Genomic DNA, 91162 nt, shown 5'->3' on the forward strand with positions numbered 1-91162 from the left:
GTCCGCGGCCGCTCCCAGGTCTCCGTGCGCGGTGTGCGCCCGCGATCCCGGCCCTACGGGGACGGGCCGCGGAGCACGTGCTCCGCGGCCCTTCCCCGTACGGCCGGACTGCCTCAGACGGTCGTGATGACCTCGTCGTAGGCGAGACGCGGCAGACGCGGGAACCAGGCGTCCTCGCCCGGCTTGCCGATGTTGACGACCATCAGCAGGCTGTGGTCGCCGTCCAGGAACTCCTTCTCGATGCCCGAGGCGTCGAAGCCGGTCATCGGGCCGGCGGCCAGGCCGGCGGCGCGGACGCCGATGATGAAGTACGCGGCCTGCAGGGCGGCGTTCAGCGCGGCGGACGACTCGCGGACCGGGCGCTCGGAGAAGAACGCGTCCTTGGCCTGCGGGAAGTGCGGCATCAGGGCCGGGAGCTCCTCGTGGAACTCGTTGTCGGCGGCCAGGATCGCGACCAGCGGGGCGGTGGAGGTCTTCGGCTGGTTGCCCTCGGCCATGTGCTTCACGAGGCGCGCGCGGGCGTCGTCGGAGCGGACCAGGACGACGCGCAGCGGCGACTGGTTGAAGGCGGTGGGGCCGTACTTGACCAGGTCGTAGATCGCCTGGATCTGCTCCTCGGAGACCGGCTCGTCGGTGAAGGTGTTGGCGGTGCGGGCCTCGCGGAAGAGGAGGTCCTGGGCAGCGGGGTCAAGGGCGAGGGACATCTCGGTCATTACCTTCCGAACGAACAGCGGATCAAGCGATACGGCGACCGTAACCGAGAGGTAGGTTAACTTTCAACTAAAACCTGACCTGAGTGATCCACTCCACAAACGTGTGCGAAGTGCACCCGGCCGCCCCGACTTCTGACGAGGCGCACAACCACCGGGCGCGCCGGATCTATTCCGGGACCGGGCTCAGCCCGCGTCGCCCTGCTCGTCCGGCTGGTCCTTCCCGGGCTGGGCGAGCACCTCGTCCAGCCGGGCCCGCGCACCCTGCAGCCAGTGCCGGCACACCCGGGCCAGCTCCTCACCGCGCTCCCACAGCGCGAGGGACTCCTCCAGCGTCGTGCCGCCCGCCTCCAGGCGTCGCACGACCTCGATCAGCTCGTCCCGCGCCTGCTCGTACCCGAGCGTGTCCGTGGCGGCAGGTGCCGTTGTCGCGTCGTCCGTCATGTGAGCCACCCTATGTGTGAGGTACGACAACCAGGTCCGAGCCGAAACGGCGCCGCAGTGTGTACGTCACTCGGCCACCCGCACGGTGAACTCGCCCTCCGACACCCGCGCCCGCAGCTCGTCGCCCGGCGCCCCGGCGTCCGCGGGGGAGCGGACCACATGACCGTCCGGCCGCTGCAGCACCGCGTAGCCGCGCTCCAGCGTCGCCGCGGGCGACAGCGCGACCACCCGCGCCCGGGTGTGCGCGAGCTCCGAGTCCGCCCGGTCCAGGAGATGGCCCAGCACCCGGCGGCTCCGCCCGGTCAGCGCGTCGATCTCCGCCGCACGCTCGTCCACCATCCGCTGCGGCTGCTGCATGGAGGGCCGGCCGAGCGCATGGGCCAGTCCCCGCTCCTCCCGGTCGAGCAGCCCCCGTACGGTCCGCAGCGCCCGGTCCCGCAGCTGCTGCACCCGGTCCAGTTCCTCGCCCACGTCCGGCACGACCTTCTTCGCCGCGTCCGTCGGCGTGGACGCCCGTAGATCCGCGACCAGGTCGAGCAGCGGGGAGTCCGGTTCGTGCCCGATCGCGGACACCACCGGCTTGCGGCACCCGGCGACCGTACGGATGAGCTGCTCGTCCGAGAACGGCAGCAGATCCTCCACACTGCCGCCGCCGCGCGCCACGATGATCACGTCGACATCCGGCAGGTCGTCCAGCTCCTTCACCGCCTGGACCACCTGGTTCACCGCGTGCACGCCCTGCACCGCGGTGTTGCGCACCTCGAAACGGACCGCGGGCCAGCGCCGCCGCGCGTTCTCCAGGACATCGCGCTCTGCCGCCGACGCCCGACCGCAGACCAGACCGATCAGTTGCGGCAGGAACGGCAGCGGCTTCTTCCGGTCCAGGGCGAAGAGGCCCTCCGCGGCCAGGGACTTCTTCAGCTGCTCCAGCCGGACCAGCAGTTCACCGATGCCGACCGGCCGTATCTCCGTGGCCCGCAGGGACAGCTGGCCGCGGGGCGCGTACCACTCGGGCTTGGCGAGGACGACGACCCGCGCACCCTCCGTCACCACATCCGCGATCCGGTCGAAGACCTGACGGAAGCAGGTCACGCTCACGGAGATGTCGTGCGACGGGTCGCGCAGCGTCAGGAACACCACCCCGGCACCCGGCCGCCGCGACAGCTGCGTGATCTGCCCCTCGACCCAGACGGCACCGAGCCGGTCGATCCATCCCCCGATCAGCCGTGACACCTCGCCGACGGGCAGCGGAGCTTCCGCGGACGTATTGAGAGCCATGCGAGCGAGCGTATCCGCCACCACGGACAACGAGGCAGCCCGACGACACGCGAGAGACCCCTCAAGGCCTCCCCACGACAAGGAGTGGGCTCCCGACGCCCTGCGACTCGGCCTGCGGCGTTGTCGTCAGTCACCGACGCTCCGCGCCGAATCCCTCCTCCGCCTTGCCGCCGAAGCCGCACGACGTCGCTCGCCGAACCACTTCCTGTCGTGGGGAGGCCGTTATGCAGCCGGGCGCCGCCCCCACTGCAACGCCAGTACCACCATCCCCACCGCCAGCCAGAAGACCCCCACCGCCTGCGCACTCGCCGTCGCCGCCGCGATCACCGCGATCAGCACCCCCGCACCCACCACCGGCACCAGCACGTGCCGCCACCAGCTGGGCGGCCCGTCCATCCGGCGTACGGCGAACCAGCCGATCACCGACGCGTGCAGCAGGACGAACGCCGTCAGCGCACCGATGTCGACCACCGACACCAGACGGTCGAGGCCGTCGGCGCGCCGGGCCGCCCAGACCGCTGCCACCAGCGTCACCGCCGCGGCGATCAGGATCGCGACTCGTGGTACTCCGGACCGCGGGTCGACCCGGGCCAGCATCGAGGGCAGCCGCTGCTCCCTGGCCATGGCGAAGAGCAGCCGCCCTGCCGCCGCCTGCCCGGCCAGCGCCGCGAACGCCGCCCCGATCGCCTTGCTGACCGCCACCAGGTCGTGCAGCCATGTGCCCACCGCGAAGTCGACCGTGTCGTAGAACGCCGACCCCTGCCTGGCCGGTTCGGCGGCCAGCTCCGCCGACGTCATCGGCTCCAGCAGCGCCGCCAGATAGCCCTGCGCCACGAACAGCAGCCCCGCGAGCACCAGACAGAACAGCACCGCCCGCGCCACCTTCTCCGAGCCACCGGTGACCTCTTCCGCGAACGAGGCGATGGCGTCGAAGCCCAGATACGAGAGCACGGCCACCGACACCGCACCCAGCACCGCCGTCGTCGAGAAGCCGGCGTCCCCGGTGAACGGTGTCCACCAGCCGCGTTGCGCCCCGTCCCGAACGAGAACGACCACCGCCGACACCAGGAACACCGCCAGCACCGCGATCTCCATCGCGAGCACCGCGAAGCCGACCCGGGCGGCAGCCCGCACTCCCCACAGGTTGAGCAGCGTGGTGACGACCACCGCCAGCGCCGTCCAGACCCACCGCGACACCGACGGCACCAGCGAGTTCATCGCGATCCCGGAGAAGAGATAGGCGACCGCCGGAATCAGCAGATAGTCCAGCATCGCCATCCACCCGGCGATGAACCCGGGCCCTTCCCCGAGCCCCTTGCGCGCATACGTGAAGACCGAACCGGCCAGCGGGGCGACCCGCACCATCTGGGCGTAACTGAAGGCGGTGAACGCCATGACGACGGTCGCCGCGACGTACACGAGCGCGACCGCGCCGCCCGATTTCGCGTCGAGCGTGCCGAAGATGCCGACGGGAGCCATGGGCGCGATGAACAGCAGCCCGTACACCACCAGATCCCGGAACCCGAGCGTCCGCCGAAGTCCTGCCCTGTCCGTGCTGCTGCCGGCCATGAGCCCTCCGTGGATCGCGCGGACAGGGTCGCGTACGGGGCGCACGGGGCGTACGTCGCGTATCGGCAAGTCTCCCGACCCGGCCGATCCCGCGCCTGTTCGGTACGGCCTTACGATGGGACGCATGACTGCTACGCCCAGCCCGTCACCCGCCACCGACCCGAGTGCGGGCACCTCGCGCCGCGTCCTGCTCGCCGCGCCCCGTGGCTACTGCGCCGGCGTGGACCGTGCCGTGATCGCCGTCGAGAAGGCCCTGGAGCAGTACGGGGCCCCGATCTACGTCCGCCACGAGATCGTGCACAACAAGTACGTCGTGCAGACGCTGGAGAAGAAGGGCGCGATCTTCGTCGACGTCACCGCGGAGGTCCCCGAGGGCTCCATCGTGATGTTCTCCGCGCACGGTGTCGCACCGACCGTCCACGCCGAGGCCGCCGAGCGCAGGCTCGCCACGATCGACGCGACGTGCCCGCTGGTGACCAAGGTCCACAAGGAAGCGGTCCGGTTCGCCAAGGAGGACTACGACATCCTCCTGATCGGCCACGAGGGCCACGAGGAAGTCATCGGCACGAGCGGCGAGGCACCCGACCACATCACCCTGGTCGACGGCCCCGAGGACGTCGCCCATGTCTCCGTACGCGACGAGTCGAAGGTCGTCTGGCTCTCCCAGACCACGCTCTCGGTCGACGAGACGATGGAGACGGTGGACGCGCTGAAGGAGAAGTTCCCGCAGCTGCTCTCGCCGCCGAGCGACGACATCTGCTACGCCACGCAGAACCGTCAGATCGCGGTGAAGAAGCTGGCCGAGGACGCCGAGCTGGTCATCGTCGTCGGTTCCAAGAACTCCTCGAACTCGATCCGTATGGTCGAGGTCGCCCTCGACGCGGGCGCCCCCGCCGCCCATCTGGTGGACTTCGCGCACGAGATCGACGAGGCCTGGCTGGAGGGCGTCACCACGGTCGGCCTCACGTCCGGCGCCTCCGTCCCCGACGTGCTGGTCGACGGCGTGCTGGAGTGGCTGGCCGAGCGTGGCTACGCGGACGTGGAGACGGTGAAGACGGCCGACGAGTCGATCATCTTCTCGCTGCCCAAGGAGCTCCGCCGGGACCTGCGCGCAGAGGCTGAGGCACTCTCCGCGAAGTAAGAGGCCGCGCACATGGGTGGGGCGGCGTCCAACCCGCGCACGTGGGTGGGGCGGCGTCCAACCCGCACACATAGGTGGGGCGGCGTCCAACCCGCGCATCACCCCCGGGGTGCGGGCCCGTGCCCCGGGAAGTGGGGCGCGGCGCGGCGCGGGACCGTACCGTGGGTCGCATGCAGATCTTCGGCGTGGACATCGGCGGATCCGGGATCAAGGGTGCTCCCGTGGACCTGGACCGCGGAGACCTGGCGCAGGAGCGCCACAAAGTACTGACACCGCACCCGGCCACGCCCAGGGACGTGGCCGACTGCGTGGCCGAGGTGGTCGGCCACTTCGACTGGTCGGGACCGGTCGGCATCACCTTCCCGGGCGTGGTCACCAGCGGTGTCACCCGCACAGCGGCCAATGTCGACAAGGGCTGGATCGACACCGATGCCCGCGCCCTTCTCGGCGACAAGCTGAGCCTTCCGGTGACCGTCCTCAACGACGCCGACGCGGCGGGAATCGCCGAGATGACGTTCGGCGCCGGGCGCGGCCGCAAGGGGACCGTGATCATGCTGACGTTCGGTACGGGGATCGGCAGCGCTGTCTTCATTGACGGGCAGCTCGTGCCCAACACCGAGCTCGGCCATCTGGAGCTGAACGGACACGACGCCGAGAAGCACGCCTCCACGAAGGCCAAGGAGGACGAGGACCTGAGCTGGCACCACTGGGCGCACCGGGTGCAGACGTACCTGACCCATGTGGAGATGCTGTTCTCGCCCGAACTCTTCATCATCGGCGGTGGGGTCAGCCGCAAGGCGGACAAGTTCCTGCCGCTGATCAACCACGTTCGGGCCGAGATGATCCCCGCGGAGCTGCAGAACAACGCGGGCATCGTCGGTGCGGCCATGGCCGCGGCGGGCAGCTGACCGGGGAGCTACCCCTTCGTACGCCGGCTGGGCCGCGCCGCCCGCGCGGCCAGCAGCATCCGCCGCCGGCGCTGCCGCATCAGCCGGACCTTGCGCACGGTGGCGATGAGCCCCGCGATGAGCGTGCCGCCGTACAGCCAGCCGGCGTGGACCGCGAGCGCGGTGACGACCGCCATCGTCTGCCCGCCGAAGCCGCCCGTGCCTCCGGCGATCGGAATCACACCGACGGCGAACGCGATCGGCACGCTGATCGGCGCGGTCACCAGATCAGCGGGCCGCACCCACAGTGCGGTCAGCGCACTGACCGGCAGGAACAGCACCCCGTACACCACTGACGAACCGTCGAACAGCAGCCAGTCGAGGCACGCCAGCGAGAACATGACGGCGGCGGCGAACAACCCGGCACCGATACCGGTGAGCCGAGGACTGGGCAGTCGGCGCAGTGCGAGCACGGCGGGCGGCACCGGGCGTCCCCGCGGGCCGGGCGAGCTCACAGTCCGGTAGACGGTGGCGGCCTCGTCGAGGGTGCCCTGCGGGGACTGCGGGGGCTGCTGCGACGACTGCTTGTGCCGAGGGGGACGTGTTCTGTGCTGCTCCACCGGGACAACGTAGGTCGCGAAGCGGGAGGACAGAGGCGTTGGACACGCCCTTTGGGTGACCTTGGCGGTGAGTTCGATGCCACATGGCCGAACGGGAACCGGACCGGTCCCGGGCAGGACCTGTGACTACCCGCTTGCCCCCGCCCGTAAACTGGAGAATCGGCCCATCCATCCTTACTTCAGGAAGTCGCCAACGTGTCGCTCACGATCGGGACGGTGAGCCTTAGGCGCAAACTTGAGCCGCTGTCTGCCCCGGCGTCGAGCGGATTGGACAGTGCTCGCGGAGGAAGCCTTCCAGCTCGGCCATGTCCAGGTCGTGCATTGTGCGCCCGGGAAGGAAGACGGCCGGGCGGCCCATCTGCCGCGCCGCGTCAGCTGCGGCGTAGTGGCCCCCTTGCTCCGGGGCGAGGCACGAGAGCGCCGTCGCCCAACTCCTGGCACAGCTCCACTCCTTGCCCATGCCAGACATAGAGCTGGGGTATCTCGATCCCTTCGTCCGGGTCGGAGAACGGCTGCAAGCGGCCACCACGATCCGCGACGACGACAGAGAGTGGCTGCACGGACTCCACCGCGACCTCGCAGAGGCCTGGGCCGAGCGGCCGGCCGGTCTCCCCGACCGGGCTGTGCACGGCGACGCCTGGCCCGGCAACTTCGTCCGCACGGCCGACGGGGTCCTGATGATGGACCTGGAGCGCTTCTCCGTGGGGCCTCCGGAGTGGGATCTCGTATCCACCGCAGTGCGCGCGAAGACCACGGGCGCAGTCACCGCGCGCGAGTACGACCACTTCTGTGTGATCTACATGTCCGCGACCGCACCCGAACCTCCGTCCAGATGGTCGCCCGCTGCCGCTCGGCTCGTCGGTGACGGCGTCGACGACGCGCATCTCGGAAAAGGCATGGGGAGGCCGGCGGAACCGACCTTGTCCAGGGTGCGCTCCACGGCCAGGTGGGTGGCGAACGGGGCGGTCTCGTTCAGCCCCCACGCCTGCTGGAGCAGGACGCCGCCCCGCGACTCGGCCCCACGATTCAATCGGCCAAAGTGGATCCGCGTTCAGACGCCCCCGACAGTCAGGCGGCACTCTGCCCGCGAGGGTGCCCCTGCTGCTGGCGCTGTTGCCCGGGGCGTAAGGTGCATCCACGGCTTTTCGTGACGCGCCCGGTCCCTGACCGCTTCCGGGCGTTGGGGGGACTGTAGGTGACACTGATCGACACCCGGCTCGTTCAGACCGCGGTGATGGGAGGACCAGACTCTGACCGGCCCGTCATCCTTCCCGAGGAGCCGCACAACCTGGACGAATTCCGCCGCCAGTTCGGGACCAACGACTTCTGGTGCGGCACGCTTCTCGGTGGCTGTGGGGAGAACCTACGGAGCAAGAGGTACGAGACGAAGGTCTGCCACTTCGCCCACAACCGGGACCACTCCGGAAGACGGACCTGCGGCCGGACCTCCGGCAGCGTGGATAGTGCCGACCATCTGTTCGTCAAGTCTCATGTCACCCGATGGCTGGCGGACCAAGGACACGCTGTCCGAGGTGAGTTGCGCAGCTTCGGACACTGTCCGGGTGACGCCGTCGAGTTCTCGCTGCGTGCCACGCGGCAGCATCTCCGGTTCGAGTTGCACCCGGAGGACTACCGGAGCTGGCGCGAGGCCGCGGACAGCCTGAGCGCCAAGGAACAGCACATCGAGTGGGTCTTCGGGCGGGACGGAGCGCCCCTGCAGGACACGCTGGCCCGTCAGGGTTATGCGCTGCGGGCGCGATGCGTCACCGAAGGCAACGAGCGACGCGTTCTCATCGGCACCATGACGGCCAAGGAGCCCCTGGTCTGGGATTCCCTGGACGACTGCCTGATGACCAGCAGCGGCCTCCTGACGCCTGCCCTGGACGAACTGCGCGCCAAGGGAATCGTCCGTGAGGGCGGCAGCCGTAACGCGCCACTCCCCGGCATCCTCTCCTTGCGTGGCGCCGAGCTTGTGTTCGCGGTGGACACAGAGGCCGCGCCCACAGCGCAGTCGCCCTTCGCCGCGACCGGACGACACCTGGTGCCCGGATTCGTCAAGCCGGCGGGGAGCCGGATCGTCCGGGCGCATCTCTCCTTGCCCGAAGGCGTCCCGGCTCCTGTGGAGCAGTATGTCTACCGGCTGTCCGGCGCGGTGCGGCTGCTGGTCACGGAACCTGGCGAGGGAGCCGGTTCGTCGTGGGCGGTCCGCGCCGACGGCCTCGTCAAGCTCAACAGTCTGGAGGCGGAACGCACCGGCCTGTGGCGTCCCAGCGTTGCTGTCGACGCACCCCTTCCCAAGGCGTCTCGCGCACCGGCCACCCGTAAGCCGAGTGCGGGCGAGATACGCAGGCGGAGCGAGATAGCGGCCGAGCTCCGCACGGCGTTGACAGAGGTGGCGGCTCGCGGCAAGACGATCACGTGGAGCAGGCTTGCCGAGCGGGTCGGCCGCGCTCTCATCCACCTGCCGGATACCAGACGGCAGGCGTTGTTGGTCGAAGTGGACAAGCCGCTGAGCCCGGACCGTCCGCTGCTGTGCGTCCTGGTGGTCACACACCTCGGACACCCGCTGCCCTACCTGAGCGACATCCTCCGCTCACTCGGGGCCGATGTCCCGGCCTCGGAGACCGCTATGAAGCGGTGGAGACAGGCTGAGATCAAGAAAGCGCACGGGGCATACGGACGCCGGACGACGCCTATATCGGTCACGCCAGTGAAGCCAGCGGTCAAGGAGCAGCCGACGTCGTCGCCACCACCGCAGGGGGACCTCCTCACGGCGCGGAACAAGCTTTCGGAGATGCGGGAGAAGCTGAAGCAGGCGGCTGCCACGCGGGACCGGACGAAAGGGAGCCGCGCCCAGCGCCTGGCGCAGGCGATCCGACAGGGCGAGGCCCACGTCCAGCTGCATCAGGACGCCTGCGGCCAGAAGAACAGCCTCCGTAAGTGGCTAATGCAGGGGGACCGTGTTCTGGACGAACTCGATCGCCTGATCGGTCGCCCGATCGGACCTCCGGCATCCGGCAGCGGGCAGCTCGCCGACCGTGGCCCGGCGAGCAGATCGGCGTCTGTGCCGCAGACGACAGCAGTGGAGCGCCGGGAGACGGGGGTGCGCGAGCAGCAACCTGCGGAGCGTCAACGCCCAGCTTCGGTTGGGGGGAACGTCGTGGCACGGAATGCGTCTTCTCCGCAGAGTAGGAGCGGCACGAAGGAGTCGCAGGCGCCTGAGCGACTTTCCGAGGAAACCGTACAGAAGTTGGCTGACGTGGCCCGCGAGGTGCTCGCAGACGTGGCCCGTAGCGGCGGCGGACTACTGACCTGGGGAGATCTCCGTCTGCGCATGGGCGGGGCATTGCCTCACCTTCACCCCGATGACCAGGGCGAGTTGCTTGTGGCCCTGGACTGGCAGACACCGGCGGACGAGCCGTTGCTGTCCATACTGATCACCAGCACGGACGCCTCGCTGCACTGGCTGTACCGCCACGTCCGCCACAACCTCGGTCGTGACCGTGTCCCGGACGCGGAGCTTGAGGCTCACTGGACGACCGAAGTGCTGCGCTTGCGGCAAGTCTGGCGCCATCGGCGGTGAGCGGCCCTGCCCATCGGATACGCGGTCAAGAGTCGCCTGGATCGTGGAACGCCGCTGGTGTGATCCCGGCTGGGGAATCGCGTCGTGGGACGACGTGATTGAGGAGACTCTCCGCTACGCCGCGCCCGTCAGCCACCTGCCCCTTCGGTACGCCGTCGAGGACATCCAAGTCCTGAGTGGCGCGGGAGCGGTAAGCGGTGCTGAGGGTGGTGAGGGCGCGGATCTCGGTAGCGAGGTCGCGGCCGCCGCTGGCGGGGGGCATGGGCTCGCCGGAGCCAGTGGCCGCGCCGCGGAGCCGTTCCTCGCGGGCGACGGCGAGCCAGCAGGCCTTGGCGGTCATGTCGGCGTGGGCGCCGATGAAGCCGAGGGAGGTGGCGTGGTCGTAGGCGCGCCCGCGCAGTTCCGCCGGTGCGTGGTCGGCGAGAGTGAGGACCGAGTCACGGATCTCGATGGTGCGCCGGTATAGCCGGTCGTGCGTACGCAGTGGGTTGGTCGCCGACTTCCGCGAGAGTGTCGATAATGCCGTGTTCACGGGGCCCCCTCTTCCGCTCACGGAATCAACACATATGATCCTCCAGCTACGGACCATGGGGGTGCATCTACATGCAAACGATCATTAAGAGCTTCGGTCGAAAGCGTCTGGTGATCTTCTTTGTCTGCGTGGTCGTGGTGCTGGCCGGCATCGTCGGTTGGGCCACGGTTGGAGGTGACGACGGGCCGCCAGGGTGCGCTAGGGCCATGGCCGAGGAGAGTAGGGCCGACCTCGAAGAAGTCGTCGACTGCTCGGCCAGGGTGGCGGAGTGGTGTCACGAGCAGCACCCTGAGGACACGTCCGGCTGCACGAAGGCTGTCGTGGATGATGGGGATGACCGGAACGTGGGCAAGAACCCGAAGCCCGCACGCGATGCCACGGCTGCCCCGTCTGACAAGTCCACCCTGTCGCCCATGCAGCAGGCGTTCGAGGACAACAGGAGGGCCCTGTATGACTGGTACGAGATGGGCCTGGATCCCCTGGGGATCTCCATAACGAAGATGGAGCTGAAGTCGGACGGCTACGTGTACATCACGACCGACCAGCCGTCGACCGACCACGATCACGACGCCGGGTTGGACTCCTTCAGCTCGTACCACCAGGACGACTTCGAGACGACGCTGAAACACATGATCGAGCTGAAGGGGGTCAAGGGCATTAAGACCTTCTACTCGGACGGCAAGGCGATCCAGCCGCCGGACCTCTCGTCCGTGAACTGAAGCGGGTTTCAGTGAGCCCTTTCCAATCAACTCACGGCCCAGCAGAAGGAGATCGGGACGAGGCGGCGCCGCCTGCCGGTCGACCGTCAGGCCCTGGCGCACCTGCGGTGCGGTGATACGTACGCTCAGCCCGCCGCAGGGTTCGGCATCGGAATCGCGACGGTGTTCCGTTACATACGCGAGGGCGTCGAGGTGCTGGCCGCACTATCCCGACCCTGGCCGAGGCGATGGACAGCATCCGGACGAAGGCGTTCGTCATCCTCTTCCCATCGACCGCATCGCCACCGACACCCCGTACTACTCGGGGAAACATAAGCGCCACGGTATGAACGTCCAGGTCTTGACCGACCCCTTCGGTCGGCTGCTGTGGGCCTTGCCCGCGCTGCCCGGAGCCACCCATGATCTGACCGCCGGGATTGTCGAAGACTTCGCCGCCGCTGGACTGAAGTGCTGGGCGGACAAGGCGTACCATGGTGCGGCCACCTCGTCCAAGTGTTCTTCCGGGGCCGCCACCTTAAGGGATGGAAGCGACGCCACAACAGCACCCACGCCATAATCCGGTGCCTCGGCGAGCGGGCCATGGCCACCCTCAAGTGCTGGCGACTCCTGCGCAAGCTCCGCTGCAGCACCAACCGGATCGCCGGCATCGTGAAGGCAGTGCTCGTCCTTCGCCACGCCTCAACCTGAGGTTGGAAAAGGCTCTGTCCGTAGCGGGTCACACCCCGTTCTCCGTGTGGAGGATTGCCGCCCTGGCTGCCCAGGCCAGGATACTCTGTCCTCGCATGGACAGCCCGAGACGGTTCCAGTGGAAGATCACGTGGTAGCTGAGCACCTGCCTCAACCCGCGGTCGAGCATTCCTTCCTGGACAGCGTTGCCGAGCGCCTGCCCCGCGCGCCGGAATGCGTCGGCCCACTCGGCAACGGGCTCCAGCGGCCCGCCGACGCGCAGCACGACTTCGCTGTCGGCGAGGAGCAGGGGACGGATCTCCTTGGAACGGGCGGTGAGAAGGTCTGCCGGGACATCGTGGATGGCTGAGCGGTGTTCGTCCCTGATGACGCGGTGCCAGACATCCCCCTGCTCGTACCACTCCAGCTTGGCCGCACGCATCATGAGTGTGCAGAGAAGGACGGACAGTTCGCGAGGCCCCACGGCCAGGTTGCCGCGCTGCCGTAACTGCTGTGCTTCCCGGCTGTCGGTGATGAACAGGGCGTGCGCGGCCGTCATGCCGGCCGTCCCTCCGAATGCTGCGGTTTCCGGCTCGTAGATGCCGGGCCACCACTGTTGGAGGTGCCCGTCGGTGACGAGGCGGTCCAAGTCGTCGCCGACGGCCAACTTGGTCCCGGGCCCGGTCGTAGGTCGTAGGCGTAGGCGCCAGCAGGGGTGCTTGCGGGTGTACCACCAGCCGTCGACGGTGCCAGCGGCTTCAGCGTTTCGCAGAACAGGCAGTACGTGAGTGGTAAAGGTGGTGTCGGCGTTCGCCCAGTCGGGGAAGTGGAGGTATGCCTGCCACCAGTCGGTGGTGGTGTGGCGGTCCAGGGCTTCTCGGCCGGCCTGGTCGTAGACTTTGACGGCGTCGGACAGGGCCACGGCGTCCATCCGGTACTGGTGCGCGGCGTCGGCGATCGGTAGTCCGGTGAGGACAGCGAAGACCGCACCTTGGACCCGGCTCGGTTTCGTCTGGGTCAGTTGATCAGGAGACATGAGTCCCATCCGGTGATTGGGGCCTGCGGTGAGGCGTAGGTGGTGAGGGCGAGCGCGGTGCCGGCGTCGCCGTTGATCAGCCCGGTCGCGTGGAGGCCGCTGGGCTGGGCGTGCGCTGCGAGGGTGTCGCCGAGGCGCTTCGGGAGGGCCCGGAGGCGGGGGTCGAGGGCGTCGGCGGCGGCGCGGGTAGCGGTCTGGTAGATGCCTGCCCAGCCGTGGCACAGGCCGGTGTCGGTGACGTGGGCGAGCTGTTCGGGGTCGGTCAGGGCGCGGTACAGGGCGTCCTCGTAGAACGCCTGGAGGTCGGGGGCGCGCAGGGCGAGCCCGGCGAGTTGCCCGGCCCGTGCGATGCCGGTGGTTCCGTAGCACCAGCTCGGCCGGGCGGGGGCGTCATGGTGAGGGTGTCCGCGGCCGAAGTCACGGCGCGAGATGTGCTCGGGCCACCAGGGGCCGGAGGGACTGAGCTGGAACCAGACATCAAGGTGTTCGCAGATGGCCCACATGGCCTCGTGGTGGCCGTTGACGGTGATACCGCGGCGCAGGGCTTGGGCCAGGAGGAGGAGTGGGCCGGTGATTCCGTGTGCTGCGCCGAAGTTGGCGTGGCCACCGGGGAAGTGGGGGGAGTTGCCGCGTGCCGGGTCGTGACGGACCCACCAGCCGGGCAGCCCACGACCGCCGGGGGCGAGTGGGCGGGTCAGGGCGACGAGGTACCGCAGGACGCGTTCCAGGGCGAGCCCTTCGGGGTCGGCGCGCAGGAGGTAGGCCCCGATGCCGGTGAGGCCGTAGAAGAGGTCGTACTCGGCGAAGGTGGGCAGGTCGCCCTTGCGGATGCGGGTGAGCGCGGCATCGACGCGGCGGTGGGCGAGATCGGTGATGTGCTGGTGGAGCGTCCGGCGCGCCGGTTCGTACAGGTGCTGGAAGGACGGCGGGACGGTGGTGAGGACGAAGCCGAGGGCCGGGGCGCCGAGGAATAGCCCGGCGGTGTCGGCCGCGCTGATGTGCCCGGCCGCTGTGGCGGTGATCCATCGGTGGGCGGGGCGCCAGGAGCCGCCGTGACGGCTGGCCATCTCGATGTGCAGCAGGCTGATTCCGGCGGCGCCGTCGGCGAGGGACTGCACCGTCCAAGGCTCGTCCGGGGGCGGCGGAGCGGGTTGGGCGAGGTGGGCGGTGTACTGCTCCAGGATCGCCGCGGTGGTGGCGGCCGGCGCGGTCATCGGGCCGCCATCCGGTGCTGGAGGGCCGCGGTTCGTACGAGCCGGATCGTGGTCTCCTCGGCGCGCGGGTCGACGCCCAGGGCCCGGACGTGGTGCTGGTGCAGGAGCGACCGGGCGACGCCGAGCGGATCACGCTGGCCGGTCAAGGTGTGCCGGTAGATGTCCACGGCGACGGCGCGGGTCCGCCATGCTTCGGCGACCGCAGGGCCGCCGGGGAGGGCCGCGAGCGCGGAGGCGCCGTCCGGCGCGGCGAGTTCGAGCACCTGGGTACGCAGGGTCCGGTTCAGTCGCCCCGTGCTTTGGGGGAGGTTGCGCACCAACCACTCCTCGGCCGCCGCGGTGTTCGGCGCCAGGGGGGTGACGAGGTGCAGAGCGCTGGCCGCGGCGAGGGCCTGTGGAGCGACGGCGTCGGTGCGCTCGGTGAGCTGGATCTGCGCGAGGGCGGCGGCGGAGTCCGCTGCGAACACCTGGTGCGCGGCGTCCATGGCCGCCTCGCCGCCGAAGCGCCCGGTCTGCGGCTGGTAGGGAGCCAGGACGAGCCCGGCCGCCAGACCGGCCCCGTGCAGGCTGTCCGCCCAGGCACGAACGTGTTGCGCGGCGGCCCCGTACGCGTCCGGCGGCAGCTGCAGCGTGAGGTCGAGGTGCTGGTCGGCGTCCGGGCGGGCCATCTCCCGGTGCCGGGTGAACCACCAGACCGGCGGGGTGTCGCCGAACGCGGCGAGAAGGCTGGGCAGGTGGCGGCTCAGGATCTCCTCGTAGCGACGCGGGTGGGCGTGGAGCTGCGCGAGCAGGACGTCACCGGCCCCCGGAAGGTGCCGCCCGGGGACCGGTGACGTGGCGGGGCGCGGCCGGGGCACATCGGCGGTCTCCGGCTGCAACCGGCTCAAAGAGAGCCAGATCTCGTGTGCCCGTCCGATCCATCCGTGGGCGTCTGCGTCCGGGACCTCGCGCAGCTCCAGACGCCGGGCGTTGTCAAGGTGGGCGCGCAGGGCCCGGAGGTGGACCGGGTGGGACAGGTCGAGTGGAAGGCGCTGGTCGTACTCGATGATCGCGACCTGCATGGGGACCCGTAGCCGGTCCCGCCAGGCGGTGAAGGCGTCCTCCCACTCCTCGGTCGAGGCTTTGCGGCCGGGCAGGTCGTCGGCCATCAGCAGCCATCGGGCCTGCGTGAGGATGGTGCGGCGGTAGCGCACCCGGGGGAGGAACGGGAGCCGGGAGCCGGCGCCGAAGTCGAACGGCTTGTAGGCGGCGTACCGCCCGTTGGCCACTTCGGCGAGGAACCGGGCCAGTGGTGGGGTCTGTGTCCCGCCTTCCAGGGCGTGCAGGACGCGTACGTCGATGCGTCGGCCGGTGGAGAGCTGCACGAGGTGGAAGCTGCGCGGGTCCGCGGTGACGGCGATGTCAGCGAGAGGGATCGTCGTCTCGTCCGTCTCCTGGTGGCCGGACAGCTCGATGACGTGCGGCAGTAGCCTCGGTGTACGGGTGACGTTCTCGTTGCGGTGGCGGCGCGGCGGGAACACGAGCTGCGCCGTGAGGGCGTCCGGCGCCCCGTGGTACGTGGCGGCGAGCGCGTCCTGATGCTCGGGCGGCAGGACGTGGGCGAACCGGCCGGCCATGCTGCTGCCGGGGCGGGGGACCGCGGTGAGGAGGACATCGAAGGTGCCGCTGGACAGGGCCCGGGTGCTGGGTGAGTGGACTTCAAAGGCTGCCTCCACCCGGGGTACGAACAGCCGCTCGTCTTCTCCGGCGGCCTTCTCCAAGGCGTCGACCATGTCGTCCGTCAGCCGCAGTTCGTCGCGGCCGTCCAGGAGGACTTGCTGCATCAGCGCGAGCAGCAGTTCATCGCGGTCGGTGCGCACCTTCAGGGCGGCGCCACGTTCGGAGCCGACGTATCCGGCGGGCAGGCCCAGGCCGCTGTCGGCGACCAGTTCCATGACCGGGACCAGGGCGCCGACGCCGTACCGGGCCCGGAATCGGCGGTGGTAGTCGCGCCAGTGCTGGTAGCCGTAGGGCTGCGGGGTGGTCCGGTACAGGGCCGACACGGCTGCTTGCACTTCCGCGATCACGGCGTGCGGGAGCTGGGTCCCGCAGTCGAGGGCGGTGTCAATGAGCAGCGGTGTCGGTGTGACGGGGGTGAGGGCGCGCATCCGCGCGGAGAAGGCGCTCACGCTGGTGTCGGAGAGCGTCGGCTGGTGGGTGGACACGTCGTCACGCAGGGCGTACAGCGCGTGGACCAGGTCCCGCACCTCGGGGACGCTGTCCGCCTGGTACCGGTCCAGTTCGCGGCACAGGTGCTGGAAGGCGTCCACGGTGGTCATGGGCGCCCACAGGCTGGTGATGAGGAACTGCTGCTCGACCAGGTCCAGGAGGACAGCGTCGATCTTCTCCGGTGTGGCCTGCGGGAAGCTGTCGCGCAGGTGGCCGTGGAGTTCGCCGTAGGGGACGGGGGCGCGGGCCGCGTCCATGGCGGCGGCCACCGGCCGGGAATTGCGGACGGATACCTCGACGGGGGCCAGAAGGACGGCGTGGCCGTCGGAGGGCGGGCCCGGCGCCACGAGCCGGTCGCCGCGCGTGTGAGCGGCGTTGTTGGCGACGAGCGGTAACCGCTTCAGTAACGCGGGGGTGCGTTGGAGCCGAAGGACCATGTCGGTGACCCATTCGGCGTCCGGCCGGATCATCGCGCGGTGCTTGTCGCCCCATCGCGCGCTCGCCCGGGGCCCGACAGACACCGGGGCGGTGCCGGCGAACAGGCCGAGCGGGGTCGGGCGGTGCTGCCAGCGCAGGAGGTAGGAGACCGTCGACAGCGCGGCGCGGCGAACGTGACGGGGCTCGACCTGCCGGCCCTGGACGACTGCCTCGATGGCGTCGGACAGGACAGGGGCGGCCAGCTCCAGCGCGCTGCGGAAGTCCTCGCGTTGCCAGATGCGGTTCAGCCATCCGCGGGTGACGGCCACGTTGTCCAGGTTGAGGGTAGAGGGGATGTCTGCCGGTCCGGGGCTGGTGGTGGCGCGCAGTATTGCAACGCCTTGCCACTGGTAGTCGGCGACTGCTCGGGAAGCCATGAGGCCCTTCCGTCAGGCGGCGCAGGGAGAGGGAGAGGGCCGATGGGCCGGGCGAAGCGCTTCGCCCGGCCCACCGGTGAGGACCCGGCCTGGATCAGGCCGGGTCCTCCGTGAAGGAACCACAGGCGGAGGCACCGGTCGCGCAGGTGGTGCCGCAGCCGTCGCCCGTGGAGCACATGAGCTTGCCGTACGCGTGCTCGGCGATGACGACCTTCACGTCCAGGGGTGCGAAGTCGTCGTCGTCCAGGCCCGCCAGCGGGGCGGGCGGGGCCAGGGTGGCGCTCGTCATGATGTGCCTTCCTCTTGTTGGGATGGTGCGGGGCTACCTGGCTTCCGGCGTTACGCCGAGGGCCAGGAGAGCGAGATCCGGCTGTGCACCTTGTCGATGACTCGGTCGGCCGGGATCTGGTCATCGGGGGTGTTGGCCGGATAGACCCGGATGACCGGGCTGGGGCCGCCGCGCCGGTTGGCCTCCCAGTCGCGCAGCACGTCGGCGATCTCGTCGGCGAGCTGCTTCGCGTGCGGGCCGAGCGCGTGCACGCCGTACTCGATGTGCTTGTTGTCCTCGGTGCGGCGGGTGACGAGGTAGGCGAAGGTGTCGTCCTTGACGGCAGCGAGGGCGAACCGCTTGTTCACAGGGGTGACCAGGCCCGTGTCCAGGTCTTCGTCGACGGCCATCGTGCAGAAGCCCGGCAGGCTGATCGCCATCGCCATCTGCAGGGTGTCGATGAGTTCTTGGATACGAACGGTGACGCCGGTCCACGATTCGCGGCGCGGTGTCGTGACGGCGTTGTCGAGGCGGTGCGGGTCGGCCGGCAGGCCGTCATCGAACTTGAGCCCGATCTCCGGGGTTCCGTTGACCAGGAGGAGTTCTTCCCGGTGGGCGGTCGAGCCCTGCATCGGGACGAAGCCGCAGATTCGTGCCGACTCGCTCTCCAGATAGCTGCCGTGCTTGCCCGTGAGCTGGGTGAAGGCGACCGACCGGGTCAAGCCCCGCATCCGCAGCGGCACCACGAGCCGGCCGCCCTGCCTGAGCTGCGCGGTCCACGCCGGAGAGATGTCCCAGGCCCCGGCGGTCACCATCACGATGTCGACCACACCGAAGTCCGGGATGGGTTCGGCGGCGTCGGCGGTAACGACGTGGATGCGGCCGTAGCCGTGCTCGTCCAGGAGGCGGCGCGCACGTCCGGTGACGACGGGGTCGATGTCAACGGTGACGACTTCACCGTCCTCGCCGACCAGCTCGGCGAGGTAGGCCGCGTTCAGCCCGCCCGAGCCGATCTCCAACACCCGCATGCCGGGCTTCACCTGGGCCTGCTCCAGCATCATGGCCTGGATCTGCGGGGCGGAGACGGAACTGAGCTGCACGCCGTGCTCGTCCGTCTTGGTGATCACGGCGGCGTACGCGTCGTACGCCTTGTCCAGCGGGGTGTTGGGCGTGAACTCGTGCCGGGGCACCTTGCGCATGGCCGCTTCGATCTCCGGGGAGGAGATGTTGCCGTCCGCGCACAGCTCGTCCACCACCTTGTTCCGCAGGCGGGTCGCCTCGTCGGGATCGACGGTCGTGTTCGTCATGAACTTCCTTCGGTCGTTCGTGTTCGGGGGGAGGTAGGTCGGCACGGCGTGCCGGTGGGCCGGGAGGCTATTGGCGAACGCTCTCCGTTCTCGTCGGACCGCCCAAGGGGCGTGTCGTGCCGGACGGCGCGCGAGGGTTCCAGCGCCGGTGGTGAGCCGCCCGGAGGTCCTGTCTGTTCAACTCAGGACCTCCGGGCGGCCGTCTGGGTGACGGACGCGAGATCATCCAGATGGACGACCTCGTAGTCGCACAGTTCGCGTACGAGTTGGCTCGCCAGGAACCAGCCCAACTGGGAATGCCCGTACTCGACCGGTGCGTCGCCGTCGTCGGCAGGAAGCGGCTCCAGGCCGGTGGCGGTGAGGCGGTACCGGGAGCCGACAACGCCCCAGACCGATGTCGCCCGCGCGAGGAAGGCGACGTGCCCCTTCCGGAGGTGCGGGCACAGCTCGATGGCGGGTCGCACGTGCTCCAGGCACACCGGCGGCTGGGCCGTCCTCACCGGCTCACCGGGGCGATGAGACGGGTCTTCCGCGGCTCCGGCCAGGAAGACGTACCCCCGGTCGGTCTCGGCCGAGCAGAAGCCGATCTGGCACCGAAGCCGCTGCATAGCCGCCAGCTGCCGGGCGGGGTTGACCAAGCGCCACTGCGGCTTGCCCGTAGGCATCCCAGCAGCGTTGAGCGACTGGGAGCACCGCGCCCACAGCTCGCCGTGCGGGCCACGGTCGGTCGGTGTCTCGTCGTGGTAGGCGAGACGCACGGAGCCGAAGGCGTTCATGCTCAGCGTGAGTTCCGACTCTGGTGCGCCGTACTCGCCCTCCCGCGAGGTGATGTAGGGGACGAGTCTCGACGCTGCGCTGGTCCGCTTCACGAGGCTGCCCTCGCTGTGTCGAGAGACCGGTGCGGGGTGACGATATGGCCGCCGGGGAGGAGCTTGCCGGTGTCCTCGACTATGTCCATCAGTCTTGTGGGTGTCTTTGATGTCCAAATCGCTGCCACGAAGGGGCCTTTCGGTGCTACATGGACGGGTTCTGTTCGCCTGTCCATGTCATTCCGGGGTGTGGTGTGTCGTTCGCAGTGCAGAGGCTGCGGTTGTCCGAGGACGGTCCGGTCTCCTACACCGTGGTGGGGGACGACGGCTTGCCCGTCGATGACGTGGAGGACTTCCTCGCGCACCTGACGGCGAGGGGTGCATCGCCGAACACGGTCCAGGGCTACGCCTACGACCTGCGCGACTTCTTCGTCTGGTTGGGACAGATGGGCTTGGACTTCCGGCGTGTGCGGCTGGAGGTGGTCGCCCAGTTCTTCGACTGGCTGCGCCGCCCGAAGCCGGCCCGAGCGCCGGAGGTGTTCGTGCTGCCGGGTGTCGGCCAGGCGCTGGAGAACACCACGCTGCAAAGGAAGCGGGCCGCGCTCGCGTCCTTCTATCGGTTTCACGCCCGGCGGGACGAGAGCGTGCCCGCGCTGCTGGGAAACCTGCTGGCCAGGCAGCCGACAGGCTCCTACACCCCGATGCTGGCGCACACCCAGCGAGGGGGCGAGGTCGAGTACAGCCCGATCCGCATCCACGCCCACCGCAAGCCGCCCCGGACGCTGACCGATGACGAGGTCCGGCGGCTGATGAGCGCCTGCAACCGGCGCCGGGACCGGTTCCTGATCGCGCTCCTGGACGAAGCGGGGCTGCGGATCAGCGAGGCACTGGGCCTGCGGCACGCTGACTTGAACCTCCGCAAGGGCGAGGTGCACGTCGTTCCGCGCGAGAACAACGCGAACCAGGCCCGGGTCAAGGGCATGAAGGGCCGGATCATCCCGGTGCGGCCGGAGCTGTTCGACCGCTACGCCGCCTACATGGAGAGCGAGTACGGGACGCTGGACTGCGACTTCGTGTTCGCCAACCTCTTCCGCGCGCCGATCGGCTCCCCGATGACCCGAGCGAACGTCAACGAGCTGGTCGAGCGCCTGCAGAAGCGGACCGGCATCACGCACTTCTCGCCGCATGTCTGCCGGCACACCTACGCCACACGTCTGCTGCGGGCCGAGGTGCCGATCGAGGTCGTGGCCGAACTCCTCGGGCACGCCAGCCCGCAGACCACCGCCGAGATCTACAGCCACCTCGATGTCGAGGATCATCGCCGGGTACTCCTGTCGGCCGGGATCATCAAGGACAGGGCACCGGCCCGGTGAAAACGCCCCGCGCGAGAGCAGGCTCCGACGGCCTGCTGGCCAAGTTGATGGAGACGGTGCGCCCGGAGTTCCGGGCCGAGGTGTTCTGTCCACCGCGGGACAGCCCGGTGTTCTTTCCCGGCGAGTGCCGCGTTCCGGCCTGCCCGACGACGCTGACCATGGGCCGGCTGAAGCTGTGCCGCACCCACCACCACCGCTGGGCGGCGGCAGGGCGACCAGCCGACCTGGACGGCTGGTCCGCTCAGGAGGATGCGCGACTGCGCGAACGACGCCAGGTCTCGGCCTGCCGGGTCTCCGGGTGCAATCGGGCCCGAGCCGCCCACGGTCTGTGTCACCGCCACGCCTCGCGGTGGAACCACGCAGGACGCCCACCCCTCGAATCCTGGCTGGGACGAACCCTCTATCAACCGCCGCGCAAGCCCTGGTCCGCCGAGCGGATCTGCGACTTCCCCGACTGCCTGCGCTGGACCGACAGCACCGACGCTCCGCTGTGTCACACCCACCACAACCGGTGGCGCAAGCACGGCCGGCCGACCCTCGACACCTGGTACGACGACCTCGCTCACCGCGGAGACCCGAAGATCCGCCTGGACCAGCTGACTCCCGCCCTGCGCCTGGAGTTCCAGTTCGGTCTGCAACACCGGCTCGACGAGGGACTGCGCTTCACCCCCGCCCGCGACGTCCGCCGCGAGGTCACCTGGGCCTGCGAGGCACCCATCACCAGCCTCCTCGACTGGGACGAGAGCACCTGGCGCGGTCACGTCGCCCCGCTCGGACCCGGCGGGAAACGCCACGGTCACAACGTGGTGGCCTTCCGCTTCATCGCGGACACCCGCTTCGCCCTGGAGCACCTGCTCATCGCCGATGATCCATGGGCTGACCAGTACCCGCGCGACGTCTGGGACCTGCGGCACTTCGCCCTGGCCGAAGGAGAGACGCGCTACCTGCGCTTCGGCGGCATAGCCCAGCCCTGGCTGCGCGAGCTGGCCAAACGATGGTGCCGCTGGCGCATCAGCACGAACATCAGCGTCAACACCGTCGCGCAGAACCTGCGCTCCCTGACCCATCTCTCCGGACATCTGCCGCCGCACGCCGCGCCGGCCGACCTGACGCGCGCCAGGATCGAGACGTGGCTCGCCGCCCTGGCCGTCGACTACCCGGACGTGTTCACCCGCCGGGCCACCGTCAACTCGCTGGGCCGTTTCCTCGCCGACGCCCGCGCCCACGACTGGCAGCCGGTCCTGCCGCGCGACGCCATCATCTACAACGACGCTCCGCCTCCGCCGCCGGCCAAGCCCCGCTGGATCTCCGAACACCTGATGCGGCAGATGGAGAACCCCGAGAACCTGGCGTTGATCTCCACGGACGACCTCCGCCTCATGGTCCCCTTGCTGATCTCCTGCGGCCTGCGGATGAAGGACGCCCGGCGCCTGCGGTTCGACTGCGTCACCCACGACGACACCGGCGCCCCCCTACCTGACCTGGGTCAACCACAAGATCCACGGCCGCATCGCGTTCTTCCCCATCAGCCAGGCCCTGGCAGACGAGATCGCCGCACAACGAAAGCGCGTCCAGGCCCGCTTCCCCACCGGAAGCCGTTTCCTGTTCCCCGGCTGGATGGCCAACCTCAACGGCAGCAAGGCCGTCTCGGACACCTGGTGCCGCGAACAGATGGAGACCTGGCTGGAGCGCATCCGCCTCATCGACGAGCACGGCCGCCCAGCTCGCGTGACCTTCCACCAGTTCCGCCACACGCTGGGCACCCGGCTGATCAACGCCAACGTCCCGCAGCACATCGTCCAGCAACTGCTCGACCACATGTCGCCGCAGATGACGGCCGTCTACGCCCGGCTGCACCAGAAGACCCTGCGCGAGCACTGGGAGAAGTCCCTCAAGGTCAACGCCGAAGGCGAAGCCGTCGCACTGCCCGCGGACCACCCGCTTGCTGATGCGACCTGGATGCGGCTGTCCTTGGTGCGAGCCAAGGTCAGTCTCCCGAACGGTTACTGCGGAGCTCCGATCCAGACGGACTGCGAGTACGCGAACCCTTGTCTGGACTGCCGTTTCTTCATCACCACCGGCGACTTCCTCGACCAGCACCGACGCCAGCGCGAGGAGACCCGCAAGCTCATCGGCGACGCCGAGGAGGCCGGGCTGTCGCGCATCGTTGAGAAGAACACCCGCACGCTCGGCAAGCTCGACACCATCATCGACGCCCTGGAGCAGGCCGGACCGCAGCAGATCGTGGCCGGCGGGAAGGTGACCGATCTCGATGCCACCGGCTGACAACGCCCGCTTCCTCGTCGAAGCCTCGAAGACACGCAGCAGGCAGGCACGCGAGCGCGCCGAAGAAGCCATCAAGACGGCAGCTCGCCGCAGCGAACGGCCCACCGTCGTTGGCATCGCGAACGCGGCCGGTGTCTCCAGGTCATGGCTATACACGCAGACCGACCTCATCACCGCGATTAACCAGCTCCAGCAGCGAGCCCCGGCGCCCCACCGTGCTCCTCGGCACGCGGCCAGCGACGCCTCCCTGCAACGCAGGCTGGAGACCGCACTCGAACGAAATCGGCAACTCCGCGACCAGGTCGCTGACCTCACCCGGAAACTGGAGACTGCCCACGGCGAAATCCGCCGCCTCCGCACCCTGGCCTAGGACCTCTTGCGGGTCACGAGTGGAGGTTCGATCTCGGGGCCTGCTGGCGCCAGCGGAGCTTCTGCCTGCGACGATGCGCCTATGAGCTACGACCTTGCTGTTTGGGACGGTGACCGTCCCCTCGACAATCGCCAAGCGGGCTCGACCTACGACGAGCTCTACGAGCGCTACCTGGAATCGGACGATGTCGTCGTGCCTCCGGCGCCGCGCATCACGGCCTACGTGCAAGCACTCGTGGCGCGATACCCCGACGACGAGTGCAGTGTCGTATGGGCGTCGCCACCGGTCCTCGACGAGGCATCGGGCCCGATCGTGTACCTGCTCATGTCCTATGGCAAGGCTGAGGAAGTGTCCGAGTACGCCGCTGCGCTGGCCCACGAGCACGGACTCATCTGCTTCGATCCGCAGGGAGAATGCCTCCGGTCCTGACGAAGACATGTCCGTCTCGTAGTGCCCCTGGTCAGCAGCCTCTTCCGCGTCCGAGATCGACATAACCTCGAAGAGAAGCACTCCGTTGCACAGCAGGCTCCTTCTCTGCACTTCAGCCGATCGAGTGGTCAGTGGCTTCGGTGACCAATGCCGGGCTGCAGGAGAAATCGCGTGGACCGCGGTTGCCTGGCCATGATCCACTGGACTAATGAGCTTGTTGGTGGATGTTTTCGTCGTCGGTGAGGACGGCCAGGTGGATGTGCTGGATGTTCCGGAGGGCAGTTCGGACCTCGCGGGCTTCGAGCGCTGGCGTACTTCGGTGTGGGGTTCCGACGCCGTTCGCTCACTCGGGGCGAGCTTCTTTCCGGCTCTGGCCACCGGCGACCTGAAAGTGTTCCCGGACCAGGTGACGGATTTCCTGACGGAGTGTGCCTTGATTCGCAGCAACCTCGAAGTCGTGGCTCCGCGCACCGATCCGTCGAAAACACACACCGAGTGTGTCCGGCAGATCTCGGAGCGGTTGAGGAATATCGAGGACGCGGCCGAGCGTGCGCGAGGTCTCGCCGCCGGCGTGCTGATCTGGTAGTACGTACCGCTCTGAACTTTGCCCATTCGGACGGTGATCACGGGGTCTCCTCGGGGCGTACGCCGGGTGCTGGGTCTCCAGCTGAACGACCGAGCCGACGCGGGGCAGGACAGCCCGCCCCTCCATCAGCTGATTGCGCAGGTGCGACGTCACACACAACTCCTTGGGCAGTCGGACATCGCAGTGACCAACGACCTCAAGAAGGTGCAGCTAACACACCAGCCCTGCTCAGGGCGGCGCGTGACGGGGCGCGCGGCCTCCCTGTCGGGAGCCTCAGCCGTGGGGCACGGCGGGTTGTGCGCACACATGGTGCTCGTCCTCTCGGGTGGGAAGTTGGGCCCTCTTCGGCGAGTTACGGTGCCGTGGGGGAGCACGGAACGGAGATTGCCGAAGAGGGAGTCGTGTGGTGCCGCTGCATGAAGTCGGCGATGGCTGCTTCGCTGTAGCCGTAGAAGCGGCCAAGGGTGGTGATGCTGCGGTCGCCCCAGAGCGTCGGCGGCTTCTCGCCCCACTCGACAACGGGGCCGGTGTCCGGATAGGACGACAACCGCAAGCGGGGGTTGGGGAAGCCGGGCTGCTCAAGAAGGAGGTCACGGACCTTGAGCCCGTAGCAGAAGCACGACACCGGGTAGTACCCGCCTCGCCGCGTGCCCCCGACGGGGACCGCGAGGAAGGGCATACGCAGGGTGCGCACAGCGACGCTCTTCTCCAAGAGCCAGGTGTCGGAGAGTCGTCGCTCGTAATAGTCGAAGTCGTACGCGTCTCGCGGAAGGGCTGCCGCCGTGGCGGTCACGGGCGGGTGTCTGACAGCGCTGGGGTTGTGCATCACTCCGCCTCCGTGATGTAGCGGGCTTCGATCAGCTCTTCGGCCAGGTCGGAGGTCACGAAGGCCAGGCGACGAGCAAGGCCGACAGCCTGCTGGTGTGCGGCCGGCGTTCGCTCGCCCCTCAAGGGGAGACCTCGTTCAACGAGCTGGACCATCACTCGGGTGGGCGGAAACTGCTCGTCCGCGACGGCGATGTCGCTGAGCTGCTTCAAGTGGCTGCGGAGGCGGTCGACCAAGGCGCCGGTCGTCGTGACCGGCGGCGGCTGATTGCCGATTGCCGTGTCGAGGTCGTCAAAGACTTCTTCGACATCGAGCGGCTTCCAGTCCTTGATCCGCTCCAGGACGGACCTCAAGCCCTCTGCGTCGAGTGGAGGTGTCCACCGCGGGGTGCTGGGCTCGTCGGCCGGCGGAGGAACCACGTCGTTCTCCGGAACCAGAGCGGTGAGGGACATCGGAACTCCTGGGGGAGGGCCAAGTGCCGGCCGTGGGGGTTAGAAGTGCTCGGGGGCTTCCGGGGTCCCTATGAAGACCCACACGTCCTTGCCCGCTGGGGTCACGGATACGGACGTGTCGTCGGCCAAGGCGCGCAGCAGCATCAGACCGCGCCCCTCTTCGGCCAGAGTGTCCGGAGACGCGTATACGGGCGGGCAAGGGTCCTGGTCGCGGACGATGGCGGTGACACCGTCCGGCACCTTCTGGAGGAGCAGGCTGGCCATCCGGCGTCCGTCGGCGTCCGCCGCCGTGTGCTGCAAGACGTTGGTGATCAGTTCGTTGACCACGGTCAGCATGCGGTGCGCGGTGCCGTTGTCGATGCGCCACCAGCAAAGGTGCGTCGCGACGATGTCCCTGACGGTTACCAGATCTTCGGCCCGGACTTCGAAACTCATGTCGAGTTGGCCGCCCACGCTTCTGGACGTGGCTCGAACAGAAGCGTCCCGATCACGGGTGTCGACGAGTAGTTCCATCGCTGCTTCCTCCGTTCTGCCAGAACCCCTTCAGCAGGGGTGGGTTGCGGTGTGTACTGGAATGGAACCGATCAGCAACCATTTAGGCAGAGCGCACCGAGAGCGTGCAGAGCCTGATGCCGACAGATGAAGAGTTCGGCATCAACGACTTCGGGGACAGAACATGCCGCAGCCAATGAAGCAGCTCGATCCGGGTGCCTCCGCCCAGGAGTGGTTCGGGAACGAGCTGCGCAGGCTGCGCCTGGAGCAAGGGCTGTCGGCCAAGGAGCTGGGACGGTTGGTGCAGGTCAGCGACGACATGATCTTGTCGATCGAGAAGGGCAAGTACCCAAGCTGCCGTCGCGACGTGGCTCAACGGCTCGATGACGTCCTCCGCACAGGTGGGCTGTTCGACCGCGCGTGGCCGATGGTCTTCGGTAACCGCGATGCCGACAAAAAGCGGGCTGATGCCGATAAGGCTTCAACGGGCAGGGGGCAGCTGCCCGTTCAGGCTCCGACAAGCCGCATCCTGGGCAGAGACGATCCAACTCTTCGCCCTGGGAGCCATGAGCCCGTGATTCGACGCTCGTTCCTCCAGATCGGTGGCCTCGCCGCCGTTGCACCCCTCGACCTCACCGAGGTCTTCGCCCCCGCAGAGCTGTCTCTCCCGGTACACGTCAACCCCGGCCACATTGACCAGGTCCTGGCCGCGGCCACCTCCATCAGCGGCATGGACAACGAGCTGGGTGGCGGTGGCATGGTGCGTGATGTAGCCAGTCGAGCGATGCAGTGGTCGGCCGGTCTGCTGCAGGCCCAGTGCCCCGAGCACTTGCGAACCGAACTGTTCGCCTCTGTATCGAGACTCGGCATCGTGGTGGGCGCCTCTGCGTTCGATGCCTACCACCACGATGACGCCACCCAGACGTTCCGGTTCGCAGCAGACTGTGCCGAGGAGGCCGGCGACTGGCATCTACGAGCCAAGACGTACTCGTTCCTCGCACGGCAAGCCGTGTGGATCGGAGCCCCCGACGACGGCCTCACTTACGCCGAGAAGGGACTCGTGCGCGCCGACCGGTTGTCCGCGACGGAGCAGGCGATGCTTCACACGGCACGGGCCAGGGCTTTCGGGAAAATGGGTAACGTGCGCGACACCATGGCGGCCGTCGGCGCCGCGGATGAAGCGTTCACCCGGGCCCGGCCTGCCGAAGACTCGCCGTGGATGGCCTACTACGACGAGGCGCAGCACAACGGGGACACAGCTCATGCCCTGTTTGATCTCGCCATCCTTGCTGGACAGGACCCGGGCAGAGCAGCCCGCCGATTCGGCACAGCGGTGAAGGGACACACCGACGCCTACAAGCGGTCCCGTGCGATCTCGCGCACCAAACTGGCCTCCCTGATTATGGCCAAAGGCGACCCCCGCCAGGCGGCGGCACTCGGCCACGAGGCCCTGGACGAGGTAGGTCGGACCACCTCCCGGCGCGCCGCCGACGACCTACGACAGCTCGGTCGCTTCGCCTCGAAGCATCGGACAGTCCAAGAGGCTTCGGGGCTGCGCGATCGGATCGCCGCTACGGTTTCCGCATGACTTCTGCGGCAGCCGCGCCTGCGCGTCACGTCCTGGAGCAGGCATGTTCCGCAGTCGGACTGGACTCCGCCGGGGCGGAACCACTGCGTCTGGCCGAGAACCAGATATGGCGGCTACCGGGCAGGCGGGTGATCGTACGGATATCACGGGCGGGCCAGAGCGCTGCGGCGGCCCGTGAGGTGCGCGTCGCGCGTTGGCTCGCCCAGGAGAACGTCGCGGCTGTTCGCCTGATCGACGTGGAGCAGCCGGTCGAGGCGGGCGGTAGGCCAGTGACCTTCTGGGCGGAACTTCCACCGCAGGAGCACGGCTCCGTTCAAGACGTCGCCCAACTCCTGTCGCAGCTCCACTCCTTGCCCAAGCCAGACATTGAGCTGGGGTGCCTCGATCCGTTCGTCCGGGTCGGCGAACGACTGCAAGCGGCCACCACGATCCGCGACGACGACAGGGAGTGGCTGCACGGACTCCACCGCGACCTCGCAGCGGCCTGGGCCGAGCGGCCGGCCGGTCTCCCCGACCGGGCTGTGCACGGCGACGCCTGGCCCGGCAACTTCGTCCGCACGGCCGACGGGGTCCTGATGATGGACTTGGAGCGCTTCTCCGTGGGGCCTCCGGAGTGGGATCTCGTATCCACCGCAGTGCGCGCGAAGACCACGGGCGCGGTCACCATGCGCGAGTACGACCAGTTCTGTGCGGCCTACGGGCACGACGTCACGGAGTGGGAGGGCTATCCCATCCTCGCGCGCGCCCGAGAGCTGCGGATGGCGACGTACGCCGCCCAGCATGCAGCCGGCAACGAAGAATGGATCAGCCAAGCGCAGTACCGGATCGACTGCCTGCGCGGTCGATCCGGTCCGCGGCCGTGGACATGGAAGGGAATCCTCTGATCAGGGCACTCGCCGACGCACCGCTGGCGTCAGCTCGGCGGCGAATCGGGCCTGTGCCAGCGGCGTGATGCCGCACTCGCACTCGTCGAGTTGTACGAGCTGGGCCGCTCACCGAAACCGCGCTACCTGAGGAGCCCGAACGTGACGGCAGCGGCAGCTCCGCCCAGCAGAGCACCGACGATGGTCTGCGCGATGGTGTGGTCTCGGAGTTGGACGCGGGACCACCCGATGGCGGCGACGACAAGGGCGAGGCCGGCCATGGGCGGCCCGAAGGCGAGTGCCAGGATCGTGGCCACTCCACCGGCGACGGCGGTGTGCACCGACACCTTCCACCAGACGGTGACCACCATGGTGGCCGCCAGGCCGACGAGCATGGCGATGACCAGAGCGAAGAGCTCACGGGGAGCGTCGAAGACGACCTGGATCAGGATGCCGACGAGCACGGAGACCATGGTCGCCGTGAGTGGGACGGCACGCTGGGACCGGACCTTGACGTGCTTGTCCGTCCATGACCCGCGTTTCACGCCGAACAGGATGATGGCGAAGGGAATGCCGCCGCAGAACAACGCGGCGAGGAGCCCCCAAGCCAGCCCTTCGGGGCTTCTCGTGCTGTGCCAGCCGATGATCAGCAGGATGGCTATCACGAGGTAAGCCGGCGCAAGGGCGTCGGTGACTATGCGGGCTAGGCGAGTTGAAGTGAGTTTCATCCTGAACTCCGGGCGGAGGAGAATTCTCGAACAAGTGCTGATTCGTAGGCTGTTGCCAGGTGCCTCAAAGCTTCGACTTCGCTGTGAAGGTCCTTACCGCCACTGGCCGGGGCTGTGTGCTCACCCACGCGGGCGTCTCCGTTTTCCCGCGCCTCCTTGGCTCTGACGATCCAGCACGCCTCGGCATATATCTCGGCCTGGGCGCCTATGAGGCCCTTCTCCGCGACGTATCTTGCGGCCTCGGACCGCAGGGTCGGGGAGGCATGGTCCCCGAGATCCAGAATCGCGTCTCGGATTTCTATCCCCCGTCGATACAGGCGACCGCGTGTGTGGCGGAAAAGAAGAGCATCCGCTCGTCTGCTGCGCGGTGGATCGAGACGCACTGAAGGGACAGCGGCAGTGAGCTCAAGCCAGAGAGGGTAGAGCCGCGTGAGAGCGAGATGGGCGCGGCCCCATTGGTGGAGCCGACGGACGACCGGCAAGGTGCTTCCGGCGAGGATGAAGACCAAAGCCCCGAACAAGAGGGCGCTGCTGACGTTTTCATCAGTCCGAGGGGATAGCGGCGTCAAGCCGAAGTATCGAAGCATCAAGGCCAGTACACGGTGCCCCGCGTAGACGATCCCCAGCGCCGTTCCCAAGCCGGTGATCCGAAGCCCGCGCCCCAGGAGGCCGGCTCCCGGGAGGCGACCCCATCGCCAGCACAGTCGAGTGGCACTGACGAGAGCCGTACCGAGGTAGCTGGACCAGATGACGCCGTAGACGGCTATACGCCAGTCGTCGGCGAAGTCGGTGAGAAGGTCGGTGGCTTCCCCGGGCTGCGGAGCGGCGAAGAACAGCAGGGTCAGACCGACTCCGGCGGCAAGAGGGACGGCGATGCGCGGACGTGATCCGCGGAGCGAGGTGGCCTGCTCCTGTGCCACGTCATACACGAAGGTCAGTACGGCGTAGGCGGCCGTGATGCCTGCCAGGTGCTTGCAGAGGGTCGCCACGTTGTGGATCCCCAACCAGGAATCCAGAGCCGAAGAGACACCGTCCGGACGGATGGTCATGGCTATGGACAGCGCGAAGAACGCTACCCAAAGAGCGCGCTTCGCCGGAACACGCCAGGCGGCCGGAGCGCGCCACACCGTGACGATCCACAGGAGGGCTGCGAGGATGAGGGAGGCCATCGGATCAGGAGTCGCTCAGCGCGTCGTCGAGGCGTTGCAGTACGGGGTCGCTTCGGGTCTCGTTCGGGGAAAACAAGTTGGCTTTCCTGGCAAGAAGGTCGGCGAGCTGCTCGGCGGCTCGCTCATCCTCCGTGTTGTAACTGGCGCGTCCAAGCACGCTTTTCACGGCTGATGCGTCAACTCGCGAGAAGAGGTGCGCCATCCGCTCGACCTGCAACGAAGTGTGCTCCAGCAGCATATGGCTTACTTCGTGGAGGACGATGTGTGTGCGGTGAAGCGGGGAAGTCGATTCCTCGTGGAAAATGTGATCGGCCCGTTCCGTGGCGATCCAGGCCCCGCAGGGAACTCCGCTGGACGTGATTCCCGGAGTGCTGTGAAGGTACACGGTCCGGCCGCGCTGCGCGGACAGCATCTTGCAGAAGACCTGTACATCAAACGGGTCAGGGATCTCTGTCGCGGCGAGTAGTTCCTTGTGCTTCGGGTATCTTGCCGCGCTGTTGCCCACCCGACCGAAGTGACTGCGCAGGTTCAACGTACTGCTCCGGTTCGATGTCTTACCGAAGCGTTCTTCGGCCGAATCACGATACGACAGTGATCACGCGCGAATGGGCTGGGGGAATGCAGGGAATGGCTGTTGTTGATTGGATGTCAGTTGATCAAGCTTAAAAATGGTGCATAGTGCATTTTTTCGGCGTCGATCTTCGCGGTGTGGAATCGGCGTGGTGACAACCGTCACGCGCTCGGCTTCGCAGGGGCGTCGTGAAGCCCCTCCAGTGCGCGCGCCCTTTCGATGAATCCGCTGATCGTCGAGAGCGTTTCGGTCGACAGGCCGGCGGCGCGTAGGGCTACGGCGCGGACGTCGGCGTCCCGCATGGTCGTCAGGAGGGCCAACTCGGCTTCGACCTGCTCCGACTCCTTGGCGTCGAAGAAGTACGCCGGAGGCACGCCGAAGAAGGTGGCCAACGCTCTGATCGTTTCCAGTTTCGGGTTGCGATTGGAGCCGGTCCGAAGCTGCTGAATGGCGCTGGCCGAGATGGATGTCCCCGTGCTCTCCCGGATGCCGGCGGACACCTCGGCGTAGGTGTACGGCCCTCGCCCCTTGGGGTGCATGTCTCTGAAGAGCCGGTCGAGCAGTTCCGCGAACTGCCGCTCTGTGGCCATTCCGGATCCCTTCGCTGCGAGGATGAGTTCATCCACTTCAGTGGTGCTACTCGTTCGATCGTATCGAATGGCGACACTGTGGTTGACGGAGCGTCGCGATTGCGGTGTATGTTGATCGCACATTCATCCACTGGAGTGGTGATTGCCTGGTCAGGGCAGGTGCGAGAGGTGGACTTGTAACGAGGCTCACCCTATGGTCCTGGTCCCAGCAGGCCGCCTACCGGCGCTGGGGCAACGAACGAGAGGCAAGAGACAGGGAAGAGGGGCCCAGTGCCCGGGAGCTACCAACTCCCGGAGCGCCAGGCCGGCGCCCCAGAGGGGCCGACTCACATCTCGCGGGCGGCGGGCTTTTACAGGAGAACCACCGCACCGCGCTCCTACGAACAACGGAGTATCGCATGCTCGCCACGCCGAGCGGAATCCCGGCATGCCCGGAGACCGACCGCCAGCACCGCCTCGCCGCCCAGCTCATCGACATGATCCCGGGCGCGGTCACCATCCGCGTCAGCCTTACCGACCCGAGCCAGGCCCGGCCCCACCCGCACGCCAGTGCCAAAGGCGAGGCCGGCGAGACGGTGGAGCTGAGCCGGACGGCCGCCAGGGTCGCGGCCCGCTGGATCCTGCGGGTCTGGCCGGAGGCGTACTGGACCCGGCCGCACATCTTCGACCTCGCCGACGCGACCCTCATCCGTAGCGACCTCGCGGCCGACCGGGGACGCTGACATGGCGCGAATACGCACCATCAAGCCGGAGGCGTTCACCTCCGAGTCGCTCGCCGAAGTGAGCGTCGAGGCCGAGCGGACCTTCTTCGGGCTGCTCACCCAGGCCGATGACCACGGCCGTCACCGCGACAACGCCGCGATCATCGCCGGGCTGCTCTGGCCCCTGCGCGCCGAACACACCTCGGTCCACGTCGAGGACGACCTCCAGCAGCTCGCGAACGCGGGCCTGATCTGCCGGTACACCGGCTGCGACGGCCGCCGCTACCTCCACATCGCGACCTGGTCCGAGCACCAGAAGATTGACAAGCCGAGCCAGTCCCGCCTGCCCTCCTGCCCGCAGCACCAAGCCGCCCACCGGTGCGCACCCTGCAAGGGCACCTGCACCGAGCGGACGCAGGCACCGCCTACTCCTCCCGGAGTGTTCGCCGAGGCTTCGTCGAACATTCCCCGAGTCCTCGATCTGCCCGCCCAAGCCGCCGCGACACCTCCCGGCCACACAGGCGGGCCTCCCACCGCCCAGCAGGACCCACTCGACGGCACGGTCGGCACCCATAACCACACGGGCACGAAAAACGCAGGTCAGGACGCATTCGCCGATGACTCCCCGAACCTTCCCCGAAGCCTCGGGGAGGGCTCGGCGCCTGGATCTAGGATCTTGGATCCTGGATCTTCTTTCCCTACGGGGCGCACGGCGCCCGCAGACACCGTCTCGGCCAATCAGCTGGTCGGCGAGTACATCGCTGCCTGCGAGGAGCGTCCGCCCAGCGACGTGATCGGACACCTCGGGCGGATCACCAAGAAGCTCCTGGCCGAGGGCATCGCTCCGGAGCACATCCGGGCAGGGCTGCGGAACTTCGCAGCCAACCCCAAGCACCCGAGCGTGCTGACCAGCCTGGTCAACGAGGCCATGAACGCGAGGTCCGGCGGCTTGGTACGGCCGGGAAGCTGGCCTAACGTGCCCGCTCACCAGGCGTGGACCAACCCGGCCGACGCTGCCGCCGCCTACGCCGAGGAGCTGTGATGCGTACCCGTAACCGACGCGAACCGCAGACCCTCGCCAGCGAGGGCACCCTGGACCGGATGGCCCGGATTCTGGCCGCCCGCCACATCGACCCGGCCACTGTCGCCGCAATCGCCGACGACCCCGAGCCCTTCTCGCCGCTGGACGCCCTGTCGGCAGGGATGCCTCCGCGCTACCAGGCCGCCATCGCCGACCACCCCCAGGTGCTGGCCTGGGCCCGCGACGTCGCCCAGGCGGCGGTCGCCCCCAGCCCGGGAGCCCGGCGGCAGGTCGCCACCGGACCCAGCCTGCTGATGGCCGGCGTCGTCGGCGCCGGCAAAACCCACCAGGCATACGGCGCGATCCGACTCCTGGTACAGAGCGGGGCCGGCGTGCGCTGGCGCGCGACCACCGCCGCAGACCTGTACGCAGACCTGCGCCCCCGGCCCGGGGTCGACAGCGAGCGGGAACTGGCGATCTACAGCCGCGTGCCGCTGCTGATCATCGACGACCTCGGCGCGGCCAAGGCGTCCGAGTGGGTCGAGGAAGTGACGTACCGGCTGATCAACCGCCGCTACAACCACATGCTCCCGACCCTGATCACCACCAACCTGGCGATCAAGGACCTCAAGGCCTACCTCGGCGACCGCGTCACTTCCCGCCTCGCCCAGATGACCACCCGGGTCGAGTTCGAACCGGTCGACCGCAGACGCCACCGCGCCGCAGCCTGACCCACCACAGGCCGCCCCACCGGGCCGCGCCCTCAGCGCGCCGCCCCATGCACCTCACGACCCAGCGCACCCCTCCGCCGACGCCCCTTGTGCGCGGAGAGCGATCGGAGCAACCCGCATGACCACCACGACGATCAGCCCTACCCACCACCGGTCCCTGGGCGACCACACCTGGCAGGACCAGGCCGTCTGCCAGTCCACCGAGTACAACCCGGTGGACCCCGAAATCTTCTTCCCCGAGCCCGACGAGACCGCCAAGATCACCGCCGCGAAGTCGCTGTGCGGCCAGTGCCCGATGCGGCGCGCCTGCCTGGACGCCGCCCTCGAGAACAACGACACCGACGGCATCCGGGGCGGACTGACGGAGGAGGAACGCCGGCCGCTGCACGAGAAGCTCGCCCACCGCCTCGACTACAGCCGCGTCAACGCCACCATCGCCGGACGCGACGTCCACCTCACCAAGGCCGAACGCCGCGCGGTCGTCCAGGCCGCCTACCGCCACGGCCTCACCGAACAGCGCCTGGCCTGGCTCCTGAAGATCACCGAGGAACACGCCCAGAAGCTGTACCGCGAAACCCGCCGGGCACTCGTACACCGTGACCTGGAGCCGGCGACGAAGACCGTCCCGCCGCCCGCGGCCGACGGTGAGCGCCTGGGTCGCGTCGACTTCGGGACGGCGGCATGAGCACCGCGCACGCGCCGAGGACGGCGCACATCACCGGCTGGGACCGCACGGTCGTCATCGCCCTGGGCGGCGCGGGCTGCGCCCTGTCGTACGACGCCCTCCAGCAGATGGCTGTCGCCATCCACATCCGCGGCTTCCTGACTTACCTCTTCCCCCTGGTGATCGACGGGTTCATCGCCTACGGCGTACGAGCCCTGCTGGTCCTGCGCGACGCACCCCTGCGCGCCCGGCTTTATGTCTGGACCCTCTTCGGTACGGCGACGGCCGCCAGTATCTGGGCCAACGCGCTGCACGCGGTCAGGCTCAACGAGGAGGCGGGTGCGGTCACAGGGCTGCGGCTCGGGGACACGGTGGTCGCGGCGCTGTCCACCATCGCCCCGCTCGCCCTGGCCGGCGCTGTCCACCTTTACATCCTCATAGCCCGGGGACAGGTCAAGGACAGCGACCCCGGTCACCCCGGTCATCTCGGTCAGGCTGACCGGCCCGAGGGCGTCGAGGTCACCCGGGCCGACCGGGCCGGCCAGGTCAGCGCCGGACAGTCGGTCACTGCCCTGACCGACCGGCCGCGCCCGTCCCCGGACAAGCAGACCCCGATCCCTCGGTCACTGACCGGGGACAGCACCCACACGGACAGCGGTGACCCGGTCACCGGTCAGCACGATCAGCCGCACCAGGCCGCTGACCTGCCCGGACAGTCGGACACCGCGCCGCCGGTCACCGGCCGCCAGGACAGCCCCGCGCCGGTCACCGACCGGCCGGTCACTCCGCGGCCGGTCACTGACCGGGGCACCCGCATAACCAGTGACCGGCGGCCTGACCCGGACACCGAGGAGCTGCTGAAGATCGCCCGGTCAGCGGTCAGGGCCGAGGACAAGCTGACCCGCAAGGTGGTCGCCCAGGCGATCCGCGGTCAGCAGATCCCGCTCTCCAGCGACACGCTGACCGTCCTGATGGCCCAGCTCCGCGCGCAGCACGGACAGCCGGTCACCTCCACCCGGAACTGACCGGACGGCACGAAGCGGGTGACCGATCTGGACACCCCGGCAGGTCACCCGCCCCCGGACAGGTACCCCCACACCCTCCCGAAGAGAAGCGGAGAGCACCTCATGCGCACCCGCCCGGCCACCCCCGCCGAGGTCGACTCCTGGCTGACCGTCCTGCACCAGCATGGCCACCTCCACCACGCCAAGTCCGCCCCCGACAACACCTGGATCGTGCAACGAACCCCGCACACCCGCTCCTGGACCCTGCACCACCCGGTTCTGGCCATGGACTGGATCGAGGAACTCGTCCGCGAAATCCGGCAGCAGAACCCGGAGACGACCCGGTGAGTGCCAACGACCCGGCGGTCCCCACGTCCGGACTGGAGTGTGACCCCACGACGGCTCCTGGCGGAGCAAGCTATCGCGTACGACGGTCCTACGGCCCGTCGTACGCACTTGCCCCCGCCCAGGAGGGCGGGGGGAGCCCGGCTGGGCCCCGAGCGAGGGCGCTCGGGAACCAGCCTGGTGACCGGCACCAGGGGGCGCCGGTCACCAGGGGAGAAGCCGAACGTGACGACCACCGCGAGCAGCCGAGCCCGAGCACGCCCGCCTTCCCCGACCGCAAACCGCGCCGCCGCACCCGCAACCCGAGCGAGCGCACCCGCAAGACGACCACCCGCCTCTCCGACGACGAGAAAGCCGAGATCGCCGCCGCAGCCGCGCAGCGCGGCGTCACCGTCGCCCGCTTCCTCGCCACCGCCGGCCTGACCGCCGCCCGCGGGCCCGTCGCCATGCACAGGAACGACCGGCTCGACGCGGCCATCGACGAACTCGCCGCGCTGCGCACCGCGCTTGCCCGCATCGGCAACAACATCAACCAAATCGCCTACGTCCTCAACAGCGGCAGCCATCCGCGCGCCGGCGAACTCGAACACGCACTGAGCGTTCTGACCCGGCTCCTCGGCCGCCTCGACGACGCGGCGAACGACCTGGTGAACAGGCGGCTGTGATGGTTCCCGACATCGGACGCGGTTCCCGCACCCACGGACTCCTCATTTACCTCTACGGCCCCGGCAAGCGCGAGGAGCACACCGACGCGCACCTCGTCGGCTCCTGGGACGGCTTCGCCCCCGACCCCGGCCGCGACACCAGCCCCGACCCCGATCCGAAAGTCACCCTCGCCCGCCTCACCGCCGCCCTCGACCTCAGGGTCAAGCAGGCCGGCGACCGCGCGCCCGCCAAGCACGTGTGGCACTGCTCGGTCCGGACCGCCCCCGGCGACCGGCGACTCTCCGACGAGGAGTGGAACGCCGTCGCCCAACGCATCGTCCACGCCACCGGCATTGCCCCGGACGGTGATCCCGACGGCTGCCGGTGGATCGCCGTCCGCCACGCAGAAGACCACATCCACATCGTCGCCACCCTGGTGCGAGGCGACCTGCGCAACCCCCGCCTCAACTACGACTTCAACAAGGCCCAGGCCACCTGCCGCCGCATCGAGAAGGAGATGGGCCTGCGCCGCCTGAACGCCGGCGACGGCACCGCAGCGAAAAACCCCACCAGCGCCGAGAAGTTCAAGGCCGAACGTGCCGGCCGTCCCGAGACCTCCCGCGAGACCCTCCGCGAAGCCGTCCGCCAGGCCGTCGCGGGAGCGGACGACGAGAAGGAGTTCTTCACCCGGCTCCACGAGGCGGGCCTGCGCGTGAAAATGCGCCACGCCCCGTCCGGTGACGCGCTCGGCTACAACGTGGCCCTGCCCGGCGACCGCAACCGCCACGGCGAACCGGTCTGGTACCCCGGCTCCAAACTGGCCCCCGACCTGTCGCTTCCGAAGATCCGCCTCCGGCTGGCCGACGGTACCGCAGAGCGGACAACGCCTTCGGCCGCCGGCGGCCGACCAGACTGGTCCTCGCCCGCCCGAGAGCGACGGAGCGCCACCGGGATCGCCGAGCGTGCCGCCGTCCTCCTCGACAGCGACGACGACGAAGCCGCCGCCCAGCTCGTCGGAGTCGGAGAACTTCTGGACGCGGTCGCCCAGACCTCCCCGGCCGCCACCCGCGCCGAACTGGGTGCGGCCGCCAGGGCCTTCGAGCGTGCCACCCGCAGTCACGTCCGATCGGAGCGAGCCGACACCCGGGCGATCCGCACGGCGGCCCGGGGCATCATCCAGGCCGGCAGCGCTCTCGGCCGTGGCGAGGACGGCGGCACCACCGCCATGCTCGTCTCCACCCTGGTCCTGGTCGCCCTCGCCGCCGCCCGCTGGCACTCCGCACGTGGCCATGCCCAGCAGGCCCACGCCTCCCGACAGGCCGCCGAGCACCTACGAGCCGCCTACCGCCAGGCTGCCGCCACGCCCATGCGGGCACTGCGTGACCAAGGCCGCGCCCTGCCCGAAGCCGAACGCCGAACCCACGAGGCCACCATCCGCGCAGCCCTGCCGGAACAGGGGCTACGAGCAGACAGCTCGTCGACGAAGACCGATGCCCTGGCCGCCACCCTTGCTCAGGCCGAACAGACGGGCCACGACCCCAAGGCCCTTCTGCAACAAGCCATCGACATGCGTGAACTCGACACAGCCGCGGACATGAACGACGTCCTGGTCTGGCGCCTGCGCCGCCTCGCCCAGCTCCCCGCACACCCGGGCGAAGCGGCCCGCCGCCCACAAGCTGGCACCAGCCGACCCAAGACCGCGAGCAACCGCACCAGCAACCGGACAGCGCCCACGGCAGCAGCTCGTTTCGCCACCGACCTGCGCAACCGCCCACCCCGCCGCTGACCAGAGTGGGAGCGCCATGGATATCAGGTGTGGATCTCCCCGAAGGAGTGAACCTGATGAGCACGACGACTGGTCACTTGGTCGAGACCGTGGACGGCGTGTCGCTTGCCGAGGCCGGCAGGCCAGCCTGGGAAGTTGTGCGGGACATATCTCCAGGAAATTCCGGTGCGGTTCACGTAGAGGATCGCGTTGAAGACGTAGCGGAGTTCGACTCTGTGAGGCAGAAAGTAAAACGACTCGAACTCGGCGACAGGCAGAGGCCGAAGCCGTCAGGTGCGTATATCTCCAGGACGGGCTGCATCGCGATCACCTGGCCGAAGTGTTCCGCATCCCCCGCCCGTGTCGCCTCCCGATTACGCCGAGCACCCTCATCTCGGGCAAGGAAGCTGAGCACTTTCGGTTGTACCGGCCTGAGGGGATACGGGGGTACGCCGACGACTGGGAGCGGTAGGTCCGCGGCAGTGGGCCGAGGACGGCGCGAAATGTCGCTGAAAGTCCGGTGTACTGACACTGCGTCGTCTCCCTAGAGTTGTGACCCGGGCCGGATCGAGGGAGGGCAAAGGATGGACGCGGAGATTACCCTTTTAGCGGGCACCGCCGGGACGACGATCGCGACGCTGCTGGCGACCGACACGTGGAACGGCGTGCGGAACGGCGTGGTCGGTCTGTGGCGACGTGTCCGGCCGGACCACGAGGAGCAAGTCGGCGCCCAGCTCGACACGTCGCGCCGGGACCTCCTGGGCGCGCAGAGCAGTGGTGACGTGGAGACCGAGCGGGAGATCGCGGCGGAGTGGCAGGGCCGCATTCGCCGCCTCCTCGTCGCGCACCCCGAGCTGGTGGCGGAACTGCGCTCCCTGCTGACCGAACTCGACCCCGGCACACCCGCCATCCCGACCGTCACCCAACGTGCGACCGCCTCCGGCAACTCACGCGTCTACCAGGCCGGCCGCGACCTGAACGTCGACCAGCGGTGACCGGCCGCAACGACGGCCGGGCCACTGATCAGGGGCGCGTCTACCAGGCTTCCGGTGACCAGCACATCACCGAGCACCACCATCACGGCGCCGCCTGGGCCGGCCCGGACTCGGTGCGGCATCCGCCCGTTGGCCGAGCACCGGCGATCCTGAGGGATCGCGGCGAACTAATTGGGCGCCTGAAAGAGGCGGTATCCGAGGACGCCGGAAGCACTGTGTTCGTCCTGCACGGCCTGGGCGGATGCGGAAAGACGGCGGTGGCGTGCGCACTCTTCGAACACGCAACCCGGGAACGCGGACGCCTGGGACTGTGGGTCAACGCCTCCGATCAGGCATCCCTGCGAGCCGGGATGCTTGCTGTGGCCGCCGACCGCGGCGCCGGCGACGGTGAGCTGATGGCCGCGCGCAACGGCTTACGCGCGGCCGCAGACTTGGTCTGGGACCATCTCGACCGGTCCGACGCACCATGGCTGCTGGTGCTGGACAACGCCGATGACCCAGCGGTGCTGCGGGACGGCGGATGGCTGCGCACCAGCCCACGCGGAACTGTCCTCGTGACCACACGACAGGCCGCCGGCCATTGGTGGCCTGCTGCCGAGCTGCTGTACGTGGATGTCCTGCCGCGTGAGGAGGCGGCTCAGGTCTTGCGTGATCTCGCCCCAGGAACGGGTTCCGCCGAGGACGCGGCCGCCATTGCCGACAGCCTCGGCCGCCTGCCGCTCGCTCTGACTCTGGCCGGCGGGTTTCTGGCCCACCAGGTGATCGACCCTTGGACGATGGAGGAGTACGGGCGTCGTCTGCAGGAGCGTCCGGATCCCATCGAACTGATCGACCAGGGAGCCATCGACGCGGGCAACGACTCGCGTCACCTGGTCAGCGGAACGTGGCAGCTTTCGCTGAACTCCCTGGCCGGGCAGAACCTGCCCGAGGCTGTCACCCTGCTGCGCCTTCTGGCCTGCTGGGCGAACGACCCGCTGCCCCTGTCGCTGCTGGCCAACGTCCGGTTCGACCTGCCCCTGCCCGCCGACCGGGTGGAACTGTCGCTTCGGGGGCTGCTTGACCACTCGCTCACCGAACTCGTTCCCGGCGACATCCGCTGCTTGCGTACGCACGGAGTGCTGCTCGACAGCGTCGCGCGCGTCACTCCGGCCGGTGAACGCGACCAACTCGCTGCCGCGGCGGCCGGACTTCTTCTGCGCTCCCTACCCGCGTCCCCGGAACGCGGCTTGCGTGACAGCCTGCTCACCACCCTCGCCCCACATGTCCTGGCGCTGCTTCGCCGCGTCATCACCTGGCCCGAGATCACGATCGGCACCGCCGAGTCCGCTGCCATCTGCGCCCTGCGTCTGGTGACGGCCCAGCATCGTTCCGGCGATTACGCATCTGCGCTGGCCATGGCCGAACAGGCGACGGTTCTCGTGCAACGACGACTAGGAAACGATCACGTCCTGGTGCTGCGTCTGCGGCAGCGGATCGGGAAGGCGACCGATCGTCTGGGGCGCCTCGAGGAGGCAGCGAATCTCCACCGCGGGCTGCTCGACGACTTCGAACGGGTCTGCGGTCCCGAGGCGCTGGACACCCTGACCACCTGCCTCCATCTGTCCCGCCCGTTGGTCTGGCTCGATCGAGTGACGGAAGCCGTGCAGTTGATGCACCGGGCGGTTGCCGGGCGAGCTGCGCTGCTGGGCCCATGGCACCCGCTGACGCTGGAGGCGAGGGCGTGTCTGCTCGAACTGCCTCCCGGTCCGGACCTGGACCGGGAGGCACTGGCAGGAACGGATTTGGTCGCCGACTGTCGTCGTGAGCTGGGCCCGGACCACCCGATCACACTGTCGGCCGATCTCAACTGCGCAGGAGCGCTGCTCAACACCGGAAAGCACTCCGAAGCACTGCTGTCGGCCCGCCGTGCGCTGGCGGCACACGAACACCGGTTTGGAACCGGCTACCCCATCACGCTGGCGGCACGAAGCCTGCTCAGCAACGTCCTGCACACGGTCGGCGAGGACCGGGAAGCTATCGAACAGGCGGAAGTCGTCAGGGAATGGCGCGAGCGGGTACTCGGTCCGGAGCACCCGTGGACGAGGGGGATCCGGGACAAGCTCGTGCGGTACCGGCGTTCCCTGGCGGAGGCAACGTCACCAGACCCGAACTGACACGCGGCGGATCGGTGCCCGTTCAGGATTCGGGGTCCGCCACCGGTACCGACTCCGTGATCCATACGGGTCCATCCCCACACGTCACCTTGATTCCGTCCGTCGGCTGCAACGATGTGCGCAGAACCCGCAGACGACGGTCAGCCACCATGGCAACTGGGCCGGATCTTCCCGAACTGCCGAACCTGATAGCGCGCACCTGGTTGTGGATCTCTTCCCTGGAGGTGTTCCAGTCGATCTGCGAGAACTCGGGTTCCATCCACCCCGCGTAGGTGGCCAACCCCTCCTCCTGCGGTGCACCAGGCGAACCGGCTACGGCCAGCGAAAGCGCACGGGGCAGAAGCCGCTCGATGTATCGGTCGACCTCTTCCCATAACAACTGGGGGGCGACATCGTCGCCCAACGCGATCCCCGCCTCCTGGGCCAGGATCCCGCCGGAGTCGAATTCGCTCTCCATCCAGTGGACACTGACACCGATTTCCTTATCGCCGTTCCTGATCGCCCAATTGACCGGAATGGGGCCTCGGTATTTCGGCAGCATCGACGTATGCACGTTGATGGCACCCAAATTCGTCGACCGGAGTACCGTCGGCGGCAGCTTCCAGGGGAAGCCGTAGCAGACGATAAGATCGGCCTGGTACCCCGCGACGATGTGCGGCAACATACTCTTCCGGCCCGGAATCAGCAGATCCATTCCGTTCGGCAGGGCGTCGACGATCTCGCCCACGACATCGCCCGCACCGCGTCGCGTCGGCTCGCCCGGCCGCAGCGATCGCGCATGCAGGTAAGCGACGGGCGTGTGCCCGGCCCGCTCGCACACGCGGTGCAGGAGGGCGAAGCCCTGTGCGGAGTATGAAATCAGGATAATGCGCATATGCAGCCCTTGTGATGCGACCGGCATCCGGCCGAAACTCTCATGCCCATCCCGGACTCTCCACCGAGTTCCGGGCGGGATCACTCGGCCCTACTCCTCGGTCACGGTCGGTGGAGGCAGTTGGGCGACCCGGCGGGTGAAGAAGTCGCCCAACGGCTCACCAGCCCGGTGCATCTCCTGGATCGTCTTCCGCCACCGGGAGATGACGCGCGGATCGTCGAAGCGGATACCGCCGGCGAGTTTCCCGTCGTCGTCATAAAGCACCTCGTACATCACCGAGGAGCCGAGGACCACGACCTCCGGAAGCGGGTGCTGCGCTTCGTACCGAAGAATGCCGTCCCCGCCGAGGACTCTCGTATCCTCCCCGCACTGGGCCTTCAGGTTCAGCAGGTGAAGCTCCCACTGGAGGTACGGAGCGATGGGCTCCTCCACACAGCGGACACGGTGGAGGACGAACCCGCTTCTGGCGATTCGCCGGAGGTACTCCTCATAGTGACCCCGCTGTCCCTCGATCAGCGCCAGGGACTCGTCCCAATGCCCCTTGCGGAAAGCCTCCCAGCTCTCCACCCCGGGCTCCTGGAAGCTCTGCTGACGTTCGAGCTTCCAGAACCCCTCGGAGCCGGAACGCCAGAAATGGCGACCGAAGTCCTCGGAGTAGTCGTCAAGTCCGAGGCGCTGGCCCGGGCCGTCGGCCTGTGAGCTAAGCATCGGGAAGGTCTACCTTCGCCGCAGCGGCTGTCCTGCGGGGGATTACGACGATCCGTTCGTCCGGGGCGACGACGAGCCCCGGGGGAAGGTTAGGCAGGTAGGAATCGGTGAGGTCGCGGCCAACGACGGCGATGTCCCCGTTCTCCAGTTCCCAGATGTCCGGGCATCCCTGCTCGCCGCCCGTGGTCCCGAGCTCGGTGGGGGATTTGCCCAGGCGGCGCACCAGCGGTGAAGAGGGATCGGCTTCCCAGCCCCGAATCATCACGGTTCTCCATTCAGTCCCCCCGAAGGTAACCTAGATCACACCTGATGCAATGTCGGGCAGAGACTTCCAGCCATCCGAACACAACGGCTCGTCCGCCTGCATCGACCGGACAGTCGGACGGATTACGGTGAAGTCGCCCGGGGCGGACCGGCAGGAACGACCGGACTCACGCCCGGCCGACCGTGACAGCGCTTCACGAATATGCACTGCCGTCCCGTCCGTCCCCGCGAGTCTTGTAGTAGTCGATGGGGCACGCTGGAGGGAGAGCGCACCGGTCAGGTCTTCGACGGACCTCGGATCCTGTGGGGAACATGCGGTCCGGGCAGCGAAGAGAGGGTCGACGGCACGGTTGCCAGAAGCGGCATTGGCAGCCCAGGCCGCCAGGGGCTGGCGGTCGCCCTGCACAGAGCTTCTCGGCTGCCCGCCGACGCACCGTGACCCACGCACGGCACAGGACGTCCCCCGCATCTCGTAGGCGCCCCGATGCGGTGGCCGAGGCCCGGCCCCTCGACGAGTTGGCTGCGGAGTTGGAGGAAGGCGCTGCGGTCCCGATCAGGCCTGGGCGAGGCGGTTCGAGAGGTCGAGGGCGGAGGTCGCGACCGTGAGGGCGGCGCACAGGCCGAGTACCTCGTGGATGGTCGGGCGGACCAGGAGGGGCCAGTCGTCCGGCGCGGCAGGCCAGGAAGCGAGATGTACCTCGGCGGTGGCCAGGCCCAGATGGGCGGTGACGTTCCAGCCGCTGGGGGAGGCCGGCTCCCAGCGGAGGCGAATGCGTCCGAGAGGGAGCCTCGGGGATTCGGCGGCGAGCCAGGTGATGTCGAGCGGCCCCGTCGGGCGGGACGGAGACGCGCTGGACCAGTGCGCCGCGTACACCGCTCGGCATGGGGTGCGCGGCGATGCTGTGGAGCGGAAGGACGTGCGACGAGATAGGAACCTCCAGGGCGTTGATGGGGTTGGTCATGTCCAGTTGAGGGCCTCGCCCACGGACGCCGGGAGGTAGCCCTCCTGGCCGTCGTCGGCGATGAACGCTTTGCCGTCCCGGACGATGACCTCGGCTCCCACGTGGTGGGCGAAGGGGAAGTCGGGGTTGACGGCGAGGCGGATCGGCAGGTTGGGGTCAAGCTCCTGGAGCTGACGGAGCACATGGCCGACGGTCAGGTGGCGGGGCACGGAAGGCCTCCAAGATCGGTAGGGAAGGGCGGGTGCGGGGAAGGCCGACTCGTCTGCACGTCAGGGCAGCCGGACAGGGCCACGTACGTTGGGCGGGATATCAAGTCCGATGTCCTGCCGCCATTCGCGGTCCTCGCGGCGCGTTCACGTCCGTGGTGGTAGGAGCGGGGGTTGTGGCCGGGGCAGCAGTTGTAGCGCCGCATCCCGCGTCGGGTCATCATCTTGTCGCGCGTCATGTGGTGCGGTCCCTTCTTCATGCCGGATCGCATGGGTGCTGTGGCGGAGAGCGGTGGTTGTTCAGCGACTTGAAAGCGTCATGCGGATGCGGTGTCCGCGAAGTCGCGCTGCCACTGGCGTCGTTCGGCGTACCGGGCGGCACGGCGGCGGACGGTTTTGGAACGGCGCCCGTACTGGCCGGGTAGGTAGTAGCAGGTGCAGCCTCGTCGGACGTAGGCGCACGTGCGGCGGTGGCCGGGGCGGGTAGCCAGGAGCATGCGCATGGCCGGAACCTCCTGTCTGGTTGGTGCTGTTCGGAGCGCGCGGTGTGGTGACGTGGTCAGCGGTGGGCGACGAGGGCGGCGATGAATCCGGCGACGGCCTCGGAAGGGGCGTGGAGGTCGAATTCCTGAACCCATGGAGCGTCTTCGGCGGGCTGGACCCGGATCTGCCAGACGATGTCGCGTTGCCAGGCGGCGGGATCTTCGGGGAGCCAGCCGACGTAGATACGGCCATCCGGGCTCGTAGCGTGGACGTTGGCCTCCGGGGTGTCGACGACCGTCCAGCCGAGGGCGTTGAGGAGGTCGAGGACCGGGGCCGCGCAGTGGTCGGAGGAGAGCCGGCAGCGGTCTTCCACGGCGGGGCGGACGACGGCGGGCAGGAGGGTGGCGGAGGCGTTCACGGTTGGACGATCCCTTCGTTGACCTGCGGTTTTTCCCAACACCCGTACGTTGGCATGCGGTGCGCAGAAGTACGTAGTCCTTTCCCGGGAAGCGGCGTCTGCCGTGGGCGAACTGGCCGCTGGCAGCAGATGGCCAGCGGCTCCGGGAATGGATGAGCGGACCCGGTTGTCGTATCCGGGTCGCGGCAACGGGCCGCACAGAACCGAAGGGGAGAGGAACCGGGGTGGCGGAGCCGGGCAGATACCGGGACCGAGTCGGGCTGGAGCGAAAGATCCGCGCTGCAGGGCGGCCGTGGACGGTCGGGGACATCGCGGTGGTCGCTGACGGCCAGTGGGCTGTTGGTACGCAGTGCGACGGGTGCTGGGACGAGGGCGCGGTGGTGGAGGAGCGGATCGCGGAGGGGTGTCGTATCGAGTTGACGTTGGAGGAGCTGGCCCGCGCGGTGGGCTCCCGCATCGGGGATGCCCACCGCGACGAGGACCTCGCCTGACCGGTCAGCGGCGCGGCCCCGGGTCGGCCACCGGCGGGCCGGCAGCGGCCGAAGGGGCGGGCTGATCGGGTACCTGGCCCAGGGGGCGTGGTGTGTGCCCGGAGCGGGCGACGGCGGCCTGGGCCAGTCGGACTGCCGGGACCGAGGCCGTGGTCGCGGCGGCTTCGCGGGCTTCGATCACGTGGCTGATGGCCTGCAGGGACGTACTGCTCTCTGCCTTGGCGACGCGGAGGTCTGCCGCTGAGCTGGTGATCCGTTCCAGGTCGTAGAAGGCCGGCACGTGGCCGGGGCGGGTCAGGGCGTGCAGACGGTCCTGGTGCACGGTCGCGGCGCTGTCGGTGATGACCATGGCCGAGCGGATGCGCATGGCCGAGCGCAGGAGCGGGTCGTCGCTGGGGCGGCGGATTGCGAGGGATGCCAGAGCGTCGATGGGGCGGTTCCAGGCTTTCTCGATCATGGCTGTGGCCTGGTCGAGTGCGGTGGTGTTGGACATGAGCTGCTCCAAATGGTTTGGGGAGAGGGCGTGTTCGTCAGCGGGCGTACCCGGAGCGCAGGGGCTGCGGAGCTGGCAGCGAACGCGGCGACGGGGTTACGGGGCGAGCTGCGGTAGTCGTCGGCAGCACCGTGGAGCGGGAGTTGGCTGCCTGGATGCGGCGGATATCCAGGGGCGTGGGTATACGCGGTTTGACCGGTGTCGCGGTGGCCTGTGGGGGAAGGCGTTGCAGGTCATAGCCGTAACGGATGACTGGTGACGGGTCGGTGAGGGCGGTGTTCATCGCGGTCACCAGCCTCTGCGGGGTGAAGGAGGAAGCGGTGGCGTACCACTGGTTTCCTGGCGGCCCGGCAAGGGTGAGCCAGCGTTCTTGATGGCCCCGCATCTCGGCGGTGTGGTCAAGGTGGTTGTGGCGCAGGTAGACCTCGGCCAGGTGGTCGGGCGACTGGAAGAAGACGTTCTCGGGGCTGTAGCTGTGGCTCCAGCCCGCCGCTGCCAGAGGTGTGCCGGCATCCAGTGCGGTCAGGGTGCTGTTGCCGTGGTGGAGGTAGGAATCGGGGCCCTCGGCGTAGGCGGCGGCGAGCGCGGTGGTGAATCCGGCGACGATCTCGGTGGGGGTGCCGCTCTGGAAGGTGACCAGCCAGCGTGGCGTCGCGTAGTCCGAGCTGTACGCGGTGATCTTCCACAGGGCGTCGTCGTCGCCCTCGGGCAGGTAGGCCAGGCGGACCCGCTGGTCAGGGGTGTTGACGTACACGTTGCCCAGGTCGTCGTCGTTCAGCAACCAGCCGCTGTCGAGGAGCGGACGGAGAGCGGGGTCACCGGTGAACGTTGATCCGGCGAGGTAGCGGGGGCTGACGTGGTACTCGCGCCACTGCTCATCATCCGAGCTGAAGGTCATGGGAAGTTCCTGAAGAAGAAAAGGGGGAGGGGGACGCGCCTGCGTACGCCGTGGAACGGGCCGTTCGGCCGCACACGGGCGCCGTGGAAATGAGCCACATCACCGGCTCTGGAACGGGTTGTGGGGGCTCACTCGGCGGTTTCCATCCGGGCGAGCAGTGAACGGACCAGGGCGGGCAGGCGGCCCGGGCCGTCGCTGATCCAGACGTGGTCGGTCGCTTTGCCGAGGACGTACGTGGCGTCGTCGAGGAGGCCGCTGGAGATCTCCATGCAGGCGTCGGTAATCCGGGTGACGGCGAGCAGGGACTCGGAGAGCACGGCGACGTAGTCGCCCGGCGGGAGGTGGGCGGCCTTGGCGGCGGTGCGGATTTCCGTCAACTCCAGGTCGCTGAAGGCGAAGTCGAGCTCGGTGCCGTCGGGCGTGGTGAAGGTCGGGTCCGGTGGCTGTGTGGGGATGCCGACGCGGGTGCAGATCTGGTCGACCGAGGTGGTGAGTTCGGCGAGGGACTCGGTGAGCCATCCCAGCGCGGAGGCGTAGGAGGCCAGGGTGAACAGACCCGCCGGCGTCGCGGGGCGCGGCTCGGCGGCCAAGAATTCTTCGAGCCGGTCGTTCAGCTCGCAGATCACCCTCGGTCCGGCCGACAGCGCACCCAGTACGGGGTGCAGATAGGAGCGGCTGGCAGCCGTCGGGTACTCGGCGGTGAGGATCCCGGAGACACTCTGCGCGGCGTCGGTGAGCAGGCCCGCCAGTTCGGCACGAGTCAGCGGGGCGCGGTCGACGATCATCGGTGGGGAGCCTTTCGGGAAGCGGTGGCAGTGGGCTGGGCCGCCGCCACTGGGAGGGGCGTCGGCTGGTTTGCCGCGCGGGGAGAGCGGGAACAGGCGGCCTGCACGCGGGCTTCGGCGGCGGAGGCTGTCTCGACGTTCTGGTGGGAGCCGGTGCGCAGGTGGGCCGTGCGGTAGACCGCGTACTCCTTCCGGCTGCCGACGGCGACGAGATAGATCTCGCGCTTGTGGTGCGAGGTGGGCGGGGCGGGGCGGAACTGGATGACCATCCGATAGGAGACGGACGGGTCGACGTACACCTTGTGAAAACCCGCGAGACGGCCCTTCAACGGCAGGCAGTCGTCACTTCCGTGAACCAGGTTCTGCAGCTCCAGCAGCGCCAGATCACGTATCTCGTCGGGAAGCTCCCGCAGGTCAGCGATGGCGTCCGGGTGCGCGGCGAAGGCGAAGCGGGCGCGGCTCACATCGACCTTCCCGGGTTGAGTACGTCACTCATGCCGCCAGCCCCAACGGCTCGGGCGCGGGGGTGGCCAGCACGCGGTGGTTGGGCCGGGTCGGGCTCGTCGTGCACGCGGCGAACGGGCCGTCGGGAGCACGGAGGTGGACCAGTGTCTGGTCGAGGTGGTCGCGGTGCCACGTCGAGGGACCGGACAGGCCGGCCTCGGCGTCGGTGAGCTGCTGCCACGCGAGCCAGAGGGCATGCAGCCGGGCAACGGCTTCGGGGTGTTCTTGCCACCGCGCGCACCACGGGCGGGTCGTGCTGATCTCTCGCCCGTAGATCGGGAGGAAGAGGTGGTTCACCCAGGCACTGAGGGCGGCGAGTTCGACGGCGTACGCCTCACCGCCCAAGGCAATGATGAACACCGAGGTGGGGCCAGCCGCCGGCTCGGAGCCCGCTGCTGCTGCCGGAGCATCGTCGGTCGGCTGGGGGACGGGTGTGGGCTCGGAGCCGAGGCGATCGAGGAGGACGCCGTGCTGCCTGACCTCGGCCATGGTCTTGGCGAGGCTGCTGGCGAGGTCGTCGAGGTTCCCGTCGGGGACACGGAACGGCTCGGGGCCGAAGGCGGTCGTGCTGGTGTCGGACATCGGGGCGTGCTCCCTCTGTGGGACGGCGACATGGGGAAGAGGATCCGGAGAAGCCGCGATTTGGCCCGGCCGGGAAAACCCGGTAGCCGGGCGCTAGGCCGCCGCGCAGCGAGGGCAGCGAGGGAAGGGAGGGGCCAGCAACCGCACCGCCCGAGCGGCCTGTTGGGGTACGACACCGTTGCCGAGCGCGGTGAGCTGAGCGGGGCGGCCGAGCCCCGGGGTGGCGGTGACCCAGCCGGCATCGAGGCCCTGCATCCACTCCACGAAGTCGGCACGCAGCCGTCCGGCCGCGTCGGTGGGCGCCGGGGCAGGGCGGGTGAGCGTCTCCCATCGGGTGATGGCGGCTGCGTACGCACCCCATCGTCGGTCTGCTCCGATTGCTTCCAGAGCGGCAGAGCCACCGTTGGCGAGGGACGCGGCTGGCCCTTGCCCGGTCGGCGTTCCGGGGCGCCCGGGTCGCGGGTCGGTGGTGTGGGCAGCAGGGACGCTGCCGCGCTCGACAGGGTCATGTCGCCGTTGCCGTGCCGCTGGTTGGGCGAGCCCTTGGTTCCGTCCGACGCCTTCGGGGCGGGCAGGAGCCACTCCACCTCGTCGGCCAGGTTCGGTCCGTGGCCCCCGCTCTTCCTCTTGGCGGGGTGTTGTGAACCGCCGTTCCTGCCGATGTTGCTGGTCGGCGTCTTGAGCAGGGGGCTCGGCGGGCCAGGCGGCGAGGAAGGTCCGCTCGCGGCGGTGCGGGGCCCCGATGTCGGAGGCGCGAAGCACGAGCCACCTCGCGTCGTACCGGAGGTCGGCCAGGGATCCGAGTACGGCACCGAGTGCTCGCAGAGGAGGCCGGCCTGGGGTGTCTCCCAGACACCACGGGCAGAATTCCACGTCGCCAGGGGAACCGGCGGGTGAGGTGAGGAGGCCGCACACATTCTCGATCACAACCAGGCAGGGTCGGAGGGCCTCGACCGCACGGGCGACGTGCAGCCACAGCCCGGAGCGGGTCTGGGAGTTGAGTCCGGCCCGTCGGCCGGCGACCGAGACGTCTTTGACAGGGGAAGCCCGCCGTCAGGACGCACACCGGCGGGACGTTGGACCAGTCGACGGTCGTGATGTCGCCCAGGTTGGGCACCCCGGGCCAGTGCCGGGTCAGGATGCGCGAGGCGCCCGGATCGACCTCCGCATGCCAGGCCAGACTGCCGCCGAGCACGGACTGCACCCCGAGGTCCAGCCCGCCGTACCCGGAGCAGAGCGAGCCGATCAACGGCGGGCGCACGCTGCTGGTCCGCATGTCACCGCCCCCGCACGATCCGGCCCGGTGCAGCCGCTGCCGGCGTGGCAGCGGGAGGTGCGGGTCGGGGAGCGGGAGCTGTGGTCGTGGACCGGCTACGGGCGGCTCGGAGCCGTACGGACAGAGGCGAAACCGTCGCCGATGCGGCGTGAAGGGAGTCGGCGGCTTCGCGCAGGGCCGTGTCCGCCGAACCGAGAGCGTCTTCCATCACCCGCACTGCTGCCTCCCGGGCCTCCTGGGCGTCGGGCCGGTTACGGAGATGCTCGGTCTGGTTCAGGAAGGCAAGCTGGTGAGCCGTCTCCCCGAGGGCGGACGCCGCCTCGCCGGCAGGTCGCGCAGCGGCAGCGAAGCCCGCGATGACCCGGGCCGTGTGGACTTCGTGGTCCTGGGCGGCGGCACGGAGGAAGACCTCATGGCCCAGGTCGGTGATCAGCTCGCCGAGTTCGGATATCTGCCTGGCGACGGCGACGATGCCGGGCAAGCGGCGGTAGTTCCCAGGGACCGGGAGCTTGCCGCGCTGGGCGTCGAAGGCCGAGGCCGTGGCACTCAGGGCAGAGATGTCAGAGCTGGGGGTGTTGTTCACGGTGAATCCCAAAGGAGAGGACGAACAGAGGACGGGGGCTTTCAGCTGTGGCCGCGCGAGGGAGATCGCACGGCAGCAGGGCCGGGCGCAGAGCGAGTTCGGGCCGAGGACGGCGAGACCGGGTGCGGCGTGCTGCGAGCGAGAGCGGCGTGCACCCGCGCAGGAGGAGGCCCGTTCGACGAAGAAGCCGGGGCCGGCGACGGCGGAGAGTGGCCGTTCGCCGTCTGCCAGCGGGTACGTACGTCGTCGAGTGGACCGAGCGCGTGCAGGGCGTGATTGATGAGCTGCCCAGGGGACAGGGACTCGTTCTCCGCCAAGCCCCGAATGGTGCGAGCAGAGGTGACGGCGGTGCGGGTGACCGAGGAACGGATCACCTGCTCACCGAGCCACTCGGCGCTGCCAGGACCCACACCGTCACAGATGGCGGTGATCTGCCCGCCGGACAGCGTGCCGTCGGCCAGCAGACCGCGCCGCTGCGCCTCCCAGAGCAGGGTGATCCGGTCGATGGGCTCGCCCCGGTGGTTCAGCGCGCCGAGGCAGCGGTAGAGCTGCCCGTGGGCCGGGTCGGCGAAGTCGCCCGGCCGCAGCCAGCCCACCACCTCGTCCATGGCCCTCGGCCGCTCAACAAGGACGGCCAGAAGGAACCGTTCGTCCTCGGCGACCTGACCGGCCCGAACCGGCGGCGGCGCGGCCGGAGCGGTGGCCGGCGGCGTAGCGGGCGGGACCGGGCGCGGTTCGGTGCCCCACTGCCGTGCGAGTTCGTCGAGAACCCCGGTCAGAACGTCCGCGTGGTGCAGGGCTCCCTCGACCTCGCCCCGCAGGGCGTCGGCGCGAGCCGCCTGGTGAAGGCGGATCGCGTGCGCGGTGACGCTGCGATGGATCGCCCCCTCCAGCACCATGCGGCCGTACGCCGGAGCGTGTTCGGGACGCGGGCAGGAAGAGACAAGGGTGTGGGCGTAAACCGCGCTCAGCCCCCGTACGTGGTGGCCGGCCTCCTCGACCGCATCGGTCACCCACGACAGCGGCACCGATGTATCGGCTGCCAGTCCGGGGTGGCCGTCGGCCCGGAGCTTGCGCAGCGCGGCGAACAGCGCCTGGTGGACCGGCCGGTCGAAGTGATCCGGCGCGAGCCAGTCAAGATGCGCCATCTGGCCCGGGTCGAGGAGCACCGAGCCGAGTACCGCCTGCTCCGCGCGCAGCAGCGGGTTCATCACTCCCCCCCAGTGTCTGGAGCGGGAGGTTCGCTCTGCCGGATACGGAGGTCGGCGACCGCCTGGTCGGCAGCGGCCATCGCCTCGGCGAAGCCGTCCAGCACACCGGTGAACACGGGGTCGGCGGCGAGAACCGAGTCTGCCCCACTGACCAGCCACCACTGCCCGTCACGCAGAACGACCGGCGAACGTTCGAGCCGCCCGGGACGCGGCGTGGGCGCACTCATGCCGACAGTCCGAAGCCGTCACGGCCGAGAGTCTTTGCGATGGCCCGTTCGGTGATGGCCTTCGTCGCGCGGGCGGAGGCCGGGCCGATCACCTTGGCGGAGGGCTCCTTGTACCAGGGCCGCAGATCGAGCATCGCCACCCGGATACCCGTGGCCAGGAGCAGCGCCTTGCCCTTGGGTAGGGCGCGTATCGCATCGGGCGGCAGGATCCGCTGGGTGCGCATGCTGACCGAGGTGGACTTGCCGCCGTTGCTGGTGGACACCGATGTGGTCTGCACGTCGTGGTCGCCGACCTGCCTGCTGAGGCGGTCGGCGAAGTCGGCGTCGTCGATGCCCGAGCCGATGATCTTGATGGTGGCGGCGGACCAGAGTGCGTCCATGCCGGCCTCGCCCCAGCACCGCTGGCCCTGCCGGTAGGACTGCAGGATCGTCATCGGGATGACACCACGGCTGCCCAGATGGCTGTAGAGGTCGGGGAGGTCGGAGATTTTGCAGACGTTGGCGGCCTCGTCCAGGACGCACAGGGCAGGCGGGTCGAGCCGTCCGCCGGAGCGCTCGGCAACGATGACGGCCGCGCGCATCACGGCGTCGGCCGCCGCGGCGATGATCGCGGATGCGCTGCCGCCGCCGTCCTTGCTCAGGAGGTACAGGGTGTCGCGGGAGGTGGCGAAGGTGAAGGGCTTGAACTCGGGCAGATCCTTGGCGGGGGTGACCCATGCGGCGACATCGGGGTCGAGCAGGCAGCTCGCGTACTGCCTCGCGGTCTCGTAAATACCGTCGCGGGTCTCGGTCGCGCCGGAGACGGTGCCCTGTAGCTGGGCCGCGACCGCGTCGTGGCCGGCATCGGTAAGCAGGTCGACCGGGGTCCGGTCGGCGGGGGAGGCGAGCCAGGCCAGGACATCGGTGATCGGCCGCCGATGGCCGGCAGCGGCGAGGAACAGCGCGCCGAGCGTGTTGGACGCGGCGGTGGACCAGAAGTCGGAGCCGTTCGACTCGTCCACGCTGGCGGCGACGAAATGCCCGGCAAGACGTTTCGCGCCGGCCAGATCGCGGGCGTCAGCCAGGATGTCCCACCACATCTCGCGCGGATGGTGGGCGATCTGCTGAGGGTCCAGAGTCCAGAGCGTGCCGACCTCGGCACGGGCGTCCACCGTCGCGGTGAAGGCGTCGTTCGCCGCCTTGTTCGAAGTCAGCAGCACCGGACCGGGGGCCGCGAGAATCGCGGGAATCGCCAGCCCGGACGTCTTACCGCTGCGCGGGGCCATGATCGCAACGATCACGTCCTCCCAGGACGCGCGAACATCGGCCCGCCCGGGGGAGAGGGTGCCGAGCAGGATGCCGCGGTCAGCAGGAGCGACCTCTTTTACACTCCCGACCGCTCAGGGACGGCCGCAGGCTCCGGGCCTTCGCGGTGATCTCCTTGTCCAGCAGCGGAGCAAGGTCGACCTTCTGGGCCAGGCCGTTCTTCGCGCCGCCGCGCAGCCGCATCCACAGCACCAGGCCGAGGACGGTGAGGCAGAGGGACAGCAGGCCGGGGACGATCCGCGCGCCGACCAGCAGGGCGGTGGGACTCAGATGCGGCCACAGCACCTCCGGGTGAAGCAACGCGTCGGTGGCCCGGTACGGGGCCCAAGGCCCAGCACCGAAGAACGTGTTGCTGACGTTGCCGGTCAACCAGGCGAGCGAACCGAAGGCGAGCGCGATGCCGAGCAGGCCGAAGAGGAGATAGAGGAGCGCGTCCGACCCGGTGGTGGTCGAGGGCGCGCTGGTACGTGGTGCGGGCATGGTGGGTCCTGGGAATGAGCGCAGACGAGTGATGGGGGTGGGGCACGCGGTGCTCTTCTACTGGTCATCGCGGCGGCTCCTGTTCGGAAAGGGAGTTGATGGTCTGGCTATCGGGTGCGAGGGATCGGGGGAGGCGGAGCGCTTGCCGCAGCCTCGGCAGAACTGGCCGGGGGCAGCGAGCGCTGGGCGGAGGCATTCGGCGAAGAGGCACGGGCCGCACGCTGCCGTTTCACTTCCGGACTGTCGTTGGAAGGCGCCGGGCTGGAGACTACTGAGCCGGCACCAAGGACGTCACTGACCGGCTCCCTGGTCCGCAGGACGTTGACCATCTCGTGGTGCCTGGGATCGGTGAGTCTGGTCGGGCACGCAGCTCCCCCGTCCTCGGCGATCTCCAACTGCTCTTGGGCGTCCTGGAGTATGCCGTGTGCGGCGGCCAACCGAGTCCAGGTCTCGTAGGTGGGGTTGTGGTGCGGGTCGTCGAACGTCAGACGTACGCGGGTCCAGTCGGCGGCAGCGGGGACCAGTTCGGTCAGCTGCGGCAGAGCCCCGACAAGTGCATCGTTGACCTCCTCAAGGATTTCGGCGACCTCCTCGGGCGTCGCGGCCTCGGTGAGCTGGGAGGTCATCCCGGGGACGGAGTGCGGGTCGGCAGAAGGCTGGGGCAGGTCTCGGGCCGGCGGCAGGCTGGAACCTGACGGCTTGCCGCGGTAGGCGAGCCGAATGTTGTGCTGCATCGCGGCACCAGCGGCCTCGCCGAAACTTGAATAGAACTCGGGCACAGCTGCTCCCTGATCGTTGTGCTGGATTTCCGGGCTGGGTGGTGGGGGCAGGCGGCAGACGTGTTCCCCACCGGATGGGCGGACTTGGGTCCGGGGGCTGGTCTTGTAGCGGAAGGGGGGCACCGGCAGACTCACGGCGTGACCGACAGGGCCAGACCGTCAGCGAGAGACGAGAGCCGGCCCCGGGCTACGGCGGGACTGCCGACAGTGACGATGAGCAAGCCGATGCGGATGTCGGTGGCCGGAGACGTAGGTGGCGGTGTCCGCGAGTAGTGCTTGTTGAGTGAACGAAGGCCGCCCTGCGCGCCCTACCCGTAACCGGCTTCGGACGGTCAGAAGTGGGGGTTCTCGGTAGGCCGGTCGGCCTCGGTGGCAGCCTGGAGCAGTTCGGTGAGGTCGTCGGGTCCGGAGGAGCGCTGGTCGAGCCACCACCCGGCACGGGTGATGGTGCGGGCGGCCTCCTCGATCTCCTCCCACTCCGGTTCGCTGGCCTCGCCTTCGAGGACCAGGGCGGTGTAGGCGGCGGCCAGGATCTGGTGGCGGCAGCGTACTCCCCAGGCGACGGCTCGCTCGGTTCCCTCCAGAGGAGGCATCCGGTACTGCTGCGACCAGGCTTCGGATTCGGCCTGCTCTTCGGCTCGTTTCGCCTTCAGCCAGGCGGCCTTGTCCTGCTCGTCGTCTTCCCTGGAGGCACGCCAACAGGCGGTGCACTCCTGCCTGGCGAGCCACTCGGCGAAGCCCGCGCGACGATCGGCCGCCCGCGCGGACAGGTCGCGCTCGTCCGGGTGGCCACAGGAATGGGAGATCTGCCAGATGGTCTTCACTGCCATTGGATCCGTTCCTTACGGGAGTGGGGTCAGCGGTTGTGGGCGAAGGCGATGCGCGGGTCGACCGGCCGAGCAGCCGGAGCGGAGGAGGCGGGAGCGGGAACCGGCGCCGGGCCCGACCCCGAGAGACAGGCGCGGGCTGGGCTGGTGGCGAGCGCGACGGCGCTGGACAGGGCGCTGCGAGCGGGGTGACCGGGGTCGTGCTCGTGGCACGTGGCTGCCGCAGGCACAGAGCCGCGGCGTGCTGCGACGTCCTGAGCAAGGCTGGGATGGATCGCGACCTGGAGATCGGATCGGTGCATCGACACCATGGCACCGGCGACCTTCCCGAGGGCCTCGCTGCGGTCGGTGGTGATGGGCAGCGTGTAGATGTCCAGGACCGGGTTCTGCCGCCAGCCGTGTTCTTCCAGGATGAGTCGGCCGCCGAGAGCGGAGGAGTGGTCGTCGGTGGCTGCGATGATGCCGAGCCGCGGGTGCTCGGCGAACGCGACATCGGGCTCAATACGCGGCGAGCTGTCACGGGTCGGAGCCGCATTGGAGGCCAGTGAGGGGTCGAAGGCGGCATCGACGTCGACCTGGTAGCCGGCCTTGCGTAGCAGCGCGACGGCCCGGGTGGTACGGCCCTGTCCGTCGCGCTGTTGATCGTCCAGGGCGTACAGCGTCGGCTGGTTCGGAACGGGGCGGAAGCCAAACCGCTTCAGCATCCACGCGCTGGCCGCGAGGTTCTTCGGGTTCGCGGCGACGATGCCGTAGTCGGGGTGGTGGCCGAATGCAAGATCGGGAAGCGAGTCGTAGTGGGTGGGCATGGCTGATCCATCCGGTGCAGGCGCGGGGAGCTGGGCGGTCGGGGGGCGAGGCGGTTCTGCTGGTGCGGGATATGGCGCACTCCGATGCGGGGAGCGGTCAGCGACCGGGTACGGACGAGGGACGGCGGGTGGCGGCGCGGGGCGTACGGGCGAAGCCGCCGGCATTGGTGCCGGGGCCATGCGCCGGACGGTCGGTGAGAGCGCGAGGTCAGCACTCACACGGGGCGAGGCGGAGTCCGGCCGTGGAGGCACGCCGAGCTGGTCAAGGCGGTGTCGATGGCGGCGAGCAAGCTCGGGACACTGCCGCCGCGCCGGGCGTGGGGGCCGTCGGGCTCCGAGTCGTAGATCACTTCGTGGACTGTGGAGTCGTCGGGATGCCATCGGGTCACCAACCAGCTTTCGGGGTGCCCTGGAGGATGGTCGGCCGGTGGTTCCTGGGGTGGCGAGACGATCAGCGAACTGCCGTCGGGAAGTGCGGCGTGGACGATTTAGTCGCTGAGGCCGTACTCGACGGTGCACTCCAGGCCGCGCTGCCGAAGGGGAACGGTGAGGTGTCCGTACCCGTGTTCCTGTCGAAGGGAGGCCAAGGGTTGATCGGGGCACATGAGTTTCTCCGTGTCAGGGTGCCCCGGCAGCCACGACGGGAGCCGCAGGCAGGTGGGGCATGGGGGCGGTGGGCTTCATGAGGATCTGGCGATCGGCCGGTTTGGTCGGGCCGGAACTCGGTGGTAGAGGCGTCAGAGGGAACGACGCGGGGCCGGCGCATTCGGCGCGGGCGAGACGGGCGGCGAAGCGGGTGAGGCCGTGCGGTTGACGGAGGTGGACCGGGCAAGGGCCACCCGGGCACGTGTGGCTTGAGGGGACTGGCCGGGATCCAGCCGACTGGCCAGGTGGTCAGCGGCCCGAGCGAGCGCCGGGCCCTGGAGGGACAACTCGTCCGCGTAGTGCCAGCCTTCGGAGTTGCGGATCTCCGTAGCCTGGCTCTCGTAGATCCCCCGCGAGCCGGGTTGCGAGACGTCCATGAGGGCCATCACCTGATCCCACTCCTGTTGGATCTGGCCTGCTTGTTCCAGGGTGGTGTCGATTCCGCGCAGTCGCCGCAGGTCCTCGCTGATCGGCCCCTCGGCGTAGTCGGTCTCGCTGGTGGCGGCGCGGACCCCGGCCAGTACCTCGGGGCCGTGGGCGAGGAAGACCTCGACGTGTTTCCACGCTTCGGCGTCACGGGCCACCTTGCCGTCCGCGTAGCACTTCTCGTCGATGGGCCAGCCGTCCTCGTCGCAGAAGGAGTCCGAGACCGCGTCCCAGGCGTCGGACGCTTGCCTGATGCCGGCGGCGGCAGAGGCCAACGCCGGGACATGCTGCCGCCACGCCAGGCGGTCAGTGACTGCCGATGGGGGCTTTTCGTTGGGTGCGGGAGAACTGGGAGAAGTGGGCACGGTTGGTCCTCGTTCTTGTGCCGGTGCCCGCCGGGAAGGCGGTAGCGAGCGGGTGGGGGCGGAGCTTAGGCCGACATGCGGGCGTCGGTGTCGAAGAGTTCGCGCTCGGCCGGGTGCAGGATGTGTTGCGTGATGAAAGAGCGGCCTGCGACCTTCCACAGGCCCCGGCCCTTGGTCAGGGCGGACACCGCGTGGGTCTCGACGCCGGTCAGGCCGAGCAGCGAGGCAGCGGCAGCGAGCTGGTCTGGTTCCTGGCGGTAGATGATGCGGGTGGAGCAGTCGGCCAGGAGGCCCTCGGCAAGCACCCGGCCGCGCGAGCCGGCATCGCCTGCCGAGAGCAAGTCCGACAACCGGTGAATGACCATCAAGTTCGCGATACCGAGCCCGCGGGAGAGCTTCCACTGCGACTGCATGCGCTCCAGCAGACCGACGTGCCGCATCACCCGCCACGCCTCGTCGTAGATCACCCAGCGTCGGCCTCCGTCCGGGTCGGCGAGCGCACTCTCCATCCACGCGCTCGCGCAGGTCATTGCGAGGACCAGCGCGGTGTCGTCGCCGGAGCCGCCGAGGCGGGAGAGGTCGATGGACAGCATCGGGGTGGTCGGGTCAAAAGTCACCGTCGAAGGGGCGTCGAACATGCCGCTCAGGTCGCCGTGCACCAGCCGGCGCAGGGCGTGCGCGAGGTCCTGCGCGGCCGGCCCCATGCGTCCGGCCTGGTCGCCGAGGGCTCGGTCGAGGCGCTCGGGCGAGCCGAGGGTGTGCGCGATCTCGCCGAGCAGCGGCACCGTGCCGCTGGCGTCGGCCTCGGCGACGGCCAAGTCGAGGGCGAGGTCCAGGGCGGTGTGCTCCATCGGCAGGAGATCGCGCTTCAGCACGGTGCGTGCCAGACCTGCCAGGAGCAGGAGGCGGCGCTTTCGGACCTCGGTTACCCAGTCGCCTTCGCTCACCGAGGCGGGCCGGGCCGGAGCGTCCAGCGGGTTCAGCCGGCCCGGGAGCCCCGGCCCCAGCGCGATGCTGTAGCCGCCGAGTGCCTGCGCGACCGCCGTCCACTCTCCCTTGGGGTCGCAGGGAACGTAGACCCGGTAGCCGTGGGCGATTGCCCGGGTGGCTATCGACTTGGCCAGCGCAGACTTTCCCATGCCGATGATCCCGGCCAGGACGGCGTTCGGATTCGTGAAGCCCTCGATCCGCCCGCTGGAGTACAGCGAGAACGGGTCGTAACAGAACGCCGCCTCCGCGTGCACGTCCCTTCCGATGAAGATGCCTTCCGCGCCCAGGCCGCCCTCGGCGAGGAAGGGGTAGGCCCCGGACACGGTGGCGGTGGTCATCCGGTGGGCGGGCAGGCCGAGCTTGCCGCCCCGTGCCGAGGACGGGCCGGGGCGTCCAGCGGGCGGGTAGGTTGGCCGCAACTCCGGGTCGAGTGTCTCCTCGGCACGGCGCTTGGGCGGGGCTCCGGCGAGGCGGGCCTGGCGGCGGGCCTCGGCGAAACCGGCACGGGCAGCCCGCTGCTCGGCCCGCGACGACTTGCGGGGGACGAACAGGTTGGTCGCGCTGGCGCGGGTACGGGGCATGAACGGTTCTCCAGACGGAAGGCGGGTCAGCGGCGTACGAGGCCGGTGAACGGCGCGTGCAGATCAGCGGGGGTGGTACGGCGGCGCACCAGGTCCGCGGTGCGCTGGTGGCGCTGGCAGATAGTCAGTCCGGGGGCGCCTTCGGGCAGGCCCGCCTGGAACCCCTCGGGCGCGGGTACCTCGCCGGAGCCCGGCCGGGGCGCCGCGTGGTAGGCGGCGTGGACGTGGTCGGCGGCCTGCCAGATACGGGTACGGGCGGCACGGAGCCGCTCGCCCTCGGCCGGGACGAGGTGCCCGGTGCGGGCGGTGTGGGCGTCGAGCAGTCCGTGCAGTGAGACGAGATGGGCGTGCAGGGCGTCGAGCTCGGTGCGGGTGGTGACGAGCGGACCGCCCGGAAGGTTGAGCGCGCGGTGGAAGTCGAGCGCGGCGGTGGCGAAGGGCACGAAGTCCTGCGCGGTCGTGCCGGAGGTGCGGGACATGGAGTGCCCTTTCAGTGGGATCGGCGTCAGACGGTGAGGGCGAGCGGCATGGCGGCGGCGGTGAACGCCTTGGCCTGCTGCCAGGTGAGCGGCCGCAGGTCGAGCTGGGCACCGACCGCTGCGGTCTCCACGACCGCGCACGCGGAACGGAGTTCCTCCTCGGAGTCGGCCGAGACGGTCAGCAGCCCGGTCATAGCGATGTCCGCGTGCCCGGCGATGAGCTGACGCTCACGGGACTTGATGTCCTGGTACTCGATCGAGTCCGCCTCGGAGTCGACCTGACCGCGCCGGGCCCGCTCGGCGGCATCGGCGATCACGCTGGCCTTCCTGCGCTGGACATCGCGCAGAGCGGCGTCCAGCCCCTTCGGCTCGTACGACAGCGACAGCGTGCGCCGGACCCCGGCCGTGAACAGGAGCTGGTGCAGAAAGCCCGCCGACGTCTCGGTACGGGGCCAGTTCTCCACCCAGTACGTGGCGTGGACGGCCGAGTCGGTTGCGATGTGGTCCGCCTTCTCGACGACCACGACCGGGCCGGCAGCGGCGGGCTCCGCCTCCGGACGACCGGCGGTGGACCAACGATCGAGCGCGGCAAGGGCCTTGGGGTCGTACGCGATTCGCACGACGGCCGCGATCTCGCGGGCGGTGAGCCACCCGGTGGGGTTGAGCCCGGCTGTCCGTGCGGCCTGGTCGAAGGTCGAGGTCAGCTGCGCCAGGACGCTGAAGGAGCCGGTCAGGCCACCTCCGGCCTGGTTGATCAGCCGTCGGGCTGCCTTGGCGTCGAGCGACACCGCGACGTACGCCTCGTGCGGGGCCGCCGCCGGGCCCGCACTCTGAATCAGCTCGCTGTAGATCGCCCCCGCCACGGGGGCCTCGGGCCGGCCGTGCTCCTCCCAGTACCGGCGCAGGGTATCGCCGGAGTCCGGGACGGTGCGCTCGATCACCTGGATCCTGGCCACCTGCCCGGTCCGGGCGAGTGCGGCCAGCGCGCGTCCCCAGCCGCTGACGTTGGAGTTCTGGGTGCCCGGGTCGAGCAGCGCGTAGGCGCGGGAGGAGACCTTGACGACGGCGGTCAGCGTGCCGGTGTGGGGATCGTGGACCGCACCGTACCGGCCGTCGGGGGCGGTGAGCACGCGCAGGCTGGCCGCGGTGCCGGGCAGGTGGAGGAGTCCTTCGCGGACCGGGCGGTGCGAGGGTCGGGTCAGCCAGACGAGCTGACGCCGTACCCGGCGCAGGGCGTACCGGGTGACGATCGGAGCCCAGTCGGCCAGCGCACGCCCCCGATGGCGGACGAAGACGAGAAGGGCGATGACGGCCCAGAGCGGAATGAGCGCGAGAGCGCCGACCACGCCGCGGGTGAGGATCACCGCGAGCAGGAGAAGGCCAGTGAGACCGACCACGATCAGCTGCGGGGCGGTCAGACCGAGCAGGACGCCGCGTCGGCTGCGGTGGGGAAACTTCACGGTGGCCGGGGCGGCTTCGGTCGAGTGCTTGTCGGACATGGTGGTTCCAGACGATGGGAGCGGACAAAGGGCGAGGCGCGCGGCGCTCTTCTGGAGGTCATGGCAGGGCTTCGTTTCTGGTGATCGGCGGCGCGGGGTACGGGGGCGGGCTGTGAGTACAGCCCGCCCCCGGCTGTGGTGGGTCAGGACCTCGAAGGCGGCTGGCTGGGGTAGACCCAGCTCGCCGGCGTCGGGGAACCGGTGGCCGACGGCCCGGAAGAGAGCGGCGGCGATGCGGCAGGGACGCCTCCGCCATCAGGGGCAGTGCTGACGGGCGGCGCAGCCCCCGCGTCGGCCATGCTGCTGCTTGGGGCCGACACAGCAGTCACCTGACCACCTGAGGTGACCCCTTCGACACCGCCGGTTTCGCCTTCACCGGGCCGGGTGATGAGCGGCGGTACGCGGAAGTGGGTCTGCGGCTTGGACGGACCGCCGTCGATCCCCTCCTTGCTGAGGTTGCCGCCCGAGGGGTCGATGCCGGAGACGACACCGTCGGTGCCTGCGCCGGGAACCCTGCTCGGGCCCTGAGGGGCGGGAGCGCCGGCGCCGCTACCGGCCCGCATCGCCAGGGTGCCCGCGGTCTTCGCCGCCCCTGCGGCGACCGCCATGCCAGCGACGCCCGTGCGGTGCAGGTCGTCGTGGCCACCGCCGTCGCTGGCCCAGTGGACGAACTTGTACGTCGCGTACGGGCACAGCAGGACCAGGACCATGACGACAATGCCGGCCATAGCGTCGGACAGCGCGGCCATGCCGTCGCTGGCATCCGACTTGCCCATCGCCGAGACCCCGATGAGAAAGACCACGGTCATCAGGAGTTTCGAGACGACCAGGGTGGCGGTGGCCTCGATCCAGCCACGCCGCCAACGCTTGGCGACCTCCCAGCCTCCGCCGGCTCCGGCGAAGACGGCGAGGGCGACCATGACCAGGACACCGACCTTGCGGGCGACCATCACCCCCCAGTACAGGAACGCGCCGATCGCGCACCCGAGGGCGACCAAGGCCGACACTCCCCAGCCCAGGCCGTACATCGCCCCCAGCAGGTTGACCTTCACCACGCGGCGGATCGCATCGTCGACGGAGGTGTTGGCTGCTTGGAACAGGTCGTCGGACAAGGCGTCGACCACGGTGATGGCGACAGAGGTGAAGGCGATGGCGCAGAAGCTGAACAGGACGCCGGTCATGGTGCCGACCGCGGCCAGAGCCAGGGCGCGTTCGTCCCGTCGCCAGGCCGCGAGCATCAGCTGGATGCAGAACGTTCCGACGGTCAGCGCGAGCCCGATGGGCAGCAGCAGTTCGTAGTTGTCCCTGAACCACGTGGCGTTGAGATCGATGGCGGTCGTCGCGTTGACGGCCTTGGCGGCGAGATCGGCTGCGCTGGCGGCCAGCTCTCCGGACGACTTCGCGATCCACGCCCCGATGCCGTCGGTGACAGCCCCGGCGGGGTTGGCGGCGAAGTCGACGGCGCCGCACACCTTGTCCATCAAAGGGAAGTCGCAGACTCCCATGGTGATACCTCCTTACTTACGTGAAGAGTCAGGGCGCGACGGATGGCAGGACGCCGACCAGGGCGCAGGGCTGGTCGGGACGGCACTGGACGGCGAGGGTGGCCACACGGCTCTCTGCACCACCGGCGGGCGAACCCTTCCAGGCGATCGACTGCTTGCCGGAGACCGTGACGGCGTAGATGTACGCCTGCGTGATCGCGCCGGGATTCGCCTGCAGGGCCTGGGTGAACGCGTTCGGGAAGTGCCCCTCGTTCACCTTGGCGGTGGCGAACTGGCCGTTGGCGGCCATCTCCTTCCACAACACGGGCGAGGGGACGACCTTGTCGACCGAGGCCGAATCGGCGTACTCGGCCTCGGTGGTCAACCACCCGTGCAGAGCGGACAGCAGCTCCGCCTGGGAGTACGCGCGGGTGTCGTAGGACCACAGAGCTTCGACGGCTGCCTTCCCGAACATGACCGGGTCTTGCGTGTTCGGCGGCACCGGGAGGGCGACGGAGTGTGCGTTCGGCGAGGGCGACCCGGACGGCGAAACCGCCGAGGAAGAGGGAGCCGCCAAACTCGACGGCCGTGCGGCGGACTCGGTGGGCCCCCTGCCGTCGCGGGTGAGGTAGGCGGCCAGGCCGGCGAGGGCGACGAGCACCACCAGGACGGCGGTGCCGAGCAGCGCCCGGCGGCGCACGAGGGAGGCGCCGCCGGGGTTCGAGGAGCGGGAAGCCATCACTGGACCTGGGACCCCAGTGTGCTGAAGAACGCCACCACGCCGTTCGCGGCACCCAGCAGCAGGGCCGCACCAGCACTGACCAGCACACCCTTCTTACCGTTGGCCTCGGCCTGGTGGCCGCCCGAGTGGTGGCCCCAGGCCCACACGCCCGCGCTGACGGCAAGAGCGCCGACCACGGCGATGATGCCGAACAGGTTGATGGAGCCCATCACCTGCTTGAGGACAGCCAGGCCCGGCAACCCGCCCTCGTTCGGCTTGATCCCGGGGTCGTAGGCAAGCTGAACGACTTTGTCGGCGAGATACATCAAGAACTCCAGTTCGATTTGGTGCACGCTGAAGCCCGAGAGAGCGGAGCGGCAGTGCGAGAGAAGGGGGAGGGGAGGTGCCGGTCAGACGACTCGGCGGGTCGCGAGAACCTGCGACTTCCAGGACGCGAGGGTCGTGATGCGGACCACGTCACCGGTGTGCGGAGCGTGGATGATCAGGCCCTGGCCGATGAACATGCCGACGTGCTCAGGGGTACTGGCCGTCCCCTCGGTGAAGAGGAGGTCACCCGGCTCGAGAGCGTCGACCGACACGGCTTTGCCCTCCTTGACCTGCGTGTACGTCGTCCGCGTCAGGGCGACCCCGGCGGCCTTGTACGCCTGCTGCATCAGAGAGGAACAGTCGCACCGGCCCATCGGATCCTTACCGTGGGAGTCGGTGCAGCTCCCGCCCCACTGATACGGAGTGTCGAGCTGCCCGAGCGCCCAGCGGATTGCCGTCTGGACCTCTCGTGAAGCGGTGGCCGGGATCTCGTACCCATCCGGCACCGCGCCCGCCGGGATGGTCCCGAAGTCGGTTCCGTCCCCGTCCGTCGTGCAGCCGCCCGCGGTACCGGGTGAAAGGCTGCCGACGCTGGCCGAGCCGGACGCCGAGGGGGTAGGTGACGGGGCGCCAGCCTTCTGCAGCAGGGGCTCGATGGCCTGCTGCAAGGCGGTGGCCAGAGGCTCCCACTTGGCGTAAGCCTCCGGGAAACCCGACCGCTGCACCGCCTGGGCAGCCTGGGTGACGGACAGGGACTGCCAGCCGGAAACCTTCTTCAGCCCCTCGTAGAACTTGGTCGAGGTGCGCACCGGGTCGAGGATCTGGTTCGCCGTTCCCCAGCCCTGCGACGGGCGCTGCTGGAACAGCCCTAGCGAATCGCGGTCACCGTAGGTCAGGTTCCGCAGCCCGCTCTCCTGCAGAGCAGTGGCCAGGGCCACGACCTGCCCCCGGGCCGGAATGTTCATCGCGACGCCGGTCGCCTGAATCGTTTTGGCGTTGGGCACCTGCTCGGCCGGATCAACCAGCCCCGGAACGGAGACCGAACTTCCCTTGCCACCGTCCAGGATGGCCTTGACCTGAGTGGCCACCGCTGCGGTATCCACAGCCTGTGTGCCGCCGGTCGAACAGGACGCGAAGGCGTCGGAGGCTCCGATGGCGAGGACCGGAACGGCCAGCAGCAGCGGACCGGAAGCGAAGAGACCGACGACGGCCCCGGTGGTCTTCTTCACCGCCACCACCGTTCACCGAGGCGGCGGTGCCGGCCGGGTGACGGCGGCGGATCGGGGCGCGGGCGTATCAGGGCATGCTGCATCGCAGCGGCTCCTCGGTGTTCGTAGGAGGCGCGGTGCCGACTTCTCGTGCAAAGCCGTCGGCACCGCGCCGATGTGCATCCGCCGCTAGGCGGGGCCGGGCCGGGGGAGTTGATAGCTCCCGGACACCGGTCTCAGGTCACGCGCGGCCGCCGACCGCGCTCGTAATCTCAGGCAGTACACCGGGGCTCCTGACGGCGTGCGGAACAAGGGACGATGTGCCATACCCGCAGCTCGTTCGGAGGAGACAACACGGATAAGCGCAGGTCAACGGGGGTGCAGCGAGGCTCCGGCCCGGTGACACGGCGAGACAGTAGACCGGGATTCCGGCCGCACCAAACGACTCGCGAACCCAGGCCCACAGCGCGGTCCACCTCGTTAGGCCCGGCCGAAGATCGCCGCTAACCTCCGGCACAACCCCGCCCGAGATGAACTCGGTTGAGTGCCGTCCGGTGCGGGCCCAGACCCGCTGTGCCCTGAAAGAGGCCCACCACATGAGCTACACGCTGCACCGAGGCGACGCCCTGACCGTGCTGAAGACCCTCCCGGACGAGAGCGTCAACGCCGTGATCACCGACCCGCCGTACAACTCCGGCGGACGGACCAGTTCGGACCGCACCGGTCGCACCGCGCGGGCCAAGTACGTCACCAGCAACTCGGCGCACGACCTCGCCAACTTCCCTGGGGAGAACCGCGATCAGCGCTCGTACCGTTCCTGGCTGACCGAGCTGCTGACGGAGTCGTACCGGGCCTCGACCGAGCATGCGGTCGCCGTCGTCTTCTCCGACTGGCGCCAGGAGCCGACCACGTCCGACGCCCTGCAGATGGCGGGGTGGACCTGGAGCGGCACGATCCCGTGGATCAAGCCCGCCAGCCGGCCCCGCAAGGGCGGCTTCAAGCAGTCCGCCGAGTTCATCACCTGGGGGGTCAAGGGCAGCCTGGCCAAGAGCCGGGACCTATACCTCCCCGGCCACTTCATCGCCTCCCAGCCGCGCAAGGACCGGGTACACATCACCCAGAAGCCTGTCGAGATCATGCAGCAACTTGTACAGATCTGCCCCGAAGGCGGCACCGTCCTCGACCCGTTCACCGGCAGCGGCTCCACGGGCGTCGCGGCTCTTCGCGAGGGGCGTCGCTTCGTGGGCGTCGAGCTGTCCTCGCACTACGCCGACGTCGCCGAGCAGCGGCTCCGCGCCGAGCTGACGAAGGACGACTTCTCCCTGGCCGGACCGGAGGCGTGATCATGAGAGCGAAGGACCCGGGGCCGGCAGGCCGCGGACGCCAAAGGGCGGCTGGAGCATCGAGTAACCGATGCGCCAGCCGCCCTTCTCGTTGCGTCAGGCCGCCTCGAACGCCCGCCGGATCAGCGGCGCCGCCTTCTCCAGGTCGGCCGCCGAAACGAGACGCACCTCCAGGTCCCCGGTCCCCAGGTGCCCGACGCCGCGCATGTCCCAGGTGAAACCCTCCTCCAGCGCGACCGTGTCCGGGTCGACTCTGAGATAGACCAGGATCGCCTCGTGCTTCGGACGGAAGATCACCGACGCGACGTTCACCAGCCGCCGGTAAGCGATGTAGTGCCACAGCGGCGCCACCTCGACCTCGCCCCACGCCGTGAGCGCGTCGTCCAGCTCCGCGTACAGGTCCCGCAAGCACTCCGGGACGAGTCCGGCACCCGCCGGCGAAGGAGCCACCGGTGCCAACGGCGCACTGCCAACCGCCGCATCCCGCTCCCGGCTCCGCCGGGGCGAAACGACGTTCGGCGAACCGGGCGAGGAGTCGACGAGCAGCAGGCTCAACAGGCCGCCCTCGAAGACCCGGTAGCGCACCAGGTCGATCCGCTCGGGCAGCCGCTGCACGGCCACGCGATCGTGGTGGACTGGGGAAGAGGCAGTGTTCCATGCGCGCGCTATTCCCCAGCGGGCCTCCGGGGTGGCGAGCATTCCGGCGCGATCGATGGTTGGTGACCAGGCAGGGCGGCGTCGTTCAGGGGATCTCTGATGTCGGTCAGGTCGAGTGGGGCGAGCATCGGCCGGAAGACGGTGATTTCTCTACTCGTCCTGCGCGAGCTGCAAGGGCTCGTCTTCGGCTGGCGGAAGGACTTGGAGGATTTCGCCGGAAGACGTCATGAGGTAGCGAATCTCGGTGTCGCCATCGATTCTGGGCGGGGAGACTTGGTCGCGGAGCCGCTCTTGTCGCGCCGCCAGTGACTTGTCGGAGTCGTGCCAACGGCCCTTGAGCTCAACCTGGGTGAGGCGTTCGGTCAGTTCGGTCGCGACCGCATCAGCGTCCTCCAACTGATGAACCTGCGACTCCACGAACTTCCGCAGTGCAGCGTAAGGATTGGTGGGATCCGCGAGCGCTAGCGATGCCGCGTCGGCAACCATTGCCTTGCGTCGTATCGCAATCGCCGCTCGCGCCAAGTGAAGCTCCCGGATGAAGTGGTCAGTCTCCTTCTCCCTGCCGCCAAGAGTCTCCTCCAAGCGGCGATAGTCGACCTTGCCGTCGTCGTCCACCAGCTCGTCGATGACGCCGCGGTGCTTCTCCAAGAACTGCTGAGAGCGATAGAACTCGTCGTCCGCACGATTTAGGGCGAGCTCAAGATTTGGATTGCGGCCGTCAAGCATCAGGCTGATCGCGCGGGACAACTGAGCATCGGCCGACCGCTGATCCTTGATCCGTTCGATGTAGTGACGTTCCTCCTGGCGGCCCAGGATGGCTTCAACTCGGCGTTGGTGCGCCCGCTGTTCACGTTGAGCCACCATGTCCACCGCAAGGACAGTTCCGGCGACGGCCAGCACCGGCCAACCTGCCGCGACTGCTCCTCCAGCAGCGACAGGCTTCAGAACGGCATGTGCTGTCTTGCCGCCGCTGCGAGAAAACCCTCTGAACCCGGAAGTTCCGACGGCCTTGACGAGCTCTGCACCCTTTGGCAGCACCACCCGGAACAACGTCGGGCTCTTTGGGTTGAGGGCCTCCACGATCCCGGCCATTGCCTGCTGAGCCGCCGCGTTCACTGGCACAGTCCGGAACTTCGCGACCTCCGGCTCGCTGACCGGGTAGTACTCGACAGCGACTGGCGTCGCTGCGGCTTCGAGCGCATCCCAGATCGCGGCGGACGTCGAGCCGACGGATCGGAGAACGTCCTCGGGGACCAGAAGCCCTGCTGGAGGGAACTCGGGGCGAACTTCAACCACTGCCGTGGCGCTTGGTGTGGTGTGCCCGCCCGAGGCGGTGGTGGTGCTTCGCGAGAATCTCCAGAGCAGCCACGCGGAGACAAGCATTGCGATAGCGACAACGGCGACCAGCGCAATAGGCGTCGACATCAAGTCAAGTCCTCCGACCAGGCTGCGATGGTTGGTTCAAACCGCACCCGAGCATAGCGAGGACCGCCGCCATACCGGGATCACGCTCGCGTCGAACGGGGCACGGAAGACCTCGAACCGGTACCCAGTACTACAGCGGCGCCCCGGGCGACCAGGCCGAGCGCCCAAAGGAGGCGGCTTGTCAGGGGTGCCTGGCAGGATGCTGTGTCATGGGTGGGAGATCCGAAAGTGATGAGGCATATGTCCTCGACCTCTGCGACGAGTATCTCGGTGAGGTCGCGCAGCGGCAGCACCGCTTCGGCTGGCTACGCGGCGACCCCGGCGCTGACGGGCGCCGCGTCAAGCTGCCCGTCGATGGTTACTGGCCGCAGCGCAAGCTTGTGGTGGAGTACCGGGAGCGCCAGCACGATGAGTCGGTCCCGTTCTTCGACAAACCGGACCGGTTGACCGTCAGCGGCGTCCATCGCGGCGAGCAGCGGGCCCTCTACGACGCACGCCGGGACAGCGAGATTCCCGCGCACAAGCTTCGCCTCGCGGTCATCCGCCCAGATGACCTCGACGCCGACGCACGGGGCCGCCTGCATCGCCGAGACCGGCAGGCGGATCTGGTGGCGATCGGTGCGCTCCTTACACCCGTGCTTCAGGCCTGGCCCAGAGACGAGGACCGGGTCGTCGATGCGTTCCGCACCTGGCTCACCGACGCCGGCTGGACCGTCGTGCCGCCCACCGACCGGCACACCGACCTTGAAGCAGAACGGGACGGCGAACGCATCATCGCCGAAGCGAAAGGGCACACGAGCCAGCCTGACATCGACGCCGACATCGCTTACGGGCAGCTCCTGCGCCGGATGACCGCACCACCCAGCGTGAGCGTGCGGTATGCGCTCGTCGTCCCAACATCAGGTCTTTGGCACGCCCTCCGCGTGCCGGAGCACGTCCGCGAGAGGCTGGGCATCGCCGTCTACGAGGTGACGGCCGACGGAAGAGTCACCGCACACGGACCGTGAGCACAATCAGGACCGCGACTGCCGGACCGACGGGTCGTCACCGTGCGGTCCGGCTCCCTACGTCGGCCGCCCGGTCCTTGGAGAAGCGGGGGAGCGGCACCGTTCACCTCTCGTCGGGCTGACAAACGGCGAGGTAGTCGGCCCAGCTGTTCTGTGCGTACTGAGCCCAGCGGTACGCACTGCTGGTTGTGACACCGAACAGATCGCTGACGACGATGGGCGGCAACACGCTGACCGCTTCGATCATGGCCGTGTTGCGGGCTGAGAGGCTGGGCAGGTCGTTCTGATTCATGAGGTTTTGGAGCCTGCTTGAACTCAGGGGCCTGCTCGCCGGTCGGCCAGGAAACAGGAAGCGTGGTGTGTCGGGCAAGGGCTGGCGGAACATCGAGTCGCCGGCTGGCCGGCTGATCTGTTCTTCGATGAGCCGCGCCAGCTTGGGAGGCAGAAGGACGGGGTTGCGGTCGATGGTGAGGTAGGCGGAGTCGGCATCGTTCTGGTGGAAGCGGTCAGTCGTGAGTGCGAGGATCCGGGTGATCGGCAGGGCGTAGAGCCGGACGAGCGCACCGGTGATCCGTACTTCCAGGGGCAGGGACTCGTCGTTGAGGCATCGCCGGAGTTGCGCCTGGTACTCCTCATCAGGGAGGAAGCTGGCGGGGAGCGCCGCTCGGCGAGACGGCAGCACGAGCTTGCCGGTGAGGCCGCGGGCGGTGGTCCACCGGATGAACGTCGCCAGTGCCCGGCTGCGGGTGGGGTAGCTCGTCAGCCAGAGGTCCATGTCCTCCTGGGTGGTGGCGCTCAACTCGATGTCGCGCGCGTCCAGCCAGGTCAGGAACTCGGTGGCCACCGTGATGTCTCTGCGATCGGCGGCAGCAGCTTCCGTCGTGTAACGGCCGCGCGTCGCGCGGCGTCTGGCGTCGCGGACCACGCACCACTCGGCGAACGGACGGATGATCCGCAGCTGGTGCGGCGGGAGTTTTCGCACGGTGTCCCTGACCCAGAGCTGAAGGCGGGCGAGGGTTTCCTGGCGGTGGGGCAGGATTCCAGTGGATACCAGCACCTCGCGGATGTAGCGGGTGGCTGCGTCTTGTGGCAGGTCGTCCACCACCTCGTGGGTGATATCGGTTTGCTCGGTGGCGAGTTGTGCCAGGAGCGCCGCACTGGGCCGATCGCGAAGCCAGAGGGGGACGGATAGCGGCCGGGGAGCGTTCGTGAGTGCGTCGACGAGTGGCTGGAGTTGCTCGGGCAGCGTGCCGTCCGGACCGGCGAACAGCTCGCGGGCGCGCTCGCCGATGACGCAGCGGGCGCAGATCCCGTCGGTGTGGATGTGGCCCGCCCGGCCGCAGCTGCGGCAGAGGAAGTCGAGACCCTCCGTGCCCGTACAAGTCCCGCATATGTCTTGGCCTTCGGGCGTCAGGGCGACCAGGACCCGGTCGTTGCCGCAAGTGGCGCAGGCTGCCGGGTGGACCCCTGTCTCGTCCAGCGTCTCGCGCACCGTGGTGGTCTCTGCCTTGCCTCCAGGCTTGATGACCCCTGCCGGGAACTGCCAGGTGATGCCCGGCGTCCTCATCGGGGTCAGCGACCGCGATCCGCGGCCACCTACGCCCCGAGCGAGCGACGGCCACGCCACCGGTGGCCGAGGACTGCTCCTGACCCAGACCATGGCCAACCGCTGGGGCTACTACCCCGAGCCGTCTCCTCCAGGAAAGACCGTCTGGGCCGAGGTGCCGACGCAACCCAAGGAAGCAATCACCGGCCCGTCCGCCGGTGGTCCGGAAGTCACCCCGCTCGTGATGGGGCAGGTTCTCACCGCCCTACGCGAGCTGTGACCGCGGGGCGTGAGTGACTAGTGTCTCGTGATCCTGTTCATGTCAGTTCGAGTTGTTATTGACGAGTTTCTTCACATTGGTTGCTACGAGTCGGACCTTCGCGAGGACCTCGCCGGTGGTCGCTGTCCAGGTGAACGGTTTCGCTGTCGTGTTCCAGGAGTTGATCAGGGCGGCTTCAAGTTCCCGGTAGGAGCGGGCTGTCGGTGATGCCCCAGATCCAGACGGCGTGTTCGGGTGCGTCCCGGATCGCTCGGGTTGTCTTGGCGATGTTGTCCGCTCCCAGCAGTCGCAGCCTGCCGATGGCCAGGTTCCGCAAAGCGGCCATCGCCCGCGGCGCGCTGCCGGTGTGGACGGTGGAGGCGTCCTCGGCGAACACCACATCTCTGACGTGGTGGCTGGAATTTTCGATTCCCCAGTGCCCGCGCACGTATCCGCCCAGGTCAGCAGGGCTGGCCTGGTGGGTATCGAGGCTGGTGACGGCGTAGACCGTCTCCCGGGTCTGCCGCTTGCCGCTCTCCTGGCGGCGCCGGTGGATGCGCAGGGCCAGCCGCGCTTCCGGGAAGGCGATGCCGCCCAGGTTCGCCGCGATGGCCATGGTCTTGACCGAGCGGGACTCCCGCCGCCCGTGCCCGGTCCCGGAGACGCTGTGCGCCACGGGTACCTGCTCCCATGGCAGGGCCTTGACCTGGGCCGACGCGGTCGGCTGGTTTCCCTTGATCACCGCGATGTAGTGGGCTTTCTTCTCCTGCACCAGCCAGCGGACCTGGTCCTTGACGCTGTGCAGGGCGTCGAAGGTGACCACGGCGCCGGTCAGATCGAGTGGTTCCAGCAGCGGGCGGAAGGCGGCCGTCTCGTTGGTCTTGGCCCCCACATCCTGCTGGGCCAGGGTGACGGTGGGGGCGTGGGTGACGGCGGACAGCAGGTGCCGGTGGCGCTGCTGTCGGTGCGCGGAGCCGGACAGCGCCTTGCCGTCCACCGCGATCGCCGGCCGCGGCGCCGGGCCGGTGGTGCCGACGCCGGTGTGGTCGTGTTCGGCCAGGTAGGCGCCGATCACGGCGTCCAGGGCATCGCCGTCGAGGGCGGCCAGGAGCCGGGTGAGGGTGGCATGGGACGGCGCGCGTCGACGTCCGGGCAGGTGGCGGCGGATGCCGAGTTGTTCCAGCACCGTGGTGGTGGCGCGCTGTCCCCACTCGGTGATCTCGGTGATGGTCCGGGCGCCGGAGACGACTGCGCAGGCGCAGATCAGCAGCAAGCCGGCCAGGGGATACCACCGCCCGCGACGCGAACGCGGGTCGGGTACGCGCCGGAGGTGGGCGCGCAGGCGGCCGGTGTCGTGCTGGTGGAGGGGGCCCAGTTTCGCCAGGACGGCAGGGATCGGGGAGGATGGAGCGGCAGGCACGGGACCTCAATGTGATCAGCTGGCATAGACACCCTGGTGATCACCGGTCTCGTGCCTGTGCTGTTGCCACGTCAACTCCCGCCGGGCACGGACGATCTACGCGATCCCGGAACTTGCAACCGCCCTGAGGCGGGCGTGAGGCTGTAGGACCGCGGCCGCCGTCCGCGTCTACTGCAGTTCAGGGAACCATGGGTCAATTTAAGGCGTCGCCCGTACCGTTGGCATCAGTGCTGTCGCTGGTCTACCAGGAGAGAGGGGTGTGCTGGAACGAACAACCCAATGACGCCTTTTAGCGTGTGATGATCGGCCACCCGATCGCCGCGTGTGATGAGGAACTGCTCCCACCGCGCTGACTATCGTCCCCTCCTACCTCTGAAGGCCATGAACGCGTTTGACCGTTGGTACAAGGGGCTCAGCAGCTTCAACCGGGACCTCGTCCTGCAGCACTTCTGCGCAGAGGCTCCAGTTCCGCTGGGTGAACTTGCTTCCCAGCATGCCCTTCTTCGGGAGACTGCGCGGCAGTGCCGAAACTTCCTCATGGACGAGTTCAACCGCAGTGTCGAGGGGGATTCGATTCTCTGTGCCTGGATAGAGCACGCCGAGCTTGACCTGCGGAAACCTTGCCTCGTCAGTTCGCTTCTGGACCGCCACGCCTGGCTTGGCGAGAATATTGGGGACAGGCTCACCGTCCTCCGCCTGTTCACCGGCATGCGCTGGCTGGATGCGACCACCTCCGCGTCCCCGACCGGACAGTGGATCTTCATGGATGATCTGGAAGAGTGTGCCGCCGCCGCGGTGAGAGCCCTTGATCTTGATGTCGGTGAGGTGATGAGCCTGTCGACAGCCTCCGCTCTTCTCGATGCACGCCAGGTGCCTGTCCCGAGCGATCTCGACACCCTGCGTCGGTGGCTGATCCAGTGCGGTCTTGACTGTGAGGGCAACCAGATCTCGTTGACTCGCTCCAAGCCCAAGCCGATTGAGACCGCTGTCGTCTCCGGCGGGCTGTCCGAGCTGGTCGAGCAGCTGTCCGCCCTCCTGCTAGTAAATATGAACGGCGAGAGCAATCTTACTCTCGGTAACCTTCTTGGTGAGGCGGAGGAGGCGGACGGGGAGCTTGGAGTGGTCTCGCGCATGCTCCGCGACGCCACCTTCACGGCGAGTGAGGGCTGGGTTGTGCAGAATCGCTCCACCGATTCCGAGCGGCGTCGAGTAGTGCAGGGCGAAGGGGGCTCGGCGGAGCAAAGTGCTACGGAGGGTGATAGCCCTTCGAGTGCGGCCGAGGAAGTCAAAAAAAGGGAAGCAGAGAGTGACGGGTCCATTCCGTTTGCAGGCGCGCTGGCGGATGCCGGCGAAGCGGGTCTGGAGGCGTCGCCCGGAGACCTCATCGCGCAGCTCCTCGAAGGCTGCGCTGAGGGCATGAGCACCTCGCTCATCGAGGGGGCATTGGACGGAGTCGTGCCACATGGAGAAGTGACAGAGGCGCTCTTCACGGATGCGCGCTTCGCGATCACGGCCAGGGGAGCCTGGTGCCTCCAAGCCGGTTCCTACACGACTGCACCCTCCGCTGCAGCGATCCCGGCCCAGGGGCTTTCCTCCCGAGAAGACGCAGCGCCCGCCTCGATCACCGAGGCTGCCGGCGGCGCCGGCTCGCGCGGCGGGCTTCAGCGTGAGCGTGAGCGCCTCGACAAGGTGGAGGCCGCCTTGCGCGAGGCGGACGCCCCGCTGACTGTCGAGGAGCTGAAGGAGCGCACGGACGTCGCCATCGGGATCCATTATCTCCGGCAGCAGATCGAAGGGGACGCCCGCTTCAGCCGGAGCCAGCGGAACCAGTGGGCGCTGGCTGAGTGGCACCTCCCGGTGTACAAGCCGATCAAGGAACTGATCTCTGACCTGGTCGATGCCCACGGCGGCCAGGTCGAGGCAGACAAGGTCGTGGCGCTTCTTCGCCGAGACTTCGACATCAAGGAGTCCAGCCTGCGGGCCGCCATGTCCATTGCGCCATTCACCGCACGCGGAGGGGTCGTCCGCCGTATAGGGGAAGACCTGGGCTCCGAGGAAGCAGCTGTCCCCGCAGCCCGCACCTCTGAGACCGACGCGTCGGCCGAGCAGCAGCCCCGCCCCGTCGACGAGGCCCCCGACGTGGACGACCTCATGGACCACCTGGGGTTGATCTGATGGCGGCTTCCCCTTTCCTCCGCGACTGCGGCGCGGAGTCCGACTACCGCAGCGACCGTAACAACCTGGTCGAGGACTTCTACTTGCCTGCCCTCGCCGCCTCCACCACCTACGATCGGGCCGTGGGCTACTTCGCCGCGTCCGTGGTCGCCACACTCGGGCAGGGAATCGACGAGTTCACCGCACGCGGCGGCACCATGCGGATCATTGCCTCCCCCTACCTCGATCCGGCCGACATCAAGGACATCGAGAACGGCTACGCGCTGCGCGAGGTCCTCCAGCGCGCTGCCCTCCGCGACCTGGAGCAAGCGGTCGAGGACGCGCGGGCAGCCCGCAGCCTCGGCAAGCTCGGACGACTGGTAGCCGAGAACCGAGTCGACTTCAAGCTGGCATACGTCGAAGAACGGGGCCGCGTCGGCATGTACCACGAGAAGATCGGTGTCTTCCGGGACGGTCGAGACGTCATCGCCTTCAAGGGCAGCGCCAACGAGACCCGCTCCGGTCTCGTCGGCAACTTCGAGGCGATCGAGGTCTACCGGAGCTGGGACCCGGGCGACACACGTCGAGCCGCGCGCATAAGCAAAGACTTCGATGATCTCTGGGAGAACCGCACGCAGATGCTGCGCGTCATCCCATTCACCGAGGCCGCCAAGGTGATTGTCGAGCGCAGCGCACTGGCCACCGCCGACCAGTATGAGTTGGACGACCTGCCGACCGGCGGAACCCCCATCCGCACCACGCCGCTGCCTCTGCCCGGCACCCTGGCGATCCCGCCCAGCCTGAAGGTCCGCGACTACCAGAAGGAAGCCGTCCAGAACTGGTTCCGCAATCAGTGCCGAGGCATCCTCCGTATGGCCACAGGCACAGGCAAGACCCTGACCGCACTCTCCGCCGCCTCCCAGCTCGGCACGCTCCTGCGACAGAACGACGCGTTCGCCTCGCTCCTCACTGTCGTTGTGGCCCCGTACCAGCATCTGGTCGACCAGTGGGCCAAGGACGTCGAGTGGTTCGGCGTGACACCGCTGCGCGCCTACGAGTCGACCAGTAAATGGTCCCCGCGCGCCCACAACCTGCTCCAGAGCATCGCCTTAGGAGGTAGCCGTGGCGGCGTCATCGTTACCACCAACGCCACCTTCGGCGGCGATGCTTTCCAGACCCTGCTCGGCTCCTACCGGGGGCACCTCCTCCTCATTGCGGACGAGGCCCACAACCTAGGCGCCGCGCACCTGCGTACCCGCCTCCCGGAGAAGGCCCAGTACCGCCTCGGTCTCTCCGCCACCCCGGAGCGCTGGTTCGATGAGGAGGGCACCGACGCCCTCACCGACTACTTCGACCGAGTCGTCTTCGAGATGGGCATCGGCGAAGCCATCCACCGCGGTGCCCTGTGCCGCTACACCTACACGCCTCTCCTCGTGGAGCTGGACGACGAAGAAGCCGAGCTGTACGCAGAGACCAGCGCGAAGATCGCCCGCCTGATCGCGGCTGGCACGGATTTGAAGGAGACCGCCGACCGGGACAGCCCGCTGGGCCGACTCCTGAAGAAGCGCGCCGATATCATCGGCCACGCCCGCGGCAAGCTGGAGATCCTCCACGCGGAGATCGAGAAGCGCTGGGACACCAGCCACCAGCTGATCTACTGCGCTGAGGGCAAGCACCCGCTTCTCTTCGAGCAAGGTACCGACGGCCCGCGCCAGATCGACCAGGTCATGGAGATGGTCGGCAACGAGCTGCACATGCCCGCTGCCCGTTACACCTCGGAGACGAAGCGTTCCGCCCGTTTGGACATCCTGCGCCGTTTCGAGAACAACGACCTCCAGGTCATCTCTTCCATGCGCTGCCTGGACGAAGGCGTGGACGTCCCGGCCTCCCGGACCGCCTACCTCCTGTCTAGCTCCTCCAACCCCCGCCAGTTCATCCAGCGCCGCGGTCGCGTCCTGCGCAAGGCGCCCGGCAAGGAGCGCGCGGACATCATCGACTTCGTCGTCGTGCCTCCCGCAGGCGGGGACGCGATCCAGTACGAGACCGAACGCAGCTTGCTCCGCCGCGAGCTGGCCCGCGTCGAAGAGTTCGCCTACCTCGCGGATAACGAGGGGGACACCCTCAATGTCCTCCGCCCCGTACGCGAGCGCTACGGCCTCTTCGACACCTGAGACCCCATTGCAAGTCCCCATTCCTTCCGTACCCGCTACCTCAACAACCAGGAGTCACACCCGTGAGCGACGAAACAGCCGGCCAGCCTCCTGCACGAACGGTGCGTGACGTCCTAAACGAGCTGCCGCGGGAAGCCAGGATCCTCGTCCAGAAGGTCATCAACCTGGAGAACGAGAATATCCACATCAGGGAGACAAGCAAGGTCGTCCCGAAGATTATCGAGACCGTGAGGGAGCTGACCAAGTGAAGCTGCTCAAACTGACGCTGAAGAACTTCCGTGCCTTCTACGGCGAGCAGGTCCTCGACCTATCCGTGGAGGATGGCAAGCCCGCCGTCCTCATCTTCGGAAACAACGGTGCCGGCAAGACCACCTTGCTCAACGCGTTTGCCTGGGCCCTCTACGGCACCTTTTCGGACGACGTGGAGCAGCAGCACCGCGTCATTCACGACAAGGCATGGGCGGACACGGCGTTCGGGGAGGACATCACGGCCTCGGTGCGGCTGGACTTCGAGCACGACGGGACCCGGTTTTCCGCGGTCCGGCAGGTGACCGTCACCAAGGAGAAAGAGGAGCAGGAGTCCGTCAAGCCTGTTTTGACGGTCACAGAGATTGGGACGGACGGCGAAGCCCAGAGCATCCACAACGGCCAGGACCGGATTGAGAAGATCCTTCCCCAGGGCCTGCGCCAGTTCTTCTTCTTCAACGGTGAGCGCATGGAGAAGATGTTCTCCGGCGACGAGAAGCGGGAAGGCGAAGGCAAGAACCAGGAGGTGCAGAAGGCCATCAAGACGCTTCTGGATCTGGAGGCCATCGAGCGTGCTCTGGAGGACCTGCCGAAGGTCTCCCGAAAGCTCGCCAGCGAGATCGACTCCAAGGAGGACAGGAGGCTGAAGCAGCTGTCCGACCAAATGGGCCACCTCGCCACCCGCGAGAAGGAAGAGGTAGCAGATATGCTGCGCCTCTCCGAAGAGATCAGTGCCTTCCAGAAGGAAGTCCAGTCCATTGACCGCGCCCTGCTCCAGAACAGGGAGGCGGAGCCGCTCCAGAAGAAGCGGGACTCACTGACCCGCCGGATCAAGACCGCGCATGACCGGCACGCGGAGTACAAGAGCCGCAAGCGCGAGCTGCTGTCGCGGCACGGCTTCCTGGCCCTTACCAACGGCATCGATACCAAGGTGATTGAGCTCGCGGACGAGATGCGCGAGCGCCGCCAGCTGCCCGCAGGAATCCAGCGCAGCTTCATCGAGGACATCCTCGAAGCCCACCTGTGCATGTGCGGTCGTGAGGTCCGCGAAGGGACCCCGGAGTACGAGGAGCTGGACAAGCGCAAGTACAACGCTGGCCTCGAGGACGTCCAGGAGAGCTGGATGCGGGTCAGCGGCAAGATGAAGAACCTGGAGGAGAGGCGCCAGGAGCTCCTGGAGCAGCTCACCCTCAATGCTTCCGACTTGCAGAAGGCGGACGCTGAGATCAGCGAGCTGGAAGCGGAGCGTTCCGATGTCGTTCGGCAGCTGGAGGGGGTGGACATCCAGGATGTTCAGCGCCTCATCGAGCGCCGCAAGAACTATGTCTCCAAGGAGACTGACGCCCGCGTCGCGTACAAGGAGGCCGAGAACAAGGTCGCCGCGATCAAGCAGGAGGCGGAGGCTACAGCCCGTCAGTACCGGAATGCTGAGGGCAAGAGCGAGAAGGCTCGCAAGGTTCAGAAGCAGGTCGAGCTCGTCGAGAAGGTGCGTGCCGCGCTGAAGGAGATCCTCGAGATCAAGACCGAGGAAGTCCGCGACCAGCTCGACAAGAAAGTCAAGGCGGTCTTCTCCCGGATCTTCATTAAGAGCTACGTACCCGAACTGAACGACGACTTCGAGCTGGAGCTGCACACCGCGAGCGGAGTGGCCATCCGCTCCACCGGCGAGAACCAGATCCTCGGCCTCAGCTTCGTCGGCGCTGTCTCGGAGGTTGCCAGGAACATCAGTGCTCGAAAGAAGAACAAGGGGGAGGTGACCATCGAGACCGGCAGCGGCGGTGTCTACCCGGTCGTCATGGATGCCCCCTTCGGCAGCCTCGACCTGACTTACCAGGAAGAGATCTCCAAGGCCCTGCCGGCGCTGACCTCCCAGATCATCACCCTGCTCTCGCAGTCGCAGGCGCGGGGCAAGGTTCTGGAGAACCTCCAGCAGGCTGCCAATCAGATGTACGTACTGCGCTCTTACACACCGAACCGGTCGGCGGACGAAGAGATGATCGTGATCAACAACCGGGAGGTTCCGTACGTGTCACACGGCGACTTTGAGCACACTGTTTTGGAGAAGGTGACCTTCTGATGGCCTACTCGGACCGATTTCGCCGTCCCCAAGAGCATGAGGATCTGCTCGGTAAGCTCACCGACAGAAAGACCGGGACGTTTGCGACCATGGTTGAAGCGATGATGTTCGCCGCGCTGCTCGGCCGCCGCCGAGGTGAGCGCCAGCCGTTGAACGAGGCCGACGAGCCGATCCGCCTCGCGCTCATGGAGAGCCGGGACTACGGGGAGGTGCTTCTCGACATGCTTGGAGCCGTCGAGTGCCCCGACGACCCGAAGATCCTCAGTGCGGACCGCCAGCCCGAGCGGGTCCTCATTTTCGAGGAGTACGCGAACGCCGGCTTGTCCCACCTGCAGACCCTTATAAATCGTCAGTCCGACCAGGACCTGGACACGATCATTTCGAACCTCGTCCTCGAGGGACTTAGGACGCCGCCGGAGGAAGAGAAGGACGACGTTGGCGACATCCTCGCCAGCGCTGATCTGGACTGGTAAAGCCTCTTTTCCAGGGCAGGGTGGCAGCCGGAATCCATTCAGCTGCCACCACTGGTGTGCCCTGCGTCAGCGCGGCCAGGTCTTGACAGCGAGCCCGGCAAGGACGGTCTGCCGAAGTCGGATGCTGTCCGGGGTCCACGCGCTCTTCTCGCTGATCTTTCTGGTCAGCTCGAAGCCCGACGCCTTGAAGACCTCGACCTTTTCGGCAAACGACTTGTTCCCGATCTTAGAGTTCACTCCAGTCTGCAGGAGCACCATGTTGCCAATGCGGTAGACCCAGCTGGCGGCGTCCTGCTTGTCCCCGCTCTCCTCGATGAAGTCTTCCCAGTCGGCTTCCTTGGCGTTCTGCGGGAACACGTGCTCCAGGTTGACCTGGCTCGGGTTGCTGTTGGGGACAAACTCGGGCTGGGACTCCTTTCGCCTTGTCGTCTCCAAGGCGCTCAGGTAGTACCGGGCAAGCTTGGAGTCACTTCTTCCGACGGTGGCGAGCGCGAACTGCTCCCTGAAGTCGGTGTCGGAGGGGATGAGGTCTTCGACGCGCAGTCGGACCTGCGCGGTGGTGGTGACCTCGCCCTTCCGGATGGCGACCGCGATCTGAGAGTACTGGTCCTCAAAGCGGCCGCGGTTCATCATGCTCATAATCATGCCGCGCACTGACCAGTTCACCATGGCCCGGAGGAGCTTCTCGAGCTCGTGGGAGTGGAAGTGCTCGACTGCCGCCAGCAGGAGGATCTTGTTGGGAACCAGGCCGAACATGGCGAGCGTGTCGAGAGCGGGACGGTGACCGTTGCCGCTGCACTTGGTCGCCCAGAAGTCGCTCTCCGGGTTGGAGAGCGCGGTGGAGGTGTGTGCGGCTGACAGAAGGTTCTCCGAGAAGAGCAGCGCCTCCTGTCGGAGGGTCACCTCCTTGCGCATCTCCGCGTAGAGATCGCGCTCGGTGATCTTGCCGACCTTCGAGCTCCAGTAGTGACGCAGGAACTTGGTGAACTTCGCATCGGCGGCCCCGAGCTGGAGCGTCCCGAGTGACTGGTGCCAGTTGTTCCGCACTGCGTTGAGGTTCTGCTGCTCACCGGCGGCTCCGAAGAGGTGGTTCTTCAGGAGGTCCGCGGTGGTCAGGTCGGCGCCTCGGTTGTTGAGAGTCTCGAAGATCACGTAGGCGTCTGCCTCGGTCGGGGTCTCGACCACGGCGAGCTGCGCCCGGTGCTGGATGTAGCTAACCCATTTCTCGAGGACGTTGGCTGCGTCCATCCCATGCAGGCTGCGGAACTGCGAGACCTTTTCCCGGAAGAACCGGTACGCCTTGACGATGTCGGAGTCGGTCCTTGTGGGTTTCCCCGGGAGCGCGGTCTCAGTGGTGATCCCGAGGAAGTCGGGGCTGTCGCTCTCGTTGAGCTTGAGGTGCGACTCCGCGTACCTGTCGTTCCATGCCTTGCTGGCCAGGAAGGTGCGGCTGATGCCCACAGCCTGGGAGTCGTCCGCCTTGAGCAGGTTCCCCTCCAGGGCTCGCAGCTCGTCGCGGATGGCAGCGATCAGGAGAGAGGAGGTGACCAGCCGTTGCTGGCCGTCGATGATCCGCTTCCGAGTCCCGTCGCCGTCCTGGGTGATCACGATCGTGCCGAAGAAGTACTCCTCCTTCGCCCCGCCGTTGATCGCCCGGCTCAGGTCGGTCCAGTAGTCGAGGACCTCCTGCTCCACCTTCCAGCAGTACGAGCGCTGGAACTGGGGAACGATCAGGCGATTGTTGCGCAGGACCTCACCGATGCCGACGAGGTAGAGCTGAAGCGAGGTGCTGCCATGTCCCGATGCCATGTAGCGCAGCTTATGTGTCGATGAGTTAAGTGGATCTGTGTTTGCTGATGACTGGTCGCATCGTGTGGGGGTGTAGGAAAGGGCCGACCCACGCAGGCGAGTCGGCCCTGGGCGATTCTTGACGTCAGACGGTTGTTACGGCCCCGATCAACCCCTCGATCGCCGTCATCTCCTTGTGCGCACCCAAGTATCCGACCCCCCGGGCCAGATGGATCGTTAGCGTATTGGAGACGTTCTCGTCCGTCGGCTCCAGTCCATCGGCCACGCAGCGCTGCTTGAGCAGGGCGAGGTAGAGGTCGCCGTGGGGTCCGGCGAAGGTCTTCCAGGACATCTCGACGTTGGAGTCGGTGACGACCTCACGAACCAGGGGGGTAGAGGCGTCCGCCAGGGAGAGCGCCAGGGCCCAGCGGCACAGGACGTTCCACTGGGTGATGCCGGTGGTGTGCTTCAGACGGCTCAGGCGGTCCTTGCTTGCGGTGGCGAGGCGGATGGTCTCAAGCGACATTGCTGGCTCCTGCGTTCCACCAGTAACCCTCGACGACGCTTGTTGTGAAGGTGGTGTCGTCGTGGACCAGGGTGTAGGTGTGGGCGACGGACTTCTTGAGGCGGCCAAGCAGGTACTCATCGATCTCCTCATCGGTGGAGAGGAGGAGGACTTGGTCGCTGGCGTATGGGAAGTATCGGTCCACCAAGTGCTCACGGTGGCGGCTGTCGAGCCGGCCGAGCGGCGTGTCGATCACGCTGGGCAGGTGGTTGCCGGCGACCTTCATCAAGCCCCAGAGGAGGGAGACGGCGAGTAGCTGGCGCTCGCCCGCGCTGAGACGGCCGGGGTCGATCGGCTCACCGTCGGCGTCAGTCAGGGTGAGCGTGAATTTGTCGGTATCGATGCGGAGGTCGTTCACCAGGCCCTGCTTGCGCATGAGGGTCTGGAAGCTCGTGAGCATTGCTACCTCGAGGCGGCTGATGTGCCGTTTGAGGAGGGCATCGCCGAACTGTGCCAGCGTCTTCCGGGCCTTCTCCGAGTACTTGATGATCCGCTCGACCTCTTCGGCCTTCACCTTGGTACGAACGAACTCTTCGTGGGCACGCCGCAGGGAGGCGGAGACGTATCCGAGGCGGCGCTTCAACTCGTCGACGTTGTTGAGGCTATTCTCGTGCTCCCGCTCCAGCCGTGCGACTTCCTGGAGCTGGTCTGCACGCTTCTTCTGGATGGCCTCGACCTTGCTCTTTGCCGGTACCCCCGCCAGCTGACGCTCCAGCTGCACACGCTCTTCGGCGGCTTCCGCCGCCTGCTGAAGGAGCTCGGCAGCTCGTGCTTTGTCGCGACTGAGTGCCTCGTCGAGTGCCGACAGCTGGGGGAGTGTGTCCTGGGAGAGGCCCAGATCCACCTTGAGACCGGCGGACTTGGCGCGCTTGGCGCGGTCAGCCTCCAGCTTCTCCATTACGGCGGCCTTCGCCTCGTCAGGGAGCATGTCCAGTAGCCACTGGTCACGCTCTTCGAGCACCCTCAGTACCTGGTGGGACTCGGCTGCCGTCCGCTCGCGACCAGCCTGCTTGCGTAGCTCCTTGAGGTGGCTTTCCATCATGAGGAGCGGAAGCGGGCCTGCAGCCAACTGGACAAGGAAGCTGCGGATGTCGGCGAGGCGAGCGGAAACCTGCGCGTACTCGCGCTCGATCTCGACGCGACGCTCGAAGAGGTTGCCGCCCTCCTGCTTGTAGGCAGTCTCCAGCGTTTCGAGAGTGCGCCGAGCTTTGACGAGCTCGCTGTTGCGTTGCGCGGCCCGCTGTTCTGCGTTCTCCAGAGCGGCGTCGGCCGCCTGCCGTTCCTGCTCCTCCGCGTGGATCTTGTCTATCAGGTGCTGCTCTTCGTCCGACAGCTTCTGCCGGCGCTGGAGCGCGAGCAGGTCCGTACGGAGCTGCTGGACGGTGCTGACACCCAGCAGCGAGTGGATGGCCGATTCGATGACCGATGCCGCGCGCTCGGGGTCGGCGAGCGATCCGATTTTCTCTCCGTCGAAAAACGATAGCGAGGCGACTTCGAGGGGAAGCAGGCTCTCGATGTGGTCGGCCCACTCCTGGCTGAGAACCCGGCTGTACTTCAGCTCAGGTTCGACGCGTCGCCCCGGCTTCGCCCTGGAGCCGTACTCCTCGTCGACGAACGCATTCAGGAATTCCTTGAGCGTCGTCTTGCCGCTGGTGTGCCAGCTGCGGACCACCTTGTAGTAGTGCTCCGTGCCGTTCACCGTGACCGTGAACTCGAGGGTGATCTGCGCACCGCGGGTCGGGTCGGCCTGCCGGTTGATGCTCTCGCGGAGGTACGTCTCGTACGACTTGCTGCCTCGACCGCTGCAACGCGCTCGCGGCCCGTACAGTGCCAACTGGATGGCGTCGAGGAGGGTCGTCTTACCGCAGCCGTTGAGGCCGCCGACGAGGACGATCGGCTTGTTCTTCTTGGTGGTCAGATCCAGCGACTGGGTGCCGCGGTAAGCCCCGAACTCTTCGAGAGTGATCTTACGCAGTAGCATCGATATTGGTTTCTTCGTCCAGGGTCAGGTGGGTCTGCGATTGCGATTCCTCACGCCACTTGTTCTTGCGTTGCGCGAAGTCGATGGCGTCGGTGCTGTCCTCGTAGTAACCCTTCTTTACGGCGGTCTCCAGGGCTTGGAAGAGGCCAGCGCGTCGGGACATTGTCCGGTACTTCCGCTCGACGGAGAGCAGCTCACGGACCATGTCGTAGTGCAGGCCGTCGTCCCCGCAGAGCTCCTTCAGGAGTTCCATCTCGTCCGCGCCCATGACGAGTTGCTCGTCCAGAGGGCCGCCCGGGAAGTCCTCGCCCGTGGACTCCTTGTAGATACGGGGCAGGGAGTCCTCGACCTCGTGCTTGTCGAAGACCCAGAGGCGACGGATCTCGTGCAGCTCGTCGAGGGTGATCAGCTCGATGTTCTTGACGTGCTCCGGCGCGTTGGCGCGAATCCAGGTCTGGGCATCCAGCAGGTCCTTGAGCCAGTTCTGGCGGAACTTCTGCAGGTACGGGCCGTGGATCGGGACCTCTTCGCCGTCGGTCCGGCGCGTGTAGACCATGACCTTGCCGTTCATGCGACGGAAGTCTCGGGCCGGCTGGTCAGGGCGGGGGTACGGGAGCTTCCGGCCGGCGGGGAGTCCTTCCTCGCCCTCTTCGAAGTAGCCGAATGGGGCGTCGAGCTTGTCGCGGAGGTCCAGGAGCGGCCTCATCCACTCCTTCTCCTCGTCGTTCTGGATCATCGCCGACATCGACTTGTCCTGCTCGACGAGCGTGCACGTCCAGCACCCGAAGCGGCTGGAGCCGCAGGAGGGAGTGGTTGAGTCGACCACGAGCGGGCACTCGCCATCGCCGGAGGCGCCCTGGTACATGGTGAGGAGATCCTGATTGTTGTAGCCCCAAGGGTTGGGCTTCTGCATCAGGTACTCCCAGACGTCGTCGTTGGTCCAGTCTTCGACCGGGCTGTAGACGAGGGAGTTGGGAAGGTTTGCGTTGGGGGAGAGACGATCACGGACGCGTCGCTTCTCGTGCTTCTCCATGGCACGGGCGCGCGCCTGGCTTTCGGTCTTACGGATACCGAGCACCATGATCGCCTCGCCATGTGCTGCCACAACGTTCCGGATGAAGGAGTTGGAGGGCTTGATCTTGAGGCGCTCGGTGCACCAGCGGAACTTGGGGCGGGGCGCCGGGTAGCCCCGACCGATCAGGTTGACCCAGAAAGTGTCCTTGATCTCCGGCGTCAGGCGATGAGGCTCGATGGGTAGGCCTTGCTCGACGGCGGCTTTCTCCATCGTCTCCAGGGATGTTGTCACCCACGCCGCGACGACGGGGTTCTCGACGAGGGTATCGGTGCTGATGACGTGGACCGTCTTGGTGCGCTGCTCCGCCGGCAGGGCAGCGACGGCGTTCCATACGAGTTGAAGGACCGCGGTGGAGTCCTTCCCGCCGCTATATCCGATGACCCAGGGCACCTGGTCGGCGGTGTAAAGCTCACGCACCTCTTCTGAGAGCTTGGCGATGACCTCTCCGAGGGGTTGGCCGTCGAACGGCTTCCGCCGGACAGGCGTGATGCCGAGTTGCAGAGGGATGGTGCTCATGCTTCGCCTCGCAGGTATGCGTTCTCTACCCGCTGTTCTTCGGCGCTGAGGCCGAGGCGCAGGTGATTGCGCAGGTAGTTGACTGTAAGAGCTACATTTTGGTGGCTTTTGGAAACGCGGCCGCCAACGATGGCACGGCCCTCCCAGTCTGCATTCGCCCGAGTCCAGTCGACCATTTTCAGAGGGGAGAGTTTCCGTTTCCATTTACTGGGCGCGGTGGAGTCTCGAAATAGGGAATTTCCAATACGGCCGAGAGCATGCAACGCGATTCCGTGACTGTGGATGAAGTCGCGCCGCATCTCGGGTGCCGAGAGCTCTCGCTTACGAACCATCTCCCACTCGGGAAGCGTCGTGTCGATGTGCTCCCAGTACTCCTGCGCCAGCTCGGCTGCGGTGTCTGTCTCGATCTCCAGGCCTTGGAGGAGGGACTGGGTGCCGTAGTAGAGAGCACTCAAGGTAAACATCATTCGGGAACGGGCGGAGAGGGTGCTCTTCTCCATCTCGACGTAGCCCTTGAAGACCTTGCACTGGCCGGCCAGTGTACGTGCGACCTGGGCTTCGCTGTCCCGGTGGTCGTAGAGGACGCCGATGGACCGGGCCGGACGCACCGCGTGCCGGTTGAGGTCCGCGAACATCTGCTGCGAGCGGGCGAGCCCCGCGTCGTGGAAGAAGACGACGGCGATTGTCTCGTTGCCGATGTCCGGGTTTTCCTTGAGGGCGTGCTCGATGGCTGCGCGTCGGTGCTGGCCGTCGTTGATCAGGAAGCGAGAGTCCATGGGGATGCGCAGCTGACCGGTACGGAAGGCGTTGCCGTCGGAGCCGAGATGGTCGAACTCCACGTCGCCGTCCACGGATGCGGTCAGAGCACTGAAGACGTAATCCCCTGGATTATCCAGAATGTACTTCGTGAGTGCCGGGAGGCGCCCCTTGTTGAGGACCCGCTGGGCGCGCAGTTCGGGCGAGAGCTCGTCTTCGTCGAAGATGAAAATCTTTGGGATGAGGCGCAGGGGGCACATCGAGACGTAGTACTCGCGCCCTGCCTGAATGCCGCGGATCGCAGGGAACGTGTACTCGAACCCCGTTGAGGTGCGCGGAGCTACGACTCTGGTGGCTGGTTTCGCTGCGTTGATCTCCACCCGGCAACCCTAGCGTACGTCATCCAGTTAACGTACGTAGCTTGCTGAAGTTACGTTATCTTCACGTACGTAAGGCGCACCGGCATGTCTGGGGGGCGCCCGGCTCGAGCCAAGGGCGTTCCTGCCCGGGAAGACATACGTTGATGTCTGCGTTGACAACTCTCAGGCGCCGCGCTGTGCGTCAGCCGCGCATGCGTGTACGTTAACGGTTTGACGTACCCGGCGGGATGATTGCTCTGGGAAGGGTGAGTGTGGTGGTGGCGTATCTGGATGTGGCGGCGACGACCCGTGTGGAGCCGCGGGTGGCTGATGTGGTGCTCCACTGGATGACCGAAGACTTCGGCAACGCCGGCAGCCGCACCCATGAGTACGGATCCCGGGCAAAGAAGGCAGTCCAGGAGGCCAGGGCGTTCCTCGCCGGGACAGTCGGTGTGAGGACCGAAGAGGTCATCTTCACTAGTGGAGCGACGGAGTCCAACAACATCGCGCTGCTCGGCATGGCCCCGTACGGCGAGAAGCGCGGCCGGAAACACATCATCACCTCCGCCATCGAGCACAAGGCGGTCATCGAGCCCCTGCTGCATCTGCAGGAAAAGCGGGGGTTCGAGGTCGATTTCCTGGAGCCCGGCCCCTCGGGGCGGATCTCCACGGAGGCCGTGCTGGAGAAGCTGAGGACGGACACTCTGCTCGTCTCGCTAATGCACGTGAACAATGAGACGGGTGTCATCCAGCCGGTGGCCGAGCTGGCGGAGAAGCTCCAGAAGACCGCGACTTATCTGCACGTCGATGCCGCGCAGGGGTACGCAAAGGTTCCCGAGGACCTGAAGGCACCCATCGATTTGACCAGCATTAGCGGCCACAAGATCGGTGCACCCAAGGGAAGCGGCGCTCTGGTGACCCGGCGTCGAGGCTGGGACAAGGTGCCGCTGGAGCCGATCATGTTCGGCGGCGGGCAGGAACGAAAGCTGCGCCCCGGGACCCTCCCCGTGCCACTGATCATGGGGCTGTACGAAGCAGCCAAGGTCTTCCAGGAGAACCGGTCGAGTTGGGAGCGCGACGCGAAGGCGATGCGGGAGCGTCTGCTCGCAGCGCTCGGGAAGACCCGCTTCCAGATCAACGGTGATGTCGACCACGCGGTCCCGCACATCCTCAATGTGACCTTCGACGGGCTCAACGCTGAGGCCCTGATCGTACGGATCAAGGACCAGGTGGCCGTGGCGACCGGTTCCGCATGCACCAGCGCCTCGTACACGCCGAGCCATGTGCTGACCGCAATGGGCCTCCCGGAGGAGGTGGCCACCAATGGCCTCCGCTTCTCGTGGTTCCCCGGGCAGGTCTCGGACTTCGACCCGGACGGCTTGGCGGAGACTATCGCGTACATGCAACCGGATGCCCCCTGACGGTTTGAGCTGCTCAGTCTTCGGGGCGTCGGACTAGCCGGTGTCCCCGAAGCATGCGACCGCACCTGATCAGTTCGGCCTCCCAGCCATTCTCGGTGCCGATCAGGTGCGGATTCTCGTAGAGGCCAGCGCGTAGCTCGGACTCGGTCAGACGAAGGTAACGCGGCACGTCCGAGTCGTCGGGCGCCAGGAATTCGTGCTTGCGGTGGAGCAGAGGACGGTTGGCGGAGTCCGCGTAGGACATGTGCGAGGTCTCGAGGGTCTTGAGATCTACCAGGTACGAGGACGTGATCCGCGGGTGTGGGTCCTTGTCGAATTCCGGGTAGCCGAGCCAGCTGATGGCTCGCCCCTGGTGTTTCAGCTTGGCGATGGTCCATTCCTGAGGGCGGCCGGCGGCGACGGAGGCGCAGTGCTCGTACAGGCGCAGGACTGTCGGCATCCGGTCGATCGCCCGGCGGTGCACGTACAGCGCGGTCGCGGTGATCTTGCCGACGCTGGATGCGTTCATGGCGCCCCGGATATAGGTGTCGTCCCGGAGCTTGAGGAGCAGACGGTCGGAGCGCCTGCAGGCTTCTTTGTACGAGGTGAAGAAAGAGCGGACGTCGAGCTGGACGCCGAGGGGGAGTCTGCTGAACGGGCCTCGGCCGTTGAAGAGCTCGACTGCGAGGAACAGCAGCGTGTTCAGCGTCGTGCGCTTGGCGCCCTCGGTGACCTTCTCGGCGTCGGCGGAGTCGCGTATGAGGCGCTTAAGTTCGCCGGGTTTCAGGTGGGCGAGCTGTTCGGCCATCGACCGGGGCATCTCGTCGACACGGGGCGGGCGGCCACGCCGTTGGACGTAGTCGACCAGGGAGGCGATAGCGGAAGCGGTATCGGCTGAAGCGAGCCACTCGGCGTCGGGGACGATGCGGTGTGCGAGGTAGCCCAGTCGGGCTGAGTCGTCCTTGAAGGCGTACACGATGCCGGGGGCCGCTGATATGCAACGTGTTCCTGTGACTTCCTCGACGTAGATCCGGAGCTCGTCCGGGCTGAAGAGGTGCTGAAACGTCTGCCGACTGGTGAGGAGGCCGTCGCCGTACTCCAGGCCGCGGACTTTGGACCGCTCCCAGGTGAGGCGAGCCGAGACGATGAGTACGGAGGTGGCGAGCCTCCATGCCTCCTTGAGCGTCTGCCGACGCTCGACAGGGTCCTCGATGATGTTCAGGACGTAGGTGAGGAGGACGACGTCGGAGGGGGCCACCGGCGCGTTCGAGCTGTAGTAGGGGTCCCAACCGGTGATCTTGCAATCGAGGCGCTGGAGGGATGCGACGTCGCCGCCTCGGCCGCAGCCGTAGTCGAGGATCGTGCGGTCCGCGTGCAGCTGGCGGTCGGCCAGAGCCTGGCGCGCCGGCACGGAGAGGCTAGAGCGACCGATCGCGGTACGGCGGCGGTCACTGTTCCATGACTGGTGCATGTCGGCCTCGTCAGTCGAGGAAAGGGGCGGGTCGCAGCATAGGCAGGGCGGAGGCACGGGCGAAAAGGTTTCCGGAAGCTGAGGTTGCCAGCGCGTCCCTCATTGCAGCTGGTGAACTTGCCTGGCTGGCTGGCTGGCTGGCTGGCTGGCAGGCAAGGCAGAGGGCATCGGCACTGTCATTGCGATGACATTCGCGCTCATTCGGGACCCCGCCGCCCGAGCAGTTGGGCGTGACTGGGTCGGCAGCGGCGACGCTGCGCACCCTCAGCCCGGCGGCTGGCGCGCACGGCATCCCGTTCCGGTTGAGTCGGCCTGAAGCGCGGTTCCGGTGTTGCCACCGGCCCGTTTCTCCAGGCCGCTCTCCGAACCCGGCGTACCCGTCTCCGAGTACCGG

Annotated in this window: 86 protein-coding genes and 8 pseudogenes; 33 read left to right on the top strand and 61 right to left on the bottom strand. The window is 68.1% G+C overall.

The window, feature by feature from the left end:
• Positions 1-113: 113 nt before the first annotated feature.
• From AB0I23_RS26090 to AB0I23_RS26105, 4 genes are all read right to left on the bottom strand, one after another.
• Positions 114-704 (bottom strand): malonic semialdehyde reductase, encoded by a 591-nt coding sequence (locus tag AB0I23_RS26090; RefSeq protein ID WP_359112910.1) that lies wholly within the window; start codon positions 702-704, stop codon positions 114-116.
• A 192-nt stretch (positions 705-896) separates the two neighbouring features.
• Positions 897-1154, bottom strand: a complete 258-nt coding sequence (locus AB0I23_RS26095) for an exodeoxyribonuclease VII small subunit (protein ID WP_359112750.1) — start codon at positions 1152-1154, stop codon at positions 897-899.
• 66 nt (positions 1155-1220) lie between these two features.
• Complete coding sequence (xseA, locus tag AB0I23_RS26100; protein WP_359112753.1) at positions 1221-2432, bottom strand: exodeoxyribonuclease VII large subunit; 1212 nt, start codon at positions 2430-2432, stop codon at positions 1221-1223.
• 222 nt (positions 2433-2654) lie between these two features.
• The gene (locus AB0I23_RS26105) at positions 2655-4001 is read right to left on the bottom strand and encodes an APC family permease (RefSeq protein ID WP_359112756.1); all 1347 of its coding nucleotides are present in this window, start codon (positions 3999-4001) and stop codon (positions 2655-2657) included.
• 115 nt (positions 4002-4116) lie between these two features.
• Here AB0I23_RS26105 and AB0I23_RS26110 point away from each other — a divergent pair, with 115 nt between their 5' ends.
• Both AB0I23_RS26110 and ppgK read left to right on the top strand, forming a co-directional pair.
• Positions 4117-5142: a 4-hydroxy-3-methylbut-2-enyl diphosphate reductase gene (locus AB0I23_RS26110; protein WP_436846999.1), complete on the top strand. Its 1026-nt coding sequence runs from the start codon at positions 4117-4119 to the stop codon at positions 5140-5142.
• A gap of 170 nt (positions 5143-5312) precedes the next feature.
• Entirely contained in the window at positions 5313-6050 is a 738-nt protein-coding gene (gene ppgK, locus AB0I23_RS26115; RefSeq protein WP_359112761.1) for a polyphosphate--glucose phosphotransferase, read from the top strand.
• Between the two features lie 8 nt (positions 6051-6058).
• Here the strand turns inward: ppgK and AB0I23_RS26120 are convergent, their stop codons facing one another.
• Positions 6059-6649 carry a DUF6542 domain-containing protein gene (locus AB0I23_RS26120; RefSeq protein ID WP_037688711.1) on the bottom strand — a complete coding sequence of 197 codons (591 nt, stop codon included), beginning with the start codon at positions 6647-6649 and terminating at the stop codon, positions 6059-6061.
• A gap of 431 nt (positions 6650-7080) precedes the next feature.
• Between AB0I23_RS26120 and AB0I23_RS26125 the strand changes: the two are divergent.
• Positions 7081-7800: pseudogene (locus AB0I23_RS26125) on the top strand (phosphotransferase family protein); the annotation flags it as partial.
• A 44-nt stretch (positions 7801-7844) separates the two neighbouring features.
• Positions 7845-10232: a hypothetical protein gene (locus tag AB0I23_RS26130; protein ID WP_359112763.1), complete on the top strand. Its 2388-nt coding sequence runs from the start codon at positions 7845-7847 to the stop codon at positions 10230-10232.
• A 25-nt stretch (positions 10233-10257) separates the two neighbouring features.
• On the opposite strand, the gene AB0I23_RS26140 is transcribed toward AB0I23_RS26130, so the two are convergent.
• Positions 10258-10764 carry a DUF6545 domain-containing protein gene (locus AB0I23_RS26140; protein WP_436847000.1) on the bottom strand — a complete coding sequence of 169 codons (507 nt, stop codon included), beginning with the start codon at positions 10762-10764 and terminating at the stop codon, positions 10258-10260.
• Between the two features lie 71 nt (positions 10765-10835).
• On the opposite strand from AB0I23_RS26140, the gene AB0I23_RS26145 reads away from it, so the two are divergent.
• Both AB0I23_RS26145 and AB0I23_RS26150 read left to right on the top strand, forming a co-directional pair.
• On the top strand, positions 10836-11483 hold the full coding sequence (locus tag AB0I23_RS26145; RefSeq protein ID WP_359112764.1) for a hypothetical protein: 648 nt from the start codon (positions 10836-10838) through the stop codon (positions 11481-11483).
• Positions 11484-11501: 18 nt separating this feature from the next.
• Positions 11502-12170 (top strand): annotated as a pseudogene (locus AB0I23_RS26150) (transposase family protein); the annotation flags it as partial.
• A 28-nt stretch (positions 12171-12198) separates the two neighbouring features.
• Here the strand turns inward: AB0I23_RS26150 and AB0I23_RS26155 are convergent.
• The 6 genes from AB0I23_RS26155 to AB0I23_RS26180 all read right to left on the bottom strand — a co-directional run bounded on the left by AB0I23_RS26155 (position 12199) and on the right by AB0I23_RS26180 (position 19905).
• A complete protein-coding gene (locus tag AB0I23_RS26155; protein ID WP_359112765.1) occupies positions 12199-13185 on the bottom strand; it encodes a thiopeptide-type bacteriocin biosynthesis protein in 987 nt (328 codons plus the stop codon).
• The gene (locus AB0I23_RS26160; RefSeq protein WP_359112767.1) at positions 13167-14399 is read right to left on the bottom strand and encodes a lanthionine synthetase C family protein; all 1233 of its coding nucleotides are present in this window, start codon (positions 14397-14399) and stop codon (positions 13167-13169) included. The genes AB0I23_RS26155 and AB0I23_RS26160 overlap by 19 nt, the downstream gene beginning before the upstream one ends.
• Entirely contained in the window at positions 14396-17461 is a 3066-nt protein-coding gene (locus tag AB0I23_RS26165) for a lantibiotic dehydratase (protein ID WP_359112768.1), read from the bottom strand. Before AB0I23_RS26165 ends, AB0I23_RS26160 begins: the two co-directional genes overlap by 4 nt.
• A gap of 94 nt (positions 17462-17555) precedes the next feature.
• Complete coding sequence (locus AB0I23_RS26170; protein WP_359112770.1) at positions 17556-17750, bottom strand: FxLD family lanthipeptide; 195 nt, start codon at positions 17748-17750, stop codon at positions 17556-17558.
• Between the two features lie 50 nt (positions 17751-17800).
• Positions 17801-19036, bottom strand: a complete 1236-nt coding sequence (gene fxlM / locus AB0I23_RS26175; protein WP_359112772.1) for a methyltransferase, FxLD system — start codon at positions 19034-19036, stop codon at positions 17801-17803.
• Between the two features lie 182 nt (positions 19037-19218).
• Entirely contained in the window at positions 19219-19905 is a 687-nt protein-coding gene (locus AB0I23_RS26180) for a hypothetical protein (protein WP_359112774.1), read from the bottom strand.
• Positions 19906-20099: 194 nt separating this feature from the next.
• On the opposite strand from AB0I23_RS26180, the gene AB0I23_RS26185 reads away from it, so the two are divergent.
• From AB0I23_RS26185 to AB0I23_RS26205, 5 genes are all read left to right on the top strand, one after another.
• The gene (locus AB0I23_RS26185; protein WP_359112776.1) at positions 20100-21218 is read left to right on the top strand and encodes a tyrosine-type recombinase/integrase; all 1119 of its coding nucleotides are present in this window, start codon (positions 20100-20102) and stop codon (positions 21216-21218) included.
• A gap of 1617 nt (positions 21219-22835) precedes the next feature.
• The gene (locus AB0I23_RS26190; protein WP_359112778.1) at positions 22836-23504 is read left to right on the top strand and encodes a tyrosine-type recombinase/integrase; all 669 of its coding nucleotides are present in this window, start codon (positions 22836-22838) and stop codon (positions 23502-23504) included.
• The gene (locus tag AB0I23_RS26195; RefSeq protein ID WP_359112779.1) at positions 23491-23874 is read left to right on the top strand and encodes a DUF6262 family protein; all 384 of its coding nucleotides are present in this window, start codon (positions 23491-23493) and stop codon (positions 23872-23874) included. The genes AB0I23_RS26190 and AB0I23_RS26195 overlap by 14 nt, the downstream gene beginning before the upstream one ends.
• An 81-nt stretch (positions 23875-23955) precedes the next feature.
• Positions 23956-24303 carry a hypothetical protein gene (locus AB0I23_RS26200; protein WP_359112781.1) on the top strand — a complete coding sequence of 116 codons (348 nt, stop codon included), beginning with the start codon at positions 23956-23958 and terminating at the stop codon, positions 24301-24303.
• Between the two features lie 208 nt (positions 24304-24511).
• Positions 24512-24889: a hypothetical protein gene (locus AB0I23_RS26205; RefSeq protein ID WP_359112783.1), complete on the top strand. Its 378-nt coding sequence runs from the start codon at positions 24512-24514 to the stop codon at positions 24887-24889.
• 206 nt (positions 24890-25095) lie between these two features.
• Here the strand turns inward: AB0I23_RS26205 and AB0I23_RS26210 are convergent.
• The 4 genes and pseudogenes from AB0I23_RS26210 to AB0I23_RS26225 all read right to left on the bottom strand — a co-directional run.
• Positions 25096-25197 (bottom strand): annotated as a pseudogene (locus tag AB0I23_RS26210) (DUF5999 family protein); the annotation flags it as partial.
• Between the two features lie 44 nt (positions 25198-25241).
• Positions 25242-25682 (bottom strand): DUF6302 family protein, encoded by a 441-nt coding sequence (locus tag AB0I23_RS26215; RefSeq protein ID WP_359112784.1) that lies wholly within the window; start codon positions 25680-25682, stop codon positions 25242-25244.
• Between the two features lie 32 nt (positions 25683-25714).
• Positions 25715-26167, bottom strand: coding sequence for a DUF6415 family natural product biosynthesis protein (locus AB0I23_RS26220; protein ID WP_359112786.1), 453 nt, complete (start codon positions 26165-26167; stop codon positions 25715-25717).
• 39 nt (positions 26168-26206) lie between these two features.
• Positions 26207-26602, bottom strand: a complete 396-nt coding sequence (locus AB0I23_RS26225) for an ATP-binding protein (RefSeq protein WP_359112789.1) — start codon at positions 26600-26602, stop codon at positions 26207-26209.
• Between the two features lie 253 nt (positions 26603-26855).
• Here AB0I23_RS26225 and AB0I23_RS26230 point away from each other — a divergent pair, with 253 nt between their 5' ends.
• Entirely contained in the window at positions 26856-28247 is a 1392-nt protein-coding gene (locus tag AB0I23_RS26230; RefSeq protein WP_359112791.1) for a helix-turn-helix transcriptional regulator, read from the top strand.
• Positions 28244-29131, top strand: coding sequence for a phosphotransferase family protein (locus tag AB0I23_RS26235; RefSeq protein WP_359112793.1), 888 nt, complete (start codon positions 28244-28246; stop codon positions 29129-29131). Before AB0I23_RS26230 ends, AB0I23_RS26235 begins: the two co-directional genes overlap by 4 nt.
• A gap of 122 nt (positions 29132-29253) precedes the next feature.
• Here the strand turns inward: AB0I23_RS26235 and AB0I23_RS26240 are convergent, their stop codons facing one another.
• The 4 genes from AB0I23_RS26240 to AB0I23_RS26255 form a co-directional block, all read right to left on the bottom strand.
• The gene (locus AB0I23_RS26240) at positions 29254-29838 is read right to left on the bottom strand and encodes a phosphatase PAP2 family protein (protein ID WP_359112796.1); all 585 of its coding nucleotides are present in this window, start codon (positions 29836-29838) and stop codon (positions 29254-29256) included.
• Positions 29835-31007, bottom strand: a complete 1173-nt coding sequence (locus AB0I23_RS26245; protein ID WP_359112799.1) for an MAB_1171c family putative transporter — start codon at positions 31005-31007, stop codon at positions 29835-29837. Before AB0I23_RS26245 ends, AB0I23_RS26240 begins: the two co-directional genes overlap by 4 nt.
• 4 nt (positions 31008-31011) lie before the next feature.
• Positions 31012-31539: a hypothetical protein gene (locus AB0I23_RS26250; RefSeq protein WP_359112801.1), complete on the bottom strand. Its 528-nt coding sequence runs from the start codon at positions 31537-31539 to the stop codon at positions 31012-31014.
• A 200-nt stretch (positions 31540-31739) separates the two neighbouring features.
• Positions 31740-32168: a helix-turn-helix domain-containing protein gene (locus tag AB0I23_RS26255; RefSeq protein ID WP_359112804.1), complete on the bottom strand. Its 429-nt coding sequence runs from the start codon at positions 32166-32168 to the stop codon at positions 31740-31742.
• Positions 32169-32566: 398 nt separating this feature from the next.
• On the opposite strand from AB0I23_RS26255, the gene AB0I23_RS26260 reads away from it, so the two are divergent.
• From AB0I23_RS26260 to AB0I23_RS26295, 8 genes are all read left to right on the top strand, one after another.
• On the top strand, positions 32567-32890 hold the full coding sequence (locus tag AB0I23_RS26260; RefSeq protein ID WP_359112807.1) for a transcriptional regulator: 324 nt from the start codon (positions 32567-32569) through the stop codon (positions 32888-32890).
• A gap of 1 nt (position 32891) precedes the next feature.
• Positions 32892-33911 (top strand): hypothetical protein, encoded by a 1020-nt coding sequence (locus AB0I23_RS26265; protein WP_359112809.1) that lies wholly within the window; start codon positions 32892-32894, stop codon positions 33909-33911.
• Positions 33911-34621 (top strand): ATP-binding protein, encoded by a 711-nt coding sequence (locus AB0I23_RS26270; protein ID WP_359112812.1) that lies wholly within the window; start codon positions 33911-33913, stop codon positions 34619-34621. The genes AB0I23_RS26265 and AB0I23_RS26270 overlap by 1 nt, the downstream gene beginning before the upstream one ends.
• Before the next feature lie 118 nt (positions 34622-34739).
• Positions 34740-35306: a WhiB family transcriptional regulator gene (locus AB0I23_RS26275; protein WP_359112815.1), complete on the top strand. Its 567-nt coding sequence runs from the start codon at positions 34740-34742 to the stop codon at positions 35304-35306.
• Positions 35303-36310 carry a DUF2637 domain-containing protein gene (locus tag AB0I23_RS26280; RefSeq protein ID WP_359112818.1) on the top strand — a complete coding sequence of 336 codons (1008 nt, stop codon included), beginning with the start codon at positions 35303-35305 and terminating at the stop codon, positions 36308-36310. The genes AB0I23_RS26275 and AB0I23_RS26280 overlap by 4 nt, the downstream gene beginning before the upstream one ends.
• A gap of 102 nt (positions 36311-36412) precedes the next feature.
• Complete coding sequence (locus tag AB0I23_RS26285) at positions 36413-36637, top strand: hypothetical protein (protein WP_359112821.1); 225 nt, start codon at positions 36413-36415, stop codon at positions 36635-36637.
• Entirely contained in the window at positions 36634-37299 is a 666-nt protein-coding gene (locus AB0I23_RS26290; protein WP_359112824.1) for a MobC family plasmid mobilization relaxosome protein, read from the top strand. The genes AB0I23_RS26285 and AB0I23_RS26290 overlap by 4 nt, the downstream gene beginning before the upstream one ends.
• A complete protein-coding gene (locus AB0I23_RS26295; RefSeq protein WP_359112827.1) occupies positions 37299-39065 on the top strand; it encodes a relaxase/mobilization nuclease domain-containing protein in 1767 nt (588 codons plus the stop codon). The genes AB0I23_RS26290 and AB0I23_RS26295 overlap by 1 nt, the downstream gene beginning before the upstream one ends.
• A 125-nt stretch (positions 39066-39190) precedes the next feature.
• Here the strand turns inward: AB0I23_RS26295 and AB0I23_RS26300 are convergent.
• Positions 39191-39286, bottom strand: a pseudogene (locus tag AB0I23_RS26300) (transposase); the annotation flags it as partial.
• A 342-nt stretch (positions 39287-39628) separates the two neighbouring features.
• Between AB0I23_RS26300 and AB0I23_RS26305 the strand changes: the two are divergent.
• The gene (locus tag AB0I23_RS26305) at positions 39629-40039 is read left to right on the top strand and encodes a hypothetical protein (protein WP_359112830.1); all 411 of its coding nucleotides are present in this window, start codon (positions 39629-39631) and stop codon (positions 40037-40039) included.
• Positions 40036-42192 (top strand): tetratricopeptide repeat protein, encoded by a 2157-nt coding sequence (locus AB0I23_RS26310; RefSeq protein WP_359112832.1) that lies wholly within the window; start codon positions 40036-40038, stop codon positions 42190-42192. The genes AB0I23_RS26305 and AB0I23_RS26310 overlap by 4 nt, the downstream gene beginning before the upstream one ends.
• A 22-nt stretch (positions 42193-42214) precedes the next feature.
• Here AB0I23_RS26310 and AB0I23_RS26315 read toward each other — a convergent pair whose 3' ends face one another.
• The 7 genes from AB0I23_RS26315 to AB0I23_RS26345 all read right to left on the bottom strand — a co-directional run bounded on the left by AB0I23_RS26315 (position 42215) and on the right by AB0I23_RS26345 (position 46107).
• A complete protein-coding gene (locus AB0I23_RS26315) occupies positions 42215-43066 on the bottom strand; it encodes a methionyl-tRNA formyltransferase (protein ID WP_359112835.1) in 852 nt (283 codons plus the stop codon).
• A gap of 90 nt (positions 43067-43156) precedes the next feature.
• The gene (locus tag AB0I23_RS26320) at positions 43157-43774 is read right to left on the bottom strand and encodes a DUF6879 family protein (RefSeq protein ID WP_359112837.1); all 618 of its coding nucleotides are present in this window, start codon (positions 43772-43774) and stop codon (positions 43157-43159) included.
• Positions 43767-44036: a hypothetical protein gene (locus tag AB0I23_RS26325; protein ID WP_359112839.1), complete on the bottom strand. Its 270-nt coding sequence runs from the start codon at positions 44034-44036 to the stop codon at positions 43767-43769. The genes AB0I23_RS26320 and AB0I23_RS26325 overlap by 8 nt, the downstream gene beginning before the upstream one ends.
• 555 nt (positions 44037-44591) lie before the next feature.
• Positions 44592-44912 carry an esterase gene (locus AB0I23_RS26330; RefSeq protein WP_359112841.1) on the bottom strand — a complete coding sequence of 107 codons (321 nt, stop codon included), beginning with the start codon at positions 44910-44912 and terminating at the stop codon, positions 44592-44594.
• An 84-nt stretch (positions 44913-44996) separates the two neighbouring features.
• Positions 44997-45209, bottom strand: coding sequence for a hypothetical protein (locus AB0I23_RS26335; protein WP_359112842.1), 213 nt, complete (start codon positions 45207-45209; stop codon positions 44997-44999).
• 314 nt (positions 45210-45523) lie between these two features.
• On the bottom strand, positions 45524-45709 hold the full coding sequence (locus tag AB0I23_RS26340) for a hypothetical protein (protein WP_359112844.1): 186 nt from the start codon (positions 45707-45709) through the stop codon (positions 45524-45526).
• A gap of 56 nt (positions 45710-45765) precedes the next feature.
• Entirely contained in the window at positions 45766-46107 is a 342-nt protein-coding gene (locus tag AB0I23_RS26345; RefSeq protein ID WP_359112846.1) for a DUF317 domain-containing protein, read from the bottom strand.
• A gap of 224 nt (positions 46108-46331) precedes the next feature.
• Here AB0I23_RS26345 and AB0I23_RS26350 point away from each other — a divergent pair, with 224 nt between their 5' ends.
• A complete protein-coding gene (locus AB0I23_RS26350) occupies positions 46332-46598 on the top strand; it encodes a hypothetical protein (RefSeq protein ID WP_359112847.1) in 267 nt (88 codons plus the stop codon).
• A 4-nt stretch (positions 46599-46602) separates the two neighbouring features.
• Here the strand turns inward: AB0I23_RS26350 and AB0I23_RS26355 are convergent, their stop codons facing one another.
• The 23 genes and pseudogenes from AB0I23_RS26355 to AB0I23_RS26465 all read right to left on the bottom strand — a co-directional run bounded on the left by AB0I23_RS26355 (position 46603) and on the right by AB0I23_RS26465 (position 66100).
• Positions 46603-47091, bottom strand: coding sequence for a hypothetical protein (locus AB0I23_RS26355; RefSeq protein ID WP_359112848.1), 489 nt, complete (start codon positions 47089-47091; stop codon positions 46603-46605).
• A 37-nt stretch (positions 47092-47128) separates the two neighbouring features.
• On the bottom strand, positions 47129-47989 hold the full coding sequence (locus tag AB0I23_RS26360) for a DUF317 domain-containing protein (protein WP_359112849.1): 861 nt from the start codon (positions 47987-47989) through the stop codon (positions 47129-47131).
• A gap of 128 nt (positions 47990-48117) precedes the next feature.
• Complete coding sequence (locus AB0I23_RS26365; RefSeq protein ID WP_359112852.1) at positions 48118-48774, bottom strand: hypothetical protein; 657 nt, start codon at positions 48772-48774, stop codon at positions 48118-48120.
• Positions 48771-49238, bottom strand: coding sequence for a type II toxin-antitoxin system RelE family toxin (locus AB0I23_RS26370; RefSeq protein ID WP_359112855.1), 468 nt, complete (start codon positions 49236-49238; stop codon positions 48771-48773). Before AB0I23_RS26370 ends, AB0I23_RS26365 begins: the two co-directional genes overlap by 4 nt.
• 28 nt (positions 49239-49266) lie before the next feature.
• Entirely contained in the window at positions 49267-49860 is a 594-nt protein-coding gene (locus tag AB0I23_RS26375) for a DUF4913 domain-containing protein (protein WP_359112856.1), read from the bottom strand.
• Between the two features lie 93 nt (positions 49861-49953).
• A complete protein-coding gene (locus AB0I23_RS26380; RefSeq protein WP_359112858.1) occupies positions 49954-50115 on the bottom strand; it encodes a hypothetical protein in 162 nt (53 codons plus the stop codon).
• A gap of 432 nt (positions 50116-50547) precedes the next feature.
• Positions 50548-50838 (bottom strand): annotated as a pseudogene (locus tag AB0I23_RS26385) (DNA cytosine methyltransferase); the annotation flags it as partial.
• A gap of 115 nt (positions 50839-50953) precedes the next feature.
• A pseudogene (locus AB0I23_RS26390) lies at positions 50954-51136 on the bottom strand (DNA cytosine methyltransferase); the annotation flags it as partial.
• Between the two features lies 1 nt (position 51137).
• Positions 51138-51719, bottom strand: a complete 582-nt coding sequence (locus tag AB0I23_RS26395; RefSeq protein ID WP_359112859.1) for a hypothetical protein — start codon at positions 51717-51719, stop codon at positions 51138-51140.
• A gap of 41 nt (positions 51720-51760) precedes the next feature.
• Positions 51761-52930 carry a DnaB-like helicase N-terminal domain-containing protein gene (locus AB0I23_RS26400; RefSeq protein ID WP_359112912.1) on the bottom strand — a complete coding sequence of 390 codons (1170 nt, stop codon included), beginning with the start codon at positions 52928-52930 and terminating at the stop codon, positions 51761-51763.
• Complete coding sequence (locus AB0I23_RS26405; RefSeq protein WP_359112861.1) at positions 52930-53157, bottom strand: hypothetical protein; 228 nt, start codon at positions 53155-53157, stop codon at positions 52930-52932. Before AB0I23_RS26405 ends, AB0I23_RS26400 begins: the two co-directional genes overlap by 1 nt.
• Positions 53154-54942: pseudogene (locus tag AB0I23_RS26410) on the bottom strand (type IV secretory system conjugative DNA transfer family protein). Before AB0I23_RS26410 ends, AB0I23_RS26405 begins: the two are co-directional and overlap by 4 nt.
• Positions 54943-55049: 107 nt before the next feature.
• The gene (locus AB0I23_RS26415; RefSeq protein WP_359112863.1) at positions 55050-55721 is read right to left on the bottom strand and encodes a hypothetical protein; all 672 of its coding nucleotides are present in this window, start codon (positions 55719-55721) and stop codon (positions 55050-55052) included.
• 332 nt (positions 55722-56053) lie between these two features.
• The gene (locus AB0I23_RS26420; protein WP_359112864.1) at positions 56054-56551 is read right to left on the bottom strand and encodes a hypothetical protein; all 498 of its coding nucleotides are present in this window, start codon (positions 56549-56551) and stop codon (positions 56054-56056) included.
• Between the two features lie 26 nt (positions 56552-56577).
• Entirely contained in the window at positions 56578-57354 is a 777-nt protein-coding gene (locus tag AB0I23_RS26425; RefSeq protein WP_359112866.1) for a hypothetical protein, read from the bottom strand.
• 737 nt (positions 57355-58091) lie between these two features.
• Entirely contained in the window at positions 58092-58727 is a 636-nt protein-coding gene (locus tag AB0I23_RS26430; RefSeq protein ID WP_359112914.1) for a hypothetical protein, read from the bottom strand.
• Positions 58728-58855: 128 nt separating this feature from the next.
• Positions 58856-60361, bottom strand: a complete 1506-nt coding sequence (locus AB0I23_RS26435; protein WP_359112868.1) for an ATP-binding protein — start codon at positions 60359-60361, stop codon at positions 58856-58858.
• A gap of 26 nt (positions 60362-60387) precedes the next feature.
• The gene (locus tag AB0I23_RS26440) at positions 60388-60840 is read right to left on the bottom strand and encodes a DUF6238 family protein (protein ID WP_359112869.1); all 453 of its coding nucleotides are present in this window, start codon (positions 60838-60840) and stop codon (positions 60388-60390) included.
• Positions 60841-60866: 26 nt separating this feature from the next.
• On the bottom strand, positions 60867-62339 hold the full coding sequence (locus tag AB0I23_RS26445; RefSeq protein ID WP_359112871.1) for an SCO6880 family protein: 1473 nt from the start codon (positions 62337-62339) through the stop codon (positions 60867-60869).
• A gap of 143 nt (positions 62340-62482) precedes the next feature.
• Positions 62483-63844 carry an SCO6881 family protein gene (locus AB0I23_RS26450; RefSeq protein ID WP_359112873.1) on the bottom strand — a complete coding sequence of 454 codons (1362 nt, stop codon included), beginning with the start codon at positions 63842-63844 and terminating at the stop codon, positions 62483-62485.
• A gap of 28 nt (positions 63845-63872) precedes the next feature.
• Positions 63873-64562 carry a hypothetical protein gene (locus AB0I23_RS26455; protein ID WP_359112875.1) on the bottom strand — a complete coding sequence of 230 codons (690 nt, stop codon included), beginning with the start codon at positions 64560-64562 and terminating at the stop codon, positions 63873-63875.
• A complete protein-coding gene (locus AB0I23_RS26460; RefSeq protein ID WP_359112916.1) occupies positions 64562-64870 on the bottom strand; it encodes a DUF6112 family protein in 309 nt (102 codons plus the stop codon). The genes AB0I23_RS26455 and AB0I23_RS26460 overlap by 1 nt, the downstream gene beginning before the upstream one ends.
• 84 nt (positions 64871-64954) lie before the next feature.
• Positions 64955-66100, bottom strand: a complete 1146-nt coding sequence (locus AB0I23_RS26465) for a C40 family peptidase (protein WP_359112877.1) — start codon at positions 66098-66100, stop codon at positions 64955-64957.
• Between the two features lie 575 nt (positions 66101-66675).
• Here AB0I23_RS26465 and AB0I23_RS26470 point away from each other — a divergent pair.
• Positions 66676-67422, top strand: a complete 747-nt coding sequence (locus AB0I23_RS26470; protein ID WP_359112878.1) for a DNA-methyltransferase — start codon at positions 66676-66678, stop codon at positions 67420-67422.
• Between the two features lie 96 nt (positions 67423-67518).
• Here the strand turns inward: AB0I23_RS26470 and AB0I23_RS26475 are convergent, their stop codons facing one another.
• Entirely contained in the window at positions 67519-68043 is a 525-nt protein-coding gene (locus AB0I23_RS26475; RefSeq protein WP_359112880.1) for a DUF5655 domain-containing protein, read from the bottom strand.
• Positions 68044-68229: 186 nt separating this feature from the next.
• Positions 68230-69504 (bottom strand): hypothetical protein, encoded by a 1275-nt coding sequence (locus AB0I23_RS26480; protein ID WP_359112881.1) that lies wholly within the window; start codon positions 69502-69504, stop codon positions 68230-68232.
• Between the two features lie 209 nt (positions 69505-69713).
• Between AB0I23_RS26480 and AB0I23_RS26485 the strand changes: the two genes are divergently transcribed.
• On the top strand, positions 69714-70511 hold the full coding sequence (locus AB0I23_RS26485) for a hypothetical protein (protein ID WP_359112883.1): 798 nt from the start codon (positions 69714-69716) through the stop codon (positions 70509-70511).
• Between the two features lie 1432 nt (positions 70512-71943).
• On the opposite strand, the pseudogene AB0I23_RS26490 reads toward AB0I23_RS26485, so the two are convergent.
• Positions 71944-72066, bottom strand: a pseudogene (locus AB0I23_RS26490) (NUDIX domain-containing protein); the annotation flags it as partial.
• Here AB0I23_RS26490 and AB0I23_RS41775 point away from each other — a divergent pair.
• Positions 72062-72337 carry an ATP-binding protein gene (locus AB0I23_RS41775; RefSeq protein ID WP_436847001.1) on the top strand — a complete coding sequence of 92 codons (276 nt, stop codon included), beginning with the start codon at positions 72062-72064 and terminating at the stop codon, positions 72335-72337. The pseudogene AB0I23_RS26490 and the gene AB0I23_RS41775 sit on opposite strands and share 5 nt — an antisense overlap.
• A gap of 175 nt (positions 72338-72512) precedes the next feature.
• Here the strand turns inward: AB0I23_RS41775 and AB0I23_RS26500 are convergent, their stop codons facing one another.
• A complete protein-coding gene (locus tag AB0I23_RS26500) occupies positions 72513-73736 on the bottom strand; it encodes an ISAs1 family transposase (protein WP_359112886.1) in 1224 nt (407 codons plus the stop codon).
• 381 nt (positions 73737-74117) lie between these two features.
• Between AB0I23_RS26500 and AB0I23_RS26505 the strand changes: the two genes are divergently transcribed.
• The 5 genes from AB0I23_RS26505 (at position 74118) to AB0I23_RS26525 (ending at position 80857) form a co-directional block, all read left to right on the top strand.
• A complete protein-coding gene (locus AB0I23_RS26505; protein ID WP_359112888.1) occupies positions 74118-75911 on the top strand; it encodes a hypothetical protein in 1794 nt (597 codons plus the stop codon).
• Complete coding sequence (locus tag AB0I23_RS26510) at positions 75911-78061, top strand: DEAD/DEAH box helicase family protein (RefSeq protein ID WP_359112890.1); 2151 nt, start codon at positions 75911-75913, stop codon at positions 78059-78061. Before AB0I23_RS26505 ends, AB0I23_RS26510 begins: the two co-directional genes overlap by 1 nt.
• Positions 78062-78123: 62 nt before the next feature.
• Positions 78124-78309: a hypothetical protein gene (locus AB0I23_RS26515; protein ID WP_359112892.1), complete on the top strand. Its 186-nt coding sequence runs from the start codon at positions 78124-78126 to the stop codon at positions 78307-78309.
• The gene (locus AB0I23_RS26520) at positions 78306-80384 is read left to right on the top strand and encodes an AAA family ATPase (protein ID WP_359112894.1); all 2079 of its coding nucleotides are present in this window, start codon (positions 78306-78308) and stop codon (positions 80382-80384) included. The genes AB0I23_RS26515 and AB0I23_RS26520 overlap by 4 nt, the downstream gene beginning before the upstream one ends.
• Positions 80384-80857, top strand: a complete 474-nt coding sequence (locus AB0I23_RS26525) for a DNA phosphorothioation-associated protein 4 (RefSeq protein ID WP_359112896.1) — start codon at positions 80384-80386, stop codon at positions 80855-80857. Before AB0I23_RS26520 ends, AB0I23_RS26525 begins: the two co-directional genes overlap by 1 nt.
• A 66-nt stretch (positions 80858-80923) precedes the next feature.
• Here the strand turns inward: AB0I23_RS26525 and AB0I23_RS26530 are convergent, their stop codons facing one another.
• From AB0I23_RS26530 to dndB, 5 genes are all read right to left on the bottom strand, one after another.
• Positions 80924-82666: a DUF262 domain-containing protein gene (locus AB0I23_RS26530; RefSeq protein WP_359112898.1), complete on the bottom strand. Its 1743-nt coding sequence runs from the start codon at positions 82664-82666 to the stop codon at positions 80924-80926.
• A 124-nt stretch (positions 82667-82790) separates the two neighbouring features.
• Entirely contained in the window at positions 82791-83171 is a 381-nt protein-coding gene (dndE, locus tag AB0I23_RS26535) for a DNA sulfur modification protein DndE (protein ID WP_359112900.1), read from the bottom strand.
• The gene (gene dndD, locus AB0I23_RS26540; protein ID WP_359112902.1) at positions 83161-85191 is read right to left on the bottom strand and encodes a DNA sulfur modification protein DndD; all 2031 of its coding nucleotides are present in this window, start codon (positions 85189-85191) and stop codon (positions 83161-83163) included. Before dndD ends, dndE begins: the two co-directional genes overlap by 11 nt.
• Positions 85178-86782, bottom strand: coding sequence for a DNA phosphorothioation system sulfurtransferase DndC (gene dndC / locus AB0I23_RS26545; RefSeq protein ID WP_359112903.1), 1605 nt, complete (start codon positions 86780-86782; stop codon positions 85178-85180). The genes dndD and dndC overlap by 14 nt, the downstream gene beginning before the upstream one ends.
• Positions 86779-87918: a DNA sulfur modification protein DndB gene (gene dndB / locus AB0I23_RS26550; protein WP_359112905.1), complete on the bottom strand. Its 1140-nt coding sequence runs from the start codon at positions 87916-87918 to the stop codon at positions 86779-86781. The genes dndC and dndB overlap by 4 nt, the downstream gene beginning before the upstream one ends.
• A 245-nt stretch (positions 87919-88163) precedes the next feature.
• Here dndB and dndA point away from each other — a divergent pair, with 245 nt between their 5' ends.
• On the top strand, positions 88164-89318 hold the full coding sequence (gene dndA, locus AB0I23_RS26555) for a cysteine desulfurase DndA (RefSeq protein ID WP_359112906.1): 1155 nt from the start codon (positions 88164-88166) through the stop codon (positions 89316-89318).
• A gap of 13 nt (positions 89319-89331) precedes the next feature.
• On the opposite strand, the gene AB0I23_RS26560 is transcribed toward dndA, so the two are convergent.
• The gene (locus tag AB0I23_RS26560) at positions 89332-90768 is read right to left on the bottom strand and encodes a DNA phosphorothioation-associated putative methyltransferase (RefSeq protein WP_359112908.1); all 1437 of its coding nucleotides are present in this window, start codon (positions 90766-90768) and stop codon (positions 89332-89334) included.
• Positions 90769-91162 lie beyond the last annotated feature (394 nt).

Source organism: Streptomyces atratus (genome assembly GCF_040655115.1).
GTDB lineage: Bacteria > Actinomycetota > Actinomycetes > Streptomycetales > Streptomycetaceae > Streptomyces > Streptomyces atratus_D.

Bases quoted from the DNA above. Each gene is read 5' to 3' on its own strand.
- ppgK (WP_359112761.1), top strand. From the start codon at position 5,313: ATGCAGATCTTCGGCGTGGACATCGGCGGATCCGGGATCAAGGGTGCT.
- AB0I23_RS26380 (WP_359112858.1), bottom strand. From the start codon at position 50,115: ATGCAGGGCCTCGATGCCGGCTGGGTCACCGCCACCCCGGGGCTCGGC.
- AB0I23_RS26455 (WP_359112875.1), bottom strand. From the start codon at position 64,562: ATGGCTTCCCGCTCCTCGAACCCCGGCGGCGCCTCCCTCGTGCGCCGC.
- AB0I23_RS26270 (WP_359112812.1), top strand. From the start codon at position 33,911: ATGCGTACCCGTAACCGACGCGAACCGCAGACCCTCGCCAGCGAGGGC.
- AB0I23_RS26485 (WP_359112883.1), top strand. From the start codon at position 69,714: ATGGGTGGGAGATCCGAAAGTGATGAGGCATATGTCCTCGACCTCTGC.
- AB0I23_RS26360 (WP_359112849.1), bottom strand. From the start codon at position 47,989: ATGACCTTCAGCTCGGATGATGAGCAGTGGCGCGAGTACCACGTCAGC.
- AB0I23_RS26355 (WP_359112848.1), bottom strand. From the start codon at position 47,091: ATGTCCAACACCACCGCACTCGACCAGGCCACAGCCATGATCGAGAAA.
- AB0I23_RS26155 (WP_359112765.1), bottom strand. From the start codon at position 13,185: ATGTCTCCTGATCAACTGACCCAGACGAAACCGAGCCGGGTCCAAGGT.
- AB0I23_RS26200 (WP_359112781.1), top strand. From the start codon at position 23,956: ATGAGCTACGACCTTGCTGTTTGGGACGGTGACCGTCCCCTCGACAAT.
- AB0I23_RS26090 (WP_359112910.1), bottom strand. From the start codon at position 704: ATGTCCCTCGCCCTTGACCCCGCTGCCCAGGACCTCCTCTTCCGCGAG.
- AB0I23_RS26225 (WP_359112789.1), bottom strand. From the start codon at position 26,602: ATGAGTTTCGAAGTCCGGGCCGAAGATCTGGTAACCGTCAGGGACATC.
- AB0I23_RS26295 (WP_359112827.1), top strand. From the start codon at position 37,299: ATGGTTCCCGACATCGGACGCGGTTCCCGCACCCACGGACTCCTCATT.
- AB0I23_RS26205 (WP_359112783.1), top strand. From the start codon at position 24,512: ATGAGCTTGTTGGTGGATGTTTTCGTCGTCGGTGAGGACGGCCAGGTG.
- AB0I23_RS26470 (WP_359112878.1), top strand. From the start codon at position 66,676: ATGAGCTACACGCTGCACCGAGGCGACGCCCTGACCGTGCTGAAGACC.
- AB0I23_RS26195 (WP_359112779.1), top strand. From the start codon at position 23,491: ATGCCACCGGCTGACAACGCCCGCTTCCTCGTCGAAGCCTCGAAGACA.
- AB0I23_RS26400 (WP_359112912.1), bottom strand. From the start codon at position 52,930: ATGAACCCGCTGCTGCGCGCGGAGCAGGCGGTACTCGGCTCGGTGCTC.
- AB0I23_RS26405 (WP_359112861.1), bottom strand. From the start codon at position 53,157: ATGAGTGCGCCCACGCCGCGTCCCGGGCGGCTCGAACGTTCGCCGGTC.
- AB0I23_RS26275 (WP_359112815.1), top strand. From the start codon at position 34,740: ATGACCACCACGACGATCAGCCCTACCCACCACCGGTCCCTGGGCGAC.
- AB0I23_RS26510 (WP_359112890.1), top strand. From the start codon at position 75,911: ATGGCGGCTTCCCCTTTCCTCCGCGACTGCGGCGCGGAGTCCGACTAC.
- AB0I23_RS26435 (WP_359112868.1), bottom strand. From the start codon at position 60,361: ATGCCCCGTACCCGCGCCAGCGCGACCAACCTGTTCGTCCCCCGCAAG.
- AB0I23_RS26315 (WP_359112835.1), bottom strand. From the start codon at position 43,066: ATGCGCATTATCCTGATTTCATACTCCGCACAGGGCTTCGCCCTCCTG.
- AB0I23_RS26110 (WP_436846999.1), top strand. From the start codon at position 4,117: ATGGGACGCATGACTGCTACGCCCAGCCCGTCACCCGCCACCGACCCG.
- AB0I23_RS26450 (WP_359112873.1), bottom strand. From the start codon at position 63,844: ATGGGAGTCTGCGACTTCCCTTTGATGGACAAGGTGTGCGGCGCCGTC.
- AB0I23_RS26440 (WP_359112869.1), bottom strand. From the start codon at position 60,840: ATGTCCCGCACCTCCGGCACGACCGCGCAGGACTTCGTGCCCTTCGCC.
- AB0I23_RS26230 (WP_359112791.1), top strand. From the start codon at position 26,856: ATGAAGCAGCTCGATCCGGGTGCCTCCGCCCAGGAGTGGTTCGGGAAC.
- AB0I23_RS26235 (WP_359112793.1), top strand. From the start codon at position 28,244: ATGACTTCTGCGGCAGCCGCGCCTGCGCGTCACGTCCTGGAGCAGGCA.
- AB0I23_RS26160 (WP_359112767.1), bottom strand. From the start codon at position 14,399: ATGACCGCGCCGGCCGCCACCACCGCGGCGATCCTGGAGCAGTACACC.
- AB0I23_RS26255 (WP_359112804.1), bottom strand. From the start codon at position 32,168: ATGGCCACAGAGCGGCAGTTCGCGGAACTGCTCGACCGGCTCTTCAGA.
- AB0I23_RS26145 (WP_359112764.1), top strand. From the start codon at position 10,836: ATGCAAACGATCATTAAGAGCTTCGGTCGAAAGCGTCTGGTGATCTTC.
- AB0I23_RS26260 (WP_359112807.1), top strand. From the start codon at position 32,567: ATGCTCGCCACGCCGAGCGGAATCCCGGCATGCCCGGAGACCGACCGC.
- AB0I23_RS26305 (WP_359112830.1), top strand. From the start codon at position 39,629: ATGGACGCGGAGATTACCCTTTTAGCGGGCACCGCCGGGACGACGATC.
- AB0I23_RS26505 (WP_359112888.1), top strand. From the start codon at position 74,118: ATGAACGCGTTTGACCGTTGGTACAAGGGGCTCAGCAGCTTCAACCGG.
- fxlM (WP_359112772.1), bottom strand. From the start codon at position 19,036: ATGACGAACACGACCGTCGATCCCGACGAGGCGACCCGCCTGCGGAAC.
- AB0I23_RS26095 (WP_359112750.1), bottom strand. From the start codon at position 1,154: ATGACGGACGACGCGACAACGGCACCTGCCGCCACGGACACGCTCGGG.
- xseA (WP_359112753.1), bottom strand. From the start codon at position 2,432: ATGGCTCTCAATACGTCCGCGGAAGCTCCGCTGCCCGTCGGCGAGGTG.
- AB0I23_RS26105 (WP_359112756.1), bottom strand. From the start codon at position 4,001: ATGGCCGGCAGCAGCACGGACAGGGCAGGACTTCGGCGGACGCTCGGG.
- AB0I23_RS26220 (WP_359112786.1), bottom strand. From the start codon at position 26,167: ATGTCCCTCACCGCTCTGGTTCCGGAGAACGACGTGGTTCCTCCGCCG.
- AB0I23_RS26480 (WP_359112881.1), bottom strand. From the start codon at position 69,504: ATGTCGACGCCTATTGCGCTGGTCGCCGTTGTCGCTATCGCAATGCTT.
- AB0I23_RS26265 (WP_359112809.1), top strand. From the start codon at position 32,892: ATGGCGCGAATACGCACCATCAAGCCGGAGGCGTTCACCTCCGAGTCG.
- dndE (WP_359112900.1), bottom strand. From the start codon at position 83,171: ATGTCGCTTGAGACCATCCGCCTCGCCACCGCAAGCAAGGACCGCCTG.
- AB0I23_RS26420 (WP_359112864.1), bottom strand. From the start codon at position 56,551: ATGGCAGTGAAGACCATCTGGCAGATCTCCCATTCCTGTGGCCACCCG.
- AB0I23_RS26165 (WP_359112768.1), bottom strand. From the start codon at position 17,461: ATGGCTTCCCGAGCAGTCGCCGACTACCAGTGGCAAGGCGTTGCAATA.
- AB0I23_RS26425 (WP_359112866.1), bottom strand. From the start codon at position 57,354: ATGCCCACCCACTACGACTCGCTTCCCGATCTTGCATTCGGCCACCAC.
- AB0I23_RS41775 (WP_436847001.1), top strand. From the start codon at position 72,062: ATGCCCGGCGTCCTCATCGGGGTCAGCGACCGCGATCCGCGGCCACCT.
- AB0I23_RS26245 (WP_359112799.1), bottom strand. From the start codon at position 31,007: ATGGCCTCCCTCATCCTCGCAGCCCTCCTGTGGATCGTCACGGTGTGG.
- dndD (WP_359112902.1), bottom strand. From the start codon at position 85,191: ATGCTACTGCGTAAGATCACTCTCGAAGAGTTCGGGGCTTACCGCGGC.
- AB0I23_RS26280 (WP_359112818.1), top strand. From the start codon at position 35,303: ATGAGCACCGCGCACGCGCCGAGGACGGCGCACATCACCGGCTGGGAC.
- AB0I23_RS26190 (WP_359112778.1), top strand. From the start codon at position 22,836: ATGGCCAACCTCAACGGCAGCAAGGCCGTCTCGGACACCTGGTGCCGC.
- dndC (WP_359112903.1), bottom strand. From the start codon at position 86,782: ATGAGCACCATCCCTCTGCAACTCGGCATCACGCCTGTCCGGCGGAAG.
- AB0I23_RS26460 (WP_359112916.1), bottom strand. From the start codon at position 64,870: ATGTATCTCGCCGACAAAGTCGTTCAGCTTGCCTACGACCCCGGGATC.
- AB0I23_RS26325 (WP_359112839.1), bottom strand. From the start codon at position 44,036: ATGATTCGGGGCTGGGAAGCCGATCCCTCTTCACCGCTGGTGCGCCGC.
- AB0I23_RS26375 (WP_359112856.1), bottom strand. From the start codon at position 49,860: ATGTCCGACACCAGCACGACCGCCTTCGGCCCCGAGCCGTTCCGTGTC.
- AB0I23_RS26525 (WP_359112896.1), top strand. From the start codon at position 80,384: ATGGCCTACTCGGACCGATTTCGCCGTCCCCAAGAGCATGAGGATCTG.
- AB0I23_RS26320 (WP_359112837.1), bottom strand. From the start codon at position 43,774: ATGCTTAGCTCACAGGCCGACGGCCCGGGCCAGCGCCTCGGACTTGAC.
- AB0I23_RS26445 (WP_359112871.1), bottom strand. From the start codon at position 62,339: ATGTCCGACAAGCACTCGACCGAAGCCGCCCCGGCCACCGTGAAGTTT.
- AB0I23_RS26530 (WP_359112898.1), bottom strand. From the start codon at position 82,666: ATGGCATCGGGACATGGCAGCACCTCGCTTCAGCTCTACCTCGTCGGC.
- AB0I23_RS26365 (WP_359112852.1), bottom strand. From the start codon at position 48,774: ATGATCGTCGACCGCGCCCCGCTGACTCGTGCCGAACTGGCGGGCCTG.
- AB0I23_RS26285 (WP_359112821.1), top strand. From the start codon at position 36,413: ATGCGCACCCGCCCGGCCACCCCCGCCGAGGTCGACTCCTGGCTGACC.
- AB0I23_RS26240 (WP_359112796.1), bottom strand. From the start codon at position 29,838: ATGAAACTCACTTCAACTCGCCTAGCCCGCATAGTCACCGACGCCCTT.
- AB0I23_RS26170 (WP_359112770.1), bottom strand. From the start codon at position 17,750: ATGACGAGCGCCACCCTGGCCCCGCCCGCCCCGCTGGCGGGCCTGGAC.
- AB0I23_RS26560 (WP_359112908.1), bottom strand. From the start codon at position 90,768: ATGCACCAGTCATGGAACAGTGACCGCCGCCGTACCGCGATCGGTCGC.
- AB0I23_RS26340 (WP_359112844.1), bottom strand. From the start codon at position 45,709: ATGCGCATGCTCCTGGCTACCCGCCCCGGCCACCGCCGCACGTGCGCC.